Genomic DNA, 88432 nt, shown 5'->3' with positions numbered 1-88432 from the left:
GCCCGTTGCCCCAGCACGAGGCTGTGGGTTGTCGCATAGGCCGAGACCAGGTGCAGCGCCGCCTGTCCACGCCCGCGATCGTGGCTGCGGCGTGAGGTCTTGCCATCGATGGCGATCTGGCCGACTGCTTCGGGCAGACGCTCGGCAACGAAGGCAAGAAAGCACGAAGCGAACAGGTCCGGTCCGATCCGGTTCATCACCACCCGCAGCCAATCCGCGCAGGGAATGCCGAAATGGTAGGGCTGCAGACGCCGCAGGAAGTCGAGATGCCTGTTCCCCCACAGAACGATGTCGTCATAATCGTCGCAGGCCGCCATCGTGCCGCAGACAACCAAAAGCAGCACCTCGCTGAGCGGATACATCACCTTGCAGGGCTGGCGATTGTCCTTGATCGCCGAAAAATGCTCCAAAAGGCTCTTGCGGCGCGGCGTAGCAACTTCGCTCATGGCTTCCTCCGAATCTGCGGAAGCCTCTTTGAATCACGCTAACCTGCGGCGGGCCACAAATTACACGCCGTCGTTAACCTGAACTCGTTGCCCTGGGGTCCGAACCAGGCCTTCACCGAATATTTACGCTGATCGGTAACCATAACAGGGAGTAAACAGTAACGCGTGCTTTGGGTGTAACAATGTCTGCCGTGCGTCTTCTCGACGAGCTTTCCCACGCTCCCCAGCAATCTGAATGGCTGGATACGATCCTGAAGGGCGATTGTGTCGCCGCGCTCGACCGGCTGCCGGAAAAATCCATCGACGTGATCTTTGCCGATCCGCCCTACAATCTGCAACTCGACGGCGATCTGCACCGGCCCGACCAGTCCAAGGTCGATGCCGTCGACGACGACTGGGACCAGTTCGCGAGTTTTGAGGTCTACGACGCCTTCACCCGGGCCTGGCTGCTGGCGGCGCGCCGCGTGCTGAAGCCCAACGGCACCATCTGGGTCATCGGCTCCTACCACAACATTTTCAGGGTCGGCGCCAAGATGCAGGATCTGGGGTTCTGGATCCTCAACGATGTCGTCTGGCGCAAGACCAATCCGATGCCGAATTTCCGCGGCCGCCGCTTTCAGAACGCCCATGAGACGATGATCTGGGCCTCGCGCGACCAAAAGGGCAAGGGCTACACCTTCAACTATGAAGCGCTGAAGGCGTCGAATGACGACATCCAGATGCGTTCCGACTGGCTGTTTCCGATCTGCACCGGCGGCGAGCGCCTGAAGAACGAAAATGGCGACAAGCTGCATCCGACGCAGAAGCCCGAAGCGCTGCTCGCCCGCATCATGTTGGCCTCGACGAAGCCCGGAGATATCGTGCTCGATCCCTTCTTCGGTTCCGGCACCACCGGCGCCGTGGCCAAGCGCCTCGGCCGCCATTTCGTCGGCATCGAGCGCGAGCAGGCCTATATCGACGCCGCCAACGAGCGCATCGATGCAGTTCGGCCGCTGGACGGCGCTGCTCTTACCGTGCTTACCGGCAAGCGCGCCGAGCCGCGCGTTGCTTTCGTCAGCCTCATCGACACCGGGCTGATGCTGCCGGGCGCCACGCTCTACGACGCCAAGAAGCGCTGGGCGGCCAGGGTGCGCGCCGACGGCACCGTGGCCGTCGGCGACAGCGCCGGATCGATCCACAAGATCGGCGCGGAAGTGCAGGGGCTGGATGCCTGCAACGGCTGGACCTTCTGGCACTATGAGCGCAGCGGCGGCCTGACCCCGATCGACGAGCTTCGCCGCATCGCCCGTCTCGGCATGGAGCGGGCAGGGGCCTGACGATAACCGCTATAGCGGTCTCGTTGCACATCGTTCCCGAAGGAAGCAGGGTCGCGCTTTCTCGACGAGAAGTGCCGCGACGCGCCCCGCCAATGTCGCCGTCGAGTCTTCGTCCTTCTGCTCGTCGCATCGCCTCGATCGGATTGGTTTCGTATCGCTGTAAAGATCGATGAACGGGCTGTCAGGCATCTTGGCCTGTCTTTTCGCCGGGTTACACCTTGATGCCGCGCACACGCCTGTGGAGGGAAGACCAGCGTCGCCGGTTGGAATCTCACGATCATGCGAGTCGCAGACCGAGGTAGCGAACCATCGGGTCGAAGTCTCGGTCATCATGCAACAGCGCGTGTCCGCCCAGGATGCAGAATGTGCCGATAATCATATCGATTGTCTTGCGGATGGTGATGCCCTGCTGCCGGAGCATGCGATAGTTTCGGGCAGCTTCGACTGCCGTCGCCGGATCCAGCATCGGCACAATGGCGAATTGTCGGAGGTTCCGCTCAATCAGTTGGGCATGCGGTTCGTTGAGCGCGCCTTGTAGCACTTCCAGCAGGATCAAGTCTCCGATCAGAATCTCCTGAGTGTCATCGAGATGCCTGAGCTTACCGACCGAGACGCTGTCCGTATTGCGGAGATGGGCGATCCACACGGAACTGTCGACGACGATCATCGATGCCGATCGGGCGAACGGCCTTCCCGCATGGCGTCAAGATCGCCCTCCCAGCCGGCGCCAGCAAGGGCGGCGATAGCCATATCCTGCCTGTGCCGGCGCACCAGAGTGCGCAGCGCCGCCTCAATCGTCGCTTTCTTGGTCTTGAGGCCGGAGGCGGCCATGGCCTCCGCGATCAATTCATCGTCGAGTTCGATGTTGGTTCGCATGGTGATGCTCGATGTGTACAGATTGGACTAAATATACACATTCTGCTGCTGACCCACAAGCCGTCACAACGAAAAGCCGCCCCGTCGGAGGGATCACGGTGAGCGATTCCCCAGGAAGAGTTATTAACCTTTGCCCACCGTTTCTCGAATGCTTGATTCCCTTATCCAACGGAGACCAATTCCATGAAAGCTCTTGCCTCGCCGTTTGTCGCCGCCGCCCTCGTCATGGCGTTGTTGGCCCCTCCGGCGATTGCGCAGAACACCGGCGCAGAAAACCAGCTTGATGCGATTATCGAGGACGGCAAGCTGCGCGTTTGTACGACCGGCGACTACAAGCCCTTCACCTTTCATGACAAGACCGCGAACAATTACCAGGGCATCGATATCGATCTCGCAAAATCTCTGGCAAGTTCACTAGGGGTCGAGGCGGAATTCGTGGCGACTACCTGGAAAAAATTGCTGGCCGATTTTACAACCGGCAAGTGTGACATCGCGATGGGCGGCATTTCGGTGACCCTGGAACGCCAGAAGCAGGTGTTCTTCAGCGAACCCTATCTCGTCAACGGCAAGGCGCCGATTGCGCGCTGCGAGGACGAGGCGAAATTCCAGTCGATTGCCGACATCGACAAGCCGGATGTGACTGTGATTGTTAATCCCGGCGGGACCAACGAGAAATTCGTGCGTGAAAAACTCAGTGACGCCAAAATCGAGATCTACCCGGACAATGTCACGATCTTCCAGCAAATTCTTGACGGCAAAGCCGATATTATGATCGCCGAATCGGTCGAAACCGAGTTGCAGCAGAAACTCCACCCTGGCCTTTGCGCGATCAATCCCGAGAAGCCGCTCCAATTGGCGAAATGGGTTATATGATTCCTGAGGGTGCCGTCGTCTTCAAGGCCTATGTCGACCAGTGGCTGCATCTTGCCAAGGCGACCGGTGAGTTCGACCGCATCTACGGTTCTCACGTCAAGTAGCGCCCGACGACGCGATCCGATAGCAGCGCCGTGGAGCGCCGTCTCAGCGACTGCACCACCATCACATGCCGTCTTGTCCATCAGCTTGAGAGGACAAACACAGATTCAGCCGTTGCGCGCTTTGCCACCTGTTAACTCACCCGATTGTCCTGGGCCTGACTACGGATCCTTTTGCAATCCGCCGTGTTGAAGCGGGTTATCGGTCAGGCCCGTCGCAGTGATCACACTCTGATCCCCAGGCGATCGAGGTCCGCCTCGAGCGTCTTTGCGTCAGTGAACAGCACCGACTGCCAGCCGGCCGCCTTGGCGCCGTCGACATTCTTCTGGCTGTCGTCGATGAACAGCGTGGCCGCGGGCTCGAGGCCGAACGCGGCGACGTGATGGTCGTAAATGCCGCGATCCGGCTTGATCATGCCGATCTCGCCCGAAATGGTCACACCGCGCGGTCGGTTGAGAAAGTCGAAACGCTGCCGGGCTTCGGCAAGCGTGTCGGCGGCGAAATTGGTCAGCATGGTGACGTCGTGGCCGCTCTCGATCAGCTTGTCCATGATCTGGACGCTGTCGTCATAGGCGTGCGGCACCATCTCGTGCCAGAGGCGGCGGAAGTTGCGGATGTTTTCGGCGTGGTCCGGGTGTTCGGCGATCAGCAGCGCCTCGGCCTCTTCCCAGGTCCGGCCCCGGTCCTGCTCGATGTTCCAGTCATGCGTGCAGACATTGTCAAAGAACCATTTCCGCTCTTCGGCGTCGGGGATCAATCGGCTGAAAGGCAAGTTCGGATCGTAGTGAATCAGCACTCTGCCGATGTCGAAAACGATGTGGCGGATTTCGGTCATTCTTGTCCTCGTCAACGCAATTCAATGTGAGGCGATGTGGGCGATTCAATGTGCGCGCTGCTTCTTCGTCGCGCCCGGTATCGCCGCTTCGATTACCTTTTTCATGACAGTAGGCAGCGCTTCGCCGGAAATTTCATGGGCCAGCGACCAGAAATGCCCCGCAGGGGCGGCGCCATCGGTCATCGTTTTGAAGACGTCGAGTTCGAGCGCGAAATGGGTGAAGACATGGCCAATCCGGCCGGCTGGCCTCCAGTTGCCGGGGAAGGGCGCCGCCGCGTCCGTGGTGGCGCCGTCGATCCGTGCGGTCCAGCCGGTCGTCGGTACTTCGGTCATGCCGCCGAGCAGGCCTTTATCCGCACGTTTGCGCAAAAGAACGGCGCCGTCGTCACGCACGGCAACGAAGGCAGCCCCGCGCCGCAATGGTTTCTCACCCTTCGGCAGGCGGACAGGGAAGCGCTCGGGATCGCTTGAAACAGTGGCGCTGCAATCCTCCCGCAGCGGGCACAGCATGCAACGCGGTCGCCGTGGCGTGCAGATCGTCGCGCCGAGATCCATCATTGCCTGGGCGAAATCGCCAGGTCTGGTTGCTGGAACCATGCGCTCGACATAGGTGCGTATGTCCCCCTTGGCTTCGCTCAGCGGCGTGACGATCGAAAACAGCCGGGAAACGACCCGCTCGACGTTGCCGTCGACGACCGCGGCGGGCTGGTCGAAGGCGATCGCCGCGATCGCTGCCGCCGTGTAGGCGCCGATGCCGGGCAGTTCTCTCAAGCCAGCTTGCGTATCCGGAAACCTGCCACCTTGCCGTGCGACGAGATCGGCGCAGGCCTTGAGATTGCGCGCGCGGGAATAATAGCCGAGCCCGGCCCAGGCCTTCATCACATCTTCGGTCGGTGAGGCGGCCAACGCCTCGACATCAGGCCATTTCTCGACAAAGGCCCGGAAATAGGATTTTACCGCTTCGACCGTGGTCTGCTGCAGCATGACTTCGGAAAGCCAGACGCGGTAGGGATCGGGCCGTATGCCGCGTGCCGATTCGCGCGGCGCAATGCGCCACGGCAAGTCGCGGTGATGCGCGTCGTACCAGCCAAGCAGGCGGGACGCGATGTGGTCGCTGTCTCCAGATGCGGCTCTGCCGCTATCTCCGGACGCGGCTCTGCCGCTGTCCCCGGACGCGGCTCTGCCGCTGTCTCCGGATGCAGCTTTGCCGCTATCTCCGGACGCGGCTCTGCCGCTGTCTCCGGATGCGGCTTTGCCGCCAACTCCGGATGCGGTCTTGCGGGTCTGGTCGTGCAGTGCCATTGATCGAGGACTGGCCTAACCGATGCGTGGTGAAGGTCGTGACTGGAGAACGCACATGGCAGGGAAAAGGCCCTTCGGCAATCCCGTTCCGGTGAGTGATCTCGCAACCCAGATTCTCGATCCGGTGTTGCGCAAGCGGGCCGGCATGTCGATCGGGCTCGTCCAGTCATGGGAGGAGATTGCCGGGCCGCGGCTTGCCAGCCGTTCGCGCCCTGAAAAGATCCAGTGGCCGCGCCGCATGCATGAAGATGATCCGTTCGAGCCGGCGGTGCTGGTCATCGCCTGCGAAGGGATGGCCGCCCTCCATCTGCAGCACGAGACCGGCGAGATCATCAACAGGGTCAATTCCTTCCTCGGCTTCAACGCTATCGGCCGGATCAGAATCGTGCAAAAGCCGGTGACGGCGGACAAAGGGCGGCCTAAACCAAGCTTTCGGCCGCTGACCGCGGCCGAGAAGGTGAAGTTGTCAGGCACTGTCGGAATGATCGAGGATGACGGGCTGCGCGCTTCGCTGGAGCGGCTCGGCGCCACCATTCTCGGTCAAAAGAAGGTATAATCTCGCGCTTTCGTGATCGCGTACACAAGATTTGGCGATTGGAATGGGGACGGCGATGCCTTAATTCGCGCCAACTCTCGCCTTTTCTAGCCTTTGCATTGCAAAATCCAACCATTGTCAGGTGATTCGTATGACCCGTCTTTTGTCCCGCAGAAACCTCCTGTCGTCGCTGGCCGCCATTCCGGCGGTGGCTCTGCTCGCCGCCTGCAACGACTCGGGTGAGAAAGCCGTGGCGGAGGATGTGAAACCTGCGGCCCCCGCCGATCCGATGAAGCCGGCCACTCCGGCCGCGGCCAAGGCGCCTGAGGCCCAGGGCACGGTGGACATGGCGGCCTTGCTGAAACCCGGCGCACTGCCCGACGAGCAACTGGGCAAGGACGACGCGAAGGTCACCATCGTCGAATATGCCTCGATGACCTGCCCGCACTGCGCGCATTTCCACGAAACCACCCTCCCGGAGCTGAAGACGAAATATATCGATACCGGCAAGGCCCGCCTTATCCTGCGCGAATTTCCGTTCGACCCGAGCGCCGAGGCTGGTTTCATGCTGGCGCGCTGCTCCAAAGACAATTATTTCCCGATGGTGGACGTTCTCTTCAGGCAGCAGGCGAACTGGGCAGGTGTCGCCAATACCAAGGACGCCCTGCTGCAAATCTCCAAGATGGCCGGTTTTACACAGGAGTCCTTCGAGGCCTGCTTGACGGACCAGAAACTTCTGGACGATGTGAGATCGGTCCAAAAGCGCGGCGCCGATGAATTCAAGGTCGACTCGACGCCGACCTTCTTTATCAACGGAAAGACCTACAAGGGGGCGCTGTCGATTGAGGAAATCTCGGCCATTATCGACCCTCTGCTCTGACGTTTCGCCAGTGCCGAAGCGGCTGCGCTTCGGCGTGCGCGACTTTTTGTTGTGCCGCGGGTTCTGTTCGCAACACCGCGGAACACTTTTGCGGAACCCGCTTATGGGGCGGCGCGAATGAAGTTTTCGCGCCTCCGCCTGCTCGGTTTCAAGTCCTTCGTCGAACCCGGTGAGTTCGTCATCGAACGCGGCCTGACCGGCATCGTCGGGCCGAACGGCTGCGGCAAGTCGAACCTTGTCGAGGCGCTGCGCTGGGTGATGGGCGAAAGCTCGTACAAGAACATGCGCGCGTCCGGCATGGACGACGTCATCTTTTCGGGTTCTGGAACGCGTCCGGCCCGCAACACCGCTGAAGTCACGCTTTTCCTCGACAACAGCGACCGTAGCGCGCCCTCGGCCTTCAACGACGCGGACGAACTGCAGGTTTCGCGCCGCATCGAGCGCGAGGCGGGTTCGCTCTACCGCATCAACGGCAAGGAAGCCCGCGCCAAGGACGTACAGCTGCTTTTCGCAGACCAATCGACCGGCGCGCGCTCGCCCTCGATGGTCGGGCAGGGCCGCATCGGCGAGTTGATCCAGGCCAAGCCGCAGGCGCGCCGCGCCCTGCTGGAAGAGGCGGCCGGAATTTCGGGTCTGCACACACGCCGCCACGAGGCCGAACTGCGTCTGAAGGCGGCAGAACAAAATCTGGAACGGCTGGACGATGTCGTCGGCGAACTGGAAAGCCAGATCGAAAGCCTGAAGCGCCAGGCCCGCCAAGCCTCGCGCTTCAAGAACCTGTCGGCCGATATCCGCAAGGCTGAAGCGACGCTGCTGCATCTGCGCTGGACGCTGGCCAAGACACAGGAAGGCGAGGCGCGCTCGGCGCTGGCGATTGCCACGGCACTTGTCGGCGATCGCGCCGCCGCCCAGATGGCTGCCGCCAGGGAGCAAGGGATCGGCGCCCACCGGTTGCCGGAGCTGCGCGACGCGGAAGCCGCCGCCGCTGCCGCCTTCCAGCGCCTGTCGATCGCCAAGACGCAGATCGAGGAAGAAGCGGGCCGCATCCGCGCCCGCCAACTGGAACTCGACCGCCGGCTCCAGCAGCTCGACGGCGACATCGTCCGCGAGGAGCGGATGGTCCGCGACAATGCGGATATTCTTGAACGCCTCGCCGCCGAAGAAGCCGCGCTCAATACCGAGAACGCCGGCGCCGCCAAGCGCGAGGCCAGCACCCGCGCGGCGGTTGAACAGGCGGCGTCGACGCTTGCCGCCAGTGAAGCCAAACTCGCCGGGCTGACCGCCGAACGGGCGGAGGCCGCCGCCTCCCGCAACCAGATCGAACGAACGCTGCGCGACACCGCTGAGCGCCGCGACCGTTTCGCCCGCCAGCTCGCCGATGTCGACCGGGAGTTGTCCGACATCGGCTCCAGGGTCGCCGGCCTGCCCGATCCCGCCGAGAAGCAGCTTCTGGTCGAACAGGCCGTGGCGCTGCTCGAGGAGACCGAAGCCGCGGCGATCGCCGCCGAACAGGCCGTCGCCGAGGCGCGCACGGCGGAAAGTGCCGCCCGCCCGCCGGTTCAGGATGCAAAGGCCGAGCTGGCGCGGATCGAAACCGAGGCTCGTACGCTGGCCAAGATCCTGAATGCCGCGAGTGGCGATCTCTTCCCCTCCGTGCTGGAGCAGATCAGCGTCGAGCGCGGCTATGAGACGGCGCTGGGCGCGGCTCTTGGCGAGGATCTCGACGTGCCGCTCGACCGCAGCGCGCCGGTGCATTGGGGCCAAAGCGAGGTTCAGCCCGGCGACGCCGCTTTGCCCGAAGGCATCAAGAGCCTTGCCAGTGTGGTCCGCGCGCCGGCGCAACTGGCCCGCCGATTGGCGCAGATCGGCATCGTCGACGCTGCTGACGGAAGACGGCTGCAGTCGCAGCTTTCACCCGGGCAGCGGCTGGTCAGCCGCGAAGGGGCGCTGTGGCGCTGGGACGGATTCACCGCCAGCGCCGACGCGCCGACCGCGGCAGCGCAGCGGCTGGCGCAGAAAAACCGACTGGCCGAGCTCGATGCTGAGGCGGTCCACGCGACCCGCATCCTGCGCCAGGCCGAAGAAGCCCTTGCCCATGCCGAGCAGGCGCTTGCCCAGGCGAGCGAGGCCGAGCGCAACGCTCGTCAAGCCGGGCGTGATGCCCAGCATGGGTTGGACGCCGCCCGCAACGTGCTGGCGGAGGCCGAGAAGGCCGGCGGCGAGCTGTCGAGCCGACGCGCCGCACTTGACGAAGCCCGCGCGCGCATCGTCGACAGCCATGAAGAGACGGCCGCGGCTTTCATCGAGGCGGAGATGCTGCTGCAAAGCGCTCCCGATCTCGGTGATCTGCAGTTGCAGCTCGAACAGTCGGCCGCCAACGTCGCTCGCGACCGCGCCACCCTTGCCGATGCCCGCGCCGTCCATGAAGGCTTGAGGCGGGAAGCCGAGGCGCGAACGCGCCGCCTCGACGCCATCGGCGCGGAACGCCGCAACTGGCTGGAGCGCGCCGAAAACGCCTCGACGCAGATCGCAGCGCTCGGCGAACGCAAGGCGGAGGCCGAGGCCGAACGCGAGAGGCTGGCCGACGCACCCGACGAGATCGACGCCAAGCGGCGCGCCTTGCTGTCGCAGCTTGCCGAGGCCGAAAGCCTGCGCCAGGCGGCGGGCGACCGGTTGCAGGAAGCGGAGAACAAGCAGTCCGAACTGGATAAGGCCGCGACATCAGCGATCCAGTCGCTGGCCGAGGCGCGCGAAACCCGCGTCCGCGCCGAAGAGCGGCTGACCGCTGCCGACGAAAGACGGCTCGAGGTCGAGGCGCGCATCCAGGAAACGCTGAACACCCCGCCGCATCTGGTCATCCGCCACACCGGCCTGGAGGCCGACAGCCCGATGCCGGAGATGACCGAGATCGAGCGTCAGCTCGACCGGCTGAAGATCGAACGCGAGCGGCTTGGCGCCGTCAATTTGCGCGCCGAGGAAGAGCAGAAGGAGCTGTCGGACCGGCTGGAGACCATCGTTTCCGAACGCGAGGACATCATCGAAGCCATCCGCAAGCTGCGGCAGGCGATCCAGAGTCTGAACCGCGAAGGCCGCGAACGGCTGCTGGCCGCCTTCGACGTGGTCAATGGCCATTTCCAGCGGCTGTTTTCGCATCTGTTCGGCGGCGGCACGGCGGAACTGCAACTGATCGAGTCCGACGATCCGCTCGAGGCCGGTCTCGAAATCCTTGCGCGGCCGCCCGGCAAGAAGCCGCAGACGATGACACTGCTTTCCGGCGGCGAGCAGGCGTTGACGGCGATGTCGCTGATCTTCGCCGTGTTCCTGACCAATCCCGCGCCGATCTGCGTGCTTGACGAGGTCGACGCACCGCTCGACGATCACAACGTCGAGCGTTTCTGCAATCTGATGGACGAAATGGCCGCCACCACCGAGACGCGCTTCGTCATCATCACGCACAACCCGATCACCATGGCGCGCATGAACCGGCTGTTCGGGGTCACCATGGCCGAGCAGGGCGTGAGCCAACTCGTGTCGGTCGACCTGCAGGCGGCCGAGGCCCTGCGCGAGGCGAGCTGAAGCTTCGACGGTATGGCTTGTTGGTAGCGCCTGTTGGGGCTTTCGGCTATAGACTGAATTGGACTAGGTCGGTGCCGTCCATCCGCATGTAGCGTTTAGATATTCCGCATGATCCTTTCCGAAATCGATCTCGATTTCACGGTCGTGTGCCAGCATATGCATGGAGAACCTTGTTGCCTGTACTTGTCACTGGAGCCGCCGGATTCATTGGCAGCCATGTTTGCCACCACCTCTTGAACAGGGGGGAAGCAGTCGTCGGTGTCGACAATATGAACGACTATTACGACCTGGCGCTTAAAAAGGGGCGTCTCGCCCGCCTTCAGCCCCACAAGGACTTTTCATTTCATCAGATCGAGATCGCCGAAGAGGGGGCGCTCGCTAACGCTTTGGCCGGCCAAGGCATAACCAGGATTGTCCATCTCGCCGCGCAGGCGGGTGTCCGCCATTCACTCGACAATCCGAGGCTCTATGTCCGTTCCAATGTTGTCGGCCATCTCGAGATGCTCGAATTCTGTCGCGCGCAGCCCGCATTCGAGCATCTGGTCTATGCCTCGTCGAGTTCGGTCTATGGCGGCAACCGCAAGGTTCCGTTCAGCGAGACCGATCAGGTCGACCGGCCCGTCTCTCTCTACGCCGCCACCAAGAAGTCAGATGAATTGATGAGCCATACCTACGCCCATCTCTTCGGGGTGCCGCAGACCGGCTTGCGATTTTTCACCGTCTACGGTCCCTGGGGCCGGCCCGACATGGCCTATTGGATATTCACCAAGGCGATGCTCGAAGGCAAGCCGATCCGGGTGTTCAACAATGGCGAGATGTGGCGGGATTTCACTTATGTCGACGATGTGGTGAGGGCAGTCGTTGCCGTGCTCGACAAGCCGTCATCGGCTGAAGTTCCACCGAGCAGGCTCTACAATGTCGGCAACAACCGGCCGGTGCGGCTGGGCGATTTCATCGACACTCTGGAAAAACTGCTCGGTGTAAAGGCAATCCGCCACAGCGAGCCGATGCAGAGCAGCGACGTCGAGCGGACTTATGCCGACATGACGGCACTGGAGCGCGATTTCGGCTTCAAGCCGAGCGTTTCGATCGAAGATGGGCTGAAGAAATTCGTCGACTGGTACCGGTCCGAATGGGCTAAGAGATCACCGACAACGTGACTGCGGCCTGCGGGTCGTCGCCTGCGGGTCTCCGCGTTTGCGGCCCAATGCCGCAGCTTCGCTCCAGTCGCCGCTCGATCATCGCCTCAGCCCGGCCATGAACGTCTTTACGCGGGCCGGGTCGACCTGGTTCCACCAGACGCCGTCGTGCTTCAGTGCGCTGGCGATGATGACGCCATCGACGACGCCAAGAATATCGTTTGCATTATCGGACGTCACGCCGCTGCCGACCAGCGTCGGTAGGCCGGCAGCCTCTTTGATCATGCGGATGTAGCTCAGATCCGCAGCGTGCCCGGTGCGCTGACCGGTCGCAATGATGGCGTCGGCGTCGAAGAAAACCAGATCCTTGACCAGTTCATCCACCGGACGGTCGGCAACGATCGCGTGCGCGCCGTGCTTGACATGAGCATCGGCGAAAACGCGGATGCCGTTGGCGCGCAGCCTGGCGCGATAGCGTGCCGCGCGCCCCGACTCCCCCTCGACAAAACCCTCGTTGGCGACATAGGCATTCGCCCACTGATTGACGCGGATGAAGCCCGCGCCAGCGGCACTGGCGATCGCAAGGGCAGGGATCGCGGCGTTAGCGAGCACATTGATGCCGACCGGCTTGCCGAGTTCGCGGCGGATACGGTCGGAGATAACAGCCATATAGGCCGCTGTCTCCGGTCCGATATCGTCAGGTTTGGCAAAGGGGATGTCGCCATGGTTCTCGACGATCACGCCGTCGCATCCGCCATCGAGATAGGATCTCGCATCATCCAGACCCCGCTGATAGATCGCCTCGACCGCCTCGCCGTCATAGCGCGGCGCGCCGGGAAGCGCTGCAAGGTGGACGACGCCGATCACCACCTTGGTGCGGCCGAAAAGTTCTACGAGCGCGTCGCCGCCTGATTGGCCGAGTTGGGTCATGAGAGCTCCGTTTGATCGATGAGCGCCGCCATTTCAGACGCGGAAGGACAGGATATCAAGGTGCCGGGCCGTGTCACCGCAATCGCCGCGGCGGCGAGCGCGAATTTCAGTGCTGAAGTAACCGACATTCCCTTGGCCAGCCCGCCGGCCAGACAGCCGCAAAACACATCGCCGGCGCCGCTTGTGTCGAGCGCCTCGACGCGTGGCGCCGGCAACCGAAGCGATACCTCCCGGTCAAGGCCAAGCACGAGACAACCTTCCGCGCCAAGTGTGATCACGACTGTCCCGGCGCCTTTGGCCGCGAGCGCGCCGGCTGCGGCTGCCATATCCCCCTGGCCGGTAAGCGCCTTCGCCTCGGATTGATTCACCACCAAGACCTCTGCCATACCGAAATCAGGCAGAGCCGCCGCATCGATAGGGCTGGCGTTCAGGACGGTGCGCGCGCCATTTTCCTGTGCTGCCCGCAGGCAGGCATCTATCGCGGCGCCCCGCAGGTTTCCCTGGCAGACAACGATGTCGCCAAACGCGATCCGGCGCGCAAATGCGGTTTGCGCGATCGGATCGAACGCCTCGCTGCAGGCGACGCCGCTAACGATGAAGTTCTCGCCGCCAGCATCGACGACTATGGTCGAGCGGTCGCTCGGCAGGTCGAATTCGCTCGCCTCGAGGTCAGACAATTCCCTGTCGAGGCGGCTCCTGATCCATGTGCCTGCGCGGTCCTTGCCGAGCGCCGTCCAAAACGTCACCGAAGCACCCGTGCGCGCGGCAGCAACCGCCTGGTTTGCGCCCTTGCCGCCGAGGCCGTCGGCGTAGCTGCTGGCGTTCAAAGTCTCGCCGGCGGCAGGGAAGCGGCCGACGCGAAAAATCGTGTCGACGCAGGCATTGCCGACGACATGGACATGCATCGCTCAGCTCTCACCGGTAGCCCAGCTCAGCATCTGTTCGAACAGGGCTTTGTAGCCGTTCCAGGCGATGAACTCCGGTGGCAGCCAATGCGGCCCGACATCGGACGTCCAGGCCACGGTGCGGCCCTTGCCATAGTGGCCGGTGACAAGCAGTGGCAGCGATCCATAGTCGGACGATACGGTTGCAAGAACTTCCGCCCCGTCTTTCGGCGTCACCTCGTTGAAGCCGAGCAGGATTGGCCAATCCGAACCGAGACCCCTTAGGATCGGATGGTCCGAGGAGCCTTTCAGGAGAGGCGAAAACCCTTCCGGCACCTCGACGCGGTCGTCGAACGCGAGGCAGTTCACCGGCAGCACCTCCTCGACCGGCGTCTTGCGGTAGCGCGCGCCGCCATTGATGCCCTGGAAGCTATAGTAGCCGCCGAACATCAAAAGCCCGCCGCCGTCGCGCACATAATCGCGCAGCAGGCGCAAGCGGTTCGGCGTCGGCTTGGAATGGACCCAGGTGTCGGGATGCAGAAGCAGCGTGTTGGCGCCGATATCGGAGAGCACCACCGCGTCATAGGCCGAAAGCGCCCCCATTGTTTGCGGAAAGCTGCGCTGTGCCTCATGCGCCGGCATGAAGGTCACGTCGAAGTCGGTCGCTTTCAGGGCCGTCAGCAATTCGTCGGCGCCGGTGTGGTAGGTGACCGTCGGAAACTGGTCGAAGCCTTTGATATGGGTGGCGGTCGACACCCAGGATTCACCGGCAAGCAGGATCTTTTTCTTGGACATTTGAACTCCGTCGTAAGTCTCAGCCGTAAGTTCGGGCCGCTTAGTTCTGCCGCGCGAACACGGCCTTCGGATTGGCGATCAGCATGCGGTCAATGGCTGCCTGCTCGACGCCATGCCGTTTCAGGCGCGGTATGAAATGCTTGAGGATATAGCCGTAGCCGAAACCGCCGAAGCGGGTCAGCATGATCTTGAGGAACACGTCCTGCGACAGCAGCAGGCGGTCGCCGAAGCCGGCCTCGATAAGTGCCGCGATTGCCCGTGCATTCTCCTCGTCGGAGGGCGATTGCGCGTCCTGATCGGCATAATAGTAATCCATGCCGATCATGTCGTATTCCAGGAAAGCGCCGCGCCGGGCGAGGCTTGTCTGGTAGTCGAGATCATTGTGGCTGGGGTTCATGTGGCAGAGCACCGTGTGGCGAAGATCGGCGCCCTCGGCCTCCACGACATCGAGCACGTCGTGCGCCAGCCGCTCCCAGCCGGGCAGATGGATCGACAGCGGCACGCCGGTGATGCGCGAGGCCCGCGCCGAAGCTCTCAGCGACTTTCGTTCCTCGGCGGTAAAGTCCTTGCTGACGCCGACCTCGCCGATCAGGCCGGCCATGATCGGCGGCTGCGTCTCGCCGCCGCCGACGTCGTTGACGATGAACTCGGTCACTGCGTCGATGTCCATCGTCTTCAGCCATTCGGGATGGGTGTGTTCCAGATAGAAGCCGGTGCCCATGACGATCTTCAGGCCGGACATGCGGCTGATGCGGGCGAGCTTTTCCGGCTCGCGGCCGATGCCGATATTGGTCGCGTCGACGACGGTGTGGCCGCCGAGCGCGCGATAGCGTTGCAGCTCAGACAGCGCTAGGTCACTGTCGTCGAGCGAAACATTGTCGCGGTTGACGTATGGGTTCATGCGCAATTCGCCGATGATCTCGATATTCACCGGCTGCTCGGCGAGCGCCATGTCGTCAGGATGACAGGGACATTTCCAGCTGCGCGCGCCGTCGAGCAAGATGTGCTCGTGCATCAGCGTAATGCCCATTTCTTCGACCGGAACGGGGCCGAGCACGGTCATCACATGGCCGGTATCGACCCCGATCGCCATCCGCTGCCTGGGAGCTGCGTCATCGAAGAGATCATCACTCATAGGCTCAACGGCTCCGTACGGCGCCGCGGAACAGGCGGAAATTCAGCCAGATGGCGATCAGGATGATCGTTCCGGTGACGATCGGGGTCAGGAAAGGCGACAGATGCGCCAGGATCAGGCCGTTGCCGATGACGGCCACGGTAAGCGCGCCGAGCACCGTGCCGACGATCGTTCCGCGGCCGCCGAACAGACTGGTGCCGCCAAGCACGACGGCAGCGATCACTTCGAGCTCAAACCCTTGCCCGGCATTCGACGATCCGGATCCGAGCCGGGCCGCAATGATGATCCCCGCAAGTGCTGCCGCGGCGGCGGAAATCACGTAGACGAAAAGCGTCGTCAGCCGCGTGTTGACGCCGGCGCGCCTAACCGCTTCGGTGTTGGCGCCGATGCCGGTCACGTAGCGGCCGAACGGCGTCTCGTTGAAGGCGATATAGGCGATCGCGAGGATCGCCAGCGCGATCAGCGCCGGCGCCGGCACGCCAAGCAACCAGGCGCGGCCCAGCACCGTGAAAGGGCTTCCCGGCTCGATGGGGATCGAGTAGCCGCCGGTGATCAGCAGCGCCACGCCACGGATCACCGAAAGCCCGGCAAGCGTGACGATGAAGGCCGGGATGCCCTCATAAGCGACGAAGTAACCCTGAACCGCGCCAAGCAAGGCGCCCAGCGCAAGCATGGCGAGGATGACCACCGGCCATGGCAGGCCCAGCTGCAGCAATGTCGCCGACAAGGTTGCCACCAGTGCCAGCACGGAGCCGACCGAAAGGTCGATGCCGCCGGTGGTGATGACGAACGTCATCGCCGCGGCGACGATCAGCAGCGGTGCCGACTGACGCAGGATGTTCAGCAGATTGGGCGACGTCAGAAAGGCGTCCGTCGCCACCGAAAAGATGACGCTAACGATAAGAAAGAACAGCGCGATCGACACGACACTGCCATTGGCAAGCACCGCATCTCGCCACGTGCCTGCGCGGACCCTTTGAGACTGAGCGGAGTGGGTCAGGTCGCTCATGCCGGCGCTCCATCGCGATAGGCGCTGGTGGCCGAACGAGCGCTGAACTTGCGGCCCACGATCAGGTTGACGACATCTTCGATATTGGTTTCGCCGATCAGCCGCTCGGCGACGTTGCGTCCTTCGTACATGACCTGGATGCGGTCGCATACGAGGAACAGATCCTGAAGGCGGTGGGTGATCAGAATGACGCTGACGCCGCGCGCGCTCACGGCGCGGATCAGGTCCAGCACAGCCTCGACCTCGGCGACGGCAAGCGCTGCCGTCGGCTCATCCATAATCAGCACGGACGGCTCGAACGAGGCGGCGCGGCCGATCGCGATCGACTGCCGCTGTCCGCCGGACAGATTTTCGACCTTGAGCCGGGTGTCTGATATAACGATGCCGAGTCGGTCGAGCATCTGGCGCGTTTGCTCGTGCATACGCTTCTTGTCGAGAAAGGAAATGCCGGCGATGCGCCGGCGCGGCTCGCGGCCGAGAAAGAGATTGCCGGCAACATCGACCGTGTCGCAGAGCGACAGGTCCTGATAGACCATCTCGACGCGCTGCGCGCGCGTCCGCCGGCGAAGTGAAGGTCACCGGCATCCCATCGATCTCGATCGTGCCGGCATCGGGAACGACCGCCCCCGACAGCACCTTGCTCAAGGTCGACTTTCCCGCGCCATTGTCGCCGACAAGCCCCAGGACCTCGCCCGGCCTCAGCACCAGCGACACGTCATCGAGCGTCTGAATGGCGTTGTAGCGCTTTGAGATGCCGCTCATCCGCACCCGATAGGTCTCGCTGCTGCTCATCTTCGATCCACGGGCTTTGCGAAACGTCCGCGGCGTAGCCTCAAGCGGCGCCGCGGACCGGTCATCGACGCAGTTTACTGGAACATCACGCGATATTTGTCGACGTTGTCCTTGGTCACGATCGTCACCGGAATATTGATGATCGGCTCGACCGTTTCGCCCTTCTTGAGCTTGGTCAACGCTTCGACAGCGGCCTTGCCTTCGCCGGCCGGATCCTGCTGGACGACCGCCACCACCCAACCATCGTCAATGCCCTGAATGACCTGCTTGGTCAGGTCCCAGCCGAACACCTTGACGTCGCCGGTGCGGCCTTGGCTGGTTACAGCCGAAACAGCGCCGAGCAGAGCCGGCTCGCCGGTCGCGTATAGCGTCGTCATGTCCGGATTGGCGGTCATCAAATTCTCCGAAGCGCTCATCGCGGTCTCCTGAACATTCTGGCCGTCGACCGTGTCGAGGAAGGTGATCGCCAGGCCGCTGTCAGTGACCGCCTTCTTGAAGCCGTCGAGCCGCTGGTTCTGAATGAAAGAATTGAGCGCGCCGACAATACCGATCTTGGCAGTGCCGCCCATCTCCGACTTCACATAGTCGGCGTAGAATTTGCCGATATCCTCGCCGGCCTTGGCGTTGTCGACGCCAATGAACGCAACGTTGTCGCCGTCGGGAATCTGCGCGTCGATGGCGATCACGGGGATGCCGGCCGCCTTCGCGGCGGTGATTGCAGGCTTGACGCCGTTTACGTCGATGGCGACCAAAATGATGCCGTCGACTTTCTGTGTGATGTAGTTCTCGATCGCGTCATTTTGCGCGCTCGGCACATTGTTGGCATTGAAGATGACCAGCTTGGCGCCTGCGGCGTCGGCTGCCTTCTGCGCGCCCTCATTGATCTGGTTGAAGAACAGGGCCTGCTGGTTGATGTTGACGAGAGCGAACGTATCGGCGAACGCCGATCCCATCGCTGTCGAGCAAATGGCGATGAGGGCGGCGCAACGGAAGAGAAGTGTGAACGGACGCATTTACGGTTCCCCTTGCTTGCGGGCCAAACCTGTTCGGCTGGACCCATTGGTGCTACAGGCACGAGGTAAACATTCAAGAGACTTGAATATTTGTCAACGAATTTGATCTCTGAGCGCCCGTCAGAAGGTCGCTGGCGTGTTGACCCAGAAAATGCTGGCTCTCTCCTTGCCGATGTTGCGGTAATGGTGCGGTAGCTCCGACCTGAACACGAACGCATCTCCGGTGGCGAGATCATGGCTCTTGCCATCGACGATCAGCTTGATCCGGCCGGCGAGCACATAGCCGACTTCCTCGCCGACATGCTGGATGGGACCTTCGCTCTCGCCGTCCGCCTCGATATGATGGATATTGCACTGCAGCAGGTGACCGGGCGAATACGGAATAATGCGCTCAAGCGATATGCCTTCGCCGCGCCTCAGCGCGTCGAGCGAGATCAGTGGCCGCGCGCCTGCGCGGAACACGATCGCCTCGTCGTCGTCGACCTGTTCGAACATCCAGCCGATATTGGTCTCCAGAACTTCGACCAGGCGGTGAAGCATGGGCAGGGATGGCGAAGCCTTGCCGTTCTCGATCTTGGACAAAAGGCTTTCAGAGCAGTTCGCAGCTGTCGCCAGCGCCTTCAGCGTCATGCCCCGTGTCTGCCGGGCGAGGCGCAACCGCGTTCCAAGCCGCGCGGCATTTACGGTGGCGTCCACTTCGGACTCCGGCCGTCGCCGATCGATTTTGTTCATCCGTTCGCCAACCATTCAACAGTCATGGACAACTGTCGCGCGAGCAAAAGACAGCGGCGACCGATTTGCAAGTGATGATTTGTCAATTTCGACGCTGCAGTGCCTCGACCAGTTTTTGACAGCACGGGTAAAGCAACTCAGCGTCAAACACTTTCCCTCTATAGCGACGTCGGCCGTCCCCCGATCAACCCGGCGCAGACTGGAACAAAAAGCGTTCCTGCGTTGTTCTCCAACCGTCCCGATGTTCGAAGGGCTGGTTCATACGCCGGCCAGGGGCAATCCTCGCGACAGGCGCTCGGCGGGCACTCGAAGAAGGGATGGCGAGGCAGATGGATCCTGACAATCTCAACACAGAACGGATCGTCACTGTGTTCGGCGGAACAGGCTTTCTCGGGCGCCGGATCGTGAAGCGGCTCCAGGAAAGGGGCTTCACGGTCCGCGCCGCATCCCGCCACCCGGCTCGTGTGGGCCCGGTCTTTTCTTCGACTGCAAGGATGCCCGAAGCCGTCGAGGCGGACATATTGGATGAGTCCTCGATCGGCTCGGCCATTGCCGGATCAAAGGCCATCGTGAATGCCGTCAGTCTCTATGTCGAGCAGGGCGCCCAGACGTTTGAGCGCGTGCATGTGGAAGCCGCAGCTGATCTTGCCGCTGCGTCGCGCGCTGGCGAGGTCGACCGGTTCGTTCAGATTTCGGGGATCGGCTCCGATCCTCAATCGGATTCGAATTATATTAGGGCACGTGGGCGCGGAGAAGAGGCGGTGGCGATCGCATTTCCCGGCGCCATCATTGTGCGTCCCGCCGTCATGACAGGACCTGACGACGTTTTCCTCACGACCATTGTCAGGCTGATACGTCTCCTGCCGGTCTATCCGCTGTTCGGCGATGGCGGCACACGGCTTCAGCCGGTCTATGTGGAAGACGTCGCAGACGCAGTCAGCCGGCTGATCGACGGGCGAAACCACAAGGGCTCATCCATATTCGAATTCGGTGGCCCGCGCATCTACACCTATAAGGAACTGCTGCGGGAGGTCGCCCGACAGCTCGGGACCCACATCAGGCTGATGCCGGTGCCGTTTGCGGCATGGGACGCCTTGGCTGGCGTCGCGGAACTCCTTCCGGCCGCCCCCCTAACGCGCAACCAGGTCGATCTTATGCGGCACGACAATGTGGCAGCAATCGGCGCACCGGGCCTGAAGGAACTCGACATCGACCCGCGGGGCATCGAGGAGGTGATCCGCTTGATCGAACGGCGCGCGTGACGCCGGCTCGCGCTCGTCTCCTGCTTAGCAAGAGTCTACGATCCTGACGGGAACCTATCGCCATGCGGCGGGTTGGTCGAGCTTGAGCCAATGAAGAAGAAGGAAAAGGACTATGGCCAGATGCGATCAATGCGGGAATGACTACGACAAGGCTTTCGAAGTGAAGCTGGCTGAGGAAACCTATACGTTCGACAGCTTCGAATGCGCGATCCAGAAACTTGCGCCGCTCTGTCCGCATTGCGGCTGCCGGATCATCGGACATGGCGTCGAACAAGATGACATCATCTACTGCTGCGCACATTGCGCCGCGGAGGAAGGTGCAAGCGCACTGACCGATCGCGCACCTTGATGCAATGCTACCAGGATCATGGCCCCATGAGCCAGGAACACCGCTCGACACGGGCTTATTGGCAAGATGGAACCGTGCTAGCAAAGTCGTGACCAGCGAAAGCAACAAAAGGTCGGTTTGGCCGTTCTGATCAGCCGCATTTGCGGCGGGGCATTTCGAAGACATGACTACGCCGCAAATTTTGTCGTTCGCCGTTATCTTCGTGATGATGGCGGCGCTCGTATGGGGCCGGTATCGATATGATCTGGTCGCGGCTGCGGCACTGTTGCTTTCACTCGCGGTTGGCATCGTGCCTTTTGACGACGCCTTCAGCGGGTTCAGCGACGACATCGTGATCATTGTCGGCAGTGCCCTGCTGGTGAGCGCAGGCATAGCCCGCTCGGGCATCATGGAAGTTACCATCAAGCGCTTTGTTCCGAACCTATCGGGTGTTCGGTCGCAACTGGCGCTGCTGGTGATCCTGGTTACGATCCTGTCTGCGTTTGTAAAGAATATCGGTGCGCTCGCTATCATGATTCCGATCGCCTTCCAGTTCGCCCGTCGGTCGAGCGTTTCACCCTCGATATTCCTGATGCCTATGGCCTTCGGATCACTGCTCGGCGGGCTCATGACGCAGGTGGGAACATCTCCCAATATTGTTGTGTCCCGTGTGCGGGAGGAACTGACCGGCGCCGCCTTCACGATGTTCGACTTTACACCTGTTGGAGCTGCCCTGGCCGCCGCCGGAACGATCTTCCTGGTGCTTTTCTATTGGCTGTTACCGGTGCGCGAAAAGCTGGGCGGGTCGCTGAATGAAGCCATCGACATCAAGAATTACCTGACAGAGGCGCGAATTGTCAGCGATTCCACGGTGCTCGGGAAAACCGTCGCAGACCTCATTAAGCTTTCCGGCGGCGATGCTATTGTGACGTCGATCCTGCGCAATCGGACTATGCGGATGACGCCACTGCCCGATGCTGTCCTCAAAGTGAACGACATTCTGCTGCTCGAAGGCGACCCAGTGGCGCTGGATCGCCTTGTCTCGCAGGGCAAACTCAGCGTCACGGGCGATAGGGTCGGTGGTGGCGACACCACCAGCGAGATGGTAGCTATTGAAGCCGTAATCGGTGAAAGCTCCTCTTTGATCGGCTGGACGGCCCAGCGCCTTGCCCTTTACGACCGCTTCAACGTCAACCTCCTGGCTGTCAGCCGTCGCGGCGAGCGCCTCGACCGCAGGCTGGCCAAAATCGAGCTAAGGCTCGGCGACGTCGTCGTGTTGCAGGGCAATGCTGCGACGATACCCGAGATACTGCGTGAACTCGGCTGCCTGCCGCTGGCAGAAAGGGCTATCCTACTTGGTAGCGTCCGAAAGGGTATTGTGCCGGTAACGATCCTTGCTCTCGCCATGGTGGCGACTGCGTTTGGGCTGCTCCCGGTCCCGGTCGCTTTCTTTGCAGCCGCGGTCGGGATGGTGCTTTTCAAGGTCATCCCGGTCCGGGAGGTCTACCAATCGCTGGATGCTCCAATCCTCGTCATGCTCGCCGTTCTCATTCCAGTGAGCGATTCGCTACGCAGTACAGGGGCAACAGAAGTAGTTGCCGGCGAGCTTGCCAAACTCGGGACCATTCTTCCGGCGCCCGGCGCACTGATGCTCATCCTTGTCGCCGCCATGGCCGTTACGCCATTCCTCAACAATGCCGCCACCGTTCTGGTCATGGCGCCTATCGCCGCCGAGTTTGCTGGCGATCTCGGCTACAGGCCGGAAGCATTTCTGATGGCGGTCGCCATTGGCGCCGGCTGCGATTTTCTCACCCCGATCGGCCACCAGTGCAACACGCTCGTCATGGGGCCGGGCGGCTACCGTTTCAGCGATTATCCACGTCTGGGACTGCCGCTATCGTTCCTCGTCGTCATTGTTGCTGTGCCGATGCTAATGATCGTATGGCCGATGAACTGATATGCGATGGACGGACCAATCCGGCTCGAACTTTCGCCGGCCGGCGAAAACTGTCGCATCACTAACGTGCTCAACTGTCGCATTATTAAACGGCTGCTACACATGTGTCCGGAACGGACCCTGTGAGCGATGGCTGGGGTTCCTGGATGCTTTTCGAACTTTTTGTCTCGCACCTCCAGCCGAATTGCGAGCGTTTGTGAAAGAGATCAGGATATCTGAACACGCTATGGGACAAGCTTGATTGACGCATTAGCTCTCTAGATCCCCTCAGCGGTTCACGACAGAGAGGTCCACTTGGGCTGTCGCGTTTGCCAGCTCTCGGGGGTTCGAGCCGGAAGACCGCTACATCGCGAGGCTTACTATGGAAGAGGCGTTCTTCTACTATCGGCGGCGAGCGGCTTATTCGAAAATAGGGATAGAAGGTTGGTCGATTGCTTAGATACCCGAAGTCGTCATCGAACGTCCTTAGTGTACATCTTATATATGCTCATCGCCATCCTCAAAAGAGGCCGAGCGTTTGCAGCAGGCTTTCGAATGTGACCTTTGGTTTCTTACCTGTTTGCCTATCCGGGTACATGTAGTCTTCGGACGACTGCTTGCGTATGTTGCTCGGACTATACCCGAACTGCTGCGTGAAAGCTCGACTGAAATTCGCCGCTGAATCAAAGCCGATTGCTAGACCAACTTCGGCGACCTTTCGGGTGTCGGAAGGATCGGCTAACATTGCATGAGCTGCGGTTAGACGTCGTCGACGAATGTAATTCGCAACGCCGCCGGACGTTTCGAAAAGCTCATAGAGCCGTGTCCTCGAGGTCGCCAGTTCCCGGGCGAGAGCATCCGGTGTCAGGTCGGGCGAGGCAAGATTGCTCGAAATGAAGCGTCTCGCCCGCGTCATCAATCCGATTTGTGAGATCTGATCGTTGCCGTCATCACGATCCACCAAAGGTGTAACCGCGTCGAATACCATTTTCCGCAAACGGTCCTTGATTCTAGGAAGGTCGTCTTGCGTGAAGCGATCGAGATTGGCTTCAACGCTTGACATAAGATCGATCAGCAGTTTGGCCCGGTGTCCACCCAAAACGACGTTGTTGCTCGCCGCCGGCAAGCTACCTCCATCGGCAAACAGATCGACGGGAACGATCAGGCTGATCGACTCCGTTGCCAGCGCCCGCCCGCTAAACGGATGCCCGAGCGAGCGGATTTCAATCATGCCCGGTTCATTTTGCGCGACACGTCCGTCAACTCCGGTCCAGGTGCGACCGGCGCGGAGAACGGTGATCTGCCAATGGTCAATTGGACTGAACCGCACCGCGTCTGGCGAGCGTTCGTAACTGAAGGCCGGAACGGTTTGTTGCAACAAAAGCATGCCGCCCAGATTCCACACCGCCTGCTGGACGACAAATCCATCCTCGGGATCCACATTGTTCGGCAGACGCGAATCCATCAATACCGCCATATGCTCCCGCCAGGCAGCAAACTGCTGGATTGGTGGAAGGATTTCCGTCTCAAAGCGCAACGACGTCAGGACGGCCTTCTCCACCTCATCCTCGCCGAGTGGATCCTGCGACATGCGCGGCCAGCGGCGACGTTCGACAGATGTCGGCTCCCTGTCGTTAGGTGGGACCGTCTTATCCGACATCACTGCCTCCAGCCACGACCCGGAAGGCCGCGACGTCGCGCTGCTTCAGGAGATATGCCACCGTCATCGCCATGGAGAGGAACTGACCGACCGCATAGACAACATTCCGACCCTGCCAGCTTGTATGGAAAAACGACATGAAGGGGAAGCTTGCGATGGAAATGATAAGCGCCGCTCTCAAACCTCCTTCTTGCCGTAAAAATAGCGCGCGCCGATCCAGGTCAGGCAAAAGGAATAGATAATGTATTGCCGATGGCGGCAGGCCAGAAGGCACCTTCATTACCCTGAATGGAAAGAACGATCCCTCCGATAAAGGTCAGAAATACTGAGGTGAGCCGAATCCGGGAAGGCACGAAATCACGACAGGTCACGGCAACCGTAGCCAAGATTACACAGACAGTCATGGAATTCAGTAATATAACGACGATAACGTCAGAAATCCATCTGCAGCAACCTCACGTCACCTCCGAAGTGTATTGTTTATAAGATAAACAAAATCATTAGATACATTTAAGGCTCACTGTTTGTAGAGTAGTTAATTTTATCGCACCAAGTCAACAAAGCTAACCCTTAGCGGCTCGATCCTGAACCGGCCATGAATGGGTTTCTTGGCTCGCTTCGAGATAAAGACCTTTGGCAGCATCGCGGCTTCATCAGAATGATCGATGAAAAGGTTTCGGCCGGAGGCGATGGTGCGGTCGAGCGGGTCAGCTGCAAAAATGGACGCTTTGAAAAGTTTCCGGATTCCCTGATATCGCAACGTAGGAGCCGGGGAGGTATTGGAAATCATCAGATTCACTGCAGGAAGAAAACCTGAAGTCTCAGTGCATTTAGACATCTACATGTCTTCCTTTTGGCACTGATGGTTTTTATGAATGAGGGCTCCCGTGAGTATCGCATTTCAGTCTGCAAAGTTGCAATCTGATCTTTCCTCGCAACGGAGGGTACTTGTCGCAGGCGGGGCCGGCTTTCTCGGATCACATCTGTGCGAACGTCTTTTGCAAGACGGCCATTCTGTTATCTGCGTAGACAATTTTTCCACGGGGCGGCTAGAGAATTTGCGCCACCTCCTGAACTACGACACGTTCAGCTTTGTGCGCCACGATATCGTGGAACGGCTCGATCTGCCGGTCAACGAGATCTACAATCTCGCCTGCCCGGCTTCACCGCCGCACTATCAGGCCGACCCGGTCCATACGATGAAGACGAGCGTGATCGGGTCGCTCAATCTTCTGGAACTGGCAGCACATTACCAGGCGCGGATTTTCCAGGCTTCGACCTCGGAAGTCTACGGCGATCCCCATGTGCATCCGCAGCCCGAAAGCTATTGGGGCAATGTCAATTCCTTCGGTCCGCGCTCTTGTTATGACGAAGGAAAGCGCTCTGCCGAGACTCTGTTCTACGATTTTCATCAGCAATACGGCGTCGACATCCGTATCGTGCGCATCTTCAACACCTATGGTCCGCGCATGCGCCCGGATGACGGCCGGGTCGTTTCCAACTTCATCGTGCAGGCGCTCAAGGGCGAGGACATCACCGTTTACGGCGACGGGTCGCAGACCCGTTCCTTCTGTTACGTGGACGATCTGATCGAAGGCTTCTACCGGCTCATGTACAGCCCTCAGGCGATCCACACGCCTGTCAACATCGGCAATCCCGGCGAATTTACAGTCGGTGAGTTGGCCGAGCAGATCGTGGGAATGACCGGCTCGAGCTCCAAAGTCGTCTATCACCCGTTGCCCGTGGACGATCCGCGCCAGCGTCGGCCCGACATCACAGTGGCCCAGAGAGAACTTGGATGGGAGCCGACCGTGGCGTTGGCCCATGGGCTGAAGTCGACGATCGCTTATTTCGAACGGCAGTTGAGGAAGCCCTCCGGAAAGCTGGCGGAGGCCGCCTGATGTCCGGCAAGAACGTACTTGTCGTTGGTGGCGCCGGCTTTATCGGCAGCCATACAGCCAAGCTTTTGGCCAGGCAGAGTTATGATCCGATTGTCTACGACAATCTATCCACGGGTCACCGGTCAGCCGTCCGATGGGGCGCCTTCGTTGAAGGCAACATCCTTGACTCGGAGCGGTTGACCCACGTCATGGATGAGTATCGCCCTATCGGGGTGATCCATTTTGCTGCATCGGCCTATGTCGGCGAATCCGTAGAGAAACCGGCAAAATATTATCAGAACAACGTCAGCGGGACCCAATCGCTGCTGGACGCCTGCCAGAGAAGCGGAACGCGCAATATCATCTTCTCGTCAAGCTGCGCCACCTATGGCATTCCGGATCGCTTGCCGATCCGCGAAGGCGAGAGCCAGCGCCCGATCAATCCTTATGGACGCACGAAGCTCATCGCGGAGCAGATGCTTGCCGATTATTCGGCTGCCTATGCGCTGCGCTACGTGGCGCTGCGTTATTTCAATGCGTCCGGCGCGGATATCGACGGGGAAATCGGCGAAACCCACGATCCAGAAACGCATCTCATTCCGCGAGCCATGATGGCCGCTGCAGGCAGGATCGATTTTCTCGAAGTCTATGGCCAGGATTACGATACGCCCGACGGCACCTGCATTCGCGACTATATTCATGTCGCGGATCTGGCGCGCGCGCATGTGCTGGCGCTCGAACATCTGATCAACTGCGGTGGCAATCTGGCCGTCAATCTTGGCAGCGGGCGTGGTACATCCATTAAGGAAATTCTCGAAGCGATCAGCCGGCTGACAGGTCGTAACGTGCCGGTCGAGATGCGCGCTCGTCGTGCGGGCGATCCTCCGGTGCTTTATGCCGATCCGGCGCTCGCTGCCGAAAAACTTGGCTTTCAGGCGCTCTATTCCGATCTCGATACGATAATTCGCACAGCGGCTCCCTTCTTCGGGCTCGAGGTGCGCTCATGAGAACGCCGCGCATCGCGCTGTCTGTTGACAGGGAAGAACCCCTGATGGTGCCGGTCTTCACCGGCCGAAAGCGCGTCGAGTACATTATGGGTGCGGTTTTGTGGGCGATGGCCGTCGCATTCTTCTGGCAATGGTGGGTTTTCGGGGCCACCCACACCAACATGGTCGGCTCAATTCTGGTGACGGCGCTTCTGGCGTGGATAACGCTTTTGCCAGTCTACTTCATCACCATTTTCTTCAATGCACGCCGGCCGCACGGACGGCTGCGTATTTCCGCAGGAAGTCGCGTGGCCATGGTGGTCACCAAGGCTCCATCAGAACCTTTTGAGGTGGTGGCCGAAACCTTGCGGGCCATGTTAGCCCAGAACGTGCCTCACGACACGTGGCTGGCCGATGAGGATCCATCGCCCGCAACGCTCGCATGGTGTCGCGAACATGGCGTATTCGTTTCCACCCGCAAAAGTCGCGCCGATTACCATCGCCAGTCCTGGCCTCGCCGCACACGCTGCAAGGAAGGCAACCTGGCTTTCTTCTACGATCATTATGGCTACGACCAATATGATTTTGTGTCGCAGCTCGATGCCGATCATGTTCCCGAACCGGACTACCTATATAACATGTTGCGGCCTTTTGCCGACCCGACAATCGGTTATGTTTCCGCGCCCAGCATTTGCGATCGCAATGCACATGAAAGCTGGTCCGCGCGTGGCCGCCTCTACATCGAAGCGAGCATGCATGGGTCACTGCAAGCCGGATACAATAATGGCTTCGCGCCCATATGCATCGGATCGCACTATGCGGTGCGCACTGCGGCATTGAAGGAAATCGGTGGGCTGGGGCCAGAACTCGCCGAGGATCATTCCACAACGCTCTTCATGAATGCCTATGGCTGGCGAGGGGCTCACGCGCTTGATGCCATCGCCCATGGCGACGGCCCACGGACGTTTGCCGATCTTGTAACGCAGGAGTTCCAGTGGTCGCGGAGCCTGGTGACGATCCTGTTGCAATACTCACCAAAACTTATCAGGAACTTGCCGCTGCGTTTGAAGGTTCAATTCCTGTTTTCGCAGTTCTGGTACCCGCTTTACGCCTTCTTTCTTGCTCTGACATTCCTGTTGCCCGTGATCGTGCTGGTCCAGGGCGATAATTTCATCAACGTCACTTACCCAGAGTTTCTGCTCCATTTCATGCCGCAGTCGCTTATGATCCTGCTTTTGGCATTCTGGTGGCGGTCGAGTCGCACATTTCGGCCTATCGACGGCAAGATTTTTAGTTGGGAAGCGATGCTGTTTTTGCTGGCGCGCTGGCCGTGGGTTCTGGCTGGAACCTTTGCCGCGTTCCGTGACTGGATGACCGGATCCTTTGTTGATTTTCGCGTCACGCCAAAAGGCACGTCCGAAGTCGATCCGCTACCGTTTCGCGTGCTGGCGCCGTATGCCTTCGTGGTCCTGATCTCCATTCTGCCGGTCGTGTTCGTGCAGGATGCGTATCAAACGCGCGGCTTTTTCGTCTTCGCCATCATCAATGCTTGCTTTTACTTGCTGCTGATTTTCATGATCTTGCTGCAGCATGGCAGGGAGAATGACGTGCGGATGAAAAGCCGCGCCTATCGCCCCGCGCTGGCAAGCAGTTTCATGGCCCTTTTGATGGTTACCAGCTTCGCCACGGTCGAGCGTGGACGCGACGGCATCGAGGCGCTCGCCTGGGGAACCAAAAGCTTTTCCCTGTTCGACGACAGCTTCTCAATTGCCGGGGCAGGCGTCGGTGGTCGCGCTGTTCACAAAACCATCTTCAATCCACGTTGGCGCACCAATGCGACCGCACACGCCCATCGAGGACAAACGGCGGGCGCCGCTCATCTCGAGATGGCAGGAGGTTCCGGTGGCACTTTCTAAATCTGAAAGGGCTCTATTGCTGTCAGGTTTCCGGATGCTGACAGCAGTCGCTTGGGCAGTGTCCTGCATTGCTGCACCGGCCTTTGCCTCTTCCTCACAGCTTTCCGTTCTGCCGGAAGGGGCACGTCGCATGACAGCAGGCGAAATCTACGATCTCTATAGAGACAAGAGCTGGCAGTGGGACAGCGGAGCCGGACGAATGGTGGGCGCGGACCGGCAATTTTCGGCATGGACCGACGGTGAGACGGGCAAATCCTGGGCGGAAGGCCGCTGGATCATCACCGAGACAGGTTGGATGTGTCTCAACGCGACATGGCATTCCGAACAGGGTGTATTTCCCGCCAAGACCTGCTTTTCGCATCGCATCGATAATGGAACGATCTATCAGAAGCGCGAGCCCGGTGGTGAGTGGTATGCGTTCCGTAACGCCGAGGTCCACCAAGACGACGAGGCCAGCAAGCTGGTGTCCACCGATCTGGTTTCCCGTCAACTCGATGCCATCAAAGCCGCGCTTGGTGCGGCACAGCAATCTGAACAGTAAGAAAGGGAGGGGGCCTTGAAAAGTCTCTTTAAACTATCAGCAGCCTTGCTTTGCAGCGCATGCATTTCCGGTGGTGTCTATGCAGCCAGCGGCGTGTCGGGAGCGAGTGTCGACAGCCGCAATCAGTTTCGGGACAAGCGTCCCATCATCACGGCTGACTCCGTAACCCCCGGCGCCTACGATCCGCACGCGGATTATACCAACGATTCCAACTCAAAAATCGAACACCTTTTTCTTCCCTGGGAAGATGTGGATCTGGCAACGCTCAGCGCCGCAGATGCCTATGCGCGTGAGCGTGGACGTTCCCTGTTGATCACGGTCGAGCCGTGGTCCTGGGCGCGGGACTGGCGTGTAGGTCCTGAGGATTTGCTCGCCGGGATTTTGGGCGGGCGCTACGATGCCAATATGTCAGCGGTCTGCTCTGCGGCGGCGCAGCTGAAAAGCCCCGTCACTATCCGCTGGGCGCAGGAAATGGAAGATAATGACGGGCAATTCACCTGGGCTTTCTGGAATGCTGAAGGTTATGTGAACGCCTACAGGCATGTCATCGACATATGCCGCAAGCATCTTCCGTCGGCCCAATACATGTGGTCACCGAAAGGAGAAGAAGGACTGGAAGCCTTCTATCCTGGCGACAAGTATGTCGACATTATCGGTCTGTCCGTCTTTGGCTATCAGCCCTATGACAAGCTGGAGGTCGGTCGTGATACGACTTTTGTGGAGCGCACAAAGCCGGGTTATGACCGTGTGACGGGCTTCGGCAAACCAATCGCCATTGCGGAGCTTGGCTACGAAGGTAACGACGAATATGCTCGTGACTGGGCCGCGGAAGCAAACAAGCCGCATGCCGAGTTCCCGGACATGACAGCCGTTGTCTACTTCAACGATCTTGAAGTCTATCCATGGCCGAGAAATGTCGGCCGGCCCGATTGGCGCGTGGCCAACCATCCGCTGGACTGATCCAAGTTGTTCGACAGAGTGGTTCGGCTTTCACCAGATGGCCGAACCGCTCCATCCCTTTATTTCTATGCGGTTCCAACGCAGGACTCTTATGCAGTCTTACTGGAATTGCCTTGGTGGAGAGGAAGTAAAATGTTTTCGATCCGTTCGATTATCTCAAGTGCGGTGCTGTTTGTGTTCTTGCTTGCAGGCAATGCCTACGCCGCTCCCAAGGCGGGCGACGCTATAGAAAAACGCGCCGCTGCCGCGACGCCGATGAAGGCCTCAGCAGTTGAAAAGCTCTATGCCGGCCGCACCTGGAAATGGCAAAACGGCGGTGGGTTCTATTCGGCGGAGACAACTGCTCGCGGGCTGTTCTCTGCAAATAGGAAGCCGTTCGCCGCTTGGTCGCGCAAACGGGCAGCATGGTCCTATGCGGAGGGAAACTGGTATGCGACCAATGGGGGCAAGCTCTGCATGCGCGCTCTCTGGACCAGCAAAGTAGCGAAAGGGAGTCTGGAAAGAAGCGGTGCAATCACATGTTTCCTGCACCGTGAAAAACATGGCGTCGTTTATCAGAAGCCTTTCATCGGTGGGAAATGGTATGTCTTTCGTCACAATCCCGCTCGCCGGGACGATGAGGCGCGCAAACTGGTCAAAGGTAATCGGGTAAGCAAAGAAGTTTCGCATCTTAAGGCGAATTCTCGATAACCGCGCAAAAACGGAGCCGCCGCGGCTTCAGGCGCGGCGGCTTCTGTCAAAACCAGGCCAACATTAAACGCCTGGCTGATTCGAGACCCTCCGAGTGTAGCAACGCGCTTTCTGACCAAAGCCGCTCGGAGTGCAGACATAGGTGTTGCTGTTCAAGTACCGGGATGCTGATATCTTAACGACCTTGCCTACCGGTTTCTTGTTGTAGCGAACATCGTTGTTAACCCGATATTTGACAAGGTAGACGGACCGTGTCTCTTCCTTTGATTTACGCATTTCGCCTGCTTGCGCGTTTGCGCCGAGAGCCACGGAAACAGCAAGCCCGATCGCTGCAATCGCCACTCTTCTAAAACGGTTCCGATGCGCAGTAGAAAACGTCATGTGCTAGCCTCCAATGTTATTGTTCTGGAGTGCGTTGTACCCACAGGACTTTAGGTTCTGGTTTGAACTATCTTGATAAATTTAGACAAAATGTTGCATTCCTCATGCCTCAAGTGGGGCGATTTGACCAAAATGAGGCCGGCGGCGCGTCCGCCGATGGATGCGAAATTCCACTTCGTCTTCTCGTTGCATCGCGGCGCGGGAGGTCGAAGAACTCTCGGTTTGCGGCAAAGTAAACGGACAGGTTCAAAGCTTGCAACAGACTTGAAGCAGGTTGTGTGCGTCAAGTTCTGCAAAAAGGGGCGGCCATGGCGCTGGTCATGCGGCTTGGCGTCGAGCGAGCTTGTTGTGCTCGCGCAGGTCGTCCATGTTGATGTAGCGGTTGGCCTCCATCCAGTTTTCGTTGGTCTCGACGGCCAGTGACGATACCCGAGATATTGCGCGAACTCGGCTGCTTGCCGCTGGCAGAAAGGGCCATCCTGCTTGGTAGCGTCCGTAAGGGTGTCGTGCCGGTAACCATCCTTGCTCTCGCTATGGTGGCGACTGCATTCGGGCTGCTACCGGTCTCCGTCGCTTTCTTTGCGGCCGCGGTCGGGATGGTGCTTTTCAAGGTCATCCCGGTCCGGGAGGTCTACCAATCGCTGGATGGTCCAATCCTCGATCATGCTCGCCGTTCTCATCCCGGTGAGCGATTCGCTACGCAGTACAGGGGCGACAGAAGTGCTTGCCGGCGAGCTTGCCAAACTGGGGACCATTCTTCCGGCGCCCGGCGCACTGATGCTCATCCTTGTCGCCGCCATGGCCGTTACGCCGTTCCTCAACAATGCCGCCACCGTTCTGGTCATGGCGCCTATCGCCGCCGAGTTTGCTGGCGATCTCGGCTACAGGCCGGAAGCATTCCTGATGGCAGTCGCCATTGGCGTCGGCTGCGATTTCCTCACCCCGATAGGCCACCAGTGCAACACGCTCGTGATGGGACCGGGCGGCTACCGTTTCAGCGACTATCCACGTCTGGGACTGCCGCTATCGTTCCTCGTCGTCATTGTTGCCGTGCCGATGCTAATGATCGTATGGCCAATGAGCTGATATCGATGGAGATCAATCCGGCTCGAACTTTCGCCGGCCGGCGAAAAACAACCCCTCGCTGCCGATACGAGAAGGCTGGCGCATCACACAGCGAACATGGACCTCGCGTATATGACGGCCATGCTTTGAAATTCCCGATCGCCGGCGACGGATTGTTAATCACACCGGAAGCACAACACTGCCACAGGCGTGCTTGACCGATCAAATGGCGTGATGACCATATCTCGATACAGGGTAGTCACCCGAGCGCAAGCAGTTACAATTAGCGATCAGATCAGTTATCAACCGAACGCAGGCGCTAGTGACCAATCGATTGAAAAAATTTCTGGCCCTGACGGCCGCACAACGCAGGACAGTGATCGCCGCAATGTTGCTGTTGCCATTCACTGCAATGCTATTGCAGGTGTTTGGTTTCCGGCGTGCAAGAATTATATTGATCTGGATTTGCGAGCTTCGACGCGTGAGGGGGGTTGCAACCCCGTCACTCACGCTTCGTAAATCACCGCCGCCTTCAAACGTTCCGGTTGCGGTTTGCAACCCCGACCGGCTTCACTCAATGGGTGGCGAGACCGATTTTTATGGACAGGCACAAGAAACCGCTCGTTTGGTATCCATTGCCGCGTATCGTGGTTCATATTCCGGCAACTGCCTGAAGCGCTCCATGACGCTTTGGTTTTTGCTGCGCCGGCAAGGCATCGAAGGAGAACTGCGCATCGGCACGCGCAAGGCTGATGGCAAATTTGAAGCCCATGCCTGGGTCGAATACCGGGCCAAGGTTCTTAACGATACGGTCGATGTTGGCGAGCGCTATACCGCATTCAACCGCAATTTTGGTTGATGCCATGAGGATGATATGAGTGGCATCGCCGGGATAATTCATTTTGACGGTAAGCCGGTGGAACCCGGGTTAGTGAAAAAAATGACCACGGCTATGGCGCACCGGGGCCCGGATGGCATCCACCATTGGGTGAAGGGCTCCATCGCGCTCGGTCAATGCATGCTTCGCACCACGCCAGAGTCGCTGGAAGAAACCCAGCCGCTGACCAACGAGGATGCAAGCCTTGTCCTGGTGATGGACGGGCGGGTGGACAATTGGGAGGAACTGCGGGGGGAACTGCTGGGGCGCGGCGCTCTACTTCGAGATCGCTCGGATGCTGAACTGGTGCTGAGAGCCTACCAGATCTGGGGGCGGGAATGTTTGCCGCATATCGACGGCGATTTCGCACTGGTAATCTGGGATGCGCGGCGACAAGAGGCCTTTTGCGCCCGCGATCGCATGGGCAACAGGCCTTTCAATTATCATTGGGACGGCAAGACACTGGCCTTCGCCTCAGAGTTGCCAGCGATCCTCGCCCTGCCTTGGGTGAAGCAGGAACCCAACGAAGGCATGTTGGCCGAAATGCTGGCGGCGGAATGGTACTCCAGGGACGAAACGCTATGGAACGGTATCATGCGCTTGATCGCAGGACATCGAATGGTAGCCGGGAACCAGGGGCTGGGACTCGAACAATACTGGGAACCGAATCTTTGGGCGACGTTGCCGTTTCGCAAGGACGAAGAATACATTGAGCATTATCGCGAATTACTGTTCGAGTGCGTCAGGCGTTCGTCCCGGTCGCATCGGCCGGTCGCTATTGAGGTGAGCGGCGGACTCGACTCCTCCGCGATATTTTGCGTGGCGGAACACCTGCGCCGCTCGAACAGACTGCTCACACACGGCATAAATGGCTACACGCTTGGCTTCACGGAGGAGGAAGGCGATGCCAGCGAACTCCCCTACGCACGGGCCGTGGGTGAGTATTTAGGGCTCCGTATACATGAGACTCCCCCTTCCAGGATGCCTCTTTCGTGGTTTGCGGAACGCGCCCGGTCCGGCCGGCAGTTTCCGGGGTTTCCGAACCTGTCGATGCATGCTGGCCTATGGCAGCAAACGGTTGCGCACGGGAGCCGCGTTACGTTGAACGGTCAAGGAGGAGATCAATGGCTGGAAGGCTCCCGTGCGTATTACGCAGAAGCACTGGCGCAAGTGCATTTGGTCACGCTCTATGACTGCCTCAAAACCGACGCGACGGCATTCGGCACGCGGCAGGCGGTGAGTTGGCTCATACGGCAGGGGTTTTTCCCGCTGCTGCCAGTCGCTCTCCAGGAGGGTCTCCGCCGCTTGGTTCGTAGGGTGCGCGGGAGCGGGACCAGCAAAGCCTGCTACTGGCTCTCGCCGCGGATGGGGGAAGTGATCCGGCTGCGTCGCGAGCGTTTTCTCCCATCACACCATCGGCGAGTGCGCCGCTTCAGCCAGAGGGCGCTACTTGAGACTCTGTACGATGCTTATACTGCCCAGGCGATGGAGGATGCTGAGTGCATGAGCGCCCATTGCGGGATCGAAATGCGATACCCGCTTCACGACCCCAAACTCGTTCAGTATGCGTTTTCGCTACCCGAGAGGCTGCGGCTGCGTGGAGACAGAACCAAATATATCCATGTCCAGGCTTTGAAGAATCTCCTGCCGAAGAGGATTCTCGAACGGAAAAGCAAGGCAGAATTTTCAATAGTGCTCCGTGAGCATCTGGACCGGATGCAAGCCATATTGACCGAGACGATTCCCGATGAGCGTAGCACCTGGTTTGATCGGGACGGGATGGCCCGGCTATTCCGGGCTTATCGAGACAATCCGCAGGCCGGCATGCCGAAATGGATTTTGTGGGGAATTTATGGTTGCCATGTAACGTATCGTTGATGCCATGTAACGTATCGTTGATGCAATATAAGGTACTGTTAATGGATCCCATGTAACGTATCGTTAATGCCAAGCAGCGTACCGTAATGTAACTTGATTATCACATCGGTTAAATTTTCGATGAATGCCGCGCGTCCGGGTTGCGCGCGTTTTCGCTTGGTGGCAAGGTGCCAAGCTCGTTCAAAAGTCACCGAGAACGTCCAGATAGTTCATCTGACGGTTTCCTGAGAGATTACCAGCGTAAAGGGTTGAGTTAATGAAAAGCAATCTGAACGACCAGCAGACGCCATTCCACCTCACCGTTGAAAACAAAGCTGCTGAGGTAAACAAGGCGCCCTATTCGACTCCCACATTGCAAATCTACGGTTCCGTAAGCGCGATAACAAGAGGCGGTAGCGGAAGCGGGCTAGATGGGGGCACCGCCGGTATGAGTATGGTGTCCGACCCGCGCGCCAAAGAGAACGTCGTCCGTATTGGCACCCATTCGCTTGGAATCGGCCTCTATCTGTTCGACTACAAGCCTGAATACCGCGAGCAGTGGGGCCTTGGCAGGCAGTTTGGTGTAATGGCCGACGAGGTCGAGACGGTCATGCCGGAAGCCGTAAGCGTTCATCCTGACGGTTACAAGAGGGTGGACTACGGGATGCTGAGGATACGGCACCCCTCTATTCACTGAGCCTTGCGGGGAATGTCGAGTTCCGTGCTGCAGGAACACTTGGGGTATGTCGGCGATTCGGTAAGGCTTGAACAGTTCAAGTCCGCTGTCGCCCAAGTCGTCAAACATGGGGATTACATCACGGATCTCGGTTGTGGCACCGGGATTCTGGGACTGTTGTGCTTGCAGGCGGGCGCGTCCCACGTGTACGCCATCGACTCAACCGCCATGATCGAGGTCGCGCGGGAATCCTTCGTTCGCGCGGGATGGGGTGGCCAGGCGATTTTCATGGGGGACTACTCTCCGCGGGCCAACCTGCCCGAACGGGTTGATGTGGTGATCTGCGATCAAGTCGGCTACTTCGGCTTTGATGCCGGTATCATCGAATATCTCGCGGACGCCAGGCGGCGTTTCCTGAAGCCAGGGGGGGCATTGATCCCCGCCAGGCTCAGGCTTCAACTCGCCGCAGTGGAATCGGAAACCAGTTACGGCTTGGCCGACGGGTGGCGGCGAGAGGGCGTACCCAGCGAATTTCATTGGGTGGGCCAATACGCCGTCAACACCAAGTATGCGGTCAATCTTCAGCGGGAAGAATTGCTTGGCGCCCCCGCTGAACTGGGCGGCATCGATTTTCGTGAAGACAATCCGGACTTTTTCTCCTGGGATGCGGAGTTGCGCATAGAGCGCGATGGCGTCGTGCACGGACTCGGCGGCTGGTTCGATTGTGAGTTGGCCGAAGGGGTGTGGTTGACGAACTCGCCGCTTGCCGATCGTCCAATCAAACGCTCTCAGGCTTTCCTGCCCATCGGCGAAGCCGTCGAGGTAAAATCCGGCGATGTGGTGAGGGCAAGGGTGATGGCGCGCCCGACGGATTCGGTTATCGCGTGGGAAGTCGAAATCGCGTCCGGAGGGCGGAAATTCAGCCATTCGACCTGGCAGGGCGAGTTGCGGACGCCGGCCGAGATCATCACACGGAATCCCGCGCATGTGCCCCGACCCAATTGCCAGGGGCAGGCAAGAATGATCGTGCTAGGACTTTGCGACGGTCAAAGGACGGTCAGGCAGGTTGAAGAAGCCGTGCTGCGCGAACACCCCGGCTTGTTCCCTTCCATGGAAGAAACAGCGCGATTTGTCGCCCAGGTGCTGGGCAAGGACACGGAATGACGGTGGACTTTCAGGTGGCGGACGCCCGCCCTCAAATGCCACTTGACGCCACCTTGTTTCACCAGTGGGTTTTCCCAGACGGAACTTTGTGGACGGATTTCTACCGCATCGGGGGAGCCTACCTGCTGCGTTTTCCCGAACTGGCGGATTTTCAGCTGAGTCAAGATGGCGGACAGATCCAAGCATGGCCGGTGCAGGGAGTCTCCGGCGCGACCATTCAGCATCTTTATCTGAATCAGGTTTTGCCCCTGGCGCTCAGCAAACAGGGGAAGCTGGTTTTGCACGGCAGCGCGGTCGAAATCAGCGGCGAGGGCATCGCATTTATCGGCGAGTCAGGCCGAGGCAAGTCCACGCTGGCGGCAAGCTTTGCAACCGACGGGTTCCGCTTCCTGACGGATGACGGGCTGCTGGTAGAGCCTTGCGACGGTGATTTTCAGATTATGCCGAGCCATCCTTCGATCCGCTTATGGGGAGACAGCGAGGAAGCCTTGGTCGGCAAAGATCGTGTACGAAAAGCGCCCCCGGTGCAGTTCACATCGAAGGCGCGTTTTCTTGCGGGCGATGAGATCGTCTTCTGCGGGCAGCCCCGGCGCCTGCGCCGGGTGTATTTTCTTGGCGAGGGTGTCCCGCAGGAAGCGGTGTTCGAGGGTATGACCGGGCGCGAAGCTCTGATGGAACTAATGAAGCATTCTTTCTTGCTCGAAATTGAGGCACACGAACTGCTTGCCGCCCATTTCGATGAACTGTCCTGCCTGGCTGGGCAGCCAATTTTTTACCGGCTCGATTATCCCCGACGCTTTGAAGACCTGTCGCGGGTCAGGCAGGCCATTGTGAAACACGCTATAGGTGAACCAGCATGAATTTGACTGACAGAGTGGCGATTCCGGCGCAAGTGATGGCGCGACAGGTGGGCAATGAGACGGTGATCCTGGATCTCGCCAGCGGAACGTATTTTGGGCTGGACCCGGTCGGGGCACGTATCTGGATACTGCTGTCCGAAGGAAAAAACGTAGGCGAAATCTGCCGAACCATGCTCGACGAGTACGAGGTCGAGCCTGCGCCCTTGGAGAAAGACGTATTCAGCTTGTTGCAAACGCTCGAGAGCCAGGGGCTGGTCAAGATCGAAGAGGCATGAGTGTATAATTCTTGTTGTCCAGCAGCAGGTGCGCGATACGATAGGCTGATCCGAAGCACCGGGTTCAGTTGACCCTGTGGGTGACGGTGAGGCTGGACTTACCCGGCGCTTGTCATAATGCCGTCGTCCAGCTTGAACACCCGATCAGCCAGCGCCAGGCTCGCCGGCCGGTGGGTTATCAAAAGCACCGTCCTCTGTCGCAGCACATCCACACATCCCTGCAGGAACTCGCGCTCCCCCTCTGGATCGAACATAGCGGTAGCTTCGTCGAGTATGAGAATCGGCGGATCTTTCAACATCGCCCGAGCCAACGCCAGCCGCTGCTGTTGCCCTCCGGACAGCCGCACGCCCCGATCGCCGATCGGCGTCTGGTAGCCCTGCGGCAATTGCATGATGAAATCATGCGCGCGGGCCGACCGTGCTGCTGTCTCGACGTCATCCTGTGTGGGCTCAGGCCGCCCATATGCGATGTTGTCGCGGACGCTGGCGTTGAACAGCAACACGTGCTGAGGCACCACCCCTATCTGGCTGCGCAGGCTGTGCAAGGAAACCGTGGAAATATCCACGCCGTCGATGAAAATGCTTCCCTTGGCAGGCTCATGCAATCGCATAAGCAAATGCGCCACCGTGCTCTTTCCTGCGCCGTTGGCACCTATGATTGCTATTGTCTCGCCCGCGGCGACGGATAGGTCGAGGCACCTCAATGCAGGCTCACGCCCCGGGTAACTGAATGTGACACCGCGGAATTCGATGTTGCCGTTTATTTTTCCCATCGGCTTGCCCGCATGCCAGCTCGGCTCAGGCTCTTCGGCCAAGGCTGTTGCGAGCCGGCTCAGCGCTCCGCGCGCGCGCTGGGTCTGTCCATAGACGTCTGCGAGCCCGGCCATAGGTCGAGCCATGACCTGGGCGTAGAGGAGAAAACTCACCAATTGAGGCACAGTGAGAGCCCCATCGCCGATTCGCCCTTGGGCCAACCAAAGCATAAGAACGACCGCGGTCGCCGTCACAAGCTGAACCCCCGGCCCCAATGAGGCATGGATAACGCGCTCCTTGGCGCTCAGCCTGACGACGCGCTCGATTTGGCTCCGATAACGCTGCGATTCCTGCTGTTCGCGCGTGAAGGTCTTGATGGCGGGAAGCATGCTGAGGTTTTCTTCAGCAATGGCGATGGCAATGGCATGCTCCTCCTGAAGTTGGAGAGCCAATGGCCGCATGCGTCGTCCGAAAATTTTAAGCAGTAGATAGAGCAATGGGATAATGATTGCGGCGAACATGGCGAGAAGGGAATCGATTCGGAACATTAAAGCCAATGCCCCGCTGACGGTGAAGAAGAGCGGCAAGGCAGCAAGTGCGGTGCCGCTGATGTAATCGCTCACGACATGCACATCGTGAGTAAGTAACGCGAGTGTATCGCCATGACGCCGCCGGTGGGAGAAAGCAAGCGGCAACGCCTGAAGATGGTCGTAAACTCGGATTTTCAAGTCCGACAGTATTCGTGTGGTCGTCCCGCCAAGCAGGTATATATTGCTGAATTTTAAAACGGCCTGTATCGCGAACAGTGCCAATGCTCCTAGAAAAAGCACCTGGATATTGATCGTGCTGCTGCCTGCTCGTTCCTGGAGAAACGTTTCAGCAAGCCTGCCACCAAGCCAAGGCATGACCAACAGCGCAGCGCTTTCGCATAGCATCAATATAAGGCCGACGGCCAACGCCAGGCGATAAGGTGCCGCTAATGTCAGCAGCATGTTTGTCTCACTGATTTTCGACAATCTGTTCATAGTTCCACAAGCGATCGATCGACGTGATCTGCTGGAGTGAGCACCAAGAGGCAGGCTGCATCCTCAACCGCGGCAGAATTTCTTGCGATTTCGGAATCAAGCGCCCGCAGAGAGACTCAACTATCCCGGCTGCGTAAATACTTCAAAGACCCGGCTAGGGCCCGGCGTAGGTAGAGCCAAGGCAGCCACGATAGGTTTGCCTGGCGATATTTTTGCCGCATATGGATTGCCGGCGGGAAGAGGAGCTCGGCCAGAAAACCGGACCTGTTTCGCACGCCTCTCGCGGCTTGGAAGTCCATCCATACTCGGTACGACCTGGATCCGCTGAGATAGCTCGACGCGGTTTCTGTCGGTCCAGGACGGGAAAGCGCGCCGGACACGGCTTCGGGTATAGCGGTATGAAAACGGACCCCGGTCGCCTCGATGCCGTCCAGGCAGGTCGCCCGCAATCCTTTACGCTCGGCAAGTTCAACAAATTCATTGCGTTGCGAAGGCGACAGCATCGAAAACAGAAGCTGAATGTCGTAGAACCAGATCAGTCGATCGCCGCCATAATAGGCCACGTCATCGACGTAATACAAAGCGTGCTTGTGGACCGCTCGATGCATGCAGGCGAGCACGAGCGCGTGCACTGGATCAGCTGCGAGGGCATTCGCGCTTAAGGCCGGCAGTGGCCGGGCCCCGGAGCGCAATTCTTCATACGAGAACAGATTTGACAGGAGTGTGGAATTGGCAAGCCGCCAATGCACATCGAGGGTGTGTTCCTGATTGGAGGCGGGATCTGTCCAGCTAAAGCTCGTCTGACCGCTAATGACATCCGCCCTTATTCCTAGTTCACAAAACCCCAGGGTTTCTAATGCTTTGGCTATCCGATCACGGGTGCCCGACGGCACAATGAGGTCAGTGTCACCTCTTGTACGCAGGAAAGGCGCCGGATAGACATCGTAGGCTAAGGCCGTGCCTTTGAACAGAATTGGATGGATCCCAATAGCGACGAGCCGCTCCAGTACTTGATTCAGCAAGTACTGGTGGCGCATCTCCCACAATGCTTGAGCGGTGGCCTGCTGACGACAAGTAGCCAGGACAACATCCGGCCAACCCAGGTCAACGTGTTCGCGATCTGCAATATAGTGATGAAGCAGCGCCTGTACCCCGTGATAAGCACTTCGCTCGATGAAGCGGTCCGCGAAATTATTGTCGCCGTATTCCGGCCAATTCGGATTTTCGCCACGTAAGGTGGCGCAAAGCAGCTCGTCAATTCCCTGCATGACTAGAATTCCGTTGCAGAGATCCAACCACGCCCTTGGGACCCGGCGCTCTGGCAGATTGTTGTCATTCGTTCGGGCCTGGCCGTCTGTTCGCTGCTGCGTTCACCGCAAGCTTTGACATCGTCTGATGGGCATTGGGGACGAGGCTGTCAAGCTGGCAGCGGCGTAGCGTGCCGGCATTACTTAGTGGCTGCTACACATGTGTCCGGAACGGACATGTGATCGATGGCTGGGGCGCCAGGATTCGAACCTGGGATTGTCGGTACCAAAAACCGATGCCTTACCACTTGGCTACGCCCCAGCAACGGGGAACATGCCCGTTGCGCGCGCGGCCTTATAGGACGAGCCGACGGAAAGCTCAATGCCGAGAATAGCGGCTATGCGCAACTGGACGGTAGCCAGAGTTTCGGTCCGCAATCATGGTCCTGGATGGGGAGTTCTTTCGCTAATCACCCCAGACGGCCATTTCATTGCCGGCCGGATCGACGAACTGGAACCGCCTGCCGCCGGGGAATGAGAAGATCGGCTTGACGATCGTGCCGCCGGCATTTTCGACGGCGCCCAGGGTTTCTTCCAGGTGCTCGGAATAAAGCACGGGAAGCGGCTTGGCGGGCGCTTCGCCGGCATCAGCCTGGAATTCTCCGTCAAGACCTTCTGAATAGGTCGGCCCGTAGTCGGTGAACGACCAGGAAAAGGCGGCGCTGTAGAAAGCCTTGAGCCTATCCAGCGTTCCACCAGTTGCCGGCATTTCCAGATAATCGAGTTTTCCGGTCAGTCTCATGGCGTTACCCCTGGTTCCTGTTATGTTCTACTTAAATGGCCATCGAGCCGCAAGTCTTTTTGGCATCGCTTTTTCTTAATCGATTGTAGAGGCCGGCTGGCTTTGCCGACGCTTGCCTTTCGCACTGCAGCATCATATCGCTCGGATAGGGACACGGCGGAACTTCGGCTTCGTCAATCTTTTCAATCTCCTGCAACCGGAGAGCAAGCATGACCAAATGGGTCTACACCTTTGGCGACGGCGCTGCGGAAGGCCGTGCCGGCGATAGGAACCTCCTGGGCGGCAAGGGCGCCAATCTGGCCGAAATGTGCAGCCTGGGCCTGCCGGTGCCTCCGGGGTTCACCATCACCACCGAGGTCTGCAACTCCTACTACGCCAACGGCCGCACCTACCCGGCCTCGCTGGAGGCGGACGTCGCGGTTGCGCTTGACCACATCGGCCGGCTGACCGGGCGCCGTTTCGGCGATCCCTCGAAACTGCTTTTGGTGTCGGTGCGTTCCGGTGGCCGCGCCTCGATGCCCGGCATGATGGACACCGTGCTCAACCTCGGTCTGAACGACGAGACGGTCGAGGCGCTGGCCGCCGATTCAGGCGATGCCCGCTTTGCCTATGACAGCTACCGGCGTTTCATCCAGATGTATTCCGATGTCGTCATGGGCCTCGATCATGAGGTGTTCGAGGAAATCCTCGAAGACCAGAAGGGCGGGCTCGGCCATGAACTCGATACCGAACTGACAGCCATCGAATGGCAGGGCGTGATCGCACTCTACAAGGCCAAAGTCGAGGAGGAGCTCGGCAAGCCGTTTCCGCAAGATCCGAACGAGCAGCTCTGGGGGGCGATCGGCGCCGTCTTTTCGAGTTGGATGAACAACCGCGCCATCACCTATCGGCGCCTGCACGACATTCCCGAAAGCTGGGGCACGGCGGTCAACGTCCAGGCCATGGTCTTCGGCAATATGGGCGAGACTTCGGCCACCGGTGTCGCTTTCACCCGCAACCCGTCGACCGGCGAAAAGATGCTCTATGGCGAGTTCCTGGTGAATGCGCAGGGCGAGGATGTCGTTGCCGGCATCCGCACGCCGCAAAACATCACCGAGGCGGCGCGCATTGCCGCCGGCTCCGACAAGCCGTCGCTGCAGAAGCTGATGCCGGATGCGTTCCAGTCTTTCGTCACCATCTCCGACCGTCTGGAAAAGCACTACCGCGATATGCAGGATCTCGAATTCACTATCGAGCGCGGCAAATTGTGGATGCTGCAGACGAGGTCCGGCAAGCGTACCGCCAAGGCGGCGCTCAAAATCGCCGTCGACATGGCGCGGGACAAGCTCATTTCAAAGGAGGAGGCCGTCGCCCGCATCGATCCGGCCTCGCTCGACCAGTTGCTGCATCCGACCATCGATCCGACGGCGGCGCGCGATGTGATCGGCATCGGCCTGCCCGCATCTCCGGGCGCTGCCACCGGCGAGATCGTCTTTTCCTCCAATGACGCCGAGGAGCTCAAGACGCAAGGCCGCAAGGCGATCCTCGTGCGCATCGAGACCAGTCCCGAGGACATCCACGGCATGCATGCGGCGGAAGGCATCCTGACCACGCGTGGCGGCATGACCAGCCACGCCGCGGTGGTGGCGCGCGGCATGGGCAAGCCTTGTGTTTCGGGCGCGGGCTCGCTGCGCGTCGACTACAGGGCCGGCACGCTGATGGCGATGGGATCGACGTTCCGCAAGGGCGACATCATCACCATCGACGGCGGTAACGGCCAGGTGCTGAAAGGCGCCGTTCCGATGCTGCAGCCGGAGCTCTCGGGCGATTTCGCCGCCATCATGGAATGGGCCGATACCGTGCGCCGCATGAAGGTGCGCACCAATGCCGAAACGCCGCTCGACGCGCGCATGGCGCGTTCCTTCGGCGCCGAAGGCATCGGGCTTTGCCGCACCGAGCACATGTTCTTCGAGGGCGACCGTATCGTTGCCATGCGCGAGATGATCCTGGCCGACACCGAAAAGGGCCGGCGAACGGCGCTCGCAAAACTCCTGCCCATGCAGCGCTCGGATTTCCTCGAACTGTTCGAGATCATGGCCGGCCTGCCGGTGACGATCCGCTTGCTCGATCCGCCACTGCACGAATTCCTGCCCAAGACCGAGGAAGAGGTGGCCGAAGTCGCCGCCGCCATGAACGTGTCGCCCGACAAGCTCAGGCAGCGCACCGAGGCCCTGCACGAGTTCAACCCGATGCTTGGCCATCGCGGCTGCCGGCTTGCGGTTTCCTATCCCGAAATCGCCGAGATGCAGGCGCGCGCCATTTTCGAGGCGGCCGTCGAAGCCGGCAGAAAGGCCGGGGCGCTGGTGGTTCCGGAAATCATGGTGCCGCTGGTCGGTCTGATGAAGGAACTCGACTACGTCAAGGCGCGGATCGACGCCGTCGCCAAGAGCGTGATGGAGGAAACCGGCGTCGAGATCACCTATCTTACCGGCACGATGATCGAACTGCCGCGTGCCGCGATCCGCGCCCATGTCATCGCCGAGGCGGCCGAATTCTTCTCTTTCGGCACCAACGATCTGACCCAGACCACCTTCGGCATCTCACGCGACGATGCAGCCTCGTTCCTGGAGACCTATCGCCAAAAGGGCATTATCGAGCAGGATCCGTTCGTGTCGCTCGACATCGAGGGCGTCGGCGAACTGGTGCGGATGGCGGCCGAAAAAGGCAGGGCAACGCGGCCGGAGATCAAGCTCGGCATTTGCGGCGAACATGGCGGCGACCCGGCCTCGATCCATTTCTGCGAGGAGGTCGGCCTCGACTACGTGTCGTGCTCGCCCTACCGCGTGCCGATCGCCAGGCTGGCTGCCGCGCAGGCGGCGGTACAGGCTGCAAAGAATGGCCGCAGGTAAGGGGCACGACGTTCGGCCATGACCGCATCACCGACTGATCGGCAGGACAGGTTTCGAGCCGTCCCTGCTCAGGCCGGTTTGGCTTCGATCGTCACTTTGTTGGGATAGAACGCGCCGTGATCGCGGATTTCGATCATTTCGTCGAAAGGCTGCTCATAGGCCCACATCGCATTCTTGCCTGATTCCGCGGCGGGCAGAACGCTCCAATAGCTCGCATCGCCCTTGTAAGGGCAGTGGGTCGACAGTTCCGTCTTGCGAAGCTGGTCGAAATCGATGTCTTCGAATGGAATGTAGAGGACCCGGGGGTAGGGGGATTCGGTCAACACCTTGGCCCTCGTGGACGAGGCAATGACCGCGTCGCCGGCGCGTACGGTCACAGTTCCGATGTAGGGCTCGACAGTGATCACTTTACCCGAGTTGCGTTGAAAGCCGGGTGACGGATTGGCGATCTGGTCCATGACGGGTTCTCCTTGCGTCGACCTAAGAGACTGTTTCGAAATTCGCTCTGGCGAGTCATGTGGTGGTGGTTTCGAGAACCGGCGCGCAGCGGACATTTGGGTCCGTGAGCACCGGAAGCGCAGAAAACGCCATCAGATGGCCGCCAGAGTAGAGTTTCCAAACGGTCTCTAAGGTGTGTCGGGCGTGCGCGCCGCGCAAGGCCGCCGTCGAATGCGGGGCTCGAAAACCATCGCCTTTGGCGTTGCCGGGCCTCTCGTCAAATCGGCCCTGCCGATGACCAATCAGGCGGCAGCCTGAAACGCGTCCATCAGCCCGGCATAGGCGGCGGCGATACCGGCGACCGGATTGGTGCTTCTCGACGCGGTTTCGACCTTGAGCGCACCACCGCCGGTCGGCAAGGTAAGAAGCAGGAACTGGCGGTTGCCGCCATCGCCGACGCATGCCGCGGCAACGTGCTGGCCTTCGCCTTCGTTCTGAACGCACATCTTGAACAGCAGCGTGCCGCCGACCGCCTCAAGGGCGCCGCCGACAACTTCGACGAATTCGTCTTCGGAAACGGTTTTGGCGTCCGGCACCAGATCAGCCAGGCTTTCGGCGAGCGTATCTTCGAGAGTCTTGTCGTCGAGCTGCGCGTCCATGCGAACCTCTTTCATTCGCCAATCACACCCCTGCCCATTAATCAAAGTTAGCGCCGACGATGGCCGGATTGTGGCGGTTTTCCCTGTCTTTTCGATCAATGTACTGCTTCTGGCCGGTCATGGCTGGACAATCCGCTTGTTCGTCCCACAATGGAACGAAAAACCAATGGGAGGAAAAGCATGCTCGGACTGATGCAGGAATGGCCGCTGCTTTGCCACAAGCTCATCGACAACGCAGCCAGGCAGCACGGCGAACGCGAGATCGTATCGCGTTCGATCGAGGGTCCGATTTTCCGGACCACTTACGCCGAAATTCATCGCCGCGCCTTGCAGGTCGCCGAGCGGCTCGAGCGTGACGGCTTTGGCCTTGGCGACCGCATCGCCACATTGGCCTGGAATACGGCGCGCCACATCGAAGCCTGGTACGGCATCATGGGTGTCGGCGCGATCTATCACACGCTTAATCCGCGCCTGTTTCCCGAGCAGATCGCCTGGATCATGAACAATGCCGAGGACAAGGCGATCTTCGTCGATCTGACATTCATGCCGCTGCTTGAAAAGATCGCCGGCGCGGTCAAATCGCTGAGAAAGGTGATCGTGCTGACCGACAAGGCGCATATGCCGCAAACGACGCTGCCGAACGTCGTTGCCTATGAGGAGTGGCTTGACGAAGCCGACGGCGCCTTCACCTGGAAGACGTTCGATGAAAATACCGCCGCCGGCATGTGCTACACCTCGGGCACGACAGGCGATCCGAAAGGCGTCCTCTACAGCCATCGCTCGAACGTGCTGCACGCCATGATCGCGGCGATGCCCGACGCCATGGGCCTCTCGTCGCGCGACACCATACTGCCGGTCGTGCCGATGTTCCACGCCAACGCCTGGGGCCTTGGCCAGAGCGCGCCGATGATCGGCGCCAAGCTGGTCATGCCTGGCTGCAAGATGGACGGCGCCTCGATCTACGAGTTGCTCGACACCGAAAAGGTGACGTTCAGCGCCGCCGTGCCGACAGTGTGGCTGATGCTGCTCCAGCATCTGGAGGAGACTGGCAAGGAACTTCCCTATCTGAAGAAGGTCGTCATCGGCGGCTCGTCCTGCCCGCGCGCGATCACGACGAAGTTCCAGGACAATTACGATGTTGAGGTCATCCATGCATGGGGCATGACCGAAATGTCGCCGCTCGGCACCTTGTGCACCATGAAGCCGGGCTATGCCGGGCTTGAAGGCGAAGCCAGGCTCGACGTCCAGGGCAAGCAGGGCTATCCGCCTTTCGGCGTCGAAATGAAGGTGACGGACGATGACAACAAGGAGCAGCCATGGGACGGCAAGACATTCGGACGCTTGAAGGTCCGCGGACCGGCTGTCGCGCGCGCCTATTATGGCGGCATCGGATCCGAACAGTTCGATGAAGAAGGCTGGTTCGATACCGGTGATGTCGCCCATATCGACCCGAGCGGCTATATGCAGATCACCGATCGCGCCAAGGACGTCATCAAGTCGGGCGGCGAATGGATTTCGACCATCGAGCTCGAGAATATCGCGGTCGGTCATCCTGACGTGGCGGAGGCGGCGGCCATCGGCATCCAACATTCGAAATGGGGCGAACGGCCGTTGCTTGTCGTCGTCCGCAAGCCGGGCCGGGAGCCGACCAAGATGGATATCCTCGCTTTCATGGACGGCAAGGTGGCGAAGTGGTGGATGCCGGATGATGTCGCCTTCGTCGGCGAAATCCCCCATACCGCTACCGGCAAGATCCAGAAGACCACCTTGCGCCATCAGTTCAGGGACTATCGCCTGCCGACGGATTGACGGAGATGACGTCTTTCGCCTTAAAGCCGCCGCTAAACGGCTCAAAGCGCCCGTTCGGGGTGGAGCAGTGCTGAAAACAATGGAAAATCCCGAGCGACAGACGTCGAAGGCGGCCGGCTGGTCGCGGCGGACAGGTGCTTTTTCGGCGGTCCTGCTGCTGACCGTTCTCGTCGGCCACCGATATGAGCTTGTTGAAACGCCGGCTTTCCTTTGGGTGCTTGGCATTGTCGCGCTGCTTGCCGCCTTTGCGCTTCTATTCGCCGGATTTGCCTTTTCGAGATTCTGGAATTTCGGCGACCGTGGCGGTCGCGATCTCACCGTCGGCACGTTGCTGGCACTGCTGGTGCTTGTTCCTTTTGGCATTGCCGCCTACTGGGCAGCGACTTCTCCGCCGCTCAGGGACATCTCGACGGATTTCGACGATCCGCCGGTGCTCGACGCCAGCACCCGGACCGGTGATATGAACGCGCTTTCGCCACCGACCCCGGGCGAGCAGCGCCTGCAGACCGAGACCTATCCGCTTGTCACCGGACGCAGCTACAATCTGCCTTTCGATCGGGTCCTGGAAGCAGTCGAAACCGTGCTCGATCGTCGGGATTGGCAGCTAACGGCGCCGTTTCCCCGCGCGATCGGGCAAAGCGAGGTGACGATCAACGCCCTGGCTAGGAGCTTCCTCCTCAGCCTTCCCGCCGACGTCGCCATCCGTGTGACCGACGATGGCGTTGCGGTCATCGTCGACATGCGTTCGGCCTCCCGTTACGGCCGCTACGACCTTGGCGACAATGCGGCCCGCATCGTGGAATTCCTCACCGAGCTGGATCAGGAAGTCGCCGGTCAGGTCGGCACGGCCCCGGCCGAGTGATGTCCAGAGCATTACAGCCAAGCGGTATCGCTCGGCGCCACAGAAAATGCGTCTAATACAATCAGGGGTTGCGGTGTCTATTCGACTTGTCTCGCCAGTCGCTTTGCGTCCAAAAGCGGGCCTTTCCCTTCGGTCGAAATGTACGTGCTTCGCTCGACGGGACGGTCGCGGGATTGCGGCTATCGGTTGCGCCACGAAGCAGCCGCGCGAGGTTGTCGCAGTCCCTGGGTCGGTTGATTGAAGTCTGCGGGCAGACTATTCGCCAGGGTCGAATTCACCCTTGAGCAAGATTGTCTCCATCGGCCCAAGCGGATTGATGATCCGGTTCTCCAGGACTTCGACAAGTTTGCGTCCGACACCCGCCATATCCACGGAATGAATTCCGATCTTCGCCGGCAGGAAGCGTGCCAGCCGCGTGCTGTCACGAGTGACAATGTGGACGTCGCTCCCCGGCACAAGACCTCTTCTGCCAAGAGCGTGTAACGCCCCTAGAAGGCCCAGTTCGTTGGCGCATGCCAGGCCTGTCGGCGGATCTGAACAAGCCAGCAAGCGATCGAACCAGGCTGCGCTCGATTCCATCGTGAACATGCCATGACCGATCAGCGATTGGTCGATCGGAATACCGGCCTCGGCCATTGCCCTTCCATAGCCGGAAAGACGCATGGCACTCGCCTGATCCTCCGGAACCAGAAGTTGCAGAGCAATGCGTCGACAGCCCTTATCCATGAGCCGTCGGGTTGCCTCGTAGGCAATCTGTTCATTGTCGACATCGACATAAGGATACGCGGTATCCAGGTCGGTTCTTCCAAACGCGACGAATGGCATGCGTTTATCCAGCAGCAGCTTGACCCGCGGATCACCCGACACCAGGCGCGTGATGATCAGTCCGTCTGTGCTGCGCGCCTGAAGCTGCCGCTGCACACTCTCGACGGGATCGTCGTCGGGAGTGGTGGAATAGATGGACAGACTATACCCGGCTTTTCGCGCCGCCAGCGTCATGCCTTCGATTAAAGGAAGCTTCAACAGATCGGACAGATGGTCTCGTGTCTCCATCGGGAGTACTGCCGTCAGCGTCAGCGTTCGACCGGTTTTGAGCGCACGACCATGATGATTTGGTAGATAGCCGACCCGCTTAGCCGCCTCCTTGACGCGGGCTATGGTCGAGGGCTGCACTTCCGGCCCATCCTTCAGAGCGCGGGACACTGTGGTCACCGAGAGGGAAAGTTCCGCCGCGATCTGCTTTAGATTGGCCATTGTTCGCCCGACTTCATTTTGCGAAAGCGCCGGCTGGTTTGCTGACCGCCATAACGTTACCGGATTCCACATCCCGGTCAATCCAAACGCCCATAGGAAGCAGCTTGACTCCAGCGCATTCAGATGCAATCGTAACGTTACGATTACAAATAAATGGCCATTTCGAGCAACATTTGATAAAAGTTGGGGAGGAGAACCTATGTCCTGGCTACGCATTTCCTTAACAGCATTCGCAATCTCGGCTGCCGTGCCCGTCCATGCGCAAACAGTCACCATCACGACCGCAGGTGGCGATTATGGCAACGCCATGAAAGAGGCCATGTGGGGCCCTGCTGCAAAAGAGCTTGGCTATGATGTCCTCGAGGAGACGCTAAGCGACGGCCTGGCCGCCTTGAAGATGCAGGTCACCTCGGGTGCGGTCACGACCGACGTCATTCACCTGGGCTCACCGGAAGGCGCCCAGGCGGCCGCTCAATCGCTGCTGGAGCCGCTCGACTACAAGATCATCGATCCCAAATCCGTGCCGGACGGCGCAAAGTCCGACTACTGCTATCCGTTCGATTCCTATGGCACCGTCATGTCGTGGAACACCAAAACCTATGGCGAGAACCCGCCGAAGACCTGGGCGGAATTCTGGGACATTGCCAAATTCTCGGGTCGCCGCGCGTTGCGCGCCAATGCGCAAGACTCGATCGAGATCGCGCTTCTCTCCGATGGCGTAGCGCCGGCGGACGTCTATTCCGTGCTCAGCACGCCGGAAGGTCTGGAGCGCGCCATCAAGCGCCTTGAAGCGATCAAGCCAAATGTCGCCGTGTGGTGGACCTCGGGAGCTCAGTCCGCGCAGTTGCTGAAGGACGGCGAAGCGGATCTGGTCGTTACCTGGAACGGACGGGCCCAAACCGTGAAAGCGGACGGGGGTGCTGCTGACTACACGTTCAAGGGTTCGGTTATCGGCACGGACTGCCTTGGGGTGCCGAAGGGAGCCCCGAACAAGGAAGCCGCGATGAAGCTCATCGCAGCGATGACGCAGCCCGCGCGTGTTGCGAAGCTGACCGATTTCATCGCCTATGGCCCGGTCAATCCTGCGGCATATGAAGGTGGCCTGATTCCCGAGGATCGCCTGAAGACGCTTGCGACCGCGCCCGAAAATGCCGGCACTTCGGTGTTTTCGAATTCAGAATGGTGGGTCAAGAACGGCGAGGCTGCCCAAAAAGCCTTCGATGAGATGATGGCCCGCTGAGTCTCAGCTGTAAGGCTGGAGCAGATGATGAAGTCGCTCCCGATCACCATCGACAGCGTCAGCAAGGCTTACGGGACCTACGTCGCACTGGATGATGTTTCGCTCGACATTCAAGCTGGCGAATTCCTCACGCTGCTAGGGCCATCGGGATCGGGCAAGACCACGTTACTCATGGCTCTGGCCGGTTTTGTCCGGCCGGATTCCGGCAAGCTCTTGTTGGGCGATCGGGACATCACCCGCCTGGCGCCCAACAAACGCGACATCGGCATAGTATTCCAGAATTACGCCTTGTTTCCCCACATGAATGTCCTGGCCAATGTCGCGTATCCGCTGGCGCTGCGCAAGACGCCGAGAGCGGAGGCGCGTCAGCGGGCGCTTGCCACCCTGGCCCGCGTGAAGCTGGATGGTCTGGCGGAGCGCAATGTTGCCGCACTATCCGGCGGCCAGCGCCAACGGGTGGCATTGGCGCGGGCGATCGTCTTCGAACCACGCGTGATGCTGATGGACGAGCCGCTGTCGGCGCTCGACAAGAATCTGCGCGAAACCATGCAGTACGAGATTCGGCGTCTGCACGATGATCTGGGAATCACCACAATCTACGTGACCCATGACCAGCGCGAAGCGCTGATTATGTCTGACCGGATTGCGGTGATGAACTCCGGCCGCATCCAGCAGATCGATACGCCGCAGCGGATTTATGATCGTCCATCGACCCGCTTCGTCGCGGAGTTCATGGGCGAGGCTAACATTGTGGCGCCAGGCTCGGTACGCAGGATCGACGGCGCCGAAGCGTCACGCGAAACTCTGATGATTCGCGCCGAAAGCTTCCATCTTGATGCGAAGCTCGTCGGGCGAGACGGAGTGGCTCTCGAAGGAATACTGCGCGCCAAGGCGTTTCGCGGCGAAAACTGGCTTTTGACGCTGGCGCTTGACGGTGGGCAAGAGGTTCTTGTCTGCATTCCGGCAGCGCTGGCCGGCGGCTGCGCCGAGCTTGCCGCCGGTCAGCGGGTGACCGCATATGCACCGGCAGCGAAGGTTCACGCGATACCGGGAGCGACAGCGTGACCGTCACTGTGGATCCTGCGCTCGCCGCAGATGCGCGACGCGAGCGGCGGTTCTTTCTTTCGCTTTCGCTCCCGGCGCTGTTCATCGTTGGACTGGCGGCGATACTGCCCATCCTTTGGATCATCCGGCAGTCTTTCCTGACCACAGGGGGTGAGTATACCGTCGGCAACTACGCGAAAGTGCTTTCGAGCGGACTGACATGGTCGGCGCTCGTCACAACCCTTGAACTGTCGCTCGGCACGCTGGCGATCTGCATTCTTCTGGGCACCCCGCTGGCACTCGCTCTGGCCAGCGCCAGACCAAGGGTGGCCAACGTGCTGATGGCCTTCGTCATGCTGCCATTGTGGACCGCTATCCTGGTGCGCACCTATGGCTGGCTCGTGCTCCTGCGGCGTGATGGCCTGATCAACGCGGCTTTGACTGGTTCGGGCCTGACGGCGGAGCCTTTGCCGCTGGTCTATAACTTCACCGGAACGCTGATCGGCATGGTTCACTACATGCTGCCGCTCTTTCTGCTGCCCGTTTATGCCGCGATGCGCGATATCGACCAAAACCTCATTCGCGCGGCAGCGAGCATGGGAGCCACACTCGGGCAGGTGATGCGCACAGTCATAATGCCACTTTCGGCGGGCGGCATCTTCTCGGGTTCGATCATCGTCCTCATCTATTCCATAGGTTTTTTCATTACGCCGGCGGTGCTTGGCGGCGGCAAGGTAAATCCTCTCTCTACCAGGATCGAGCGTACGCTATCGACCTTTCAGGATTGGGGGTCGGCGAGCGTCCTGGGCATTCTGCTCCTCGTTCTGATGGCGCTGATCGGTGTGATGTTGCTGGCGGCACGCCGCCTGCTGGCCCAGAACACAGTGGATGCCCCCCATGCTTGAAGCCTATCCGCACAACAGGCTCGCCCGCATTGTCCTCTGGGGCTTTGCTGCTCTTGTGATGGCATTTCTGATGTTGCCGACGCTCGTGGTGGTGCCGCTTTCCTTCTCGACGTCGAATCTTCTCGAGTTTCCGCCGCACACCTACTCGTTGCGTTGGTACGAGAACTTCTTCGGCTCGGCGACGTGGATGGCTGCGCTCAGGACGAGCCTGATCCTTGGGACATTGACGGCGCTGATCGCGGTGCCTTTTGCGCTGCTCGCCTGCATCTCAATGAATCGGCTGGGCGGGAAGACCGCTGCGGCCATCCAGAGCGTCCTGCTCACCCCCTCGATCACCCCAGGAATCCTGCTTGCGATCGGCCTGTTTTTTGTGCTGGCGGCACAACGTTTGGTCGGAACGTTGTTCGGTGTGCTGGTCGGACATGTGGTGCTGGCCGTTCCGGTGGCGTGCATTGTGTTGCTGCCCGCCCTGGCTCGCTTCGACTGGAACCAGGTTCAGGCGGCGCGTAGCCTCGGCGCGAACTGGGCTAGAGCTATTGGCGGAATAATCGTTCCGCAACTTCGGATCAGCTTGTTGTCGGCGACATTGATGGCCTTCCTGACGTCGCTCGACGAGTCTGTCATTTCGATCTTCGTCGCAAGTGGTCGCAACAGCACGATGCCGAAGCTCATGTTCGTGTCGCTGCGCGATCAGATCGATCCGACCATTGCAGCGATCTCGACATTGTGGACCGCCATTGTTGTGGTCGTCGTCCTGATCGTGGCCCTTCGCCAGAAATCCTGACCGAGACTGGAAGCATGCCTGCAAATCACCACGCAGCCGACGATCTGACGGATCAATCAACTGATATACCTCAGGTAGGGTTGGCCATCATCACCGGGTCGGCAAACTGGGGGCTTGCCTTCCCGGAAGATGTCGAATTCGATGGCGTGCGCACGTTGCGGCGCGACATGAGTTTTGAAACGCCTTTCGGTCGTACCGACAACTGGAAGTTGCTCGAGTTCGATGCCTCGATCACAGCCGAAGGGAGAGCGAAGCGCGCGTTGTGCATGTATTCGCACGGCAATCCCCGCGACCATATCGACCATTCCTGCCATCGCCGCGCGTTCTGGGTATTGATGCGGGCGGGTGTACGGCAAGTTCTCGCCTGCTCGACCGTTGGCGCCGTCAACAAGGCGATCCAGCCTGGCGACATGGTGGTGCCCGCCGATATCATCGAACTGACGCAGACCCCGTTTTCACTGCTGCCGGACCGCCAGAGCTTCGACTGTTCGGGCAAGCAGATCGTATGTCCAAGATGTGCGGCGGTTCTGGTCGAAACGGCCCGCCGCCATTGGCCAGCCGAATGCCGCGTTCATGGCATCGAACAGCAGTTGGTGGCTGCCCACTGTTATGGGCCGCGGCTGACAACCCCAGCCGAGGCTTTGGCGTATCGCGGCATGGGGGCGGATGTGCTTAACCATTCTATTGCCCCTGAGGCCACCTTGGCGCGCGAGATCGGCGCTTGCTTCGTGCCCTGTGCGTTCGTCACCGCGGGCTTCAACGACTATATGGACCGCAATCGCCGGAAATTGCTGCAGGAGGACGTGCTGCCCAATCTCTCCATGACAGCCTCACGGGTTGCGCTGGAGACCGCCGCGCGACTTCCGGCCAATCCGGAATGCTCTTGCCAGGGTTTAAAGTCGCCTCAACCGGCAGAGCGTTCCAGCCGGTTCTGAGCTTTCAGCAGCGTAGTTCGTGGCGGGATCTTAGCCAGGCAGCCTGAATATGCCGTCGATCGTCGGGTCGCCGTCGAAGGGCTAAGCGAACCAGTCTCCGCAGTTTACTATCCGTGGCTGCGTAAGTACTTCAAAAACCCGGCTATGGCCCGGCGTAAGTAGAGCCAAGGCAGCCACGATAGGTTTGCCTGTCGATATTTTTGCCGCATATGGACTGCCGGCGGGAAGAGGAGTTCGGTCAGAAAACCGGACTTGTTTCGCACGCCGCTCGCGGCCTGGAAGTCCATCCATTTTCGGTACAATCTGGATCCGCTGAGATAGCTCGACGCGGTTTCTGTCGGTCCAGGACGGGAAAGCGCGCCAGACACGGCTTCGGGTACAATGGTATGGAAGCGAGTTCGGGTTCGTTCGATGCCTTCCAGGCAGGTCGCCCGCAACCCCTTGCGTCCTGCAAGTTCAACAAATCCATCACGTTGCGACGGCGACAGCATCGAAAACAGAAGCTGGATATCGTAAAGCCAGATCAGTCGATCGCCGCCGTAATAGGCCACGTCATCGACGTAATACGGAGAGTGCTTGTGGACCGCTCGATGCATGCAGGCGAGCACGAGCGCGTGCACTGGATCAGCTGCGAGGGCATTCGCGCCTAAGGCCGGCAGTGGCCGGGCCTCGGAGCGCAATTCTTCATACGAGAACAGATTTGACAGGAGTGTGGAATTGTTGATCCGCCAATGCAAATCGAGGGCGTGTTCCTGATTGGAGGCGGGGTCTGTCCAGCTGTAGCTCGTCTGACCGCTAATGACATCCGCTCTTATTCCCAGTTCACGAAACCCCAAGGTCTCTAATGCTTTGGCTACCCGATCACGCGTGCCCGATGGCACAAAGAGGTCCGTGTCACCTCTTGTACGCAGGAAAGGCGCTGGATAGACATCGTAGGCTAGGGCCGTGCCTTTGAACAGAACTGGATGGATCTCAATGGCCACTAGCCGCTCCAGTACTTGATTCAGCAGGTACTGGTGGCGCATCTCCCACAATGCTTGAGCAGTGGCCTGCTGACGACAAGCATCCAAAATAACCTTCGGCCAACCCAGGTCAACGCCTTCGCGATCTGCAATATAGTGATGAAGTAACGCCTGTACCCCGTGATAAGCACTTCGCTCGATGAAGCGGGCTACGAAATTATTGTCGGCGTATTCCGGCCAAGGCGGATTTTCGCGACGTAGGGTAGCACAAAGCAGCTCGTCAATGCCCTGCATGACTAGAGCTCCGTTGCAGAGATCCAACAGCGCCCTTGGGGCCCGGCGCTCTGGCAGATTGTTGTCATTCGTTCGGGCCTAGCCATCTGTTCGCTGCTGCGTTCACCGCAAGCTTTGACATCGTCTGATGGGCATTTGGGACAAGGCTGTCAAGTTGGCATCGGCGTAGCGTGCCGCGAGAGCATTGCCGCCCGCGATCGTCATGACGAACCTTAACCACAAGCCAGCTGCCGTCTTTGTACCGATGGCACGGATTTGGCCGCGAATCTTGCCGAGAATGGCATCTTGTGCGGACAGCCCGCGCAGGCGGGTTCGACCTACAAATCTTGCCTATAGGCTCGCTGCTCACGGGGAGAACCAAGACCTCCGTTTGACTTATGATGACGATGCGATCATCTCGACATGTGTTCGGCCTCCCGCTGCCGCCGTTACGACCTTGGCGACAATTCGGCCCGCATCGTGGACTTCCTTGCCGAACTGGATCAGGAGTCGCCGGCCAGGTCGGCACGGCCCCGGCCGAATAGTGCTTACGCGATGGGGGTGAATATGCCGTCGATCGCCGGGTCGCCGTCGGTGCTCACCAGGCCGCGCGCCACCAGGTCCTCGAGATGGGCAAGCACCGACAGGCCGGCCGCACCATGCAGGCGCGGATCGGTATCCCTGTAGATCGCCGCGACCATCTCCTGGATCGTCCGGTCGCCGCTTCTGATCTGCTCCAGGATCGCGCGTTCGCGCATTTGGCGATGCGTCTTCAACTCGCGCATGAAACTGCGCGGCGCGGTCACCGGCCCGCCATGGCCGGGCAGCAGCAGGCGGTCGTCGCGCTCGATCAGCCGATCCAGCGAGGCCATATAGTCGGCCATGGCGCCGTCCGGCGGCGCAACGATGGAGGTCGCCCAAGCCATGACGTGATCGGCCGAGAATAGGACGCCGGTTCCCTCGAGCGCAAAGGCTGCGTGATTGGCGGTATGGCCCGGCGTCAGCACCGTTCTGATCGCCCAACCGTCGCCGTCGACCATCGAATCGTCGGCAAGCGCGATATCCGGATTAAAGGCGGTGTCGGCGCTGGCGTCGAGCGGATTGACCTCGCCTATGCGCAGTGGCCTCGCCGGCCGATGCGGGCCTTCGGCCAATACGATTGCGCCGGTGTGCTGCTTCAGCCGCGCTGCCAGCGGAGAATGGTCGCGATGCGTGTGGCTGACGAAAATGTGGCTGACCGGCCTGTCTCCGATCACCTCGAGCAGTGTCTTGAGATGCGCATCGTCATCCGGCCCGGGATCGATCACCGCCAGCGTCTTGCGCCCGACGATGTAGCTGTTGGTGCCGTAAAAGGTGAACGGGCTGGGATTTTCCGCGGTAATACGGAGCACGTCGGGCGCAACGGTTACGCCCTGGCCGTAGGACGGGTCGAAGTCTGTGTCGAATGTCAGCGCCATAGGGAATGTCGTTCAGCTCTGTTCCAATGCATGTCGCGCAAAAGTGTGCAGCGGTTTTGCGATTACGACATGCATAAAACAACAACCTAAAGCGCGTCGCATGAGGCCGGTCAAACGCGACGCGCTTTTTAGAGACGGCAAAACCGATTGCCGCATAACACGGAAGCCAATATAGGAAAACGCAAGGCCGCGATCTGCGGCAGTCCGCAATGAGGAAGACCATGGCAATTGCAACGACACCGCTTGTTTCTCTCGCTTTGCCCGAAAAGGGCGCGGCCCGCCTGGCGACGCAGCTTCTGCTGGCGATCGTCGGAACGCTGGTGCTGACCTTGTCGGCCAAGACCAGAGTTCTGCTCGGGCCGGTCGACATCTCGATGCAGACGCTGGCCGTCTTTCTGATCGCCGCAGCATTCGGCATGCGCCTCGGCGTCGCCACGCTGCTTCTCTACATGGCGGAGGGCGCCATCGGCTTGCCCGTCTTCCAGGGCACGCCGGAAAAGGGCATCGGCATCGCTTACATGCTCGGCTCGACCGGCGGCTATCTTGCCGGCTTCGTGGTCATGGCGGCGATCGTCGGCTGGGCCGCCGATCGCGGTTGGGATCGCCATCCGATCAAGCTCTTCAACGCGATGCTGGTTGCCGAAATCGTCATGATGGCGATGGGCTTTGCCTGGCTGGCGCTGCTCATCGGCCCGGAAAAGTCATGGCAGTTCGGCGTCGTGCCGTTCATCGTCGGCGACCTGATCAAGGCCGGCCTGGCAGCAAGCCTTGTGCCAGCCGTCTGGTCGCTGCTCAAACGCTCCTGAACTCTGGTCGATAGATCGGGCGTTGCACTGATCGAGTCCATGCAACCACAGATCGTGGAATGGTCCCGTTCAGCGAACGGCCTGCCGCGAGTTCTCGTCAAAGCAGGCCACCGCCAAGCGGTCGGTAACGCTTTGCTAACGATAACCGTCACACTATGTTCAAATCGACCGATTAAGGACCAGAAGAGCCAGCGGTTCGTCGCGAGTCAGCGTAACCAGGCAGCTACATATCGACGCAATTGCTCGATACCGCTGCTGGATAGCTAAACAATAAAACGGCGCGATGACTATTAGGTGCAGCTAAAGTAGTGGACAATTAGCAGGATTCGACCAACCGCATCGATTCTCGCGACATGGTTGCTTGCTGGTGTCTTCACGCTGTCGTAACCCATGCCGTCAACCATGCCGAGAACCGCCGAGAGGGGACGTGTGACCAGCCCGGAAAAATCAACTGTTAAGGCGACTGTAGCGTTGCAGCGGCCCGCAACCGGCACCGCAGCACGCTGGTATGCCGCCAGCGTATTTCCGGGAAAAGAAGACGTCGCCGAACGGCATCTCCGGATACAGGGGTTTCACCCGTTTACGCCTCGCTGCGAGAAGACCATTCGTCATGCCCGGCGCATCGAGACGCGACCGGCGGCCTATTTTCCAGGTTACATGTTCATCGCCCTCGATGTCGCGCTGCAGCGGTGGCGCTCGGTCAATGGAACGTTTGGTGTGCGCTCCCTCATCATGCAGGGCGAACGGCCATTGCCGGTCCCGTCGGGGCTGGTGGAGCGGTTCATAGCCCTGACTGACAGGGATGGCCTGCTTGATTTCAGCGGAGGCCTCGCTGCGGGCGCTTCGGTTCGGATTCTTTCAGGTCCTTTCGCGGAGATGATCGGCCGCCTTGACCGGCTCGATCCCGCCGGAAGGGCCCGGGTCCTGGTTGCCATCATGAATGGCGAGATCCCTGTCGACATGGATTCAAGGGAGCTCGTCGCGATCGCATAATTGACGCTCGGTTATGCGATGCAAGTGCTGCAATGTCGGCTCTCGGGTTTCACCCGGGAGTGCGGTAGCCGTTGTTGAAACCGAAGCATACCGGTAGAACGAAAGCGAATCTTGCCGCAGCAGCTGCAGTGTTCGCTATGCTTCGTAAGGTTGCCTTGCGCGCGAATGACGCAGAGCCTGACAATTTCTGTATTTTTGCATGGAATGCCAATGTTCTTAGCCTGTTTTCGGTAATTTATCAGAGGGCACTTAGGATTGAATGCTCCCATCATAAAGCCGCGAAATCAACGGCACCTGTTGCACCGCATCAGGTTTCAACTTCTTGGCGGACTGGCTTTTGCAATTCTGACTCCTGCGCTGGTCAGGATGGTAATTGATCCAAATATATTTTCCTATTCCAACATTCAGATCACAATTTTCGCCGGCGTCGTAGCACATACTTTGGGATATTTTTTCTTTCGTCGGATAGGCAATTTGCCAGGCGTCGCGGCTGCCGGTTATATTATGCCCACATTTGCCCTGTGCTACGGATTCGTCTACTTGGCAATTTTCTTGTTTCGTATCGACTACAGCGCGTTCCAGGCGGCCGGCAGCTTGACACTGTCAATTCTCTGGTATTTCGGCCTGAGCATCTTGAGCCGGCGCCTGGATCCCTACAGCCTCGCCGTGATTCCAGGCGGGGCTGTCAGTCGCCTTGAAAAGATTAGCGGCGTGAATTGGCATTGGCTTGCCTCGCCTACTATCATCATTGACCGGGTAAATGGCGTCGTTGCCGATCTTCGTTCCGATCTTTCGGATGAATGGGAGCGGTACATTGCCGATCGCGCGCTCTCGGGAACACCCGTCTATCATGTCAAACAGATCAGTGAGTCGCTCACGGGTCGAGTAGAAATAGAGCATCTTTCCGAAAATACGTTGGGATCTCTGAATCCAAACCAGGCTTATTTAAAGATCAAACAGGCGGCTGACTGGATTGCGGCACTAGTTATTCTGGTGGGTTTTTCACCATTGCTCTTGTTCGTAGCGGCAGCGATAAAATTTGACTCGGCTGGTCCGGCCTTATTCAAGCAAAAAAGAATGGGGTACAGAGGAAAGATCTACGAGGTTTACAAATTTCGGACGATGAAACTCGGCGCCGCGGTTGTCGATGAAAAGGAAGAGGCCATCACAAAGGCCGGCGATGCGCGCATTACACGCCTTGGGCAGTTCCTGAGAAAATCCAGGATCGATGAATTGCCGCAAGCCTTCAACATCCTGCGCGGCGAAATGAGCTGGATCGGACCGCGCCCGGAAGCACTCGTACTCTCTAAGTGGTATGAGGCCGAGCTGCCATTCTATCGATACCGGCACATCGTTCGGCCTGGCATTACGGGGTGGGCGCAAGTCAATCAGGGCCACGTTGCGGCCGTGGACGATGTTCTGGAAAAACTTCACTACGACTTCTACTACATCAAGAATTTCTCCCCTTGGCTCGACGTGCTGATTGTGTTTCGTACCATCCGAACCATGCTGACAGGTTTTGGCGCGCGTTGACAACGCGGCAAAGATCGGTAGCCGGTGTAGCCTAGCCGCCGCGCTCGAATCACAACGTTGGGATAGCCACCAGCTTTTTGAAATGGGAATTGTAATGTCTAATGTCTAAAGCCACGCTGATTAGCGTTGAGAAATATCGTCGTATCGACCTCGGAGAAGCACTATGACTAGGAAGACCGCCCTCATTACCGGCATCACCGGCCAGGATGGCGCCTATCTGGCGGAACTTCTCTTGGCAAAGGGCTATGATGTCCATGGCATCAAGCGGCGTTCCTCGTCGTTCAACACCGGTCGCATCGATAATCTCTACCAGGATCCGCATGAGAAGGACGTAAGGCTGTCGCTGCATTACGGCGACATGACCGACGCCACCAACCTGATCCGTATCGTCCAGGAGGTGCAGCCGGACGAGATCTACAATCTCGCCGCACAATCGCATGTCCAGGTTAGCTTCGAGACCGCGGAATACACCGCGAACGCCGACGCGATCGGCACATTGCGTCTCCTCGAAGCCATCCGGCTGCTTGGCCTGACGAAAAAGACGCGTTTTTATCAGGCGTCGACTTCCGAGCTCTACGGCAAGGTGCAGGAGATCCCGCAACGGGAGACGACGCCTTTCTATCCTCGGTCGCCATATGCGGCGGCAAAGATTTACGCCTACTGGATCACCGTGAATTACCGCGAAGCTTACGATATCCATGCGTCCAACGGCATCCTGTTCAATCACGAAAGCCCAATGCGCGGCGAGACGTTCGTCACCCGCAAGATCACGCGCGCGGCGGCTGCAATCAGGCTCGGCCTTCAGGGCAAGCTCTACCTCGGCAATCTGTCGGCTGAACGGGATTGGGGCCATGCCCGCGATTACGTCGAAGGCATGTGGAGAATCCTTCAGCATGAAGTGCCGGACGACTACGTCCTTGCAACCGGCGTAAAGAATTCGGTCCGCCGCTTTGTCGAGCTTGCATTCAGCGAGGTCGGGATCGAGATCGAGTGGGTTGGTTCCGGTATTGACGAAAAAGGCGTCGATGCAAAATCAGGCGCTGTCCTGATCGAGGTGGATCCGCGCTATTTCAGGCCGACCGAAGTTGAGCTGCTGATCGGCGATCCTTCGAAAGCGGAGCGCGTTCTCGGGTGGAAGGCAACAACCTCGCTCGATGCGATGGTCCAGGAAATGGTTCAGTCCGACCTTGAAACGGTAAGACGGGAATCCGAACACCGGCGCCTGGATGAGGATCGCATTCGCGTTGCGGCACAGTAAGCGCCGTTGGGCCGGTCGACGTGAAAATCTCGGTCTTGACCGTCTGTTGGAACTCCGCGGCGACGATCCGGCATACGATCGATAGCTTCCTGGCCCAGGACCATCAGGACAAGGAACTGGTGATCGTCGACGGCAATTCGTCCGACGAGACGTTGTCAATTGTCCGGTCTTACCCACCGGACCGGATCCGGCTGATCAGCGAGCCCGACAGCGGAATGTATGATGCACTCAACAAGGGGCTGCGTCTCTATACCGGAGACGCGCTAGGCGTGCTGAATTCGGACGATTGCTTTCACGATCGCTCAGTGCTGGGACGGATATCGGCAGGGCTCGAGACAGCCGACATCGTGCATGGTGACCTGGATTTTGTCGAAGACCATCTGGGCAAGCGGGTCGTACGCCGTTGGCGTGCTGCGGCCCGACCCGCCAAGGGCTTTCGGACCGGATGGATGCCGGCCCATCCAACGTTCTACGTCAAGCGGAAGGTTGCCGACGCCGTCGGTGCATTCGATCTCAGCCTCAAAGTGGCATCGGATTATGATTGGATGTTGAGAGCTGTTGAACTCCACGGATTCGAGACCGCTGCAACCAGCCACGTGTTGGTGGACATGATGGTTGGCGGGGCCAGCACAAGGAGCTTGCGTTCGCACATCGGGCACAACCTCGAAGCGCTACGGTCTCGACGCCGTTGGCTTGGGTCCGGCCTCATAGATTACGCATTAGTCGCGAAACCTGCCCGGAAGATCGGCCAATTTTTGACGAAACAACGCGGCCAGCCAAAGGCCCAAGCCAGAACAAGCCCTCGTATTTGAGGCCAGGCAACTCGCCGCGGGTGGGAAACGCAGGCTGGTGCACCATGTGCGGAGCGCTTCTGTCGCGCAGAGTTTGATATTCTTCAGCGATTGGTCGGCCGAAAATGTTGGGCTTCCCAAAACCGAGTTGCCGACATTCCGAACCCATTTTACTGCCGAAAAGGTTAACTTCGACATGGTGTTTTTGACGTGCAAATAGCACAATTGTTTCGAAGGGGCGCGGACAGCCGCATCGTCTCAGGCCTTCTCTGGATTACAGGTGGACAGGCACTTGTTGCACTTACGGGATTGGCCGGCCTTCGCATCTTGACGGAACTCGCACCGCCATCTGTATTTGGTGAGGCCAATTTGTTAATGAGCCTTATGACTCTCGGAATGCAAATCATAATGGCTCCCATTACGAATACCCAGCTTCGATTTCACTCGCGATATGATCTAGAAGGTAGATCGGAATGGTTCACGGCCCAGATTCTAACAAGATCTCTGATCGCCGGCATCCTTGTTTCGGCGGTTGCAGCATTGACCATAGTTTTATGGAAATATATCAATAACTTGCCTCAAAGATATCTTTTGCTGATGGCGGTTACTGCCTGGGCGCCGATCTATGTTGTTCGAAATGTTCTCTTGAATCGAGCTTCATCTGAAAGAAAGCAGAGCCTGCAGGCTACTTGGCTCTGCACTGAGGCGATGATGATGTTAATATTTACTGCGTTACTTTTGTCGCACACGAAAGCCGTCGAATACTATTTGATTGGGCAGATTTTAGGCGTGGCTTTGTCGATATTGGTAGTAGCCTCTATATATCCTGCGGTTAGAAAGCTGAGGCTTGCCGGGGCATCGAAATCAGAGCGCTTGCAGATGAGCTCTGAAATCATGAGCTATGGACTACCTTTTGCACCGATTGCCGTTATGGCCTGGTTTAGCAGTCTGTCAGATCGATATATGTTGGGAGCAATCGCTGGTACCGCCGCCGTTGGCCAGTACGCTGCTGCTTTTGCCATATCAAGTCGACTGTCTCTCCTCGTTGGCGCGATTTTCGCGGCAGTCTTCAGGCCAGCACTTTTTGAAGCTGAGAACATGGGAGACAGCGCCAGGGCCAATCGGCTGTTTCAGTATTGGATGGCAGCGGTTGCGTTCAGTTTTCTGGCAATCGGGATAGTCGCTATATTTGTCGCCAGGCCTCTTTCGGACTCATTGTTGGCCGCGGAGTATCGACCGCATGCCGTCTCTGTAATACTTTGGACCATACTCGGATACGCGGCCTACTCTGTAACACAAGTTATGGAGAATCGAATTTTTTCTTTTGGAATTTCCAAAAAAATTGTTTTTCCAACTTTTCTCGGCGGTTTAGCGAACGTTGTCTTTTGCCTCTATGCGATCCCCATAGAAGGAGTTGAAGGGGCTGCGAAGGCAAGTGCCGCTAGCTTTTTCGTACAACTTCTCTCGACGTATCTTATTCTCAGAGAAGTGAAGTTGAAGAGGCGCATCTAAAAACTCGATCACGTTGGGATCGGCGGCAACGAAGATGACGGATGTCTCTATTGGCATCATGCGCACAGCACGCACCACTGTTAGTTGACCCGCTTGGGTTCATTCGTTAGATCGAACTAGCCTTAGTGAAGAGGAAGTGCGAGTGCTTGGTCAGATTCGGAATAAAAAAATCATTGTGCGGATGCTTGGAGGATTAGGCAATCAATTATTCTGTTATGCAGCCGCCCGGAGATTAGCGCTCGTCAATGATGCTGAGCTCGTTATCGATGATGAGACAGGCTTTTCGCGGGATTTCGTGTATCGGCGCAGATACGCTCTTGATGTTTTTTCTTTCAGAGCGCGCAAGGCTACCAACGCCGAGAAACTAAAACCGTTCGATCGGGTGCGCCGTCAGTTGTTGAGATACGGGTCCAGCAAAAGAGAGTTTGCTCGCAGACCATATCTCGTTGAAGAACTGAATGATTTTGATCGGCGGCTTCTTGACAGGCAAGTTCTTGGCACCTTGTATATGGAAGGCTATTGGCAAAGCGAGTTATACTTCAAAGATGTAGCGGAGAAAATTCGAGAAGACCTCGTTATCAAGCCGCCATCAGATCAGTTAAACGTCGGAATGAGCGAATCGATCCAAAAGTCGAGTTCCGTCGGCGTACATTTACGTTGGTTCGACAAAGACGGTAGCGTAGGCGAAAATAACGTCGCCAATGACTACTATAGAAACGCAATTTCAGCCGTTCAGTCCATCATACCAGATCCGCACTTCTTTGTATTCTCTGACGATCCCGTGGCGGCCACAAGGCGATTAGATATACTGCCACAGGATACGACGTTTATAGGCCACAATACCACCGACGGTATGGCTTTTGCCGACTTATGGCTTATGAGCCAGTGCAAGCACAACATTATCGCTAACAGTACTTTCAGTTGGTGGGCGGCGTGGCTGGGAGAAAGATCGGACAAGATTATTATCGCTCCCAATCCGGCGAAAATGGCTCGAGCATCTGCCTGGGCCACAGAAGGACTTCTACCCAACCGATGGCTTCAGATTTGAAGCCTCGCAGTCGTTCATGGGAAGGTGGTGGTGATGCGGCTCCTAGCAATTGGTCCTATGAAATTTGGGTCCACGACTGTGGACCGCATTCAGGCTCTTTCCGAAATGGGGTTCGAGATAGTTCCATTTGACGTAGGACCCTATCGAGAGTTTGGAGTAAAGTTGGAAAGGTCAATAGCGTGGAGATTTAATACTGGGCGCGCAGTAAGGAAGTTTAATGAAGATCTAATAGAATTCTCCAGAAAAACGATCTATGATCTTGTGTGGGTGGATAAAGGAGTATGGCTCCACCTTGAGACACTCGATCATATAAAAAAGAGAGCACAGCTCAAGGTAGCCATACATTACACACCGGACGCGCAGTTTGTATCGAATAGATCAAGGCACTTTATTGATTGTATTCCGACGTATGACTTGATGGTGACCACGAAGCCGTTTGAGAGTGAGTTGTATAAGCTCGCGGGGGCAAGAAATGTTCTTCTAGTGCTTCAGGGTTATGGCAGTAGGTTTGGGATTGTGGAGCGTTTTGAGGGAGCTCAAAAATTGGCATCAGATTTGTGCTTCGTTGGTCACTGCCAACGGCACTACGCGAAGAGGTTGAAAGTCGTTGCTGCGCTTGGATTTGATTTGAAGGTATGGGGCGCTAGGTGGACGCGTTACCAAAGACTGCACCCTTGGGCGCGAAAGGTCGTACAGTCGGATGGCCTCTGGGGGGACGAATACGCTCAGGCTTTAGCATCGGCCAAGATTGGTATAGGCCTTCTTAGTAAGTATATTCCTGAGACAACTACGACGCGCACATTTGAGATACCGGCGGCGGGAACGTTTATGCTTGCAGAGCGGACCGAAGATCATTTGTCCCTTTTTGAGGAAGGTAAGGAGGCGGAGTTTTTCAGCTCGGATGCGGAACTGCGGGACAAAATCGGGCACTACCTCCGAAACGATGCGGAAAGGGCAAAGGTCGCTTCTGCCGGACGACGCCGCTCGCTAATAAGTGGCTACAGTGGACATGATCAGATGGCGAAAATAGTTAGTGAACTGAGGAGGCTTGGGTTGACCAGGGGGGCGAATGCCGCCCCGGTGCTGTGATCCACTTGGAAACAGGGAGTACTTTCGATGAGGTCATGGCAATGGGCGATCTAATTTCGCAGCGGCATCCCGCCCTTAAGGTCGCGAGAATCTTGCGAGGGCTTCGGTTCCTGAGGGGAGTTCCAGGCTGGAGGTACTTTGTGGCAATGCTAAGTCCACCAACCTTAGAGGGCGAGTTCTGTGTAATTAACGACGGTGTAGGCTTTTGTGGTTTTCTAGAATCTCATATCGATCGAGAGATGTATCTGTTTGGTGGGTATGAAAGTGAACATATCGCAGTATTTTTGAGTAAGATGGAGAGGCAAAATAGGCGTACTGTTATTGATGTGGGTGCCAACGTCGGGACGCATAGCATAGCGTTCTCGAGACATTTTGAACAAGTCCACGCGTTTGAACCGAATTCTGGGCTGTGGGGACGATTTGAAAAGAATATTAAAGTAAACAGCTTCTCGAACACGTTTCTTCACAAGGTTGGGTTGGGGTCAGTCGATGGGAATCTACCATTCTACAATGTCGGCGGCAACAACCTAGGACTAGGGACATTTTCCGACAGAGATCAATATGACGAGCCAATCGCAAGAGCTGGTACGGCCGAAATTGTTGAGGGCGATTCCTACCTTCAATCGAGGGGCATCGAAAGGGTCGATGCCGTTAAGATTGACGTTCAGGGATTTGAACCGCTTGTGCTACGCGGCCTGCGTAAGACGCTCTCAAGGTGGCGCCCAATCGTCTGGCTGGAAATCGGCCAGGCCACTACGAGTGAAGTTCCTTCACGTGGCGACTTGGAGGCATTGTTTCCATTTGGGATTACAACTCTCCTAATGGTCGATGAACGTCGTTTCATGCGTCGTAAAGTTCGGCTGCGGCAGGTTGACGCCGAGCACCTAAGCCCTGGCAATTATCTAGTAATACCCAAGAATTGACAACTACTGGAGCAAACCCGGGACCGGTCGTGGCAGGAGAACGTAAGATGGTTGTCCGTACCGAGCGTTGGCACCAGACAGGTCAGTTTCCTGGCCGTCAGAAGAAGTCGTCCAGCGGCGTGATGAAATCCGGCGAGTTGGCGCTTCTCTCGCTCTTTGCGCTCTCCGCCTTCATGTCATACGTAGGCCTTGACGGCCCGTGGTTGGTCTATTTCAATATCCTGAATTCGGCAGTATATGGGGGAGTTCTTCTCTGGTACGCTTTTGCTATGACCAAGAGAAATAGGCTGTCGATCTGGACGGCGGCATTTTGGTTCAGAGTGTCAGCGGGAGTATATTATGGACTTGGTTGCGTATACCCCTATATTGCTGGAGAGGATACACTGCGGGTTATTATGAGGGTAAATGTATTTGACGACCACGATCTATCCAAATTAATTTTGATAAATTATGTGTCGACAATTGCCATAATCTTAGGGATTAGCTTTGTTTTTAAGGACCGTCCTCCTCGGTCCCATGGGAGTGAAAGGGCCGGGTTTAATGTTTACTCGGAGCGCTCTGCTTTTTGGTTCGGTGTGGGATTTCTCACAATTGGCGCCTGTGCTAGATACGCTATATATATACCGGGGCAGTTTGGGTATTTTGATACAGTTGTTACTGGATTTGCGGTTACCGTGAGTAAGTCCATGTACCCTGGAATCTATTTGCTAGTAAGAGCTGGATTGCGAAGAAAGGGTTTGCCGTTAGTATTTATCCTGTCGTTTGTGTGTCTTGAGTTAATGGTATCTGTTGCAACATTTTCTAAGACGGAAGTGTTCCTATTGTTTATATTTGTCTTTATGGCAGTCATTAATCAGGGGGCAGGAGTTAGGGCGCACATCGCGCTAATTTCGGTGGCCATACTTGCATTCTCTATACTTCAGCCGTTCGTCCTTTATGGTCGCGCGGAGGTCGAGGAAAGATTCCAAGGCAAAGCAAATCTGTCGGACCGACTTGATATAACGCGTGACTATTGGTCCGGAAGCGCTTCAGCAGTCTCAGGTGGCCAAGTGCGGGATAGTATGTTGAGACTGAGTTATGTTAACGTGTCGTCGCTGGTAGTCGGTTGGAAAGACCAGGGTCGGTCTGGGGATACCTTAAAATATGCGCTCGCGATATTTATCCCGCGTATGCTTTGGCCGGATAAACCGATCATCAGCTCAATTGGAACTGAACTTTATAATCGTGCCCGGGGGCACGACGGATCGTCAATTTCCGCGGGGCTATTCGCCGAGGCTTATTGGAACTTCGGATGGTGGGGAATACCGATCCTGTTGGTGCCAGCAGGTTTTATAATGGGGTGGTTCTCTAAATTCTCCATGTCGGCCATGGCTTCGGGAAACTGGTTGTACATGCCGGTGGTTCTGCTCGGCGTTCAAATGGGGCTACGGACAGATGGTGGATTGGTGGGGGACGTGCTCGGTGCTGGATGGATGGCGTTTATAATCGCGGTTTCCCTTAGAGTCGGTGCATTATTCCTGCGCAAATTTACGGGCCTTCGCCTGGATATCGCTGACGAGCCAGTTCCGGCAGTTGGTCGTAGACGAGGCTATTCTGCGTCGTGAGTTGTGAATTCCCTGATGCCTCAATGCCTGTGCCACTGGACGGCGAATCCATATACCCGGTTGCGAGCCTACGATAGCTGGTTAGAACCAGCGGCTGCTTTTCAGACAATCTGTCTCTCTTTCAGCGCGTCAACCGACGTGAAGTTATGAATGGTGCTATGCAAATTTCGTTGTTTTTTAGGCGCCCTAGGCCGGGCAATTTCAGCATTGAACGTGTATATCAAGACATAGCAGAAAATCTTCCGCAGCAAATGCGGGTAAAGAGGTTTGAGAACCGATACTTCTCCAATGGGTTCATACCGCGCTTTCTTGATGCTTGGTCTGCTCGTCGTCACCAAAGCGATGTAAATCACGTAACGGGCGACGTTCACTTTTTGACGTTCTTCCTTGATCCGAAACGCACGGTCTTGACAATTCATGATTGCAGAAACCTTGAGAACAAGGCTGGCCTAAGATGGTTCTTCCTCTGGCTGCTGTGGTACCGCATCCCGATATGGAGAAGTCGCTTTGTAGTATCGATCTCGAATGAGGCGCAGAGAGTTCTCCTCCGTAACGTCTCGTGTCCGGACAGAAAACTGAGGATAATTAACAATCCGGTATCCGAGGAGTTCTACTTCGTAAACAAAGAGTTCAATCAGAAGTTGCCCCGGATTCTCGTTGTGGGGACCGGGGAAAATAAGAACATCGCCCGCTATGCAGATGCTTTGAGAGGGATAGATTGTGAACTATCCCTCATTGGCGGTCTGTCAGAATCACAGAACGAATCGCTGGCCAAGAATGGCATAAGGTACTTTTCCCGGGCAAATTTATTACGAGAAGAATTGGCCTCTGAGTACAGAGCGGCTGACCTGTTGCTGTTTGCTTCCACATACGAAGGCTTTGGAATGCCTATAATTGAAGCTCAAGCTGTCGGGTTGCCTGTGATTACCAGTAGTATTTCCGCAATGCCAGAGATTGCTGGGAGGGGAGCGTGCTTGGTGAACCCTTTTGACGTTGAAAGTATACGTAGTGGAGTAATTAAAGTAATGTTTGATCACGTGTATCGTAGCCAGATAGTTGTCGCTGGCTTAGAAAATGTCCAACGTTTCCGTTTGCGCACCATCGCTGGATTATATGCGTCGCTGTACAACGAAGTGTATTCGGAACGTTAGAAGAGCCCCAACGCAACTCGCTCACAATTATGACGAAAATGAACATACTCCATGTTTGCCCCACGTTCTTTCCCGCGACGCATTGGGGTGGGCCTATATATTCCACTCAGGCCCTTTGTCATCATGTCTCCGGGCTTTCAAACGTAAGACTTAGAGTGCTAACCACCGATGCGGCTGGACCGCGGATTCGAGATCGTTTGAAGTTGATGGCGAATCCAACAGAATATTCCAATGGGTACGAGGTGTATTATTGTAGGAGGATTTATAAAGTTTCGGTTTCTATCGAGCTTCTTATTAAACTAAGCCGAATGATTAAGTGGTCGACGGTGGTTCACCTTACAGGAGTTTATTCATTCACGACAATGCCCACGCTAATACTATGTCGTTTGTACGGGAAGCCAGTGCTATGGTCAGGAAGAGGCGCGCTGAAAGCAGCGCACGATTGGCAGGGTTTTGGAAAAAGCAGAGCAAAGAGACTTTGGGAAGCCGTATGTAATATGCTGCGACCTGTCAACACGATGGCACATGTCACATCAGAGGCGGAAAACAATGCTACACTTGCGCGAATGCCTGGCTTAGCAACTGTTGTGATACCAAACGGCATCGACATGCCAGCCATAAAGCCCTCCAGGGGTTGGAAGCCTGAGGGAGTTCTCCGCGCTTCCTTTGTTGGGCGAATTGACCGGATCAAAGCCATTGAAAATCTCATCAAAGCCGTCAGCGTTTGCACTCCAAGGGTTGAGTTGAAGATTTATGGCACGGGGGATGCGCACTACGTTCGGGGCTTAAGAAGGCTGGCAGAGGAGCTTAAGGTCACGGATTCCGTGTCCTTTTGCGGGCATGTGAACGACGAAGATAAAGAAGCGGCTTTTCGCACGACTGATGTGTGTATCGTGCCGTCCCATTCCGAAAACTTTTCAATGGTGGTCGTTGAGGCCCTTTCACGCGGCGTTCCCGTCATAGTTAGTAAGGGAGCGCCGTGGGCGTCCGTTGAAGTTGAGAGATGCGGACTTTGGGTTGACAACTCTCCCGATTCGTTAGCCGGAGCAATAAACCGCATGGATGCAGTCGACTTGCAGGAAATGGGTGAAAGAGGACGGGCTTGGATGGAGCGGTCCTTCGACTGGGAAACCATTTCGCGCTCGTTCTATCGGTGCTATCGTGAACTAGCAAAATCAGGCAGTCGCAACGATCAAGATATGGACAATTGAGAATGAAAGCAACAATCTATGATTTTCTTAGAATGAGGACAAGTCCGGCTGTCCGGCGTCGCTTGAAGAGGCAAAGATGGTTTAATAGCGTTCTGGAAAAAGTATTTGGGAATACAGCGTACTCGAGATCTTATTACCAGTCTGTGGAAGATCTTGAGCTTGCAAGTGTGCCTGTAATAGCCGCTTGGGTTAGGAGTGAGCTTGCCCCGCAGAACGTCCTAGATGTGGGATGCGGACCTGGCCATTTCATTGACGCTCTCGTTAAGGAGGGCATCAATGTGCTTGGCGTAGACATTTCAGCGGCGGCTATGGAGGCCGTCCGGCGCAAGAACTTGCCGTTCATGCAGCACGACCTTACGAATGAATCCCCGCTTCCTTTAATTGATGGCAGGAAGTGGGATTTAGTTACTTCATTCGAGGTTGCAGAACACCTAAGGCCGGAGTTTGCTGACAATTACCTAGACAAGCTTTGCGCCGTAGCAGATCGAGTCATGCTTACCGCTGCTGAACCAGACGCAAATGGTGGTCCCGGGTTGTATCACTATAATGAGCAAAAAAATGACTATTGGATCCAGAAAATGGCTCAGCGAGGATTTGAATATTCGGCGGCCAGCGTTCTGGCCCGTGTTGAGTTCGAAAAAAATAGCGTAATTTCCTACTTGGCCAAGCCGATGGTCTTCGACCGAAAACGGACTTGATCATTCTCAGATGGAAAAGCTAAAATTGAGGTCAAGTTCGTCGTCACAGCCTGTATCGTTTCTCGCAAAAGTGCGGGAATGGTTTGGAATGTTCCAGCTGCTTCGAGCAAGTGCCAAGTCGCTTCGGCCTGAAAAGTTCTCACCATTGATCGATGAAGTGGCTGGATGGGTTGAGACATGGCGACGGCATCAAATTTCAAATGAAAAAAAAGAAGTTAACGTTTTAGAAATTGGATTTGGGGCGAAGCCAAGAAGGGCTCTAGCGCTCCAGGCCTTGGGCCACAAGGTCACAGCAGTTGACCTTGATTGGCCCGTTAGGACTTATAGAGACCTTCCAAACGTTCTAAGGACAAATGGTGTCGAACGATTTGTCAAAAGCTTATTCCGTCATGTGTGTTTTGATAGAGATGAAAACGAAGTATTTTTGAAGCGCCTAAGGCAAATAGATCCAAGTTATCAAGTTGATTATGGTGCTTTGTATGTGGGAGACGCCTCCTCAGAAGAGTTTTGGCAAGATCGCCCTGGGCCATATGATTTGATAGTCTCTATCGACGTTTTTGAGCATATACCTTTGGAGGATCTCGACAAGCTGACGTGGTATATGAAGCAAAACCTTGCACCAACCGGAATCGCAATTATAACGCCTAACGTCTTTACCGGCATCTGTGGGGGGCACGATCTAGAGTGGAGGCCGGACAAAGCAAGTTTGGAGTTTAGCTGGAAATATGCGCCTTGGGGCCATCTGCGTGGACTGGGAGCCGAGGTGAATACCTACTTAAACAAAGCGAGGAGAAAGGACTACGTTAGTATTTTTTCGAGATATTTCGAAGTTGTCGAGGATACAGCCGTGCGTGGGAGGCTTGGTGAGCGATGGTTATCAGACGACCTTCGGCTCGAGCTAGAACAATACGGCGACTACGAACTTTTTTCGAATAACGTTAAGTTTGTTCTGGTTCATCGCTAAGATGATTAAGCAAGAATTAACTGTCGTTATTTTAACTTACAATGAGGAGAAGCACATTGCGAGGTGCTTAGAGAGCGTTTCTGCAATAGCATCAAAAGTAGTGGTCGTTGATAGCGGATCGACTGATTCGACCAAGGCGATAGCACTTAAGCTAGGTGCAACCGTATATACAAATGAATGGAGAAATTATTCGGATCAGTTTAATTGGGCGCTAGACAACACCGGTCCACACACCCAATGGATACTCCGACTCGACGCTGACGAGATCGTCTCGAAGGAGCTCGCTAAGAGCTTAGAAGCAGTGCTTAATGGCGAGGTCGCGGAGCTTGGATTTACAATTACCAGGAGAATATATTTTCTTGGAAAATGGATACGTTGGGGCGGAATTTATCCGGCGCGAATGCTCCGACTGTGGAGGTCTGGCTTCGGCCGATGCGAGAGTCGCTGGATGGATGAGCACATCCTCGTTGATGGTTTGGTCGGGCACATTGCCGGTGATCTCTATGATAAGAATTTGAACAACATAGGGTGGTGGACAGCCAAGCACAACTCGTATGCCAGTCGTGAGGCCTTGGATCTCCTTCTGTCCGAGCACGGCTCGGATCATGAATTAGACCGTGGTTTTAATAAGCAGGCGAAGGCAAAAAGGTGGTTGAAGGTCGGAGTATATTCTCGACTACCCCTAGGTTGGAGATCAATGGCCTATTTCCTTTTCAGATACTTCGTGCTGTTAGGATTTCTGGACGGACCGAGAGGATTTGCTTTTCACTTTCTGCAAGGCTTTTGGTACAGGTTCTTAGTTGACATGAAAATTGGCGAGGTCCGACTTAGGATGGCCCGTGATAGGATTTCTTTCGAAGAGGCAGTCGCAATCTCGCTGGATATTAAGTTGTGATAGGGATCTGCAAATGGCTAGCCTATGGTCAAGTGAAGGTGCCGGAAAACAGAAATTGGTTGGGGGACATATAGTGTGAGAAGGGTTCTGAAGGCGATTGTTCCCGATGAAATTGTGCAAGTGCGGAGAACGTTATTAGAAGCAGTTCGGTGGCGTCGCCGTTCTTTCGCGCCTCCAAGCCCTCACTATATTAAACGAACACTTCTTGGGAGGTATTCAAAGCCTGATGTCACTTGGATCGAGACCGGAACCTATTTGGGAGACACCAGCGCTTTTCTTGCGCGCGTTTCGAGCCGGGTTTTCACAATTGAACCTGACGGCGAACTTTACCGCCGGGCGGTCAAGCGTTTTGCTGCCAACAAAAAGATCTCTGTCATCGGAGAGCCCTCAGAAGAGGCCCTGCCTAGGTTGTTGCCGCAAATTCAGGGCGAAGTGTGTTTTTGGTTGGACGGGCACTATTCGGGGCTGAAGACATTTGAAGGCAGTGTTCACACACCAATAAAGGCAGAGTTGGCTGCAATTGAGCTTCATATTGACAGGTTTAAGAAGGTCACGATTTTGATCGATGATGTCCGGCTATTTGCAGATCAATCTGAGGACTATCCACCCTTGGATTACATAGTGGACTGGGCGCGGCGGCTTGGTTTGGCTTGGTCGATCGAACATGACATTTTTCTGGCAAAAAGTGATTGACGGTCGACGGGACAAGAGGTGTGAGAATGAACGACGGTAGTCGGTTGCCAGTTAATGTATTCGGCGCAGTTGGAAGAAAGCGAAGCAACTCATGGATGAACGGCTTATGGAACTTGTCGCGCCGACCTTGTTAGACCTAATAGAATCAAGAAAGGCAACTGTCGGAATCATTGGACTTGGATATGTCGGCTTACCCCTTGCTGTGGCGTGCGGATGGGCGGCTTTTCCGACCATCGGCTTCGACATAGATGAACTTAAAGTTGCCAAGCTGAATTCTGGGCAATCTTATATCGACAGTGTAAACGTGGATGATTTGCGGAAACTTCTCGCAGGGGGGAAGTTTAGAGCAAGCTCAAATTTCGAGGAACTAAAAAATTGTGACGTGGTAGTGATTTGCGTGCCGACCCCCTTGTCGCGCCACCGCGAGCCAGATTTGCAATTCGTAGTAATGACGGCCGAAACAATTTCCGAGCACTTACGTCGCGGTCAGCTTGTCGTTCTCGAATCAACGACGTATCCCGGTACGACAGAAGAAGTGATTAAGCCTATTCTGGAGCGGGGAGGATTGCGAAGCGGCAAGGAGTTTTTTCTGGGGTTTTCTCCGGAAAGGGAAGATCCTGGTAACAAAACATTTGGAACCAAGACAATACCAAAAGTGGTATCTGGAGATGGCCGGGTATCCTCGACCGTGATTGAAGCATTTTATAGTTGTGTTGTTGAGACTGTGATTGTTGTGTCGTCGCCAAAAGTATCGGAGGCCGTTAAGATTACAGAGAACGTATTCCGTTCTGTTAACATCGCCCTCGTGAATGAGCTGAAGGTGATCTACGATGCGATGGGTATAGATATTTGGGAGGTGATTGATGCGGCGGCCACGAAGCCTTTTGGTTATATGCCCTTCTATCCCGGCCCTGGTCTTGGAGGGCATTGCATTCCGATAGATCCCTTTTACCTGACATGGAAGTCTAGGGAATATGGGCTTACAACTCGGTTCATTGAGCTTGCCGGGGAGATAAACGTTTCGATGCCGCGGTATGTTGTTGGAAGGCTTGAAGCGGCGTTAGACTATACGCAAAAGGCATCGCTTGGGTCAGCGAGCATTCTCATTCTCGGACTTGCATATAAAAGGAATGTTTCGGACATCCGTGAAAGCCCATCATTTGCGCTTATGGAGCTGCTGGAGCGGCGAAGTTCAAGGATTGACTACCATGATCCGTTTGTTGCAAAGATACCGGAGACGCGTGAGCACGCTCATTTTGCAGGACGAGCATCGATAGAACTTACTCCTGAGATATGCCAAAGTTATAACGCAATTGTTATTGTGACTGATCACGATAACGTAGACTATCAGATGATTGCGGATAATTCGAGGCTGATTATAGACACCCGCAATGTGTTTTCCCGCAAGGGAATAGCCAGCAGTATTATAGTTAAGTCCTAACCTGTTATGATGTGGCACCCACTAGCAGGCTGTTGAAAGAAAGTTCTCCCCGCATGGCTGCGGTGGTGATTCATTTGCTCCAACGAGCTTCGGAGGTGCAGGTGCACGGCGGTTACGATCGGACCGGCGAACTGTTCAGCTAAGTGGATCTTGAGGTGCGGATGCGGCGACCTACAGAGGACCGTTCGATGTTCTCGAAGAACCGTGAGCGGCTGCTGGAGGGCGACATCGCCATAAGTTTCTGATCGCAGTGGCGGCCCAGCCCAAGCAGCTGCTGTCCACGGATCACTTCTCGGTCGACGGCACGGACCAGGGAATAACTCGGGTGAGCCGCCGACCGAGGGCGGCGACGGGCGCAACGCGGAGGCAGGCTTCCACGGCCAGAAGCGGTCGAACGAGACGCATGAGAACCACCGCGGCCTGCTGATCGATGCCAGTCTGACCGTCTCCGCCGCTTGACCGACCTGATCACACCTAAACCGCGGCGTCGAGATCGCCCGCGGCAGGTCGGCGCGGCTCAATCATGTGCAGTGCAGCCACTCGTTCGGCATGTCCCATCTGTCCTTCGGCCAGCCGTTGGTCGCGAGAGATCGAGGCGGGTTGACCAACTTTGTCTCACCTGCAGATTAGATTACGCGCTTCTAAGCATTCAGATGTTAGCTGGCGGCCGTTTGATCCAAAGGGAGTAATCCTTGTAAGCGATTGAGCGGAGCGCTTTGCCACTCATCGTAATCGTACGCGCCGAGGTGTCCAGGGCTACAACAACCGATTGCGCCCCGGAAAATACGCAATCTCGGCGCGGCTCAAGCGAGCAATCACCAACCTGAATGGCTTCCGCAACGCCGTTGTCGAAAACTCTCGCCGCATTTCCGACATCCGTGAGGTCAGCGCTTGACGTCAGGCTGGCCGCGAAAAGTCGGGTCTTTGAAACAAAGATGCGGCCGTTTATGAACTCAAAATTGCCAATCGATTTCGAGAAGACGACAAACTGGCCACCGCCCGCCCGGAGGTTATTTTGCAACTCTGCAACAATCGTAGCCACGGCCATTTCCCCGCCGTTCGTTGGCCCGTTAAAGGCCCGTATGAAGAATGTCGAGCCGGTATCTATATCAAAGATAACATCGCCAGGCATGTAACCGAGAAGCATGGCGTCGTGCCAATTGATTGTGGGGGTGACAAGTGTTAGTAATGTTCCAGACAAATCAATTGATGTGAAGTAAGTTTTATGCATAGAAGAATAAAGCCGAGGCTTATCTATGACATTGTGATCAACATCGGTTTTCCAGCCAAGCCTATATTGACAGTCTGGAACATTGAAATTTCGTGTGATGCATACATTGCTTTCGTCCGTCATGCGAGCGATTAGGAGTGCCCCTGTGTCTGTATCGAAAACCTTGTAGCGAATTCTTTGGGCGTGCGGCTGAAGGCGATCATTGGTTACGATCCCGCCAGCAAGAGCATTACGGGCGTGTGCTATATAGCGGGAGACTGTACTTGAGCGTTTGCTAGGTCGATTCGAGATAGTTTCGAAATGTACATTCGCGGGCTGAAAAGTCAGTACACCGTCGTAACCGTTGAAGTCGACGTCCTGAAACGTGATATCGGCCAATGTAGTTCCCTCGCAAAACCATGCCGGCCGGCCATAGGTCGCAAACCAATCCAGTTTCCAACTGCCACCTTCTATCCTTATGGGCGAAGTGTCTGAGCCGCTGCGGCCGACGTCCCCGAACCGCCAAACGTTTTCGCCGTAGAATTGTTGTAGCTTCAAGGTGCCGGTCACGGCACCCAGATCGATATCGAGCAACTGGGCTACTTCACCAACGGACATATCGGTCACAACGCCGCCGAGGCGCCCATTTTGCGCGCCGTGTTTCCTGGTCGTGAGGATAGTATGAACGCGATAAATCTGCATGCCATCAATATGCAGATTTCGGCACTGCGAGTTACCGACCGACAAGGCGTAGGCGCAATGTTCGATCCGGCATCTTTGGAATGTCGGAAAATCACAATTGTTATTTGAGGCGGAGGGATTATTGATGTAACCGGAGTTGAAGCCGGTGATTTCCACGTCCACAAAATTAGGATTTGATGATCCGGCTTTTTTATATGCGCCTGTCACTCCCGTCCATACTGGGTAGTCGGTATTTGGATAGAACGTGCTGGGCCTCTCGCCCGTAAAGGCGTCACCAGTAATACCAGCATATGGCGCGTGGCGATCATCGCCACCAAGAGCATTCCACAACGATACGTCGGTTTTGTCGCCCGTGAGATCGTTCATCGCCGAGAACAGCATTCCAATTAGGGTAAATCCCTGAAGGGTTACATTCCGAATCCCTTGAAAATTGATGGCTTGCTGAGTGATAGGGCCAACATGTATCAGCGCGGAGCCCTGTTTCTGATCTTGGCCGCGATAGTTTCGACCAGCGCCTGTCAAACCGCAGCCGTGAGTTCGGTCACCGTAGCCAAGGTGAAGGGTTCCATAATATTCCAGGATTTCACTTCGAAGGTTGGCTGTGGCCTTCGCAGCGCCATATATTATCGCATCCACCATAGCCTGCAAGGCAGCACAATTTGCCAGTTGCTCTGACACGGTACATCCGGTGCCGTGAATGGCTCCGAACTGGTCTGGGTAATATTTTGATTCCGCAATGATCCAGTAACCGCCATTCATCGCGTCGATCGTCCCATCAGGCATGAATCGATCTAAGGACCTAAAACAGCCTACAGGGGGGAAAACGCGAAGGTTGGCTAGGCTCTCACGTCGATAAAGCGCGCCACCGACGAGCGTTCTTGGTCTTGTGTAAGAAGGTGATAGAAACCGAGTCTCGATCACTTTGACTCCTTGCGCAATTTCCGCCGCTGAAGCGTTTGACTTTGAGTCATACATCGACACATTGTGGGCCATTCTGGATGGCCCCTTCGCTCCATTGATTTCGATATTGTCGGTGCCATCCTCACGAGCTAAATGCTCCGATGCGTTAGCGTTTGCCGTTGGCAGTGCCGGTGCGATCACTAAACTTGCAGTCCCCGCAGAGAAGGTTGAGAGCGCGCCACGGCGCGTAATTTTGGCATTGCCAGCCATATGGAACCTCCGAACGATTCGACTCTGGCCACTAAGGGAAATATCCGACGATGGCCAGAAAAAGACCAACGCAAGATCGAGGCTCGTACGTATAGGAAGCTTCGCCGGATTCGAGGCTGAGGTCTATCAAATGCCAATACGGATAGCCGTATTCGAATTTTTGGCGACGCCCTGGTGGTACTTGCCTTACGCGGACGCACCGACCGGGCAGCAAGACTTGTCGAGAATAGCGTCCTGTGTGGAAAGCCTGCGAAGGCGGGGTTCAATCCACAAGCATTGCTCTCTCCGAGCTCGTAATTCATTACTCTGCCGACGCCTACAACCGAACTCCCCAATCAAGGAATGCTCATGACCGAGCGGATCGTCAGTTTTGTTATGAGTGGTGGTATCGGCTCACGGCTGTGGCCGCTGTCGCGCGAGGACAATCCCAAGCAGTTCCATGATTTTTCCGGCGATGGCTCGATGTTGGTCAAGACCTTGCGCCGGCTGACGGCGCGGCCGAAGGGCGAAACGCCGGTCTTCCTGATTGCATCGGAGCGGCACGCCGACCGCGTCCACGCCGATCTCGCCGGCCTCGACCTTTCCGGCGGCGGCCCGTTGTTCGAACCGACCGGCCGCAATACTGCCGCCGCCGTTGCCTTGGCGACGCTGCGCACCTTGTCCGAGTTTGGCGACAGCCTGGTGCTGGTGGTGCCGTCCGATCATGAGATCACGACCGCACGGCAATTCTGGCAGAGCGTGGAAAACGGCACCGGCGCGGCGCGTGCGGGCCGGCTGGTGGTGTTCGGCATCAAGCCTGGCCAGCCGGAGACCGGCTACGGCTATATCGAGGTCGCCGACGAGAAGGATGGCATCTACGATGTCTCGCGTTTCGTCGAGAAACCAGACCTCGCAACCGCGCAGAGCTATTTGGCGGCCGGCAATTTCTACTGGAACACCGGCATCTTCCTGTTTCGCGCCAGCGCCATGCGCGACGCCTTCACGGCTTTCGAGCCCGAGATCTGGAAGGCCACCGAACTCGCCTATCAGGCGGCGACGTCAGATCTTTCCGGTCTCTACATGCCTCTGGAACTCTACGCCGCCATTCCCTCGACGTCGATCGACTATGCGATCATGGAGCGCGCCAGCCACATCGCCATGGTGCCGGCCGGCTTCCGCTGGAACGATCTCGGTTCATGGCAATCACTGCTCGATGTCGGTCCGTCCGACAATGACGGCAACGTCATCGTCGGCGATGTCGTCGCCATCGACTGCGAGAACTCCTACATCCGCAGCGACAGTCGCTTGCTCTCTGCCATAGGCTTGAGGGACGTTGCCATCGTCTCGACCGCCGATGCCACCTTCGTCGCCCCGGTCAGCCGCAGCCAGAACGTCAAGAAGATCGTCGAGCAGCTCGAAAAGAGCGGCCGGCTGGAAACCAGGTTCACGCCCGCCGACGACCGTGTGATCGAAAGCGGCGCCTGGCGGCGCCGTGTTCATCACTGGCTGTTCGAAGAGACGGTGCCGCTGTGGTCCACGGTCGGGGTCGATGAGCGCCACGGCGGCTTCCACGAGGTACTCGGTTTTGACGCCACACCGCTGAAGAAGCCCAAGCGCATGCGCACCATGGCCAGGCAAGTCTACGCCTTCGCTGTCGCCAAGGCGCGCGGCTGGGATGGGCCTGCCGACCGGTTGATCAGCCACGGCCTCGAATTCATGAACAGGAACGGCCGCACCGACAATGGCGGCTGGGTGCGCACGCTCAATGTCGACGGCACGGTCGCCGACGCAGCCGAGGATGCCTACGATCATTCTTGCGTGCTCCTGGCGCTGGCGCATGCCCATATGGTCGGCAATCCTGATGCATTGCGGCTTGCCGAAGAAACCTTTTCGTTTCTCGACGCGCATCTCGAGGATCACCGCATGACCGGCTTTCTCGAAACGTCGAGCGGCGTGGGCGAACGCCGTTCTAACCCGCATATGCATCTGCTCGAGGCTTTTCTGGCCTGGCATCAAGCGACGGGCGAGCTCGCCTATCTTCGCCGCGCCGCGCGCATCGTCGATCTGTTTCGCAGCCATTTCTTCGATCCGGAAAGCTGGACGCTGGGCGAATATTTCGATGCCGAGTGGAGGCCGGCGGAGGGCGAGAAAGGTACATGGACGGAACCCGGCCACCATTTCGAATGGGCCTCGCTGTTGGTCGACTTCACCGGGCGCAGCGGCCAGAGTGACCTGACCGGCTTTGCCAGAAAGCTCTATGCCTCGGCCATCGCCAATGGCCTCAATCGCGCCACCGGCCTCGCCTATGGCGCTGTCTCGCGACAAGGCCTGCCACTCGACCTTGTCTCGCGCAGTTGGCCGCAGGCCGAAGCAATCAAGGCGGCGATTGCACTGGATGGTTCAGGCGGTCCCGATCTCAAGCCCGAGATCGAAGCGCGTGTCGGTCGCCTGTTCCGTTGGCACATCAATCCGGCACCACTCGGCCTGTGGATAGACCGGATCGACGAGCGGGGCCGCTCGCTGGCGACCGATGTGCCGGCAAGTATCTTCTACCATCTGGTCTGTGCGCTGACCCAATATCTCGACAGCACCGTCGGCGAGCCTCGGTAGAGCGCCCCGTTTGGACACGCAAAGACGCTCTAACATTTTGGCTCTGCGCATGACCCTTTCTGGAAAACCGATTCCGATTTCCGGGCGGTAGGGCGGTAAGGCGGAATAGAAAATCTCTTGATTGAAATAGGCCAGCGTTTTCGTGCCAAACATCGACCAGGCGACGGCGCGGTCGTGCGGATGTTCCGCTAGAGGAAATAGAGGCGCGTGTTTGGACGCGGCGGGAGTGAGAATTTTTGTCGTCCAAGAAGATAAGCTTGCTGGCACTCGTTGCCTTGGCGTTTGCGGTTGGCTTCTTGGCCATCATCGTGAAAAAAGGGACGCCTGTTCGTCCGCCAAAGCCGCAAGCGGCACTTGAGCCGTTTGACGGCAAGCTTTTCATCCAGGCAATCGATGATCTTCGCGTCGCCGGCCGCAAGATTGTGTTGTGCGGCGTGGCGTTTACCAAACCGCAATCCATGCGTGCCATGGTAACGGAGGCGGCGCGCCGGGACTACCAAGGGGTTGCCCTGACCTGCAAGCCGATCGGCAAGGGGACGCCTTGCGACGGCAATGTCGCCTCAAAGTTTGGTGATGCCATCGTTGTGCAATGCCTCACGTCCGATGGCACGGATTTGGCCGCGAAACTTGCCGAGAATGGCATCTTGTGCGGACAGCCCGCGCAGGCGGGTTCGACCTACAAATCTTGCTTATCGGGTTCGTAGCTCACGGCTTCGCCAACGGCCCTCGCGTCCGTCATTCCCTCGAATCGCGTGTCATAAAACGAAAGGCAGGATGAGCGATAACGTCAGACAGAGTCGATCATAATCCCTGTGCGAAGCACGGCGCGACGGCGGCCATCAAAGGCCACGAAATAGACTTTCTTTTCCGACAATTTCCAGAGGGGCCGGCAGCGAAAATGCTAAGTTCAAAGCTGTCAGGTGAGTGTGTCCAATGAAACACAGCGGAAGCCAAAAAGTCATCTCGCAAATGCGAAGCAGGTTGGAATCAAAGCAAAAAGCTGTTACGCGCTTGGTCAATACCTTGGTGTCCGGGCGGGGCCGAGGTGCGGCGGGACAAAAAGGATCGAAACGAATGAACGTTATAGTTAAAAGTGCGTTGGCCGGATTTGTCGCCTCGATCGGTTTCGGCCCGGTTTCGTCTTTCGCTCAGGAAACGCCATGCACTTGTACGACCCCTTACCAGGGAGCGGCGAATTCGATTGGTTCCATCGGGCACGCCAATGGCGACGTCATGGTTTCGCAGGCCGCCGGCTATGGCCCGGCCAAGGCGGGAAATGCTCTGGATTTCGGCAGCCGCATAGTGGTCGGAGCCAGGGGATCGGCTTCCGTCAATGTCGGTGGCTGCAACCTGGATGTGCCGGCAAATTCAAGCCTCGACATTTCCCGTGTCGAGAACAATATTTGCCTGAAGGTCGTGGGCTCCGAGCAGTCGGCTGCCGTTGGTGTGAGCCCTGAGCATACGGGGCAGATTGCCCCGGGCGGCGCCCGGTCCAACACCCCGCTCTTTATTTTTGGGGGCATGGGTCTTGGCGCCGGTGTCCTTGCTGCAACGCAGGATGACGGCGACGGCGTCAGCCCTTAAGCGCAGTTTAAGACAATACCGGCAGAGGCATGTGACTGCCTCTGCCGTATTGTATTGCCGGTGCCTCTGTGCCTTGGCCTTGGCGCGCTGGAGTCGGAATATTGATGGAATTCGTTAATCATTCCGCTCTATTACTTGAGTTGAAGCTGAATGCGCTTCGTCTTGGGCGGTTCGTCTCGTCCGACTCCACCGGGTGGCGCTGTGACAGGTGGCGCGGCAACGCTGATCATTAGCTTGCAAGATGACGATAGCGCTGTCAGCGAATAGCTTGAATCCGGCATCTACCGCATTGCGTGGACTTGGCAAATGCGTCATTCGCTATCGCGCGGGTGGTGCACTTGCCTGTTTTTCGGGAGAAATCGTCACGTTGCTTCAATGCGGCCACAAACGTCAATGATCGACCTGCATTCCCATATCTTGCCCGGTCTTGATGACGGCTCGCCCAGTCTTGCTGAATCGTTGGCAATGGCGCGGCTGGCGGTGGCAGATGGAACGACCCATATGGCATGTACGCCGCATATCGTGCCAGGCATGTACGAAAACGGATCGGCAAATATTGCCCGTGCGGTTCAAGCGTTGGAGCAGGCGCTACATCGCGCCGCAATACCGCTCGCTCTTTACGTCGGCGCCGACGTGCATATAACGCCGGATCTTCCGGAGCAATTGGCGCTGGGTAGCGTGCCGACCTTGAACATGTCGCGTTATTTTCTATTCGAACCGCCGCATCACGTTCTGCCGCCAAGACTGGAAGATCTGGCTCTGCGCCTCATAAACGCCGGGTTCATTCCGATTCTTACCCATCCTGAGCGGCTGACCTGGATCAAGACAAATTACGATGTTGTCGAGAGGTTGAATGCAATCGGCTGCCTTGTTCAGCTTACGGCAGACTCGATTGTTGGTGCCTTTGGACGTACGGCGCTTTACTATTCTGAAAAGCTGATTGACGAAGGCAGGGTGGATATTATCGCATCGGACACCCATGGTGCCACCCGCCGGCGTCCTGGGCTTACGCAGGCCGTCGCCGCGGCGGCGAAGCGATGTGGGGAAGACGAGGCCCGCAACATGGTGTTGAAACGTCCAAGCGAAATATTAGCGAACCGGACTCTCGAGCCGGTCGGAAAGGCAGGCCCGAAAAAGCCAAGCCCCGGCAACGTCGGTCGCTTCGCAGGATTGGGTCGCTTGTTGAAGGGTGGGACCGCGTAATGGGCGTTTTTCATTTCGCAAAAAGCTATACCGGCACGATATGTGTCTTGCTCGCTTCGCTCACGATGTCCGCCTGCACGAGCACCTCGTCAACGACATCGTCTTCGCCGACTTCGGTCGATGCGCTGCAACTGACGTCATCGTCGGCGCCGCTCTCGGGCGGCGGTGCCCTGCAGGTCGTAAAGGAACTGCCTGCGCCGCAGAACACCCAGAACGGCAACGAGCAGCCTTTGTCGCCGAACGATGTGCTCGAGGTGAATGTGTTCCAGGTCGACAATCTGAACAGAACCGTTCAAGTCGACGCCGGCGGGCAAATTTCGCTTCCACTTATCGGGACCGTCACCGCGGCAGGGAAGACCGTCCGTCAGCTTGAGCAGGAAATCGAAACGGCCTACGGCGCCAACTATCTGCAGTCGCCCGATGTGTCGGTCTACATCAAGGAATCGATCGGACAGCGCGTTACCGTCGACGGCGAAGTCACCAGGGCCGGCATCTTTCCGGTGTCGAGCAATTCCTCCCTCATCGACGCGGTCGCCCTTGCCGGAGGGTTCAATGCCGTTGGAGACGCAAAAAAGGTGTTTGTTTACCGCAATATCGGCCCAAACACATTGGTCGCAAATTATGATGTGGAGCAGATTCGCGCCGGCAAGAGCCGCAATCCACGCATCTATGGTGGCGACAAGATTGTCGTCTTCGCCTCGAAATCGAAAATTGCGATGAACAATCTCAAGGACGCTCTCGGAGTTGCATCAAGCGCAGCGAGACTTGCCGTAGTCCCGGGATTGTAAATCACGGCCAGTCAGAATTACGCACAGAGACAAACCCAAGGTTGTCACGCAATGCTCGATCGTAACAGGCAGCATCAAATCGCAGGCCCAGGGCATGGCCAAGCCTTGTCTGCCGACCTGTATTATGACGGTGCGCAAAACTATAGCCCGTACGGTCGCGATTACGCGGAGCAGGACGAGGGCTTCAATCCGCTCAAGCTGTTTTTTTACGTTGTCCAGTATCGGTGGCTGATCGTCATGATGTTGGCGGGCGGGCTTGTCGCCGGCATCGTCGTTACCATGATGCAGACGCCAAAATATCGGGCAACAGCGCAATTGGAAGTGCTGGTTCCTTCGGCCAAGGTCTTCAAGGACATTGAAGTGGTCTCTGAAGCCGGCGACGACTATCTGGTCTTTCTAACCACCCGGGAAAAGCTGAAAAGCCGGGCTTTGGCGCAGCGCGTGGTGTTCCAACTAGGGCTTAGCGAAAAGCCGGATTTCCTGTTTCCGACCCCGAACTTTTCGCTTAGCAATATTTTCTATCGTGCGTTCGGAATTTCCAAATCGCCTTCCATTGAAGAGACAACCCCGGAGGAACGTGAGAAGATTGCAATCGGTCGCGTTCGAGGTGACCTCACGGTCAATCTGATCTCTAATACAAGCCTGCTGTCGATTACGTTTGCCGACCAGAAACCGAAATATGCAGCTGATATAGCCAATCAGGTCGCGCAAAGTTTTATCGACCAGCGCCTCGATCAGACCAGCGAAACCTCAGACCTGGCACGGCAATTCATCCAGGAACAGGTTTTGCAGGTGAAGCAAAAGCTGCAGAAGTCCGAGGAGGAACTCGTCGCTTACGCAAAGGATGTAGGCATCACGATCACCGGCGACGAGAAATCGCTGATAGGGTCGAATATCGAGACTCTGAACACCGCTCTCGCGACGGCAATCCAGGAACGTCTCGATGCCGGTCGGATGGTGGATCAGATAGACAAAGGTCGCGGGGCGAGCCTCGGCCCCGTCCTGGAGAGCGAAGGTCTGCAGAAGATCACCGAGAAGCTGTCGGATTTGACCAGCCAGTATCAGCAGAAGCTGGGCATTTTGAAGCCTGGCTTTCCAGAGATGCAGCAGCTTCAGGCGCAGATCAAGGAGCTGCAGCGGCTTTATCACAATGGCGTTTTGACTATAACCGATTCGCTGCGGCAGAAATACCAGGAGGCCCAGAACAAGGAGGCCGACCTCAAGTCAAAGCTTGCCGAGATGGAGATGCAGCAGGTCATCTTCAACGATAAGAACATCAAATACACGATCTTGAAGCGAGAAGTTGATTCAAACCGCTCCCAGTATGACAGCCTTATTGCCAAGTTGAACGAGGTTGGCGTGAGCTCAGAGCTCAAGACACAAAGTGCCGCGATCGTCGATTTCGCCACCCCGCCCAACAGCCCTTATTCTCCGCGCTTGATCATCAATGTTGCGATCGCTCTGTTTCTTTTCATGGCTTTGGGCGCATCAATTATCTATATCATCGAGTTGCTGAACAACACCTTCACCAATCCTGAGCAGATCGAAAAGGAATTGGGATTGGCGATGCTCGGCATCCTGCCGCTTGTCGATGACCGGGAACTCATAGCCAGCATCGCCGATCAGAAATCAGGACTGTCCGAAGCCTACCGTTCGCTTCGAACGTCATTGCAATTCTCCGGTGCTGAGGGCGCACCGCGATCGTTGCTGGTCACGAGTGCGGAGCCGTCAGAAGGCAAGTCGACCACCTCTTTCAAACTCGGGCAGGATTTTGCAGCACTCGGTGCAAGGGTTCTCATTGTCGACGGCGATCTGCGAAAGCCCAACCTTCATCGGCTGTTTGGCCTCGACAACACAATCGGACTGAGCAATCTGCTGACAAACACCGTCCGCAAGGAGGATTTGGCAAGCATTTTCAGGGCGACGAAACATCCTAATGTGACCGTTCTGACCTCCGGAACGATCCCGCCGAACCCCGCGGACCTGCTCTCTTCGCCGAAGATGGCGCTGATCATTACCAATCTCGGCAAGCGCTTCGATCTTGTCATAATCGATGCCCCGCCGATCGTCGGCCTTTCAGATGCGCCCATCCTCAGCCGGCTTGCCGAGGGCACATTGATGGTCATCTCTACCAATCAGGTGACACGCAAGTCGGCGAAGACGGCGTTGAAGCGCCTGCGAGCCGCCGGCGCGAATGTGGTCGGAGCCGCGATGTCGAAGTTTGCAGTGAACAAGTTCGACTATAACTACGCCTACAAATATATGAACTACCAGTATTACGACTACGGCACCACGAAAATTGAGGGCAAAGTCGATGACGGAGCAGACCAGCCCGCTTATGCAAAATCTCCGGCGTTCAGGCGTTTGGTTCGTCGCATCCGTGCTAGCGTTGGCGGCTTCGTCGATCGGGCTAAGTCGATTTCTTGAAACCGAAACGCCAACCGTTTCCCTCGCGCTGGATCCGCTGAACGTCAATGCCTTCATAGGTGAGATTACCGACGACCTGAACGATACAAGCAACGCTCCAGATCTCGACGCATTGCTTGCCAGGGCCGAAAGCGCGCTTCGCTTTGACCTTGCGGACGCACGTCTCTACAGCCTGATCGGCGAGATAAAGTACCGACAGGGTGCAAAAGACCAGGCCTATGAATTTTTCGATCAAGCTCGAAAATTATCCAAGACCGAGATCCACGCGCTCCAGAGGTCGATAGGCCGCTCGATCGAAACGGGCGATCTGTCAAAGGCCGTCGGCGAG

77 protein-coding genes, 1 tRNA gene and 3 pseudogenes (1 of these 81 cut by a window edge) are annotated in these 88432 nt (G+C 57.6%); 55 read left to right on the top strand and 26 right to left on the bottom strand.

The annotated features are described in order from the left end of the window. Window positions 1-446 (bottom strand): ISAs1 family transposase (locus AC0L3I_RS07600; protein WP_473526498.1); only part of this gene is annotated, 446 nt, incomplete at its 3' end. Window positions 447-628: 182 nt separating this feature from the next. Between AC0L3I_RS07600 and AC0L3I_RS07595 the strand changes: the two genes are divergently transcribed. Further along, on the top strand, window positions 629-1762 hold the full coding sequence (locus AC0L3I_RS07595) for a DNA methyltransferase (RefSeq protein ID WP_473487607.1): 1134 nt from the start codon (window positions 629-631) through the stop codon (window positions 1760-1762). A gap of 277 nt (window positions 1763-2039) precedes the next feature. Here the strand turns inward: AC0L3I_RS07595 and vapC are convergent, their stop codons facing one another. Both vapC and AC0L3I_RS07585 read right to left on the bottom strand, forming a co-directional pair. Further along, the gene (gene vapC, locus AC0L3I_RS07590; RefSeq protein WP_473526497.1) at window positions 2040-2429 is read right to left on the bottom strand and encodes a type II toxin-antitoxin system VapC family toxin; all 390 of its coding nucleotides are present in this window, start codon (window positions 2427-2429) and stop codon (window positions 2040-2042) included. Beyond that, on the bottom strand, window positions 2426-2638 hold the full coding sequence (locus tag AC0L3I_RS07585; protein ID WP_135936002.1) for a type II toxin-antitoxin system VapB family antitoxin: 213 nt from the start codon (window positions 2636-2638) through the stop codon (window positions 2426-2428). The genes vapC and AC0L3I_RS07585 overlap by 4 nt, the downstream gene beginning before the upstream one ends. Before the next feature lie 183 nt (window positions 2639-2821). Here AC0L3I_RS07585 and AC0L3I_RS07580 point away from each other — a divergent pair, with 183 nt between their 5' ends. Beyond that, window positions 2822-3511, top strand: a complete 690-nt coding sequence (locus AC0L3I_RS07580; RefSeq protein WP_473526496.1) for a transporter substrate-binding domain-containing protein — start codon at window positions 2822-2824, stop codon at window positions 3509-3511. A gap of 325 nt (window positions 3512-3836) precedes the next feature. Here the strand turns inward: AC0L3I_RS07580 and AC0L3I_RS07575 are convergent, their stop codons facing one another. Together AC0L3I_RS07575 and mutY are read right to left on the bottom strand one after the other, a co-directional pair. Then, on the bottom strand, window positions 3837-4448 hold the full coding sequence (locus AC0L3I_RS07575) for an HAD family hydrolase (protein ID WP_192365402.1): 612 nt from the start codon (window positions 4446-4448) through the stop codon (window positions 3837-3839). Between the two features lie 45 nt (window positions 4449-4493). Next, the gene (gene mutY / locus AC0L3I_RS07570; RefSeq protein ID WP_473526495.1) at window positions 4494-5750 is read right to left on the bottom strand and encodes an A/G-specific adenine glycosylase; all 1257 of its coding nucleotides are present in this window, start codon (window positions 5748-5750) and stop codon (window positions 4494-4496) included. A 55-nt stretch (window positions 5751-5805) separates the two neighbouring features. Here mutY and AC0L3I_RS07565 point away from each other — a divergent pair, with 55 nt between their 5' ends. From AC0L3I_RS07565 to AC0L3I_RS07550, 4 genes are all read left to right on the top strand, one after another. Then, window positions 5806-6306, top strand: a complete 501-nt coding sequence (locus AC0L3I_RS07565; protein ID WP_473526494.1) for a DUF721 domain-containing protein — start codon at window positions 5806-5808, stop codon at window positions 6304-6306. 130 nt (window positions 6307-6436) lie between these two features. After that, entirely contained in the window at window positions 6437-7165 is a 729-nt protein-coding gene (locus AC0L3I_RS07560) for a DsbA family protein (protein ID WP_473526493.1), read from the top strand. A 117-nt stretch (window positions 7166-7282) separates the two neighbouring features. Further along, window positions 7283-10741, top strand: a complete 3459-nt coding sequence (smc, locus tag AC0L3I_RS07555) for a chromosome segregation protein SMC (RefSeq protein ID WP_473526492.1) — start codon at window positions 7283-7285, stop codon at window positions 10739-10741. Between the two features lie 173 nt (window positions 10742-10914). Further along, window positions 10915-11901, top strand: a complete 987-nt coding sequence (locus tag AC0L3I_RS07550; protein WP_473526491.1) for an NAD-dependent epimerase/dehydratase family protein — start codon at window positions 10915-10917, stop codon at window positions 11899-11901. 78 nt (window positions 11902-11979) lie between these two features. On the opposite strand, the gene AC0L3I_RS07545 is transcribed toward AC0L3I_RS07550, so the two are convergent. The 8 genes and pseudogenes from AC0L3I_RS07545 to AC0L3I_RS07510 form a co-directional block, all read right to left on the bottom strand. Beyond that, window positions 11980-12810, bottom strand: a complete 831-nt coding sequence (locus AC0L3I_RS07545; RefSeq protein WP_473526490.1) for a BtpA/SgcQ family protein — start codon at window positions 12808-12810, stop codon at window positions 11980-11982. Then, window positions 12807-13715: a ribokinase gene (locus tag AC0L3I_RS07540; RefSeq protein ID WP_473526489.1), complete on the bottom strand. Its 909-nt coding sequence runs from the start codon at window positions 13713-13715 to the stop codon at window positions 12807-12809. Before AC0L3I_RS07540 ends, AC0L3I_RS07545 begins: the two co-directional genes overlap by 4 nt. A gap of 3 nt (window positions 13716-13718) precedes the next feature. Next, window positions 13719-14489, bottom strand: coding sequence for a glutamine amidotransferase (locus tag AC0L3I_RS07535; RefSeq protein WP_473526488.1), 771 nt, complete (start codon window positions 14487-14489; stop codon window positions 13719-13721). A gap of 40 nt (window positions 14490-14529) precedes the next feature. Further along, on the bottom strand, window positions 14530-15624 hold the full coding sequence (locus tag AC0L3I_RS07530) for a phosphotriesterase family protein (protein ID WP_473526487.1): 1095 nt from the start codon (window positions 15622-15624) through the stop codon (window positions 14530-14532). Window positions 15625-15628: 4 nt separating this feature from the next. Further along, complete coding sequence (locus AC0L3I_RS07525; RefSeq protein WP_473526486.1) at window positions 15629-16633, bottom strand: ABC transporter permease; 1005 nt, start codon at window positions 16631-16633, stop codon at window positions 15629-15631. Continuing rightward, window positions 16630-17425 (bottom strand): annotated as a pseudogene (locus AC0L3I_RS07520) (ATP-binding cassette domain-containing protein). Before AC0L3I_RS07520 ends, AC0L3I_RS07525 begins: the two are co-directional and overlap by 4 nt. 74 nt (window positions 17426-17499) lie before the next feature. Beyond that, the gene (locus tag AC0L3I_RS07515) at window positions 17500-18438 is read right to left on the bottom strand and encodes an ABC transporter substrate-binding protein (RefSeq protein ID WP_473526485.1); all 939 of its coding nucleotides are present in this window, start codon (window positions 18436-18438) and stop codon (window positions 17500-17502) included. A 120-nt stretch (window positions 18439-18558) separates the two neighbouring features. Further along, window positions 18559-19170: a cupin domain-containing protein gene (locus AC0L3I_RS07510; protein ID WP_123147483.1), complete on the bottom strand. Its 612-nt coding sequence runs from the start codon at window positions 19168-19170 to the stop codon at window positions 18559-18561. Window positions 19171-19499: 329 nt separating this feature from the next. Between AC0L3I_RS07510 and AC0L3I_RS07505 the strand changes: the two genes are divergently transcribed. The 3 genes from AC0L3I_RS07505 to AC0L3I_RS07495 all read left to right on the top strand — a co-directional run bounded on the left by AC0L3I_RS07505 (window position 19500) and on the right by AC0L3I_RS07495 (window position 22717). After that, window positions 19500-20432, top strand: a complete 933-nt coding sequence (locus AC0L3I_RS07505; RefSeq protein ID WP_473526484.1) for a complex I NDUFA9 subunit family protein — start codon at window positions 19500-19502, stop codon at window positions 20430-20432. 112 nt (window positions 20433-20544) lie between these two features. Continuing rightward, window positions 20545-20781, top strand: a complete 237-nt coding sequence (locus AC0L3I_RS07500) for a hypothetical protein (RefSeq protein ID WP_077381301.1) — start codon at window positions 20545-20547, stop codon at window positions 20779-20781. 163 nt (window positions 20782-20944) lie between these two features. Then, window positions 20945-22717 (top strand): SLC13 family permease, encoded by a 1773-nt coding sequence (locus AC0L3I_RS07495; protein ID WP_473526483.1) that lies wholly within the window; start codon window positions 20945-20947, stop codon window positions 22715-22717. A gap of 499 nt (window positions 22718-23216) precedes the next feature. Here AC0L3I_RS07495 and AC0L3I_RS07490 read toward each other — a convergent pair whose 3' ends face one another. Both AC0L3I_RS07490 and AC0L3I_RS07485 read right to left on the bottom strand, forming a co-directional pair. Continuing rightward, window positions 23217-24356 (bottom strand): helix-turn-helix domain-containing protein, encoded by a 1140-nt coding sequence (locus AC0L3I_RS07490; RefSeq protein WP_473526482.1) that lies wholly within the window; start codon window positions 24354-24356, stop codon window positions 23217-23219. A 541-nt stretch (window positions 24357-24897) separates the two neighbouring features. After that, complete coding sequence (locus AC0L3I_RS07485) at window positions 24898-25194, bottom strand: hypothetical protein (RefSeq protein WP_473526481.1); 297 nt, start codon at window positions 25192-25194, stop codon at window positions 24898-24900. Window positions 25195-25231: 37 nt separating this feature from the next. Here AC0L3I_RS07485 and AC0L3I_RS07480 point away from each other — a divergent pair, with 37 nt between their 5' ends. From AC0L3I_RS07480 to AC0L3I_RS07455, 6 genes are all read left to right on the top strand, one after another. Next, window positions 25232-26257, top strand: coding sequence for a UDP-glucuronic acid decarboxylase family protein (locus AC0L3I_RS07480; protein ID WP_473526480.1), 1026 nt, complete (start codon window positions 25232-25234; stop codon window positions 26255-26257). Further along, entirely contained in the window at window positions 26257-27243 is a 987-nt protein-coding gene (gene galE, locus AC0L3I_RS07475; protein WP_473526479.1) for a UDP-glucose 4-epimerase GalE, read from the top strand. Before AC0L3I_RS07480 ends, galE begins: the two co-directional genes overlap by 1 nt. Beyond that, window positions 27240-29138, top strand: coding sequence for a glycosyltransferase family 2 protein (locus tag AC0L3I_RS07470; protein ID WP_473526478.1), 1899 nt, complete (start codon window positions 27240-27242; stop codon window positions 29136-29138). Before galE ends, AC0L3I_RS07470 begins: the two co-directional genes overlap by 4 nt. A gap of 34 nt (window positions 29139-29172) precedes the next feature. Then, entirely contained in the window at window positions 29173-29679 is a 507-nt protein-coding gene (locus AC0L3I_RS07465) for a DUF995 domain-containing protein (protein WP_473526516.1), read from the top strand. A 15-nt stretch (window positions 29680-29694) separates the two neighbouring features. Further along, window positions 29695-30639 (top strand): glycoside hydrolase family 26 protein, encoded by a 945-nt coding sequence (locus AC0L3I_RS07460; RefSeq protein ID WP_123147109.1) that lies wholly within the window; start codon window positions 29695-29697, stop codon window positions 30637-30639. 132 nt (window positions 30640-30771) lie between these two features. Next, the gene (locus AC0L3I_RS07455; RefSeq protein WP_473526477.1) at window positions 30772-31329 is read left to right on the top strand and encodes a DUF995 domain-containing protein; all 558 of its coding nucleotides are present in this window, start codon (window positions 30772-30774) and stop codon (window positions 31327-31329) included. A 63-nt stretch (window positions 31330-31392) separates the two neighbouring features. Here the strand turns inward: AC0L3I_RS07455 and AC0L3I_RS07450 are convergent, their stop codons facing one another. Further along, window positions 31393-31710, bottom strand: a complete 318-nt coding sequence (locus tag AC0L3I_RS07450; protein WP_309508706.1) for an MlaD family protein — start codon at window positions 31708-31710, stop codon at window positions 31393-31395. Window positions 31711-32135: 425 nt separating this feature from the next. On the opposite strand from AC0L3I_RS07450, the pseudogene AC0L3I_RS07445 reads away from it, so the two are divergent. The 7 genes and pseudogenes from AC0L3I_RS07445 to AC0L3I_RS07415 all read left to right on the top strand — a co-directional run. Further along, window positions 32136-32796, top strand: a pseudogene (locus AC0L3I_RS07445) (SLC13 family permease); the annotation flags it as partial. A 313-nt stretch (window positions 32797-33109) separates the two neighbouring features. Further along, complete coding sequence (locus AC0L3I_RS07440) at window positions 33110-33634, top strand: lasso peptide biosynthesis B2 protein (protein ID WP_473526476.1); 525 nt, start codon at window positions 33110-33112, stop codon at window positions 33632-33634. A gap of 15 nt (window positions 33635-33649) precedes the next feature. Continuing rightward, window positions 33650-35530: an asparagine synthase (glutamine-hydrolyzing) gene (gene asnB / locus AC0L3I_RS07435; RefSeq protein WP_473526475.1), complete on the top strand. Its 1881-nt coding sequence runs from the start codon at window positions 33650-33652 to the stop codon at window positions 35528-35530. Between the two features lie 256 nt (window positions 35531-35786). Further along, window positions 35787-36206 carry a tail fiber domain-containing protein gene (locus AC0L3I_RS07430; RefSeq protein ID WP_473526474.1) on the top strand — a complete coding sequence of 140 codons (420 nt, stop codon included), beginning with the start codon at window positions 35787-35789 and terminating at the stop codon, window positions 36204-36206. 24 nt (window positions 36207-36230) lie between these two features. Continuing rightward, the gene (locus AC0L3I_RS07425; RefSeq protein WP_473526473.1) at window positions 36231-37349 is read left to right on the top strand and encodes a methyltransferase domain-containing protein; all 1119 of its coding nucleotides are present in this window, start codon (window positions 36231-36233) and stop codon (window positions 37347-37349) included. After that, on the top strand, window positions 37346-38209 hold the full coding sequence (locus tag AC0L3I_RS07420; protein ID WP_473526472.1) for a hypothetical protein: 864 nt from the start codon (window positions 37346-37348) through the stop codon (window positions 38207-38209). The genes AC0L3I_RS07425 and AC0L3I_RS07420 overlap by 4 nt, the downstream gene beginning before the upstream one ends. Then, entirely contained in the window at window positions 38206-38484 is a 279-nt protein-coding gene (locus tag AC0L3I_RS07415) for a PqqD family protein (protein WP_473526471.1), read from the top strand. The genes AC0L3I_RS07420 and AC0L3I_RS07415 overlap by 4 nt, the downstream gene beginning before the upstream one ends. 98 nt (window positions 38485-38582) lie before the next feature. Here AC0L3I_RS07415 and AC0L3I_RS07410 read toward each other — a convergent pair whose 3' ends face one another. The 4 genes from AC0L3I_RS07410 to AC0L3I_RS07395 form a co-directional block, all read right to left on the bottom strand. Continuing rightward, window positions 38583-40229 (bottom strand): ABC transporter ATP-binding protein, encoded by a 1647-nt coding sequence (locus AC0L3I_RS07410; RefSeq protein ID WP_473526470.1) that lies wholly within the window; start codon window positions 40227-40229, stop codon window positions 38583-38585. A gap of 149 nt (window positions 40230-40378) precedes the next feature. After that, window positions 40379-41530 carry a nucleotidyltransferase family protein gene (locus AC0L3I_RS07405; RefSeq protein ID WP_473526469.1) on the bottom strand — a complete coding sequence of 384 codons (1152 nt, stop codon included), beginning with the start codon at window positions 41528-41530 and terminating at the stop codon, window positions 40379-40381. 226 nt (window positions 41531-41756) lie between these two features. Further along, window positions 41757-41831, bottom strand: a tRNA-Gln gene (locus tag AC0L3I_RS07400). 144 nt (window positions 41832-41975) lie between these two features. After that, on the bottom strand, window positions 41976-42311 hold the full coding sequence (locus tag AC0L3I_RS07395) for a VOC family protein (protein ID WP_473526468.1): 336 nt from the start codon (window positions 42309-42311) through the stop codon (window positions 41976-41978). 209 nt (window positions 42312-42520) lie between these two features. On the opposite strand from AC0L3I_RS07395, the gene ppdK reads away from it, so the two are divergent. After that, entirely contained in the window at window positions 42521-45199 is a 2679-nt protein-coding gene (ppdK, locus tag AC0L3I_RS07390; protein WP_473526467.1) for a pyruvate, phosphate dikinase, read from the top strand. Window positions 45200-45267: 68 nt separating this feature from the next. Here ppdK and AC0L3I_RS07385 read toward each other — a convergent pair whose 3' ends face one another. Together AC0L3I_RS07385 and AC0L3I_RS07380 are read right to left on the bottom strand one after the other, a co-directional pair. Continuing rightward, a complete protein-coding gene (locus AC0L3I_RS07385) occupies window positions 45268-45657 on the bottom strand; it encodes a DUF427 domain-containing protein (RefSeq protein ID WP_473526466.1) in 390 nt (129 codons plus the stop codon). A 282-nt stretch (window positions 45658-45939) separates the two neighbouring features. Further along, window positions 45940-46296 carry a hypothetical protein gene (locus tag AC0L3I_RS07380; protein ID WP_095492352.1) on the bottom strand — a complete coding sequence of 119 codons (357 nt, stop codon included), beginning with the start codon at window positions 46294-46296 and terminating at the stop codon, window positions 45940-45942. Between the two features lie 180 nt (window positions 46297-46476). On the opposite strand from AC0L3I_RS07380, the gene AC0L3I_RS07375 reads away from it, so the two are divergent. Next, a complete protein-coding gene (locus tag AC0L3I_RS07375; protein ID WP_473526465.1) occupies window positions 46477-48105 on the top strand; it encodes a fatty-acid--CoA ligase in 1629 nt (542 codons plus the stop codon). 79 nt (window positions 48106-48184) lie between these two features. Beyond that, window positions 48185-48967: a DUF1499 domain-containing protein gene (locus AC0L3I_RS07370; protein ID WP_473526515.1), complete on the top strand. Its 783-nt coding sequence runs from the start codon at window positions 48185-48187 to the stop codon at window positions 48965-48967. Window positions 48968-49222: 255 nt separating this feature from the next. On the opposite strand, the gene AC0L3I_RS07365 is transcribed toward AC0L3I_RS07370, so the two are convergent. Then, entirely contained in the window at window positions 49223-50221 is a 999-nt protein-coding gene (locus tag AC0L3I_RS07365; RefSeq protein WP_473526464.1) for a LacI family DNA-binding transcriptional regulator, read from the bottom strand. Between AC0L3I_RS07365 and AC0L3I_RS07360 the strand changes: the two genes are divergently transcribed. The 5 genes from AC0L3I_RS07360 to AC0L3I_RS07340 are packed head-to-tail and all read left to right on the top strand — an operon-like array spanning window position 50214 to window position 55129. Further along, window positions 50214-51461 (top strand): ABC transporter substrate-binding protein, encoded by a 1248-nt coding sequence (locus tag AC0L3I_RS07360; protein ID WP_473526463.1) that lies wholly within the window; start codon window positions 50214-50216, stop codon window positions 51459-51461. The genes AC0L3I_RS07365 and AC0L3I_RS07360 overlap by 8 nt on opposite strands. A gap of 27 nt (window positions 51462-51488) precedes the next feature. Beyond that, the gene (locus tag AC0L3I_RS07355; RefSeq protein WP_473526462.1) at window positions 51489-52526 is read left to right on the top strand and encodes an ABC transporter ATP-binding protein; all 1038 of its coding nucleotides are present in this window, start codon (window positions 51489-51491) and stop codon (window positions 52524-52526) included. After that, window positions 52523-53410, top strand: coding sequence for an ABC transporter permease (locus tag AC0L3I_RS07350; protein ID WP_473526461.1), 888 nt, complete (start codon window positions 52523-52525; stop codon window positions 53408-53410). Before AC0L3I_RS07355 ends, AC0L3I_RS07350 begins: the two co-directional genes overlap by 4 nt. Further along, the gene (locus tag AC0L3I_RS07345) at window positions 53403-54194 is read left to right on the top strand and encodes an ABC transporter permease (protein WP_473526460.1); all 792 of its coding nucleotides are present in this window, start codon (window positions 53403-53405) and stop codon (window positions 54192-54194) included. The genes AC0L3I_RS07350 and AC0L3I_RS07345 overlap by 8 nt, the downstream gene beginning before the upstream one ends. Before the next feature lie 14 nt (window positions 54195-54208). Continuing rightward, on the top strand, window positions 54209-55129 hold the full coding sequence (locus tag AC0L3I_RS07340) for a phosphorylase family protein (protein ID WP_473526459.1): 921 nt from the start codon (window positions 54209-54211) through the stop codon (window positions 55127-55129). 107 nt (window positions 55130-55236) lie between these two features. On the opposite strand, the gene AC0L3I_RS07335 is transcribed toward AC0L3I_RS07340, so the two are convergent. Both AC0L3I_RS07335 and AC0L3I_RS07330 read right to left on the bottom strand, forming a co-directional pair. After that, window positions 55237-56385 carry a nucleotidyltransferase family protein gene (locus tag AC0L3I_RS07335; protein ID WP_473526458.1) on the bottom strand — a complete coding sequence of 383 codons (1149 nt, stop codon included), beginning with the start codon at window positions 56383-56385 and terminating at the stop codon, window positions 55237-55239. 527 nt (window positions 56386-56912) lie between these two features. After that, window positions 56913-57821 (bottom strand): MBL fold metallo-hydrolase, encoded by a 909-nt coding sequence (locus AC0L3I_RS07330; protein ID WP_473526457.1) that lies wholly within the window; start codon window positions 57819-57821, stop codon window positions 56913-56915. 221 nt (window positions 57822-58042) lie between these two features. Between AC0L3I_RS07330 and AC0L3I_RS07325 the strand changes: the two genes are divergently transcribed. From AC0L3I_RS07325 to AC0L3I_RS07240, 18 genes and pseudogenes are all read left to right on the top strand, one after another. Continuing rightward, window positions 58043-58627, top strand: coding sequence for a biotin transporter BioY (locus AC0L3I_RS07325; RefSeq protein ID WP_473526456.1), 585 nt, complete (start codon window positions 58043-58045; stop codon window positions 58625-58627). A gap of 390 nt (window positions 58628-59017) precedes the next feature. Then, window positions 59018-59620, top strand: coding sequence for a transcription termination/antitermination protein NusG (gene nusG / locus AC0L3I_RS07320; protein ID WP_473526455.1), 603 nt, complete (start codon window positions 59018-59020; stop codon window positions 59618-59620). A 255-nt stretch (window positions 59621-59875) separates the two neighbouring features. Next, the gene (locus AC0L3I_RS07315; protein WP_473526454.1) at window positions 59876-61153 is read left to right on the top strand and encodes a sugar transferase; all 1278 of its coding nucleotides are present in this window, start codon (window positions 59876-59878) and stop codon (window positions 61151-61153) included. Window positions 61154-61316: 163 nt separating this feature from the next. Next, window positions 61317-62411: a GDP-mannose 4,6-dehydratase gene (gene gmd, locus AC0L3I_RS07310; protein WP_473526453.1), complete on the top strand. Its 1095-nt coding sequence runs from the start codon at window positions 61317-61319 to the stop codon at window positions 62409-62411. Window positions 62412-62431: 20 nt separating this feature from the next. Then, the gene (locus AC0L3I_RS07305; protein ID WP_473526452.1) at window positions 62432-63223 is read left to right on the top strand and encodes a glycosyltransferase family 2 protein; all 792 of its coding nucleotides are present in this window, start codon (window positions 62432-62434) and stop codon (window positions 63221-63223) included. Between the two features lie 189 nt (window positions 63224-63412). Further along, on the top strand, window positions 63413-64714 hold the full coding sequence (locus tag AC0L3I_RS07300) for an oligosaccharide flippase family protein (RefSeq protein ID WP_473526451.1): 1302 nt from the start codon (window positions 63413-63415) through the stop codon (window positions 64712-64714). A gap of 142 nt (window positions 64715-64856) precedes the next feature. Next, window positions 64857-65762 carry an alpha-1,2-fucosyltransferase gene (locus tag AC0L3I_RS07295; protein WP_473526450.1) on the top strand — a complete coding sequence of 302 codons (906 nt, stop codon included), beginning with the start codon at window positions 64857-64859 and terminating at the stop codon, window positions 65760-65762. Between the two features lie 33 nt (window positions 65763-65795). After that, window positions 65796-66851, top strand: coding sequence for a CgeB family protein (locus AC0L3I_RS07290; protein ID WP_473526449.1), 1056 nt, complete (start codon window positions 65796-65798; stop codon window positions 66849-66851). A 146-nt stretch (window positions 66852-66997) separates the two neighbouring features. Then, a complete protein-coding gene (locus AC0L3I_RS07285; RefSeq protein ID WP_473526514.1) occupies window positions 66998-67774 on the top strand; it encodes an FkbM family methyltransferase in 777 nt (258 codons plus the stop codon). 47 nt (window positions 67775-67821) lie between these two features. After that, on the top strand, window positions 67822-69378 hold the full coding sequence (locus AC0L3I_RS07280; RefSeq protein WP_473526448.1) for an O-antigen polymerase: 1557 nt from the start codon (window positions 67822-67824) through the stop codon (window positions 69376-69378). A 158-nt stretch (window positions 69379-69536) separates the two neighbouring features. After that, the gene (locus AC0L3I_RS07275) at window positions 69537-70529 is read left to right on the top strand and encodes a glycosyltransferase family 4 protein (RefSeq protein WP_473526447.1); all 993 of its coding nucleotides are present in this window, start codon (window positions 69537-69539) and stop codon (window positions 70527-70529) included. 497 nt (window positions 70530-71026) lie between these two features. After that, complete coding sequence (locus AC0L3I_RS07270; RefSeq protein ID WP_473526446.1) at window positions 71027-71740, top strand: glycosyltransferase family 4 protein; 714 nt, start codon at window positions 71027-71029, stop codon at window positions 71738-71740. Between the two features lie 2 nt (window positions 71741-71742). Beyond that, window positions 71743-72438 (top strand): class I SAM-dependent methyltransferase, encoded by a 696-nt coding sequence (locus AC0L3I_RS07265; RefSeq protein ID WP_473526445.1) that lies wholly within the window; start codon window positions 71743-71745, stop codon window positions 72436-72438. Between the two features lie 88 nt (window positions 72439-72526). Further along, window positions 72527-73402 carry a class I SAM-dependent methyltransferase gene (locus AC0L3I_RS07260; protein ID WP_473526444.1) on the top strand — a complete coding sequence of 292 codons (876 nt, stop codon included), beginning with the start codon at window positions 72527-72529 and terminating at the stop codon, window positions 73400-73402. Next, window positions 73383-74297: a glycosyltransferase family 2 protein gene (locus AC0L3I_RS07255; RefSeq protein WP_473526443.1), complete on the top strand. Its 915-nt coding sequence runs from the start codon at window positions 73383-73385 to the stop codon at window positions 74295-74297. Before AC0L3I_RS07260 ends, AC0L3I_RS07255 begins: the two co-directional genes overlap by 20 nt. Window positions 74298-74372: 75 nt before the next feature. Continuing rightward, the gene (locus AC0L3I_RS07250; protein ID WP_473526442.1) at window positions 74373-74990 is read left to right on the top strand and encodes a hypothetical protein; all 618 of its coding nucleotides are present in this window, start codon (window positions 74373-74375) and stop codon (window positions 74988-74990) included. A gap of 91 nt (window positions 74991-75081) precedes the next feature. Beyond that, on the top strand, window positions 75082-76431 hold the full coding sequence (locus AC0L3I_RS07245) for a nucleotide sugar dehydrogenase (protein ID WP_473526441.1): 1350 nt from the start codon (window positions 75082-75084) through the stop codon (window positions 76429-76431). Between the two features lie 170 nt (window positions 76432-76601). After that, window positions 76602-76881 (top strand): annotated as a pseudogene (locus AC0L3I_RS07240) (IS5/IS1182 family transposase); the annotation flags it as partial. Between the two features lie 199 nt (window positions 76882-77080). On the opposite strand, the gene AC0L3I_RS07235 reads toward AC0L3I_RS07240, so the two are convergent. Further along, window positions 77081-79513, bottom strand: a complete 2433-nt coding sequence (locus AC0L3I_RS07235) for a hypothetical protein (protein WP_473526440.1) — start codon at window positions 79511-79513, stop codon at window positions 77081-77083. Window positions 79514-79861: 348 nt separating this feature from the next. Between AC0L3I_RS07235 and AC0L3I_RS07230 the strand changes: the two genes are divergently transcribed. The 7 genes from AC0L3I_RS07230 to AC0L3I_RS07200 all read left to right on the top strand — a co-directional run. After that, entirely contained in the window at window positions 79862-82102 is a 2241-nt protein-coding gene (locus AC0L3I_RS07230) for a mannose-1-phosphate guanylyltransferase/mannose-6-phosphate isomerase (protein ID WP_473526439.1), read from the top strand. Between the two features lie 257 nt (window positions 82103-82359). After that, window positions 82360-82806 carry a hypothetical protein gene (locus AC0L3I_RS07225; protein ID WP_473526438.1) on the top strand — a complete coding sequence of 149 codons (447 nt, stop codon included), beginning with the start codon at window positions 82360-82362 and terminating at the stop codon, window positions 82804-82806. A 229-nt stretch (window positions 82807-83035) separates the two neighbouring features. Beyond that, the gene (locus tag AC0L3I_RS07220) at window positions 83036-83686 is read left to right on the top strand and encodes a hypothetical protein (protein ID WP_473526437.1); all 651 of its coding nucleotides are present in this window, start codon (window positions 83036-83038) and stop codon (window positions 83684-83686) included. A 393-nt stretch (window positions 83687-84079) separates the two neighbouring features. Then, window positions 84080-84889, top strand: a complete 810-nt coding sequence (locus AC0L3I_RS07215; protein ID WP_473526436.1) for a tyrosine-protein phosphatase — start codon at window positions 84080-84082, stop codon at window positions 84887-84889. A 47-nt stretch (window positions 84890-84936) separates the two neighbouring features. After that, window positions 84937-85677 carry a polysaccharide biosynthesis/export family protein gene (locus AC0L3I_RS07210; RefSeq protein ID WP_473526435.1) on the top strand — a complete coding sequence of 247 codons (741 nt, stop codon included), beginning with the start codon at window positions 84937-84939 and terminating at the stop codon, window positions 85675-85677. 51 nt (window positions 85678-85728) lie between these two features. Further along, the gene (locus AC0L3I_RS07205) at window positions 85729-88104 is read left to right on the top strand and encodes a GumC family protein (protein ID WP_473526434.1); all 2376 of its coding nucleotides are present in this window, start codon (window positions 85729-85731) and stop codon (window positions 88102-88104) included. After that, on the top strand, window positions 87992-88432 hold the start of the coding sequence (locus tag AC0L3I_RS07200; RefSeq protein ID WP_473526433.1) for a tetratricopeptide repeat protein. Its footprint extends 819 nt past the window's final position; 441 of the gene's 1260 nt are visible here — the first part of the coding sequence; the start codon lies at window positions 87992-87994; its stop codon lies beyond the right edge, outside the window. Before AC0L3I_RS07205 ends, AC0L3I_RS07200 begins: the two co-directional genes overlap by 113 nt.

The organism is Mesorhizobium sp. WSM4840 (assembly GCF_055811755.1).
The sequence above is the reverse complement of the archived record's forward strand: the minus strand, read 5'-3'. Positions and strand labels throughout refer to the sequence as shown.

Coding starts and splice junctions, on each gene's coding strand:
- AC0L3I_RS07470 (WP_473526478.1), top strand. CDS start 27,240: ATGAGAACGCCGCGCATCGCGCTGTCTGTTGACAGGGAAGAACCCCTG.
- AC0L3I_RS07385 (WP_473526466.1), bottom strand. CDS start 45,657: ATGGACCAGATCGCCAATCCGTCACCCGGCTTTCAACGCAACTCGGGT.
- AC0L3I_RS07215 (WP_473526436.1), top strand. CDS start 84,080: ATGATCGACCTGCATTCCCATATCTTGCCCGGTCTTGATGACGGCTCG.
- AC0L3I_RS07355 (WP_473526462.1), top strand. CDS start 51,489: ATGAAGTCGCTCCCGATCACCATCGACAGCGTCAGCAAGGCTTACGGG.
- gmd (WP_473526453.1), top strand. CDS start 61,317: ATGACTAGGAAGACCGCCCTCATTACCGGCATCACCGGCCAGGATGGC.
- AC0L3I_RS07405 (WP_473526469.1), bottom strand. CDS start 41,530: ATGCAGGGAATTGACGAGCTGCTTTGCGCCACCTTACGTGGCGAAAAT.
- AC0L3I_RS07325 (WP_473526456.1), top strand. CDS start 58,043: ATGGCAATTGCAACGACACCGCTTGTTTCTCTCGCTTTGCCCGAAAAG.
- AC0L3I_RS07280 (WP_473526448.1), top strand. CDS start 67,822: ATGGTTGTCCGTACCGAGCGTTGGCACCAGACAGGTCAGTTTCCTGGC.
- AC0L3I_RS07530 (WP_473526487.1), bottom strand. CDS start 15,624: ATGAGTGATGATCTCTTCGATGACGCAGCTCCCAGGCAGCGGATGGCG.
- AC0L3I_RS07235 (WP_473526440.1), bottom strand. CDS start 79,513: ATGGCTGGCAATGCCAAAATTACGCGCCGTGGCGCGCTCTCAACCTTC.
- AC0L3I_RS07540 (WP_473526489.1), bottom strand. CDS start 13,715: ATGCATGTCCATGTCGTCGGCAATGCCTGCGTCGACACGATTTTTCGC.
- AC0L3I_RS07560 (WP_473526493.1), top strand. CDS start 6,437: ATGACCCGTCTTTTGTCCCGCAGAAACCTCCTGTCGTCGCTGGCCGCC.
- AC0L3I_RS07230 (WP_473526439.1), top strand. CDS start 79,862: ATGACCGAGCGGATCGTCAGTTTTGTTATGAGTGGTGGTATCGGCTCA.
- AC0L3I_RS07455 (WP_473526477.1), top strand. CDS start 30,772: ATGTTTTCGATCCGTTCGATTATCTCAAGTGCGGTGCTGTTTGTGTTC.
- galE (WP_473526479.1), top strand. CDS start 26,257: ATGTCCGGCAAGAACGTACTTGTCGTTGGTGGCGCCGGCTTTATCGGC.
- AC0L3I_RS07260 (WP_473526444.1), top strand. CDS start 72,527: ATGTTCCAGCTGCTTCGAGCAAGTGCCAAGTCGCTTCGGCCTGAAAAG.
- AC0L3I_RS07580 (WP_473526496.1), top strand. CDS start 2,822: ATGAAAGCTCTTGCCTCGCCGTTTGTCGCCGCCGCCCTCGTCATGGCG.
- AC0L3I_RS07500 (WP_077381301.1), top strand. CDS start 20,545: ATGGCCAGATGCGATCAATGCGGGAATGACTACGACAAGGCTTTCGAA.
- AC0L3I_RS07575 (WP_192365402.1), bottom strand. CDS start 4,448: ATGACCGAAATCCGCCACATCGTTTTCGACATCGGCAGAGTGCTGATT.
- AC0L3I_RS07330 (WP_473526457.1), bottom strand. CDS start 57,821: ATGGCGCTGACATTCGACACAGACTTCGACCCGTCCTACGGCCAGGGC.
- AC0L3I_RS07345 (WP_473526460.1), top strand. CDS start 53,403: ATGCTTGAAGCCTATCCGCACAACAGGCTCGCCCGCATTGTCCTCTGG.
- AC0L3I_RS07465 (WP_473526516.1), top strand. CDS start 29,173: ATGCTGACAGCAGTCGCTTGGGCAGTGTCCTGCATTGCTGCACCGGCC.
- AC0L3I_RS07585 (WP_135936002.1), bottom strand. CDS start 2,638: ATGCGAACCAACATCGAACTCGACGATGAATTGATCGCGGAGGCCATG.
- AC0L3I_RS07365 (WP_473526464.1), bottom strand. CDS start 50,221: ATGGCCAATCTAAAGCAGATCGCGGCGGAACTTTCCCTCTCGGTGACC.
- AC0L3I_RS07340 (WP_473526459.1), top strand. CDS start 54,209: ATGCCTGCAAATCACCACGCAGCCGACGATCTGACGGATCAATCAACT.
- AC0L3I_RS07420 (WP_473526472.1), top strand. CDS start 37,346: ATGACGGTGGACTTTCAGGTGGCGGACGCCCGCCCTCAAATGCCACTT.
- AC0L3I_RS07245 (WP_473526441.1), top strand. CDS start 75,082: ATGGATGAACGGCTTATGGAACTTGTCGCGCCGACCTTGTTAGACCTA.
- ppdK (WP_473526467.1), top strand. CDS start 42,521: ATGACCAAATGGGTCTACACCTTTGGCGACGGCGCTGCGGAAGGCCGT.
- AC0L3I_RS07430 (WP_473526474.1), top strand. CDS start 35,787: ATGAAAAGCAATCTGAACGACCAGCAGACGCCATTCCACCTCACCGTT.
- AC0L3I_RS07535 (WP_473526488.1), bottom strand. CDS start 14,489: ATGTCCAAGAAAAAGATCCTGCTTGCCGGTGAATCCTGGGTGTCGACC.
- AC0L3I_RS07510 (WP_123147483.1), bottom strand. CDS start 19,170: ATGAACAAAATCGATCGGCGACGGCCGGAGTCCGAAGTGGACGCCACC.
- AC0L3I_RS07270 (WP_473526446.1), top strand. CDS start 71,027: ATGCTGCGACCTGTCAACACGATGGCACATGTCACATCAGAGGCGGAA.
- AC0L3I_RS07410 (WP_473526470.1), bottom strand. CDS start 40,229: ATGCTGCTGACATTAGCGGCACCTTATCGCCTGGCGTTGGCCGTCGGC.
- asnB (WP_473526475.1), top strand. CDS start 33,650: ATGAGTGGCATCGCCGGGATAATTCATTTTGACGGTAAGCCGGTGGAA.
- mutY (WP_473526495.1), bottom strand. CDS start 5,750: ATGGCACTGCACGACCAGACCCGCAAGACCGCATCCGGAGTTGGCGGC.
- AC0L3I_RS07370 (WP_473526515.1), top strand. CDS start 48,185: ATGGAAAATCCCGAGCGACAGACGTCGAAGGCGGCCGGCTGGTCGCGG.
- smc (WP_473526492.1), top strand. CDS start 7,283: ATGAAGTTTTCGCGCCTCCGCCTGCTCGGTTTCAAGTCCTTCGTCGAA.
- AC0L3I_RS07380 (WP_095492352.1), bottom strand. CDS start 46,296: ATGGACGCGCAGCTCGACGACAAGACTCTCGAAGATACGCTCGCCGAA.
- AC0L3I_RS07415 (WP_473526471.1), top strand. CDS start 38,206: ATGAATTTGACTGACAGAGTGGCGATTCCGGCGCAAGTGATGGCGCGA.
- AC0L3I_RS07265 (WP_473526445.1), top strand. CDS start 71,743: ATGAAAGCAACAATCTATGATTTTCTTAGAATGAGGACAAGTCCGGCT.
- AC0L3I_RS07485 (WP_473526481.1), bottom strand. CDS start 25,194: ATGTCTAAATGCACTGAGACTTCAGGTTTTCTTCCTGCAGTGAATCTG.
- AC0L3I_RS07290 (WP_473526449.1), top strand. CDS start 65,796: ATGCGGCTCCTAGCAATTGGTCCTATGAAATTTGGGTCCACGACTGTG.
- AC0L3I_RS07480 (WP_473526480.1), top strand. CDS start 25,232: ATGAGGGCTCCCGTGAGTATCGCATTTCAGTCTGCAAAGTTGCAATCT.
- AC0L3I_RS07220 (WP_473526437.1), top strand. CDS start 83,036: ATGAAACACAGCGGAAGCCAAAAAGTCATCTCGCAAATGCGAAGCAGG.
- AC0L3I_RS07275 (WP_473526447.1), top strand. CDS start 69,537: ATGCAAATTTCGTTGTTTTTTAGGCGCCCTAGGCCGGGCAATTTCAGC.
- AC0L3I_RS07545 (WP_473526490.1), bottom strand. CDS start 12,810: ATGACCCAACTCGGCCAATCAGGCGGCGACGCGCTCGTAGAACTTTTC.
- AC0L3I_RS07450 (WP_309508706.1), bottom strand. CDS start 31,710: ATGACGTTTTCTACTGCGCATCGGAACCGTTTTAGAAGAGTGGCGATT.
- AC0L3I_RS07515 (WP_473526485.1), bottom strand. CDS start 18,438: ATGCGTCCGTTCACACTTCTCTTCCGTTGCGCCGCCCTCATCGCCATT.
- AC0L3I_RS07525 (WP_473526486.1), bottom strand. CDS start 16,633: ATGAGCGACCTGACCCACTCCGCTCAGTCTCAAAGGGTCCGCGCAGGC.
- nusG (WP_473526455.1), top strand. CDS start 59,018: ATGCCGTCAACCATGCCGAGAACCGCCGAGAGGGGACGTGTGACCAGC.
- AC0L3I_RS07335 (WP_473526458.1), bottom strand. CDS start 56,385: ATGCAGGGCATTGACGAGCTGCTTTGTGCTACCCTACGTCGCGAAAAT.
- vapC (WP_473526497.1), bottom strand. CDS start 2,429: ATGATCGTCGTCGACAGTTCCGTGTGGATCGCCCATCTCCGCAATACG.
- AC0L3I_RS07505 (WP_473526484.1), top strand. CDS start 19,500: ATGGATCCTGACAATCTCAACACAGAACGGATCGTCACTGTGTTCGGC.
- AC0L3I_RS07395 (WP_473526468.1), bottom strand. CDS start 42,311: ATGAGACTGACCGGAAAACTCGATTATCTGGAAATGCCGGCAACTGGT.
- AC0L3I_RS07565 (WP_473526494.1), top strand. CDS start 5,806: ATGGCAGGGAAAAGGCCCTTCGGCAATCCCGTTCCGGTGAGTGATCTC.
- AC0L3I_RS07285 (WP_473526514.1), top strand. CDS start 66,998: ATGCTAAGTCCACCAACCTTAGAGGGCGAGTTCTGTGTAATTAACGAC.
- AC0L3I_RS07205 (WP_473526434.1), top strand. CDS start 85,729: ATGCTCGATCGTAACAGGCAGCATCAAATCGCAGGCCCAGGGCATGGC.
- AC0L3I_RS07595 (WP_473487607.1), top strand. CDS start 629: ATGTCTGCCGTGCGTCTTCTCGACGAGCTTTCCCACGCTCCCCAGCAA.
- AC0L3I_RS07490 (WP_473526482.1), bottom strand. CDS start 24,356: ATGTCGGATAAGACGGTCCCACCTAACGACAGGGAGCCGACATCTGTC.
- AC0L3I_RS07375 (WP_473526465.1), top strand. CDS start 46,477: ATGCTCGGACTGATGCAGGAATGGCCGCTGCTTTGCCACAAGCTCATC.
- AC0L3I_RS07495 (WP_473526483.1), top strand. CDS start 20,945: ATGACTACGCCGCAAATTTTGTCGTTCGCCGTTATCTTCGTGATGATG.